Below are 100,570 nucleotides of genomic sequence, written 5' to 3'. Positions count from 1 at the left end.
CCCGGGGGCGGTGCAAGAGTGCACGCGATCCCGCACGAAAAACGCCGGCCTCTGGGGAGACCGGCGTCGAAGATCGCAGCGAGTCCTGCGGGTCAGAACGGGTTGTAGGATTTGTCCTGCGTGAATTGCGTGTAACCCACGCCGGCGCCCAGCCGCAGACCGACGCCGACGCGAATCGGTGCGACCACGATCGACTGGCTGCGCAGGTACTGCATGCCCACGCCGCCGACGACGAACGCCGAGCCATTGACGCCCGCGAACCGCTGGAAGATCAGATCGGGACGCGGCAGGTTGTAGACCAGCATGAATACCCGTCCGGCATCGCCGCCGAAGTCCCAGCCAACCGATGGCCCTTGCCAGTAGATGGTCTGCTTCTCGCCGGCCTTCGCCATGAATTCGCCCAAGCCGTAGCGCACGCCCACGATGATCGCGCCACCGCCTTCCTCACCCTTGATGATGGCGTTGGGGCGGCCGTAATCGGCAAAGGCCCGGTCGATCATCCGGGCGATGCCCTCGGCCGAGCCGCCCAGGAAATCGACTGCCTCCTGGGTGGTCTCGTACTGGTCGTAGCCTTCCTCGGACTGGGACTGACTTGCGTCACCTGTTGTCGAGCCCTCGCTCGGTGGGTTGCTGGCGCAACCACCCAGGAGCAGGGCGGCCACCAACGCCGTGAGCAGGGCGGCGAGGCGTGAGTTCATGGCCGAGAGGGTGAAGCGTGGGACGTTGAGGAAAGTGCCGTGCATGTCTCGAAAAATCCCTTGTTCAGAGTGAAATGGCAATTCGTGCAGACCTTCCCTAGACAGACCGGCGCGCGTCGAAAAAGTTGCTTGCCGGCCAACGAGGTGGGGTCGGTTGACAACCCGCTGATTTGTGGCAAGCATACGCGCTTTGCCGCAGGATCGCCCGGCGGCGCCGCCTTTGCAACGGGAAGACCGAATGAGTATCAAGTCCGATCGCTGGATCCGCCAAATGGCCGAGGAGCACGGCATGATCGAGCCGTTTGAGCCGGGACAGGTTCGCAGCAGCAAGGACAGCGAGGGCAACGATGTGCCCATGGTGTCCTACGGCACCTCGAGCTACGGCTACGATGTGCGCTGTTCGACCCATTTCAAGGTGTTCACCAACATCAATACCACTATCGTCGACCCGAAGGCCTTCGACGAGCGCAGCTTCGTCGACGTGCATGCGGATGTCTGCATTATCCCGCCGAACTCGTTTGCCCTGGCGACCACGGTCGAGTACTTCCGCATCCCGCGCAATGTGCTGACCATCTGCCTGGGCAAGTCGACCTATGCCCGCTGCGGCATCATCGTCAACGTCACCCCGCTCGAGCCGGAGTGGGAGGGACATGTGACGCTCGAGTTCTCCAACACCACGCCCATCCCGGCGAAGATCTACGCCAACGAGGGCGTGGCACAGATGCTGTTCCTCGAGTCCGACGAAGTCTGCGAGACCTCGTACCGGGATCGCGGCGGCAAGTACCAGGGACAGCGCGGCGTCACCCTGCCATCGGCTTAACGCCGTTGCGGGATGCGCCGCTGGCGTGTTCCGTGACCTTATTCTATCCCGCCGTTTCCTCGACGGTGTTCAGTGCCAGGATCTTCCAGCCACGCGCCACGGCCTCGCGGCGCAGCACCGGGTCCGGGTCGACCGCGATCGGGTGATCGACCTGCTCGAGCAGTGGCAGGTCGTTGCGCGAGTCGGAATAGAACCAGGTCTCCTCCGGACGCACCTGCTGCGCCTCGAGCCATTCCTCCAACGCCAGGATCTTGCCGTGCTGGAAGGTCGGCGTGCCGGTGTATCGGCCGGTGTAACGACCGGCGCGCCGCTCGGGCTCAGTCGCCAGCAGGTGCGGGATTTCCAGCAGGGCGGCGATCGGTCCGGTGACGAAGGCGTTCGTCGCCGTGATCAGCATCAGGGTGTGGCCCTGGCGGCGGTGGGATTCGACCAGCTCGCGCGCCGCCTGAGTGATCAGCGGCCGGATGTCGTTCTCGATGAACTCGGCACGCCACGCCTCCAGGTCCTCGGCCGGGTGCTCGGCCAGGGGCGCGAGCGCGAAGCGCAGGTAGGCGTGGATATCGAGCGTGCCCTGCTGGTAATGGCGCAGGAACTCGTCGTTGTGCCGGGCGTAATCGTCGGCGTCGACAATGCCGTGGTCGGTCATGAAGGCGCCCCAAGCGTGATCGGAGTCACCGGCGAGCAAGGTGTTGTCGAGGTCGAAGATGGCGAGTTTCACGAAGGGCCTCCTGCCGGCAGGGCGCGGTTTGCCTGCCATCATGGTCGCGTGGGGTCCCGGCCGGTGCCGGGTCGACGGGCGCGCATGATACCCCAAACATCGCCGGATCGCGGCCCGGGGAAATGCCGGCCTGGCTGCGCGATTCTTCTCTGTGCCCGGCGGCCTGCCCGAGAGGGCTTCGCGGCTTGTCCGGTCCCCCGTATTGCCGGTTGTCGACGAGCAATCATCCCCGTCTTCGGACGGGCGTATCGATGGCGGAGCACGCCGGAAAGCCAAGGAGGTGGGTCATTCCCGCCGTGGTTCGCCAGCCGGTTGGCGGCGTCGGTTTATCGCCCCCGGGTTTTGTGAAAGAATCAATGACACTTGGGTGACCACCCACGGCCGGGTGCCGTCGTGGTGGTTTACCCCTGCGGGGCGCGACGTCCCGCCATTTCAGGCGACTGACCTTTTGCAAGAGTGGAATCGTGATTGACCGTAGCGGCTTTCGACCCAATGTCGGCATCATCGTGTGCAACCAGCGAGGCGAGGTCTTCTGGGGCAAACGGGTCGGGCATCGTTCCTGGCAGTTTCCCCAAGGTGGCATCAATGTCGAGGAGCGGCCGCTGGAGGCCATGTATCGCGAGCTCCACGAAGAGGTGGGGCTGCTGCCCGAGCATGTCTCGGTGATGGGCTGGACCCGCGGCTGGCTGCGTTACCGGTTGCCGCGCAACATGGTCCGGCGTCACGTCCAACCCGTCTGCATCGGTCAGAAGCAGAAATGGTTTCTCCTGCGCCTGCGCACCGACGAGAGCGCCTTCGATCTCAATGCCACCCACAAGCCGGAATTCGACGGCTGGGAATGGCGTCCCTTCTGGTCGATCTTGCCCGAAGTGATCTACTTCAAGCGCACCGTCTATTTCCAAGCGTTGCACCAGCTTGCGCCCTTCATCGAGGGCGTGCCCCCCGAATGCCCGGACGACTGCCTGCCCGAGCAACTCGAGCGGCGCGGCGGACGCGACTCCTCGGCCGATTTGGCCACGACGGGGAATCGCGATGCTCGATGAACTCCGCCAGATCGTCACCGAGGTCTCCAAGTCCGCCGACCTGCGGGCCGCGCTCGACCTGATCGCCCGGCGGGTGCAGTCGGCGCTCCATGTCTCGGTCTGCTCGGTCTACGTCCTGGGCGGCGATGAGGCAGAGGCGGTCGAACCCAGCCTGGTGCTGCAGGCCACCGAGGGGTTGAACAAGGCGATGGTGGGGCAGGTGTCGCTCGCCCTCGACGAGGGGATGGTCGGGTTAGTCGCGCGCCGCGCCGAAGTGATCAACCTCGAGGATGCCGCGCTGCATCCGGCCTTCAAGTTCGTAACCGATATCGGCGAGGAGCCCTATCACGGGTTCCTCGGCGTGCCGATCATCCATCGCGGGGACGTGCTGGGCGTGCTCGTCGTGCAGGCCCGCGAGCGGCGCCGGTTTTCCGACGATCAGGAATCCTTCGTCGTCACCCTGGCGACCCAGCTGGCCTCGGCCATTCGCCATGCCCGCGCGAGCGGCGAGCTGATGCGCACCGGCAACGAACCCGGCGGCTTTGACTCGGCCTTCTCGGCGCGCGGTCTGCCGGGGTCGCCCGGCGTGGTGTTCGGTACCGCGGTGGTGGTGGCCGACGGCCAGTCGCTGGAGATGGTCGAGGATCGTGATGTCGAGGACATCGACCACGAGCTGGCCGTGCTCGACAGCGCCATCGAGGCCGTCCGCCAGGAATTCGAGCAGCTCAAGATCGATTTCGCGCGGGCATCTGGCAGTGAAGAGGAGAACCTGCTGTTCGATGCCTACATCCGCATGCTGTCGGGTGGCTCGCTGGTCGAGGCGATCGAGCAGCATATCCGTGCCGGCCAGTGGGCGGGGGCGGCGTTGCGCGATGCGATCGCCGAGCACGCCGCCGTGTTCGAGCAGATGAGCGATTCGTATCTGCGTGAGCGCGCCCAGGACATCCGCGACCTGGGCAGCCGGGTGTTGCAGAAGCTGCATGCCGAGAGCGCCGGGCCGACCGAGTGGCCCGATCAGATCGTGCTGGTCGGCAACGACCTGTCCGCCTCGCATCTGGCCGAGGTGCCCACCGAGCGCCTGGTGGGTATCGTCTCGTCGACCGGCTCGGGCTCCTCCCATCTCGCGATTCTGGCGCGTGCGCTGGGCGTGCCGGCGGCGATGGGCGTCTCCGACCTGCCGATCTCGCGGCTGCGCAACAAGGAAGTGGTGGTCGACGGGTACCGCGGCCTAGTCGTGGTGCGCCCGCGCGGCTCGCTGCGCGAGGAGATGCGGCGGCTGGCCCGCGAGGAGGCCGAGCTGACCGAAGAGCTTGCCGCCCTGCGTGACGAGCCGGCGCTGACCTCCGATGGCGTGCGTGTCGCCATGCACGTCAATATCGGCCTGCTCTCGGACATGGCGCCCTCGCTGACCGTCGGCGCCGAGGGCATCGGCCTGTACCGCACCGAGGTGCCGTTCCAGATTCGCAAGCAGTTCCCCGGCGAGGAGGAGCAGGCCCATATCTACCGCGAGGCGCTCGAGACCTTTGCCGGCAAGCCCGTGGTGCTGCGTACGCTCGACGTGGGTGGCGACAAGCCGCTGTCGTATTTCCCCATCCGCGAGGACAACCCGTTTCTCGGCTGGCGGGGCATCCGGCTGGTGCTCGACCACCCCGAGATCTTCCTCACCCAGATCCGCGCGATGCTCAAGGCCTCGGCGGGGCTGAACAACCTGCATATCCTCCTGCCGATGATCTCGGCGGTCGAGGAGCTCGACCAGTCGCTGGCCTACATCGCGCAGGCATTCGATGAGGTGTCCGAGGAGATCGGCGAGATCCAGCGGCCGAAGATCGGGGTAATGATCGAGGTGCCCTCGGCGGTCTACCAAGCCGATGCGTTGGCCAGTCGCTGTGACTTTCTCTCCATCGGCACCAACGATCTTACCCAGTACCTGCTGGCGATCGATCGCAACAACGAGCGCGTCGCCTCGCGTTACGATGCCCTGCACCCGGCGGTGCTCGCCGCGATTCGCGATGTCTGTGCCGCCGGCGTACGCCAGAAATGCGAGGTCGCCGTCTGCGGCGAGTTGTCCGGCGATCCGCTCGGCGCCATTTTGCTCCTGGGTTTTGGGATCCACTCACTGTCGATGAGCGCCGGCTCGTTGCCGCGCATCAAGTGGGTGATTCGCAGTTTCTCGCATACGGACGCGCAAGCGTTGCTGGAACGGGCGATGCATTGCGAACGGCCGGCGGAGATCCGCACCCTGCTCAATCAGGCGCTGGACGATCGCGGGCTGGGCGGCCTGATTCGCGCGGGCCGCCATTGACCGTCGAGTGTGCCGCGCGGGGCGATTGACTTGGCCCCGGTCGATGCCTATCATGGCGCACCTTCGTCACCGGCACGGGTCGAACCGCTACCGGCGGGCGAGGCGCGTTTGCGCGATGACGGCGAACGGAGTGTAGCGCAGCCTGGTAGCGCACCTGGTTTGGGACCAGGTGGTCGGGGGTTCGAATCCCTCCACTCCGACCAGTAAATTAGCCGAAACTTGCGCCTGTAGCTCAACCGGATAGAGCATCGGCCTTCTAAGCCGAGGGTTGCGGGTTCGAGTCCTGCCTGGCGCGCCATAAGCGCACCTGCACGAACGGTGAAAGCCCTTCGATGGTGACTGTAGCTCAGTTGGTAGAGCCCCGGATTGTGATTCCGGTGGTCGTGGGTTCGAATCCCATCAGTCACCCCACCATAGCGTCGAAAAAACCCGCCTGAGATGGCGGGTTTTTTCGTGTCTGACAACTTGTCAGAGTCAGCGGCGGTCCATCCGTGATCCCGGCGTTCCGAACGCCGATCAGCGGTCGTTCTCGTCGCCCTGTTCACGGGCGCGGCGTAGCACGTCCTCGTGCCGGTCGTTGACGTAGAGCGCATAACTCAAGACCTCGGCCACGGCGCGGAACAGCGCTTCGGGGATGTGGTCGCCCAGGTCGATCTCGGCCAGCGCACGGGCGAGCATCGGGTCTTCGACGGCCGGCACCCCGGATTCCCGTGCCACCTCGATGATGCGGCGGGCCAGTTCGTCCTGGCCGGTGGCCACCACCTGGGGCACGTCCGTGCCGTCGTAGGACAGGGCAATCGCTCGGCGTGGACCGTTGGTTGGGCGACGCTGCTTGCCTGTGCCACTTTTGCCTGGGTCGCTCATGCCTGCTCGCTCAAAAAGCCCTGCGGGGCGGAATCGCCGGCGGCCGAGGCGGTGTCGGGTTCGAGCCGGGCCTGCGCGCTGACCGGTGGTGGGCCGGGATGTGCGGCCAGGCGCCCGGGGGTGAATCCGGCATCGGCCAATCCACGGGCCAATGTGGGCCGCGTGGTCTCCAGTACGCTCACCGTCTCCGGTTGGTCGGCGAAGAGATCGACATCAATTCGTTCTCCCCGCATGACCAGGGCGGCATGCAGGGGTCCGAGCCGCGGCCACTCCATCGCCAGATCGATGCGCCAGCGACCGCCACCGCTTTGTGCCTCGCCCGAGTCATCTTCCTCCCGAATCGACAGCCGCAGTGTATGTGCCTCGTTGGCCAGTTGCATCGGGATTTCCAGCAGCCAGGTGGGCTGGTTGGGCCCGGTCTGCGCGCCCGCCGCCGCGCCCGCCGCCCCCTGGGAGAGGGCGGTGGCAAGCTGGCTGCGCTCGACCTGCTCGCCGAGCCGCTGCATGAATTCGAGCGTGGCCTGTCGAGTGGCCGGGTCGCGCGGGGCCAGATCTGGCTGGCTGCGCAGGCTGCGGGCGGCTTGTTGGAGCATGGTGCCCAGCGGGGTTTCCATGAATCCTTGTCCCTGGCCGCCGGGCGCCGGCATGGGCCCGCCCACGCCGGCAAGCGGGTTGGGTTGTTTGGCGGGATTGGCCGGCGTGGCCAGCCAGCCGGCGACCAGCCCCTGGATGAGCCGCGGCTCGCGCAGTGCCGAGAGCAGTGGCAACAGCCCGTTGAGTCCCGGGGGAATGGTCTGCGCTGGTGCCGTTGGCGCGGCCTGCCCTGAGGTCGGGGTGTTCGCCTGGGTCATCGGCTGGCTTGCCGATGTGCTCGCCCGGGCGAGCGCGGCGCGCATCACCGATTCCGTGGACCCTGCCGTGCCACTCGACTGGGCCGCCTGTAACACCGAGGCCGGGATTGATGGCTGAGACGCGCCCGTCTGGCGATGCGTGCCCGGCGGGTTTGCCGGCTGGGTTGATTGAGCGGGCGGCATCGCGTTCTGGCCATTGGTCGCCAACGAGCCGCCGGGGGCCCGAGTAGGAGCGCCCGCGTTGCCCGTCGCATTACCCGTACCGGTGCCCGCGCCGGGCGGGACGGCGGGTGGCGGCGTCCCCATGCCGGTGACGGCCGGTGGGGCTCCGGCCTGCGGGGCGGCCGTGCCAGTCGCGCCACTGGGAGGCAGGCGAGCGAGGGCCTGGAGCAGGTTGCGGGTCAATTGTGCCTGGTCGAGTTGGCGAGGGTCGGGCGGGGGGGCAAGCGGGCGCAAATGGACCTGCTCGCCGAGCCGAGTGACCACCAGGTCGATGGCCTGGCCTGCTTTCAACGGGTGCTGCGTGGTGACCTGAAGCTGCCCGCCGGCCACCGACAGCATGGCGCGCTCCCCGGGGCGTGCGTCCGACAGCGAAATGGCCGCTAGACGCTGACCCGTCTCCAGGCGGAGGACCGGCCCGGTGGTGGTCGTCTGGCCGGGTTGTTCGACCTTGAGAATCTTCATGCGGTCTCCGGTCGCGGACAGTGGCCGGGTGGGTAAGCGGGGGTGCTTGCCGATGGTAGGACGGCCCAGTGTCGCTCACAAGCCACAGGGGATCTCACGGGATTTCCCTGCGAGTGACAATGTTTTGACATGTCGCGAGGCTCACGCTAATTTCGTGTGAACTTTTGATTCCTTGTGAACTTTCCTGCTCCTCTGCTGTCCAGCGCGCCCTGGTTCCTGCCGGGCGGTGAGCGCAGGAGCGCAACAGTTTGCTCGGAAAGATAAATAAAAAACAACAAGAATCGGCGGCGATCGACCGCCGAGCACCCAGGAGAAGAGCATGCCGCTGCCTCAACCCCTTTGCTGGATCGACAGCAAGGCGCCCGAGGCGTCGTTACTCAACGAGCAATTGACGCTGCTCGGTTTCCATACCTGCACTGGTTCGCCGCAGTCCGTGCCCGATGAGCCGTTGTGCCGCCTGACATTCGCCGCCGATGGCGCGGTCGAGGCGGCCAATTCCAGCAGCCAGTCCCCGTGGGTGGTGCTGGGCCAGCTTGACGGCACCCCGCCCGTTCCGCCGTTGGCCCAGTTGCCCTGGCCGGTGCCACTGGACACGCTGCAGGCCGTGCTCGCGCCGATGAAGAGCCGCTGGCGCGGTGAGCGACTGCGTCATGAAAATCGTGGCCTCATCGGCAACAGCCCGGCACTCGAGGACGTGCGTCACGAGGTTGCCCAGGTCGCCCCGACGGATGCCACCGTGCTGATCCTGGGCGAAACCGGCACCGGCAAGGAAGTGGTCGCACGGATGATCCACATGCTCTCCGAGCGGGCCGACAAGCCCTTCGTGCCGGTCAACTGCGGGGCCATTCCCGGCGAGTTGCTCGAATCGGAGCTGTTCGGTCACGAGAAGGGGGCCTTCACCGGTGCGATCACCCAGCGCAAGGGACGTTTCGAACTGGCGCAGGGCGGCACCATCTTTCTCGACGAGATCGGTGACATGCCGTTCTCCATGCAGGTCAAGATCCTGCGGGTGCTGCAGGAGCGCAAGTTCGAGCGCGTCGGCGGCAGTGCCTCGTTCGATGCCGACGTGCGCATCGTGGCGGAGACGCACCGTGATTTGCTCTCGATGGTCGACGAGGGCAAGTTCCGCCAGGATCTCTATTACCGTCTCAACGTCTTCCCCATCCAGACGCAGCCGTTGCGCGCCCTGCGCGACGATCTGCCGGAGATCGCCTCGGCACTGATCGAGCGTCTGCACCGCGACGGGCGCCCGGCGCCAACCCTGACCGAGGCCGTGATCTCGGTGCTCAAGCAACACGACTGGCCCGGCAATGTGCGTGAGCTGGCCAACGTGCTCGAACGGATGGGCATCCTCGCGGCGGACCGTCCGGCGCGGGTCGCCGATCTCCCCGCGCACCTGCAGCATCTCAGCCCGTCGGTGCCCGAGTCCGAGTCCGACCGCAGGGCGTCGCCGGTCACGGATCACCCGACAGCCGAACGACTTGATCCTGACCCGCGCAGCATCTGGTCGCTGACCGAGAACCTTGGTCCGCGATTGCCGCTGACCCCGGAGGAGGTCGAAGACTGCGATCTGACGCTACCGGAGGAAGGCATCTCGCTGAAGGCACAGCTCGAGGCGATCGAGCAGGCCTGGATCCAGGCGGCGTTGACACAGGCCGAGGCGGTGGTTGCCCGGGCCGCCCGGTTGCTGGGTATCCGTCGAACCACCCTGGTCGAGAAGATGCGGAAGTACCAGATCGGTTGATTACCCGCCTTTGCCTGAACTGGCACGTGTCCTGCTAGAGACTGACGCAAGTCAATCCGCGACAGTCAACGAGGTGGGTCCATGAGCGGCAACGACATGTCAGTCGATCAGATCCTTTCCCAGATGCAGCAACTGCGCACCGCGGCCACCCAGCGCCCGGAGGCCATCAATCCGGCTGCGCAGGGCGTCAATGAAGTCGAGCGCAGCAATTTCGCCGACGCGCTGACCCAGGCGGTCGGGCAGGTCAACGAGGCGCAGCAGACCACCGGTGATCTCAAGAACCGCCTGCAGGCGGGTGACGATCAGGTGACGCTCACCGAGGTCATGCTCGCTTCGCAACGATCCTCCGTGGCCTTCGAGGCAACCCTCCAGGTGCGCAATCGACTGGTTCAGGCCTATGAAAAGGTCATGAACATGCCGTTGTAATGCCTCGTTTTATTCCGTCACCCGCTTTCTCCTGATTCGGACACCACGTCATGGCCCAAGGTTCTGCTATCACCACCACCCCGACCGGCAGCGGCGAAAGCCCGCGCTGGATCCGGCAAATGGATGCGTTCACGCAGTCGTCAAGTTTCCGTCAGCTGTTGCTGCTGATCGCGTTGGCGGCGGTGATCTCGTTCATGGTCGGCTTCTTCTTCTGGGGGAGCGGCAAGTCGATGGTGCCCCTGTACCAGTCGCTGGATGCCCAGTCCTCCGCCGAAGTGGTCGACGCGCTCAAGGCCGCGGGCGAGCCCTACGAGTTGGCGAACGATGGCACGGTGATGGTGGGCACCGATCGCCTGCCCGAGGTTCGCATGCTGATGGCCCAGCAGGGCCTGCCGGGCGGCGATGGCGTCGGGCTGGAGATGCTCAACCAGGACCAGTCGCTCGGCACCAGTCAATTTATTGAGCAGGCGCGTTACCGGCGTGCAATCGAAACCGAGCTGGCCCGCTCGATCCAGACGATCGGCGCGATCCGCGCCGCCCGCGTGCACCTGGCCCAGCCCGAGAAATCGGTATTCGTGCGCGATCGAAAGACGCCGACCGCGTCGGTCGTGGTCGATATCAAGGGCGGCAGCAGCCTGGGTCGGGGGCAGGTCAACGGTATCGTTCACCTGGTCGCCTCCAGCGTCAACGATCTTTCCCCCGAGAACGTCAGCGTGGTCGATCAAGGCGGCAACCTGCTGACCAACGAGGGCGACGATGCCGCCGGCATGGGACTGACCAGCCGCCAGTTCCAATACCGTCAGAATCTTGAACAGGCCTACGCGCGACGGATCGAGTCACTGCTCGCACCGATCGTCGGGTCGGATCGCGTCCGGGCCCAGGTGTCCGCGGATATCGATTTCTCCCGTCGCGAAGGCACCAGCCAGACGTATGGCCCCGGTGAAGGCGTCCTGCTCAGTGAGCAGCTCAACGAGACCGTTCGCTCGCTGGGCCGTGGCGAAGGCGTCGTCGGGGTTCCGGGCGCGATAGCCAACCAGCCGCCGGGCGGTGGTGAGGTCAATCCGGGGGGCGGCGACGGTGGCTTGGCCGCGCCGCAGGACCTGACCGTCGAGGAATTCCAGACCCTGGTGCAGACCCCGATCGATAGCGATCGCAACGAGACGCGCAACTACAACGTCGATCGCAATATCGAGCACATCCAGTTCGCCAGTGGGCAGATCGAAAAGCTCAGCGTCGCCGTCTTGCTCGACGAGAACGCCACTGCCGGCGGGGCGGCGGCCGATGCCGAGGACCAGGCGGCCGCCGAGGCCGCGGCCCAGGCCCGCACCGAGCGTCTGGAACAGATGCGTGCGCTGGTGGCCCAGTCCGTCGGCATCGACGAGGCTCGTGGCGATCAGGTCACATTGAGTACCTTCGCGTTCGTCGACCAGGACATCGAGCCGGTTACCACGCCGATGTGGGAGCAGGGCTGGTTCTGGTCCACCTTGAAGAATGCCGGCATTGGCCTGGCCATGCTGCTGGTGTTCCTGTTGGTCGCCCGGCCGTTGCTGAAGATGCTCGCCGAGAGTCGTCGTGAGCGCGTGGCCACGTCGAGCGAGCTGACCGATCAGTCCGGACAACAGGGGCCGCAGTACACTATGCCGACCCAGTACCCGGACGAGCGTCGGGCGCAGACCGAGGAAGAGGGATACGACGAGGACGATCTCTCCAACGTGCCCGAGCTGATCGGCAACGCGAGCTACACCGACAAGCTGCGCCAGCTGCGCAAGAGCGTCAACCACGATCCCAAGGCGGTCGCTGCTGTCATCAAGCAGTGGACCCACGAGGAGCACTGATTTCCCATGGCCCAGGCACCCGAAGCGAATTTCCCGAAGGAAACCCCCCTCATCGGCCTCAAAGGGCCGGAAAAGGCGGCCATTCTGATGATGGCGCTGGGTGAGGAGTCTGCCGCGCAAATCTTCGGGCAGCTCGACCCGCGCGAGGTGCAGAAGATCGGCCAGGCCATGGCGGTCCTGAAGAACGTCACCCGCCCGCAGATCCAGGCGGCACTCGACGAGTTCTCCGACGATTTGGAAAACCAGACCGGTCTTGCCTTGGGGTCGGACGACTACATCCGCAACGTGTTGACTCGAGCGTTGGGCGAGGACAAGGCCGCTGGCCTGCTCGAACGGATCTCGTCGCAGGGCAACCGGCGTAATCTGGAATTTCTCAAGTGGATGGACGCGCGGTCGATCGCCGAGATCATCCGCTACGAGCATCCCCAGATCATCGCGATCGTGCTCTCACACCTGGAAAGCGACCAGGCCGCCGAGATCCTGCAGATGTTGCCGGAGAACACCCGTACCGACATCGTCCTGCGCATCGCTCACCTCGAGGGGGTTTCACCGCAGGCCCTCGAGGAACTCGACGACATCATGGAGCGTCAGGCTTCTGGCACCCAGGGCGGCAAGTCCTCCAAGGTCGGCGGCGTGAAGATCGCCGCCGGCATCATGAACTTCCTCGAATCCAACGTGGAAGAGGAGTTGATGGGGCGCGTCAAGGAGACCGACGAGGAACTGGGCGTCCAGATCGAGGACCTGATGTTCGTCTTCGCCAACCTGGTCGAAGTCGAGGACCGCAGCCTGCAGGTGCTGCTGCGCGAGGTCCCGGCCGACAAGCTTCTGCTGGCGATGAAGGGCGCCGATTCCGAGCTCAAGGAAAAGATCTTCGGCAACATGTCGCGTCGCGCCGCCGAGATGATGCGCGACGATCTCGAAACCCTCGGCCCGACTCGCCTGGCCGACGTGGAGGCCGCGCAGAAGGAAGTCCTGCAGGTTGCCCGTCAACTCTCCGATGAAGGCAAGATAGCCCTGGGTGGCGGTGGTGGCGATGAGTTCATCTGACGTCGCGCCGGCCCTCACCCGGCCCCTGGAAGCCTCCGACTGGCAGGATCTGGTCGGGGCCTGGGAGCTGCCGGATTTCAGCAACCCGCCGGCCGAGGAAACCCCCGACGAGCCCGACCCGGCCACGGCCGAGGAGCATGCCGAGGCGCGTGCCGAGGCCGAAAAGCGCGGTTACGAGGCGGGCCTGCAGAAAGGTCGCGATGCCGGCTATCAGGAAGGAATGGCCGCCGCCCGGGAGCAGATCGAAAGCGTCGAGAATCGCCTGCGTGGCTGGCTGTCGCATCTGGAGCGGCCGCTGGCCCTGCTCGACGACGAGGTCACCGAGCAGCTCACGGCGCTGGCAACCCAGATCGCGCGCGTCATGGTGGCCCGCGAGGTCCAGGCCGACAACAGCGGACTGCCGTCGATCGCCCGCGAGGCGCTCGCGGCCCTGCCGGTGTCCGTGCGAACGGTGACCCTGCGTTGCTCGCCTGATGACCAGGCGGCGCTGCGCGAGCTGATTGAGGATCCGCGCTTTGAGACACTCGATCTGCGGCCCGATCCGACGGTCAGTGCCGGTGGCGTGATTGTGGAATCGGGCGATGCCCGCGTGGATGCCAGTCTGGCCAATCGCTGGGCGGCCACGCTCGATCACCTGATCGGTCGGGTCTATCCCGGCCCGGACCAGCCGGTTCCCGAGGCCGCCGCGACGACGTCGGGAACGGATCGGTCTGATGAGGCCGCCGAGCCGGCGGAGCAATCCATCGAAACGGAGGCGGCCGGGACGGATGGCCCGGCCGCCGATCCAGTCCCTGACGCCGAGGAGGCGTCGCAGGCCGATGAGCCCCAGTCGGAGGAGCGCCGCGATGACCGATCCCGGACTGCGTGATCCCAGCGCCGATATCTCGCTGAACTGGGCCAGACGCCTGATGGGCACGACCGCGCGGGTGGACGCCCCGGCGGCGGCCTCCGAGGGGCGGATCGTCCGGGTGGTCGGGCTGGCGCTGGAGGCGCGCGGGCTGTCGGCGCTGATCGGGGATCAATGCGAGGTGACCGACCCGCAAGGGAGGCGCTTCGAGGCGGAGGTGGTCGGTTTCGCCGAGGAGGCGACCTACCTGATGCCATTGGAGACCACCCAGGGCGTGGGCCCGGGCTGCCGGGTGAAGAACCTCGGAACGGCCAGCCGCGTACCGATGGGCGAACAACTGCTCGGCCGGGTGCTCGATGCCCGTGGTCGTCCGATCGACGACGGCGAGCGGCTGACCGGCGATTCGTCGGTCAATCTGCATGGTCGATCGATCAACCCCCTGAAACGTCGCGAGATCACCGAACCGCTGGATGTGGGCGTACGGGCGATCAACGCCCTGATGACGGTCGGCCGCGGTCAGCGCATGGGCATCTTTGCCGGCTCGGGCGTGGGCAAGAGCGTGTTGCTCGGCATGATGACCCGTTACACCCGTGCACAGATCATCGTGGTCGGCCTGGTCGGCGAACGGGGCCGCGAGGTCGCGGAGTTCGTCCATGAAATTCTTGATGACGAGGCACGCCAACGCGCGGTCGTTGTGGCAGCCCCGGCAGACAGTTCCGCGTTGATGCGCCTGCACGGGGCGAATCTGGCCAGCTCGATCGCCGAGCATTTTCGCGATCAGGGCTTCGACGTACTGCTGCTGATGGACTCGCTCACCCGCTACGCCCAGGCGCAGCGGGAGATCGGTCTGGCGATTGGCGAGCCGCCGGCGACCAAGGGGTATCCGCCCTCGGTGTTCGCCCACCTGCCCAGGCTGGTCGAGCGGGCCGGCAACAGTGAAAGCCGCCAGGGAAGCCTGACGGCCTTCTATACCGTGTTGGTCGAGGGGGACGATCTCAACGATCCGGTCGCCGATGCCGCCCGCGCGATATTGGACGGTCACATCGTGTTGTCACGCGAGGTGGCCGAGCGTGGGCGCTTCCCGGCGATCGATGTCGAGGCCTCCATTTCCCGACTGATGCCCAAGCTGGTTGACCCGGATCATCTATCCTTGATGAGGCGATTCAAGGAGTTGGCGGCCACTTACCGTGAAAACCGTGACCTGATCGCCGTGGGTGCCTATCGCCGTGGTCAGGACGCGCGGCTCGACCGGGTGATCGACATCCAGCCCGACCTCGAAGCGTTCCTGTCGCAGCCCATGGACGAGCCGGCGGACATGGCCTCGAGCATCGAGGCGTTGGTCGACCTGTTGCATTCCGATTGACGTGGGGTAGCCGAGAATGAGTGACACACAGCGACTCAAGTCTCTGGGCAATGCCGGTCGGGTGATGGGTCACCAGGCCGACCTGGCCAGTCGTCGCCGCCGCGAGGCACAGCGTGAGCTCGACGCGCAACGCCAGCGCCTGGCCGACCTGGAAGGTTATTTCACCGAATACACCAACAATCTGGGATTCGCCGCCGAGGGACGTAACCGGGCCTTCGCGCTGCAGAATTACCGTCAGTTCATGGCCCGGATCGAGGACACCATCGAGCATCAACGCAAGGTGGTCCTCGACCTGGAAGAGCAACTGAGTAAGCGGGCGAATGATGCCCGTGACGCGCATGTGCGCAACGAATCCGTCGATCGGCTCAGCCAGCGATATCGTGACTCGATCCGCCGGCGCGACGCCCGGGCCGAGCAACAGGTGATGGATCAGCACGGGGCGGCCAAGGCCGCGCACGGTGGCGGAACAGGGGGAATGCAATGAGTCAGATTGGTGAAGGCAAGACAACGATCGAGGCGCTCGGTCGCCTGCTGGGCAGTGCCGACGGCAAGGCCGGTCGCTTGGCGGCCGGGTTGAGCAGTGGCGGGCGCGAGGAGTTCGCGCGTCTGATGGCCTCGGCGCAGGGGCGCCTCAAGTTGGATGGCGAGGGCGGCTCGCCACGCAGTGCCTCCCTGTCGTCGGAGAGCGGGCCCGCGGCCGGTCAAGGTATTGGCGGTAGCAATGATTTCGATCAGGCGCTCGCGGGCTTGGCCGATCAATTGGCGCAGTTGCGCGAGGCGCTTGCCGGTCGGTCGGCGGGTGCGACCCAGCCAGGCGAGAACGCCGCAATGCGTAGCGGGCCCGAAATCCAGTCGGCACTGGACGAGTTGGCCGCCTTGCTCGATGGCCGGGGCGCCCGCCTGAACAGCGCGTCGGGAGAGAGTGGGTCGCTGGGCCAGCCTGATGGTTCAGGTAATGGTCTGGGTAATGGCCCGGGCGCCGATTGGTTTGGGGGCGACGGCTCCGCCGGTGGTTTGGCTCGGAACCCGTCGGCCGCTGCCGGTGGCATGCCGGATGGCCTCATGGGCGGGCTGGGTGACCAGGTGAAGGAACTGGCGGATGCCCTCGCCCGGTTTAGGCAGTCGATCGACAGCGCCGACTCGCAACCGGCAGCGGCGCTGGAGGGATTGATGGAGCGCCTGGCCAGCCTGCGTGAGGGATTGGCCGACGCCCGGTCCGAGGGCGAATCAATGGCGCCGGGCCTGCTGGGACAGTTGCAGGCGCTGGGAAACGCCTTGCGTCGTGCCGAGTCGGCCGCGGCTAGCGAGGCCCGAGTCGCCCAGGGCATGACGAGCCCTCGCGGTGAGGGCCAGTCAGCATGGGACGGGGGCTGGCGCTTTGCCGAGAATGGACGCCGGGCGGCCGGTGGGAGCGAGTCGACCCGGCTGGGCGGTGGGGCCGGCGGTGAAGCGGCCCGTGATGGCGACTGGTCCGGTGGGCCGGTAAGTGCCGCGCTGGGGCTGAGCGGTCGCGAGTCGGTCCCGATGGAGCGTGAGCGAGCGTCTTTGACCCGCTGGTCGGCGCTCAATGGTCTGGAAGGTCATCAGGGACGCGCCGAGGCGGAGCTTGCCTCGGGCAGCAGCCAGGCCAACTCGACCGGCCTGGGGGGGAACCCCGCGTCGATGTTGTCCGGTGGCAGCCCCGCCGGCGGGGTCTTCACCGGACAGGCCGCAGCCGGGACGCCCAATCCACAGATGCCGGCGCAACTGGGCCAGCAGATCCAATGGATGGTCGGCAAGGGAGTCTCCAAGGCCAGTATCGAGTTGCGCCCCGCGGATCTGGGGCCACTGAAGATCGCCATCGAGACCCAGGGAGACGAGACCCGCATCGCCCTGACAGCGACCAACGCCACCGCCCAGGGCCTGCTCGAGCAGCAGCTGCCGCGGCTGAAGGAGTGGTTGCAGGAGGCCGGGCTGGCCAATAGCGAGGTCGAGGTCGGCCTGGGTCAGGAAAGCGATTTCGGTCAGCAGTTGGCCGATGCCGATGATCAGGGTGGTGCCGGTAGCCAGTCCGGTGACGGCTCCCAGGGCGGCCAAATGGAGTTGGGCGCCGGCGACGGAGCGGACGGACCTGGCGAAGAGGAATGGGCCCAGGGGCGCTTGGTTCTCGATCTCTTTGCCTGAGCGCACGTTAATCGTCAGGGGAGGGGCGTGCGGTGGTTGATCCCATTCGCGACCTGCCGTCGTCGCGCGGCTGGCATCGCAGTCCGACATGGCCGGCCGGGTGACACTGGGATAAGACAGACAGTCTCTTTTGAAAAGGGGTCGCTTCGCGACCCCTTTTTGCTATCGGGTGGGAGCGCCCCTTCATTCATTTTGTCGTGCAGTCGTTGTCAGGACAGAAAACGAGTGGCAGGCCGTTTTCCGTGTTTTCGATGCAGAAACGATTTCGAGGCGATCTTTCGGGTAGTCGTCAGCTTTTGCGGGAATGTGTTGATGACTTGGTCGGTGTTATGACTCGGTAGGCGTTGACCTGTTTGTTTTAATGGGCTAGATTCCCGAGGTATTGGGCCGGGCCATGGAAAGCGCGGTTTTCTCCGGAAAGAATGCCGATTCGAGTGAATCCCATTCCGCCCGTTAATTTTTCAGGGGTACCTATCCAGATGAGTCAATTTGACGTAAAAAACCTTTCCGCCGACGAACTGAAGAAACTGGTCAATGATGCCGAGCAGGCCCTGCGCGAGCGCAGCAAGCAGCGCGTCATGGAGTTGCGCCGCGAGGCCGAGGCACTGGCCAGCGAGCTCAATACCAGCGTGGCCGACATCTTCGGCCTCGAAAAGGGCAGCAAGCAGGCAGGCAAGAAGTTGCCGGCCAAGTACATGAACCCGGCCAACCCGTCGCAGACCTGGTCGGGGCGCGGCAAGCGCCCCAACTGGCTGGTCGATGAGCTCAATAAGGGCAAGAAGCTCGAGGACTTCCGCATCTGAATCACCGGCCCCGGTGTTTGATCGGAGTGTTGCGAATTGATCGATGAGTCGGTCGAAAAGAACAGGCCCTGCCAAACGGCAGGGCCTTTTTATATGCGCTCCGATTAGCCTGCTTGCTTGATATGGCTAATGAGCCATTCGGGCGGTCGGTCGATATTGTCGAGGCAGTGCTGGGTGGCGCGTTCGATCACGCCGTGTTCGTGATAAAGCCCTTCCTTCTCGGCCCATTCGCGTACTTCCTCTTCGAGGATGCCGTGGTGTTTTGCCACGCTGATTAGCTGGACCACGCCGTCACGGTGCCATTTCGCCTGGGCCTGGCTTTTGTCGTCGTGGCTTTCGGCGACGGCTACCGAGGCGGCGGCAATGAGTGGTGCGCTTTCGCCTTGACGGGCCGAATCGCTCGCCAGCAGTCGCGCGGCCAGCGGGCAGGTGACTTCGGCGGGGGCGTGCAGCGACAGGGCGGCCGTGAACGCCAACAGCAGTTGTTGGGGGTCGTTGCCGGCCTGGTCGACGAGCCGGTTGAGTGCCGTGCGGTAGTCGCCGGCGCGGACCATCAGAGCCATGCCGCGCTCGCGCAGGTCCGGGTCGAGTTGGTTGCCGAGTCGGTTGAGGACCCGCTGCCAAAGGCCCAGGCGGTGGTCGTCGAGCCCGGGCGAGAGGTAGGGGGAGAGAATCTCCACGGCCTCCTCGGCGCCGCCCTGTTCCACCAGTTGTTCGATCAGCATGTCGGCGGCCTGCTCCAGCCAGGCTAGATCGTCGCAGCGTGCGGCGGTTTCCACCGCCTGGGTCAGGGGACGGATCGCCTTGAACAGGCTGCCTTGACGGCGGAGCAGGGTGGCCAGGTCGAGGTGAGCCTGGGTCGCGATTTCCGGCGGCAGGGCCGCGAATTGAGGGTGATCGACCAGATCGCGAAGCCGGGTGATCGCCCCGGCCACGTCGCCCCGCGCGGCGAGGGCGAGGGCCAGGGTATGCGTCAATCCCGCATCCCAGGCCTCGCTTAGCAACCCCTCGGCCAGGTCGCTGGCTTCCTGGAGTCGGCCCTCGCCGATCAGGGTCACGGCCAGGCCGTCCCCGATCTCGAATCGACGTGGGTCGTGGCAGTGGCGCATCCAGTCGAGCAGCCACGGCAGTTCGTCGCGATCGATGCGATCGGTCTGCCAGGCCTGTTCGTAGTACCAGTCGATCACGCTCGCGGCCTGATCGCAGTCCACGGCACGGGCGGCAGGTTCGGTCATTTGGGCGCGCAGGGTATCGAGACGCGCGGGGAACGATTCGGGCATGGTTCAGGCTCGAGGCAAGGGTGTGATCGGATCGATGGCGGGGTTCGAATTCTACCCGACTCCCCGTGGATGACGGCGTTGGGATGACACTCGCCTCGACACCGCCTGCGGTTTCTTTATACTCCGCCGCCGGAGTTGGCTAGATTGTCGCGGCGTCCCTCGGGGCGTCGAGGAAAGTCCGGGCTCCATAGGGCACGGTGCCAGGTAACGCCTGGGCGGCGCGAGCCGACGGAAAGTGCAGCAGAGAGTAGACCGCCGATGGCCGCCGCAAGGTGGCACAGGTAAGGGTGAAAGGGTGCGGTAAGAGCGCACCGCACGCGTGGTAACACGTCGTGGCAAGGTAAACCCCACCGGGAGCAAGGCCAAATAGGGGAACAATGGCGTGGCCCGCGCTGTTCCCGGGTAGGCTGCTCGAGCGCGACGGTGACGTCGCGCCCAGATGAATGGCAATCCACGACAGAACCCGGCTTACCGGCTGACTCCACCCCATTTTGTGTGTACCGGCGGAACGGCCCCGTTCCCGCCGGCGGATGCGGCTTCGCCGCATCGCCACTCGTCCTGATCGCTTTTCCCCGAGCGCCCCAGGCAGATCGTTTTCTTCCCGCTTTCCCCCACCGGCACTTCGGTGCGCCGGGATGCGGCCCCATGCATCCTCGTGCGCTTTATTACCTATGCGTGGTAACCCCCTGTTTTTATCTGGAAACAGGGGGTGGCCTTGCTCCCCTTTGTTGGCTAACTCCTTGTGGTCAAAAGAAAAACACCGCCATTTGCTTGATAGCCCTGTTGGCTGGGGCTATAGTGCGCACAGGTGTAGAAAAGTGGGAAAAAGTGGGAAAAAGTGTTCCGAGGCATCACCAACCTGAATCTCGACTCCAAAGGTCGCCTGGCCATGCCCACGCGTCACCGGGAGGCGTTTGCGCAGGATGAGAACCAGCTGATCCTCACTATCGATACCCAGGAACACTGCCTCCTTATCTACCCGCTGGCGACCTGGCTGGAAATCGAGAAACAGATCGACGCCCTGCCGTCCTTCAACAAGACCGCCAACCGCATCAAGCGGATGCTGATCGGTCACGCCACCCAGGTGGAGTTCGACTCGGCCGGTCGCATCGTCATCCCCCCCGCGCTGCGCGCCCACGCGAAGCTGGAAAAGCCGGCCGTGCTCGTCGGGCAGGGCAAGAAGCTCGAGCTCTGGTCGCAGACACTCTGGAATCAGATGACCGAGGAGTTCCTCGACCAGTCGGACGAGGACGACCAATTGCCCACGGCCTTGGAGACCCTGTCGCTATGACCGTCGATACCAGCCACGACACCGTGCTGCGCGACGAGGCGATCGAGTCCCTGGTCACCGATCCGGCCGGCACGTACGTGGATGGCACCTTCGGTCGCGGCGGTCACAGCCGCGCCATCCTGACGAAACTGTCCGCGAACGGCCAGCTGATCGGTTTCGATCGCGATGCCGAGGCGGCGGAGAGCGCGGCCCGACTGGCCGACGAGGATGCGCGCTTTTCGTTTATCCGGGCCTCCTTTTCCGGTTGGGGCGAGGCCCTGGCCGAGCATGGCATCGACCAGCCGGTGGATGGCGTGATGTTCGATCTGGGCGTGTCCTCCCCGCAGCTCGATCAGGCCGAACGCGGTTTTTCGTTCCGCTTCGACGGCCCGCTGGACATGCGCATGGACCAGAGCCACGGGCCGTCCGCCGCCGACTGGCTGGCGGTCGCCGAGGAAGAGGAAATCCGCGACGTGCTGTTTCGCCTCGGCGAGGAACGTTTCGCTCGTCGGATTGCGGCCGGCATCGTCGCCCGGCGCGAACAGGCGCCGCTGACCCGCACGACCGATCTGGTCGATTGCGTCGTCGACGCCATTCCGAGGCGCGATCCCAACAAGCATCCGGCCACCCGCACGTTTCAGGCCATCCGGCTTTATATCAACAAGGAACTCGACGAGATCACCCAGGCCCTCGAGCAGGCGCTCGAACACCTCGCGCCGGGTGGTCGGTTGGTCGTGATCAGCTTCCATTCGCTCGAGGATCGCATCGTCAAGCGTTTCATCCGCGATCACAGCACCGCCGGCAAGGATTTCTTCGGCAATCCGGTCGGCGAGGTGGCGCTCAAGAAGCTCGGCAAGGCCGTTCGGGCCGGCCGCGAGGAAACCGCCAGGAATCCGCGTGCACGCAGCGCAATCATGCGGGTTGCGGAGCGGGCGTCATGAGAGCCATTAACCTCTTTTTGCTGGTGCTGGTCGTCGCGAGCGCGCTCGCGGTGGTGGTGCTGGTGGCCGAGGATCGGCGCCTGACCCAGCAGATTGCTGTCGCGCGGGACGGTATCGAGCGTCTCGAAGGCACCTACGCCGAGCTGCAGCTTGAAGAGGGCACGTTGACCGCCCAGGGGCGGATCGAACGTATCGCGACCGAGGAACTCGGCATGCGTCCGCCGGCGGAAGATCAGATCACGGTGGTGTTCCGATGAACGCGGCCTGGGCATTCATTACCCATTGGGCCGCCTGGCTGGGCGTGCGCTGGCGTGCGGGCATCGTGCTGATGGTGTTCGCATTCGCGGCCGTGATGCTGCTCGGCCGGGCGGTACAGTTGCAGGTGACCGAACGGGATTTCTATGCCGAGCAGGGTGGGGATCGCCAGCAGCGCGTCCAGACCATCGCGGCCCATCGCGGCATGATCACCGATCGCCACGGCGAGCCGCTGGCGATCAGCGTGGCCATGCACGCGGTCTGGATTGACCCCAAGGTGATCGGCGCCCACCCCGAGGCGGTCAATCGGCTGGCGGCAATGCTCGACCAGCCTGCCGCCGAGTTGCAGCATCGGGTGCGCGAATACGGCTCGCGTCGCTTCCTCTACGTCGCTCGCCAGGTGCGCCCGAGTCTGGCCGAGACGGTGCGCGCGGCCAAGTTGCCGGGCGTGGGCCTCAAGCGCGAGTACAAGCGTTTCTACCCGACCGCGGATGTCACCGCACCGCTGCTCGGCTTTGCCAACATCGACGACGAGGGCCTGGCCGGCATCGAACTGAGTTTTGATCAGCTGCTTGCCGGCACGCCGGGCAAGCGGCGCATCCTCAAGGATGGCGATGGTCGCGAGATTGTCGACCTGGGCGTGGTCCAGGCCGCGCGGCCGGGTCAGGATCTCGCGCTGTCCATCGATCGGCGGCTGCAATACCTCGCCTATCGTGAGCTGTCGCGTGCGGTCGAGGAGCACGAGGCGCTGGCCGGTTCGGCCACCCTGATGAACGTGGCCACCGGCGAGGTGCTGGCCATGGCCAGTGCGCCGTCGTTCAATCCGAACAACCGCGCCACGATCGATCCGTCGCTTACCCGTAACCACGCGATCGTCGACCAGTTCGAACCGGGATCGGCGGTCAAGCCCTTTACCATGGCCGCCGCGCTGGCCAGCGGCCGTTGGCAGCCGTCCGATACCGTCGATACCGCCCCCGGCTACCGTCGGGTGGGTGGCTTTACCATCCACGATCACCGTAATTACGGCACGCTGGACATGACCGGCCTGCTGGAGAAGTCCAGCAACGTCGGTGCGAGCATGCTGGCCGAGGATATCGGGGCCCAGGCCATCTGGGACAGCTATCGTGGACTGGGCTTCGGACAGGTCACCGGGGTGGGCTTCCCGGGCGAGGCCTCCGGCTCACTCAGCCTGTGGCGCGACTGGCGGGTGGCGGACACGGCCGCCCACAGCTACGGCTATGGCCTGGCGGTCACGCCGTTGCAACTCACCTCGGCCTATGTCGCCCTGGCCAATGGCGGTCAGTTCGTGGCGCCCAGCCTGTTACGTCTTGACGACCCACCTCAGAGCCGGCCGGTGTACAAGCCCGAGGTGGCCGACCGCGTGGTCGGCATGTTGCGTTCTGTGGTCTCGCCGACCGGGACGGCACCCAAGGCCGCCGTGACCGGCTTCCAGGTCGCCGGCAAGACCGGCACCGTGCGCCGACTCGACGAGGGCGGCTACTCCCGTACCGACTACAACACCGTCTTTGCCGGTGTTGCCCCGGCGAGTGATCCGCGGCTGGCCCTGGTCGTGGTGTTGCACCGCCCCAGTGCCGGCCAGGTCTATGCCGGTGATGTCGCCGCCCCCGCGTTTCAGCGGGTGATGAGCGGTGCGCTTCGCATGCTCAACATCCGCCCGGACAACCTGCCAGAGCTGCCCGCCGGGCAGATCGCCGGGGACCTGCCGTCCGTGGTGGCCGACTCCACTCGATCCGGGGAGGCTGGCTGACATGGCGCGCGTGGCATTCCCCGAAATCGGCCTGCGAGAAATCACGATGCTGCGGCGCGCCGGTGCCCCGGATCGTCGCGTGCGCGCGATCAGCGACGACAGCCGTGATCTTGATGCCGGCACGCTGTTCTACGCCCGCGAAACCCAGTCGCACGATGCCGATCGGTTTGTCGCGGATGCCTTGGCACGCGGGGCGGCCGGGGTCATTGGTGCCGGCCTGACGCCGGCGGAGGGCGTGGTGCTCGTCGACCGCCCGGCGGAGGCGATCGCCGAACTGGTCATTCAGGCCAATGGCTGGAACCACGAGGCGGTGGCGATTACCGCGGTCACCGGGACCAATGGCAAGACTACCGTCTGCCATCTAATTGCCGGGTTGATCGGCCTCGACGGCGAGCCGGTCGGCGTGATCGGCACGTTGGGTTGGGGGCTGTGGTCGCCGCGAGCCGAATACCAGGCCACGACCAACACCACGCCGGGTCTGATCGAGAACTGGCGCCTGATCGGCGAGCTGGTCCGTGAGGGCGCGCGCGCGATCGTCATGGAGGTGTCGTCCCATGCCCTGACCCAGGGTCGGGTGGACGGCCTTCCCATCCGCACCGGCGTGTTCACCAACCTCGGTCGGGATCATTTCGACTATCACGGCGACATCGAGGCCTACCTCGGTGCCAAGGCCCAGCTGTTCGCCTTGCCGAGCCTGCGCCAGGCGGTACTCAATGCCGACCAATCGGCGACGCAACGCATGCTCGAGACGCTCGCGGCTCGAGAGGACGTCCCACGCCAGTTGTGCTTTTCGCTTGCTCCGGCTACCGGACTGACCGGTTGCCACCCGTGCCTGACCGGTGTGCTTGAGGCGCCGGAATCGGGGCGGATGCGATTGGCGGTCAGCGGCTTCGGCGAGCGGGCCGAACTCGAGGCCGCACTGGCCGGACGGTTCAATGCGGAAAACCTGCTCGCCGCGCTGGCCGCGCGCCTGGTGGTGGGCGAGACGCTCGACACCCTCTCGCACTACGTGGGACGCCTCAAGACCCCGCCGGGCCGAATGGAGACCTTTGCGGTCGGTAGCGGCATGACCGCGGTGGTCGACTACGCCCATACCAGCGATGCCCTGGAAAACGTGCTCACCAGCCTGCGTGACGGGCTGCCTGATGGCGCGCGCCTGGGCGTGATCTTCGGTTGCGGTGGCGATCGCGATACGGGCAAGCGCCCGCTGATGGGCGCGGTGGCCGAGCGACTGGCCGATTGGGTGATCGTCACCAGCGACAACCCGCGCAGCGAGCCGCCCGAGGCGATCATCGACGCCATCGTGGCCGGCATGAACAAACCCGAGGGGGTCGAGCGTCTCGTCGATCGGCACGAAGCGATCGCGATCGGCATCCGGCGGCTGGCCGAGGGGCGGCCGGGCGATTGTCTGCTGGTGGCCGGCAAGGGCCACGAAACCGGCCAGGAGATCGGTGACGAAATGCGGCCGTTCGATGACCGCCTGGTGGTGCGTGAACAGGCGCGGGAGGTGGCGGCATGATCCGGACCACACTCGAGCAGATCGCCCGCTGGGCCGATGGACGGTTGGCGACGAACGCCGACGGGGCACTGCCGATTGCCGGCGTGGGGACCGATACCCGCACCAACCTGGGCGGTCGCCTGTTCGTTGCCCTGAAAGGCCCGAACTTCGACGCGCACGGCTTTATCGACCAGGCGGCCCAACAGGGGGCGGTTGCCGTGCTGGTTGAACAGGAACAACCGGATTGCGCCCTGCCACAGGTGATCGTCGACGACACGCTCGCCGCCCTGGGTCGATTGGCGCGGGGCTGGCGCGAGGCGGTCGATCCGACCGTGATCGGGATCACCGGTAGCAGCGGCAAGACCACCGTCAAGGAATTGCTCGCCGCCATGCTGGGTCAGATCGGCGCCACGGCGGCCACCCGCGGCAATCTCAACAACGATATCGGTGTGCCGCTGACCCTGCTCGACTGGGCGCCCGAAACGCAGTACGCGGTGGTCGAGATGGGTGCCAACCACGTCGGCGAGATTGCCCGGCTGACCGAGTTGGCTGCCCCGAACATCGTCGTCGTGACCATGGCCGGGCGGGCCCACGTAGGCGAATTCGGCTCGGTCGAACGGATCATCCAGGCGAAGGGCGAGATTTATCGTCACCGGCCCAGCGCGGCGCGTGCCCTGATCAACCTCGACTCGGCAGGCGTGGATCGATGGCTGATCGACGCGCCGACCGCCGAGACGTTCACGCTCGATCCCAGCCACCACAAATGGGCGACCTGGACCGGTGAATACGACGCGACCGCCCATCAGCTGTCGGTCACCGAGCGCGGCCAATGGCTGTTCGAACGCCTTGCCGTGCCCATGCCCGGTGCGCACAACGCGGCCAACCTGCTCGCCGCGATCGCCCTGGCACGTCTGGCGGGCGCCTCGGTCGAGGCGATCAGGACGGGGTTGGCTGCCTTCTGCCCACCGGCGGGCCGGATGGACGTGATCACGCTGGCCAATGGCTGGCAATTGATCGACGACAGTTACAACGCCAACCCCGAATCGATGCGAGCGGCGCTCGGCTACCTGGCCGGCCAGCCGGGGTCGCGGTTTGCCGTGCTCGGCAGCATGGGGGAACTCGGTTCGGAGGCCGAGGCGTTGCATCGCCAATTGGGCGCATTCGCCGCGGGCCAAGAACTCCAGGGCGTGATCGCGGCCGGCCCGGGCGCCACGGCGCTCGCCGCGGGTTTCGAGGCCGCCGGTGGCGCCGCCGGCACGCTCGACGTGGTCGATGACAGCGAGGCGGCGACCCAGGTATTGCGACAACGTCTGGCCGACGAGGACCAGACGGCGGTAACCGTGCTGCTCAAGGGCTCACGTTTCATGCACATCGAACGGGTCCGCGAGGCCTTCGAGCGGGAGATCGGCATGGCGCCGGGGACCGGCAAGGAATCCACAGGGAGGGGGCGAGATGCTGCTCTGGTTGACTGAATGGCTGACCCAGTACGCCAGCTTCTTTGGCGTATTCGAATACCTGACGTTCCGGGCCATGCTGGGCGTGGCCACGGCGCTGCTGATCTCGCTGGCTATCGGCCCGTTCGTCATCCGCTGGCTGCAGAGCGTCAAGGCCGGCCAGCCGATTCGCGAACTCGGCCCGCAGACCCATCTGGCCAAGGCGGGCACGCCCACCATGGGCGGGGCACTGATCCTGATCGCGATCGCGGTCTCGATGCTGCTCTGGGGAAATCTCGGCAATGTCTATGTCTGGGTGGCGCTGCTGACGACCATAGGCTTCGGCCTGATCGGCGGCTGGGACGACTACCTCAAGCTCTCGCGCCGCCACAGCGACGGGCTGGCCGCGCGCTGGAAGTACTTGGGCCAGTCGGTGATCGCGCTGATCGCCGCCGTCTTCCTGTTCATCATCGCCGAGACGCCCGCCGAGACCAGCCTGCTGATCCCGCTGGTCCGGGATGCCCTAATCCCGCTGGGTTTCGGTTTCGTGATCCTCACCTATTTCGTGGTGGTCGGCAGCTCGAATGCCGTCAATCTCACCGACGGGCTCGATGGCCTGGCGATCATGCCGACCGTGCTGGTCGCGGGCGGGCTGGGCGCATTCGCTTATGTCACCGGCCATTACGAGTTCGCCAATTACCTGGGACTGCCGTTCATCGCCGGGGTGGGCGAACTGGTGGTCTTTTGCGCCGCGATCGTCGGGGCAGGGCTCGGCTTTCTCTGGTTCAACAGCTATCCCGCCCAGGTATTCATGGGCGACGTCGGCGCCCTGGCCCTCGGGGCGGCGTTGGGCATCGTCGCAGTGATGGTCCGCCAGGAGATCGTGCTGTTCATCATGGGCGGGATCTTCGTGCTCGAGACCGTCTCGGTGATGCTTCAGGTCGCCTCGTTCCGCCTGACTGGCAAGCGGATCTTTCGCATGGCGCCGATCCATCACCACTTCGAGCTCAAGGGCTGGCCGGAGCCGAAGGTGATCGTGCGCTTCTGGATCATCACCGTGATCCTGGTGTTGGTCGGCCTGGCAACGATGAAGGTGCGCTGATGAAACTGATTGTCGGCATGGGACAGACCGGATTCTCCGCGGGGCGCTTCTTCGCCCGTCGCGGCGAGCCCTTCGTCGCCGCCGACACCCGTGGTGCCAGCGCCCCCCACGCTGCCTGGCAGGCGGCGTTCGGCGCCGGGACGGTCTTCGACGGGGACTTCGGCGCGGGCATGCTCGACGCCGCCGAACTCCGGGCGCTTGAAGGCATCGTGGTGAGCCCGGGGCTCGACCCCGCGGTTGAACCGCTGGCGGGCCTGCTGGTCGAGGCTCGTCGCCGTGGCATCCCGGTGGAGAGCGACATTGCCGTCGCCCTGCGCCACGCCCCGGTGCCCTATGTCCTGGTCACCGGCTCGAACGGCAAGAGCACGGTCACGGCCCTGACCGCCGAACTGCTCACCGCCGCGGGTTACCGGGTGGGCATCGGGGGCAACTACGGCACCCCAGCCCTCGATCTGCTGGCCGAATCGTTGGATGTCCTCGTCCTCGAGGTGTCGAGCTTTCAACTGGAGGCCTGCGATGCGGCGGCCATCCGCGCACGTGCCGCGACCGTGCTCAATATCAGCGCCGATCACCTCGACCGGCACGGCTCGATCGCGGCCTACGCCGCACTCAAACAAAAGATCCTTGTGCAGGCCGACACGGCGGTGATCAATGCCGACGATGCCCGGGTGTGCGCGATGGCGGCCGACTGCGAGGGTCAGCTCGTGACGTTTTCCGCGGCCACGAACGACGATTCGCTTGCCGCCAGACATCGCTATTACCTCGATGCCGACGGCGAGTCCCTCTGCCGTGACGACCAGCGGCTGTTTGCCGGAGACGATCTTGCGTTGCCGGGGGCCCACAACCGCATGAACGCGTTGGCGGCCTTGGCGCTGGTCGAGGCGGTCGCCGGGCGGGCGGCGTTTGATGGCAAGGCCCTGCGCGCGGCGCTGGCGGCGTTTACCGGACTGCCGCATCGCATGCAGGTGGTCTGCCGCTGGCCGATCAATGGCGGCGAGGTGCGATTTATCAACGACTCCAAGGCCACCAACGTCGGTGCTGCCGTGGCCGCGATCGACGGGTTGGCCGTCGGTGGGGCCGCCGGCCAGGTGGTGATCGTTGGTGGGCAGGCCAAGGGGCAGTCCTTCGATGAGTTGGCCGCGGCCCTCAAGGCCCATGCCCTGGGCGTGGCGCTGATTGGCGTCGATGCCGCCCGGATCGAGTCGGTACTCGCCTCGGTGGCCGGGGACACATTACCCATCGCACGCTGCGAGTCGCTCGAGGCGGCCGTGGCGTGGTCAGCCGATCAGGCGTCTGCCCGGGTATCGGCTGGCCGGCAAGTGGTTGTCCTGCTGTCGCCGGCCTGCGCGAGCTTCGATCAGTTCAGCGGCTATGCCGATCGCGGTGAGCACTTCGCACGTGCGGCCGAAGCGGTCTGTGACACACGTGACGTGTCGCCGCCGGTTTCCGCGGAGGTGGCCTCATGAGCCTGTGGCAACTCAACGCCCGCGGTTGGCAATCCCTGGGGCGCTTCGGCAGTCGGGGTCTGCAATGGCTCGCCGATCGCAATGTGGTCGACGGGGCGAAAGATGCCACCAGCGGCATCTCCCTGGACCGGTCGTTCCTCATTGCCCTGCTGGCGCTGTTGTCGATTGGTCTGGTGATGGTCGCTTCGGCCACGCTCGGCATGGGGGATTCCGCGTCGGTCGGCCGTGGCCTGCTGATTCGCCAGTCCGGCGCGGTGGTTGTCGGTTTGATCGCGATGGCGGTGCTGCTGATGGTGCCGTTGCGCCACTTCGTGGCCCTGCGAAACGTGATCCTGATCGGCTCGATCCTGTCGTTGGCCGTGCTGTTCATTCCGGGTGTGGCGCATACCGTCAACGGGGCGACGCGCTGGATCGATCTGGGCTTCGTCCGGGTGCAGGTGAGCGAGTTTGCCCGGCTGGGCATGATCGTCTGGATGGCCGCCTACCTCGGTGTGCATCTGGAAAAGGTGCAAACGCGTATCCGCGGCATGGCCGCCCCGGTGGGCGTGATCATGCTCGCCTCGACACTCCTGCTGCTGCAGCCGGACTACGGCAACACCCTGGTGCTCGGCGCGACGCTCTTTGCCATGGCCTGGCTGATGCGCGCCCAGCTGCAGACGATGCTGATGCTGATGGTCGCCGGCGGGGCATTGGCCGTCGTCGGCGTGTTCTCGGCCCAGTATCGGGTCGATCGTCTGCTGTCGTTTTCCAATCCGTTCGCCGATCCGTTCGGCGATGGCTACCAGCTGGTCAATGCGCTGATCGCCATCGGCACCGGCGGGCTGTTCGGCCGCGGCCTGGGCGAGGGCGTGCAGAAACTGGCCTACCTGCCCGAGGCCCACACCGACTTCATCTTCGCGGTCTACGCCGAGGAGTTCGGCCTGTTTGGCGTCATCGCGTTGCTGGGGCTCTACAGCGTGTTGGTCTGGCGTGGCTTCGTGATTGCGCGGATGGCCTGGGTGGTGAAGCACTACACCGGCGCGGCACTGGCCTGGGGCATCAGCACCTGGATCGGCATGCAGACGCTGATCAACATGGGCGTGAACATGGGGCTCCTGCCCACCAAGGGCCTGACCCTGCCGCTGATCAGTTACGGCGGTTCGGCGATGGTCGCGACCTTGCTCGCCATGGGGTTGATCCTGCGTGTGCATCACGAGGCGAGCCGATCCCTCGCCGATGCCGGCATCGAGGATGTGCGCGAGGTGAACCGATGAGCCGCGCGGTGATCTACGTCATGGCTGGCGGGACCGGCGGGCACGTGGTGCCGGCCCTGGCCGTGGCCGATGCGCTGGCCGAGCGCGGCTACGCCATCTGCTGGATGGGCACCGAGCGGGGCATCGAGTCCCGCCTGGTGCCCCAGGCCGGCTACCCGATCGACTACCTCGCCATTGGCGGCCTGCGCGGCAAGGGGCTGGGCACTCGCCTGGCCGCCCCCTTCCGTCTGCTGCATGCCGTCTGGCAGGCCGGGCGACTACTGCGACGCCATCGACCCGCGCTGGTCATCGGCATGGGCGGTTTTGCCGCCGGCCCGGGAGGGCTGGCTGCGTGGCTGGCGCGCCGCCCGCTGGTGATCCACGAACAGAACGCCATTGCCGGGCTGACCAACCGCGTCCTCGCCCGCCTGACCCGCGTGACGCTGGCCGCCTACCCGAAGGCCTTCGGCCGCTCCCTGCCGTCAAGCTGCGTGGTGGGTAACCCGGTGCGATCGGCCATCGCGGCCCTACCGGACCCGGCGACCCGTTTCGCGGGCCGCGAGGCGCCGGTGCGCGTGCTGGTCCTCGGCGGCAGTCTGGGCGCCCAGGCGCTGAATGAGGCCGTGCCCCAGGCCCTGGCGCGCATCAGCCAGCGCACCGACCTGGCCGTTCGTCACCAGGCGGGCCCACGCCACCTGGAGCAGGCGAGAGTCCATTACGAGGCGGCCGACTGGGGCGCCGACAGCCGTCACGAGGTATCGGGCTATATCGATGACATGGCCGAGGCCTTCGGCTGGGCGGATTTCGTCATCGCCCGGGCGGGTGCCATGACCGTCGCCGAGATCGCCGCTGCCGGCGTCGGCGCGCTGTTCGTGCCGTTCCCGCATGCCGTCGACGATCACCAGCGATTCAACGCCGCCTGGCTGGTGGATCAGGGCGCGGCGCGGTTGCTCAACCAGCGCGAGGCGGACGTTGACACCCTGGCACGTCTGCTCGGTCCCTTGCTGGCCGACCGAGCGGCGCTGCTCGACATGGCGAGCCGTGCCCGCGCGGCGGCCGTGCCGGATAGCACCGCTCGGATCGCCGCGATTTGCGAGGACGTGATCGCCGAGCGGACCAAGAACAAACAACCTGGGGAGGGCCGGTAATGGAAGCAATCACAGCCGATTTTGCCCCGGTCGCGCAGGTGCGCATGCGCAAGGTGCGCCACCTGCACTTCGTCGGCATCGGCGGGGCGGGCATGAGCGGTATCGCCGAGGTACTGCACACCCTGGGCTTCGTGGTGTCCGGCTCGGACATGAACGAATCGCCGGTCGTCCAGCATCTGCGCGAGCTGGGCATCGAGGTGTTCATCGGGCACGCCGCGGCGAACCTCGCCGGGTCCGACGTGCTGGTGGTCTCGACCGCTATTGCTGCGGACAATCCGGAACTGGTCGCCGCGCACGAACGCCGGCTGCCGGTGGTGCGTCGCGCCGAGATGCTGGCCGAGATCATGCGTTTCCGGATCGGTCTGGCCGTCGCCGGCACCCACGGCAAGACCACTACCACCTCGCTGCTCGCCGCGATCATGGCCGAGGCCGGTCTCGATCCGACCTACGTGATCGGCGGCAAGTTGCTTTCCAGCGCCTCGAACGCGCGTCTCGGACGGGGTGAATACCTGCTGGCCGAGGCCGACGAGTCGGATGCCTCGTTCCTGCACCTGCAGCCGCACGTCGCGGTGGTCACCAACATCGATGCCGATCATCTCGAGACCTACGACAACGATTTCTCGCGACTGCTGGATCATTTCGTCGAATTCCTGCACAACCTGCCGTTCTACGGCCTGGCGGTGCTCTGCGCCGATGATCACCACACGATGGGCATCGTCGAACGGGTGGGGCGTCAGGTGCTGACCTACGGCATCGATGAGCCGGCCGACGTGCGCGCCACGGCCATCCAGAGTGATGGCTTCGAGTCAAGATTCGACGTCAGTCTGCCGGGCGACGAGTCGTGGCATTGCCGATTGGCGATGCCGGGCCGGCACAACATCCTCAACGCGCTGGCGGCGATCACGGTGGCCCATGACCTTGGGATCGACGGCAAGGCGATCGTGCGGGCACTGGCCGGGTTCAAGGGCGTCGGTCGTCGCCTCGAACGCCGTGGCTCGCTCGCCTTCACCCAAGGCCGGCGGATGCTGCTTGATGACTATGGCCATCACCCGCGCGAGGTCGCTGCGACCCTGGCCGCGGTGCGCGATGCCTGGCCGGATGAGCCGCTGCTCTTGATCTTCCAGCCGCATCGATACACCCGGACGCGTGACCTGTTCGAGGACTTCGTCGAGGTGCTCTCGCAGGTCGACCAGCTGATCCTGATGGAGGTCTACGCCGCCGGCCAGCAGCCGATCGCGGGTGCCGACGGTCGCAGCCTGGCACGAGCGATTCGCGCCCGCGGCCAGGTCGACCCGGTCTTCGTTTCCGAGCCCGCCCAGGTGGTCGAGGTGATCGACGACATGGTGGGGGACAACGGCATCGTGTTGACGCTGGGTGCCGGCAATGTCGGCAGCCTGCCGGGTCTGTTGCTGGAGCACTGGGGGGACCGGTCATGAGCGAGCGGACACAGGCCCTTGGTCGCGTGATGGTGCTGATGGGCGGTTGGTCGGCCGAGCGTGACGTTTCGCTGGCCAGCGGTCGGGCCGTCCACGAGGCATTGCTCTCCGCTGGGGTGGATGCGATCGGCGTCGATCTCGATCGCGCCGCTGCCCAGGAACTGGGCCATCGCCTGGTGGCCGAGCGGATCGACCGGGTCTTTATCGCCTTGCACGGTCGTGGTGGCGAGGACGGTCAGGTCCAGGCATTGCTGGAACTGGCCGAGGTGCCCTACACCGGCAGCGGCATGGCCGCCTCGGCGGTCGGCATGGACAAGGTGATGTGCAAGCGCATCTGGCAGGGCGCGGGTCTGGACACGCCCGCCTTCTCCGTGGTCGACAGCCCGGCCGCGGCCCGCGAAGCCGCCGAGTCGATGGGCTGGCCGGTGATCATCAAGCCGACGGCAGACGGCTCGAGCGTGGGCGTGAGCAAGGTCGATGAACCGGCGGGCGTCGAACAGGCGTTCCGCGAGGCCGCCCTCCACGGCGAGGTGATGGTCGAGCAGTTCATCGCGGGGGGCGAGTACACCGTCGCGATCCTCGGTGAGCAGAGCCTCCCGGCGATCCGTATCGAGGCGAGCGCCGAGCATGCCTTCTACGACTACCAGGCCAAGTACGAGGCCGAGGACACCGGCTACCGGATCCCCTGTGGCCTCTCGGACGAGGAAGAGGCCCGGCTGGCCGAGGTCGCCCGGACGGCCTTTGGCCTGATCGGCGCCCGTGGTTGGGGCCGAGTGGATTTCATGCGCGACGCCGAGGGGCGTCACTGGTTGATCGAGGTGAACACGGTCCCCGGGATGACCAGTCATTCGCTCGTGCCCATGGCCGCCCGTGCGGTAGGCGTGGACTTTCCGGGGCTGTGTGTCGCGATTCTCGAACAGACCCTGGTCAACCCCGCCAACCTAGTCAACCCGGATGAGGCGTCCACGGGAGGTGAGTCGGCTGATGGAGCGATTTGATGACAACGCGACGAGCCTCCCGAGTACGGCCCCGCGGACCGAGCTGGCACGACCGCTGGACTGTATTCGTCACTGGCCTGCGGGTGGCGTTGCGCTGGGCCTGGCGGATCGGCCTGTGGCTGGCCTTTGTCGCCGCAGTGGCGCTGGTCTCGCAACGGGTCTGGCTCAAGCTCCAGTCGCCGGTGGCGGCACTGGAGATCGACGGAACCAACCGTTTTGTCACCGAAGAGCAGGTGCGACAGGAACTCTGGCCGGCTCTCGGGCAGGGCATCTGGGCGGTGGATATCACGGCGTTGCGCGAGCGACTGCTGAACGACGGCTGGCTTACCGAGGTGCGTATCACCCGGCAATGGCCGGACCGACTGTTGGTGAGCCTGCAGACCCATCAGCCGATCGCCGCCTGGAACGAGGATCGGCTGCTGAGTGCGTCGGGTGTGGTGTTCGCGCCGCAGCGGCGTCCGGTCGATCTACGCTTGCCGAGGCTGGCCGGTCCCACCGGCAGCCAGTGGACCGTCTGGGAGCGCTACACGAGCCTCAAGCCGGTGCTTGCCGGCGTAGGGATGGAGCTGACCGGCGTGGCCATGAGCCCGCGCGGCTCGTTGAGTCTGTCGCTCGCCTCCGGGGCGGTGATCCAGACCGGGCAGGAATCGCTGGAGGCGCGCCTGCAGCGACTTCTCGACGTCTATCCGGACACGCTCGCGGGGAAGATGGATCAGGTCGAGCGGATCGACCTGCGCTACAGCAACGGTTTTGCCGTGGCGTGGCGCAACACGGACGACGAAACAAACAACAAGACAACACAAAACTGACAACAGGGATGGTAGGGGAACTCTGCACGATTCGATGGCGCCTCTGGCTCGCGGATTTGTTCGCAATCAAGACGCCGTGTCGAAGGCGGGCTCATTGCCCGGCGAGGGGCGGCAACGTCGAGTGCGGGCAAATCCGCGAGCCCCATCGGGGCGGGCCGCCAAGGACCCATTTGCGGCGTTGCAGTCCTTGTAAAGGACCACCGTCATTCACGGCGGACTGCGCCTTGCAACTGGGCCCTTGGCGGTCCCGCAGAGGCACTATCGAATCGTGCAGAGTTCCCCTCGGGAGCCAGGAACGATCGGAAACCATGGCAATCAAGGGCAGAAACAGAGCATGAGCGCGTTGAGAAAAGGAGAGCGGGAGTTCGTTGTCGGACTCGACATCGGCACCAGCAAGGTGGCGGCCCTCGTTGGCGAATGCGACGGCGACGGGCGGTTGAGCCTGATCGGCTATGGCTCGCATCCGACCAACAAGGGGCTGCGGCGGGGCTCGGTGGTCGATATCGAATCCACGTCGATGGCGATCCGCCGCGCGATCGACGGGGCGAGCGCCTTGTCGGACTGTGAGATCGGCTCGGCCTGGGTGGGTGTAGCCGGCGATCACGTGCGCAGCATGGATTCGCAGGGGATGACTGGCACCGGTGGGCGAGAGATCACCGACGCCGACGTCAAGCAGGTGATCCAGTCGGCCCGGGCGGTCAAGATCCCCGACGGCCAGCAGATCCTGCACTGCGAGCCGCAGGAATTCCGTATCGACGGTCAGGACGGTATCCGCAAACCGCAGGGCATGAGCGGCCATCGGCTCGAGGCGAACGTGCACATTGTCACCTCGGCGGCAAACAACGTGCAGAACGTGATCAAGTGCGTCGAGCGCTGTGACGTGCATGTCGAGGGCACCATCCTCGAGCCGATAGCCGCCGCCCGAGCCGTGCTCAACGATGATGAGCGCGAACTCGGGGTGGTGCTGATCGACATCGGCGGTGGCACTACGGATATCGCCATCTACACGGGTGGGGCGCTGCGCTACGCCGCCGTGCTGCCGATTGCCGGCGAGCAGATCACCAACGATCTGTCCTACGGCCTGACCACGCCGCCGACCGAGGCGGAAAAGATCAAGATCAACCACGCCAACCTGGGCGCACTGGACGAGCGTGAGGCCTCGCGCGCCATCGAGGTGCCGGGGGTTTCCGGCCGGCCGCCGCGGCGTATCCCGCAGGAGACGATGATGCGCATCGTCCGCCCGCGGGTGGAGGAGCTCCTCTCCTATGTGCAGGAGGAGATCCGCCAGTCGGGCTGCCAGAACCTGGTGAATGCCGGCGTGGTGCTGACCGGCGGCACGGCGCAGATGCCGGGCTTTGTCGAATTGGCCGAAGACTTTCTGCAGATGCCGGCCCGACTGGGCACGCCCCAGGGCGTGGTCGGCAATCTGGATGCCTTGGGAGACCCGGCGAACGCCGCCGGGATCGGCTTGATGCTGCACGGGCTGGAACAGGCCCGCGAACAAACGGCCCATGGACCGTCAATGGCCCATGGAAATGTTCTGGAACGGCTCAAGGGCTGGTTCCGTGATCACCTTTGATTTACACCACTTATCTGAACGCCACGCGAGAGAAGGAGACGACATCATGAGCAACTGGACAATGGCCGAAATGCAGACCGAAAGCGCTAAGATCAAGGTCATCGGCGTTGGTGGGGGCGGCGGTAACGCCGTGGCCCACATGGTCATGCAACACATCGAGGGTATCGAGTACATCAGTGCCAACACCGATGCCCAGGCGCTTGTGAAGAGCAACGCGCCGTCGCAACTGCAGATCGGGGCGAACATCACCAAGGGTCTGGGTGCGGGTGCCGACCCGGAACTGGGCCGCCAGGCCGCCCTCGAGGACCGCGAGCAGATCCAGGAGGCGATCAGTGATGCCAACATGCTGTTCATCACCACCGGCATGGGTGGTGGCACCGGCACCGGTGCAGCGCCGGTGATCGCGCAGATCGCTCGTGACATGAACATCCTCACCGTGGCGGTGGTCACCCGGCCGTTCTCCTTCGAGGGCAAGAAGCGCACGAGCGTGGCCATGGAGGGCATTCAGGAGCTCGAGGACAACGTCGACTCGCTGATCGTGATCCCCAACGACCAGCTCACCGCGGTGATGGGCAAGCAGGCCGCTCTGCGTGATGCCTTTGCCGCCGCTAACGAGGTGCTGTTCACCGCCGTGGCCGGCATCTCCGAGCTGATCACCCGTCCGGGCGAGATCAACCTCGATTTTGCCGACGTGCGCGCGATCATGACCGAGAAGGGCACCGCGATGATGGGCACCGGTGTCGGTACCGGCGACAACCGTGCCGCCGAGGCCGCCGAGGCGGCCATCCACAGCCCGCTGCTGGACGACATCAACCTCACCGGCGCCGAGGGCATCCTGGTGAACGTGACGTCCAACGGCGATCTGTCGATCGGCGAGTTCATGGAGATCGGCGAGATGGTCCAGTCGCTGGCCGGCGACGAGGCCGTGGTCAAGGTGGGCACGGCGGTCGACGACGAGCTCGACGGGCAGCTGCGGGTCACGCTGGTGGCTACCGGGCTGTCACGCAACAAGAACGTGACCGCCGAGTCGCGCAAGCCGCGTGTGGTGATCGACAACGCTCGCCGCGAGGAACCGAACGAGCCCAGCGAGCCGCCGCGTGCCGAGGCCCAACAGGCCTACGCCGGCACGGCGCATCGCGGCAACACCGCGATCAACCTCGATACCATCGACATCCCGTCGTTCCTGCGCCACCAGGCGGACTGAATGACGGCCCGGTCGAGAGACCGGGGTGGCAACTCGCGAGGTGCCCTAAAGGCCCCAGGACTTACGTCCGGGGCCTTTTGCTTTGGTCGGGTTCTGATTGCCTCAGCCGTTGGGCAGTAACTGGACGACCCGCATCGACAGGTGCTGGTCGATCCAACTGCGTCGCTGCGGATCGAATTGCGCGGTGAAGAACAGCAGGCCGAGTGTCGCCAGACTGAGCACGCCGAAGCCAAAGCGCGCCAGCATCGGCGCAACACAGTTGCCATCGTGCTCGCGTATCAGCAGCAGGCGCCAGACCTTCATGCCGGGGGTCTGTCCGAGCCGACACCAGAAAAACAGGAAGTAGGCCGCGATCCACGCCAGCAGGTAGAGCCGAAACAGCCACTGGATCGGTCCTTCCGGCGGGACGGGCTCCCCGCCGGTGAACACCAGTGCGATGAACGTGGCCAGGATCACCACGGCGATGACGAACAGCGTGTCGTAGAACAGCGCCGCGGCCCGTCGCCACAGCGGGGCGGTTCGGGCGGGGCGCCCGGGTGGCTTGGGCGTGTCGTGTGCGCTGGAGTCGGTCATTTGTTCGCCTTGGCGGCCTCGGGCAGGGCGATGTCCTGCAGGATGGCGTCGATCGTGTGCAGCCGGTCCGACAGGCTCGGCATGTCCCGGTTAAAGCGCAGGGTATCGGCCGACAGTCGATAGGTGTCCGGGGCGGCCTGCACGGCGGCGACCAGCTTGGCCGGATCGACGCGGGCATTCTCGCCGAAGATCAGGCGGCCGCCGCGCGCCGTGAGCTCCGCCTTGATGATGCCGAGTCGTCGGGCGCGGATGCGCAGCCGGTGGGTTTCGACCAGGGCGACCACCGGCTCGGGCAGCAGCCCGAAGCGGTCGATGAGCTCCACCTTGAGCTCGTCGAGCGCCTCGTTGTCCGTCGCTGTCGACAGGCGCTTGTAGAGCGTTAGGCGGGTGTGGACGTCGTTGACGAAGTCCTCGGGGATCAGCGCGGGCTCGCCAAGGTCGACCTCGGTGTTCACGTTTTGCATCGGGGCGTCGAGTGCCGGTTCGCGGCCCTGGCGTATGGCGGCGACTGCCCGGTCGAGCAGCTGCATGTAGTAGCGGTAGCCGACCTCGTGCATCTGCCCGGACTGCCCCGAGCCCAGCAGCTCGCCGGCGCCGCGGATCTCGAGATCGTGGGTGGAGAGCGTGAAGCCCACGCCCAGGTCCTCGAGCGCGGCGATGGCCTCGAGCCGCTTCTGTGCATCCGGGGTGAGCTGCCCTGGCTCCGGGGTGATCAGGTAGGCATAGGCGCGATGATGCGAACGGCCCACGCGGCCGCGCAGCTGGTGGAGCTGCGCCAGGCCGAACTTGTCGGCGCGGTGGATCAGGATGGTGTTGGCGGTGGGGATGTCGATCCCCGACTCGATGATGGTGGTCGAGACCAGCACGTTGAAGCGCTGGTGGTAGAAGTCCGACATCACCTGTTCAAGCCCGCGCTCGCCCATCTGGCCGTGCGCCACGCCGATGCGCGCCTCGGGGACTATTTCCTCGACCAGGCGGGCCATGCGATCGATGCTCTTGACCTCGTTGTGCAGGAAGTACACCTGACCGCCCCGCTTCAATTCCCGCTGGATCGCCTCGCGGATCTGCACCTCGTCCCAGCGCAGGATCACGGTCTTGACCGCCAGGCGCTCGCGCGGTGGGGTGGCGATGATCGACAGGTCCCGGATGCCCGAGAGCGCCATGTTGAGCGTGCGCGGGATGGGCGTGGCGGTCAGCGTCAACAGGTCCACCTCGGCGCGCAGGGCCTTGAGGCGCTCCTTGTCGCGCACGCCGAAACGCTGCTCCTCGTCGATGATCACCAGCCCCAGATTGGCGAACTCCGGTGAATCGCGCAGTAGCTTGTGGGTGCCGATGACGATATCGACCTTGCCGGCCTTGATTCGCTCGCGCAGCTCGGCGGTCTTCTTGCTGCCGGAAAGGCGTGACATGCTTTCGATGGTCACTGGCCAGTTGGCGAAGCGGTCACGAAAGTTGCGCAGGTGCTGCTCGGCCAGGAGCGTGGTGGGTACCAGCACGGCCACCTGGGTATGGTTCTCGACGGCGACGAAGGCCGCGCGCATTGCCACTTCGGTCTTGCCGAAGCCCACATCACCGCAGACGACGCGGTCCATCGGCTGGCTGGCCGCCATGTCGACCAGCACCTGCTCGATGGCCAGACGCTGATCGTCGGTCGGTTCGAAGGCGAATTCCCCGGCGAACTGGTGAGAGTCGGCCTCGTCGACCTTGAGCGAGGTGCCTTTGCGTGCGGCCCGGCGCGCGTGGACGTCCAAGAGTTCGGCGGCGACGTCGTGCACCTGCTGGGCGGCGCGCTTTTTTGCCTTCTCCCATTGCCCGGAGCCCAGTCGGTGCAGTGGGGCGGTATCCTCGGCCCCACCGGTGTAACGCGAGATCCGCTCGAGACTCGAGACCGGCACGTAGAGCTTGTCGTCGTCGGCGTAGGTCAGCAACAGGTACTCCTGCGGCTGGTCGTTCATCTCCAGCGTGACCAGTCCCTGGAAGCGGCCGACGCCGTGATCCTCGTGAACCACCGGTGCGCCGATGGCGAGATCGTCGAGGTTCTGGATGATCGCATCGGCGTCTCGACCCCGGCGCGACTTGGCCCGTCGTTGTGCGACCCGTTCGGCGAACAGATTGGTTTCACTGATCACCGCCACGGGGCGGCCCGCCGTCGGCAGGATGGCGCCATGCTCGAGCTCGGCCACCGCGATGGTCACCGACGCCTTGTCCGCCTCGTCCCAGCCCTTGATGCCGAGCGGTTTCAGGCCGGCGGCGTTGGTCTGCTCGACCAGGGCCTGCCGGCGGCCACTGCTCTCGGCGACCAGCAAGGTGTGGCCGTCGAACGCGCGCACGAATTCAGCGAGCCGCTCGATCACGGCCTGCTGGGCAGCGCTACCGGCCGTCAGGTCGGGCAGCGGTCGGTCGCCGATGTCAGCGGCTTGAGGGAAACGGTCGTCCGAGCCGGCCACGAGCTGCCAGCGGGGTAGGCGTTTGATGTGTTCACCAAACTCGTCCGGTGTCTGGTAGAGCGCCTCGGGGGCAAGGATGGGGTGATCGATATCGCCGGCACGCTGGGCGAAGCGCTCGCTGGTCTCGTGAACGAAGCCCTCGATCGCCCGCTCGACCCCGTCGAACAGCAACAGTCGCGCCGACTTTGGCAGGTAGTCGAATAGCGACGCGGTCGATTCGAAGAACAGCGGCAGGTAGCTCTCGATGCCGGCCGGTACCAGCCCTTCGGACACCTGCCGGTAGATCGGGGCGCTGGTCGGATCGCCGGGGAAGGTGTTGCGCCAGTTCTGGCGAAAGGTGGCGATGCCCTTGTCGGTCAGGGGGTATTCGCGGGCCGGCAGCAGGGTGATGGCCTCGACCGTCTCGGTGGAACGCTGCGATTCCGGGTCGAAATGGCGCAGGGTCTCGATCTCGTCGTCGAACAGGTCGATGCGCACCGGCTCGTTGGCGCCCATTGGAAAGACGTCGATCAGGCCGCCGCGCAGGGCGTATTCGCCGTGCTGTTCGACGGTGGAGACCAGGCTGTAGCCGGCCGCCGCGAGCTGCTGGCGGTAGGCCTCACGGTCCAGACGCTGCCCGACCTCCAGCACCATGCCCTGGCCGGTGACGAAGGCCGGCGGCGGCAGGCGCTGGAGCAGGGTGGGCGCAGCGATCAGGGTCAGGCCCCGTGATTCGCCGGGGAGTCGCCACAGCCGCGAGAGCCGGTCGGAGATCAGGTCCTGGTGCGGCGAGAAGCGGTCGTAAGGCAGGACTTCCCAGTCGGGGAAGATGCTGGCCTCGACGCCCAGGAATGCCAGCGCGGCGCGTATGTCGTTGACCGTCCGGCTGTCGGGCAGCACGGCTAGTACCGGCCGGTCCGCGGCGACGGCGGCTAAGCGCGTGGCCAGCGCTCGGCCGAGCTCTGTGTGCACGCGCAGGTAGATCGGGTCGCGGTGATCGGCAGGCTGGGCGATGGACTGCTGGGCGTCGCTCATGGGGTCGGTTGCGGGTCGTGGTCGAGGCGGGCCCCGCGGGGGCCGGCGTGTATTCAAGGCGGTCGGATTCGGAGGCGCGATTGTCGCCTATTTGCCGCGCGGCTGCACGAGAGACGGGCTGGATGGCGGCGGTGGCCGTTGCCGGTATCGCGGCAACAAAAAAATGCGGGCCGGAGCCCGCATTCCCAGGCAGCCGTCGTCGCTGCCCCGTGCCGATCCCGATCGGATCAGGCGCGCACGTCGATCATGCTGCCAGGACCGCCGTCCTGTTGCTCGTCTCCGGCACGGTTTTGTGCCGTGGCGGTCGGCTCGCCGCCGTTGACCCGATTCTCCACCGGGTTCTGGACCGGCGTGTTGCGGGTCTGAGCGCTCGGGTTGGCCGTCTGTTGATTGGACGGTGTCGAGAGCATGCCATCGGCCGCCGCCACGTTGCTGTAGCCGCTGTCCACATTGGCGATCATGTCGCTTGCCTCCCCTGATGTCGGGATCAGGTGTCTGTCATCGATAACTCACATCCTAGTGAAATGCCCGCATATTTCCAATTTTCTTGCCCCGACCGTCAGTCGGGACGGCCGGTCAGCAGCAATTGTTCGGCGGTGTCGAGGGTCTCCGGCGAGCCGTACAGGGTCAGCACGTCGCCTTCCTCAAGCTCGACCTCGTCGCTGGGGCTCTCGCCGCGGATGCCGTGGCGATTGATGGCGTCGACCACGACATCGTCGTGGTCGGTCAAGAGCGCGCCGAGTCGCTTGCCGATCGCCGCGGCCCCCGGCACCAGCGCGACGTTCTTCATGGTGCGCGGCGCGAGCAGGGTGAAATCATTCTCGTCCCGGGCACGGTCACCGTGGAAGGTGTGACGCAACGGGGCGTAATCGGCCTGACGGATTTCCTGGATCTGGCGGAGGATCTTCGCTAACGGCACATTGAGCGTGCGCAGGACGTGACCGCCGAGCGCGAGGCTCATCTCGTAGACGGAGGCGACTACCTCGGTGGCCCCGGCCTCGTGGATGCGGTCGAGGTGCTCGTCGGTGCGGGTGCGCACGATCACCGGGATGTCGCGATTGTGGCCGCGGATCACCTCGATGGTCTTGATGGTCGAGGCATCGTCGAGGTGGCTGATCACCACGGCGCGCGCCCGATTCAGGCCCGCCGATTGCAGGATGTCGAGGTGGGTCGAGTTGCCGAAGTACACCCGCAGTCCCGCCTCGTTGGCCTGCTGGACGATATCCGGATCGACCTCGATCGCGGTGTAGTCGATGCCTTCGCTCTTGAGCAGGCGGGCGACGTTCTGGCCGACCCGGCCGAACCCGCAGATGAGCACGTGCCGGGATAGGTCGCTGGCATCGGCGCGCACCTCGATGTTGTGCTCGATCCGGCTTTTCTCATAACCGGGCACCAGTCGCTTGGCGATCGCGCCGTTGTACTTGACCAGGATCGGCGTGAGCACCATCGAGAAGATCACCGTGCCCAGCACGATCTGGTGCTCCATGTCGGTCATCAGGCCGGGGCTGGCGATCGAGAGCATGGCAAAGCCGAACTCACCCCCCTGGGCCAGGACCAGCCCCGAGCGCAGGGCCACACCGGGTGCCTCCCCCATCGCCCGGCCGATCAGGAAGATGATCGCCAACTTGGCGAAGATCAGCAGGGCCAGGAACATCAGTACCCAGTGGCCGATCTCGCCCAGGCCGCCGACGTCGAGCATCATGCCGATGGTGATGAAGAACAGCCCCAGCAGCACGTCGCGGAACGGACGGATGTCGGCCTCGATCTGGTGCTTGTACTGGGTCTCGGACAGGGCGATGCCGGCCAGGAATGCGCCCAGTTCCCAGGACAGGCCCGCGGTGTTGGTCAGCCAGCCGGCGCCCAGCACGGTCAGTAGCACCGCCAGGGTGAACAGTTCGGCCGAGCGGGACTTGGCGATCTCGCGAAATAGCGGCCGCAGTACCCAGCGGCCGCCGAAGAACAGGATGATGGCGGCGAGTACGCCCGCGGCCAGTGTCAGCGTGATCTCGAGGGTCAGGTTGCCCGCGTCGCCCGCCGGTCCGGACACGCCCAGTACCGGGATGACGATCAGGAAGGGGATGACCGCGATGTCCTGGAACAGCAAGATGCCGACGGCATTGTTGCCGTGTCGGGAATTGACCTCCAGTTGCTCGCCCAGCTGGCGGATGACGATCGCCGTCGAGGAGACGGTCATCACCCCGGCCAGCGTGAAGGCCGCGGCCGGGGAAAAGCCCATCAGCAACGCCGTCCCGCCGGTGATCACGGCGGTGAGCAGCACCTGTGCCCCGCCCATGCCGACGACCGCCCGGCGCATCGCGATCAGTCGCGACAGCGAGAATTCCAGCCCGAGCATGAACAGCAGGAACACCACGCCGAACTCGGCGATCAGGTGGATGTCGTGAATGTCCTTGACTAGCCCGAGTGCGTGCGGTCCCGCGACCATGCCAACGGCGAGAAAGCCGAGGATCGCCGGCAGGTTCAGACGGCGCAGGGCGACCACGGCGACGACCGAGATCAGCAACAGTGTCAGCAGGATGCCCATGGTGTCGACTGGCATGGGGTGTCTCGTTCCTTGAAATGGGCGGGGTGGCGCGGCGGCGCTCGCGGCGTGAACGATCAGCGAGCTAACAGGCGCCCATGTTTTATCACAACTTGTTCGGCAACTCGCTTGGCGTCTCGCTCGGGCGGTTCGCACCGGCCGCTTCGTCGAGCCAGCGTGTGAATACCGAGCGCGGATATTCCTCGGCTCCCAGTCCGAGCAGGTGCTCGGTGGTGAACTGGGCGTCGAGAAACTCGATCGGTCCCCAGGCGCCGTCGACCAGGATGGCGGCCAGCGCGAACTTCGAGGCGTTGGGCGCGCGGCTGAACATGGACTCGCCGAAGGCTGCCCGGCCGATGCGACTGCCGAACAGACCGCCTACCAGGGTGTCTCCCTGCCAGACCTCCACCGAGTGGGCGATGCCGGCGGCATGCAGGTCGATGAAGGCCTGACGCATCGCCGACACGATCCAGGTGCCGGGGTCGCCGCGTCGTGGTCCGGCGCAGCCGTCGACCACCTCGGTGAACGCCGTGTCGACCGTGACCTGGTAGCGCTGCTGACGGCGCCACTTGGCCAGGCTGCGCGAGACGTGAAAGTGCTCGGGGGTGAGCAGCGTGCGCGGATCGGGGCTCCACCAGAGGATCGGGTCACCTTCGGAATACCACGGGAAGATGCCGCGGCGGTAGGCCGCCGCCAGTCGCTCGACCGACAGATCGCCCCCGGCGGCCAGCAAGCCGTTGGGTTCTGTCAGGGCACTGGTGACCGGCGGGAACGCCCACGGATCCGGCCCGAGCAGTGGGATCATCGCTGGGGAGCTTTCCCCGGTTTGGGCAGGTTGAAGTCAGAGTAGCTGGCCCGCGGACGGAACAGCACGGCGATGTGACCGACTGTCTGCACCAGGGTCGCCTTGGTCGCCTCGGTGATCGCGTCGATGATCTCGCGCTTCTCGTCGCGCTCGACCCCCGGGACCCGAACCTTGATCAGCTCGTGGATCTCGAGTGCCTGCTCGATTTCCAGGAGTACTGCCTCGGTCAGGCCGTTCTGGCCGAGGAGTACTACGGGTTTCAGGTGGTGTGCTTCGGCACGAAGATACTGTCGCTGGCGGGCGGTAAGGTCCATGTCGTCGGGGTTCTCCGGGAATCAGGGAGGCGGCTGTGTGAAATCACACATTGCAACGCCGTGGATGACCCGGCAGTTTACCGCTCTGGACACTCACGGACCAATGACCGACACCATGTTGCTGCGCGTACTGCCTCTGCCCTTCGTCCTCGTTTGGTTGCTCGTCGGTTGTCAGCCGGCTGTCGAGAACGCCGAAACCAATCCGCTTGCCGGCTACGAGAGCCCCGCGCCACTGGTGCTGCGTGCGCCCGAGGCGCCCATGCCCGTGCCCGGGGTGGTGCTCGAAGGTGTGGACGGCCCCGTGGATACCTCGGCGCTGTTTGCCGGGCGCTGGACCCTGCTCTACGTGGGCTACAGTTTTTGCCCCGACATCTGCCCGACCGAACTGGGTCAGCTATCCCGAATCCTGCCGGCGTTGCAGGAGCGTTTGCCTGAATTTGACTGGCAGGTGGTGTTTCTCTCGGTCGACCCGGAGCGCGACACGCCCGCCCACCTAGCGAAGTACACCGCGTTCTTCTCCGAGGAGTTCGTGCCGGTGACCGGATCGCGCGAGGGGATCGACGCGGTCACCGCCGCGGTGAAGGCGGGTTATCGCATCGGTGAGCATGCACCGGGCGAACGACGCTACAGTGTCGATCACGACACCGGTTTTCGCCTGATCGACCCGCAGGGACGCATGCTTGCCCTGTTGCCCGGCCCGCATCACTCCGACCGGGTCGTCACGATGATCCAATCATTCCTAGCTGAGGTACGCCCCGAATGAAACGTCTTTCCTTCCTGATCGCCGCCGCGTTCGCCGCCGTGGTGACGCTCCCGGCCTCGGCTGCCGAACTGGAGGTGCGTGAGCCAACGGTGGTGCTGGCCCCGCCGGGTGCCTACGCCACGGCCGCGTTCATGGAGCTGCGTAACGCCAGCGAGGCGCCCGTGAACGTGGTCGGGGCCGACGCGCCCGGCTTCGAGACGGTGGAGCTGCATCGATCGTTCAATGAGGACGGCATGCATCGGATGGTGCGCCAGGAGCGCATCCAGGTGCCAGCCGGCGAGTCGGTTTCGCTTGCGCCCGGTGGGCTCCACATCATGCTGATCGGTCCCGAGCAGGCACCAACCGAAGGTCAGCGCATCCCCATCGAATTGCGCTTCGATGATGGCAGCAGGCAGACGGTCGATGCCGTGGTGCGCCCGCGAGAGGCGCGGCCCGCCGGGCATGACCACGGCGACGGCGGTCATCACTCTCATTGAGGCCGGGCTGAGGCCAAGCTCACCCCGTCGGCTATCCGATCGACGTTCGTTGCGGCGTGGCGGCTTCGTGAACCTGGCCGACCGTTCGATAGCCGTGATTTGGGTCGCCGGGGGCGATAGGGGATAATCCCGCTCCCTTGTAACGTCCTACCCGGAGGCCTCATGGCGCGGTCGGTCAGCAGCAAACGATGGCTCACCGAGCATTTTCGCGACGAGTTCGTGCAGAAGGCCCAGCGCGAGGGCTGGCGTTCGCGCGCCGTCTACAAGCTGATCGAGCTTAACGAGCGCGACCGCTTCCTGCGTCCGGGCATGACGGTGGTCGACCTGGGCGCCGCGCCGGGCGGCTGGACCCAGTACGCCGCCCAGATAGTCGGGAGTAAGGGACACGTCTTTGCCCTCGACCTGTTGCCGATGGATCAATTTGCCGATGCCACGGTGTTACAGGGCGATTTCTCCGAGGACGCCGTCTTGCACGAATTGGAGGCGGCCTTGGGCGAGAGCGACGTTGATCTTGTGCTTTCCGACATGGCCCCCAACATGAGTGGTGTGGACTCGGTCGACATTCCCCGCTCGATGTATCTCGCGGAACTTGCACTGGATTTCTGTGATCGAATGCTCAGGCCGAAAGGCGCGTTCGTCACCAAGCTGTTCCAGGGCGAGGGGTTCGACGAGTACGTCAAGGAGGCGCGTCAGCACTTCGATCGCGTGGTGGTGCGCAAGCCAAAGGCCTCTCGGCCACGCTCGCGAGAGGTCTATCTGGTGGCAACCGGCAAGCGCGTGAGATAAGGTTGTCGGAACAATATTCGATTCATTGATTTGCCAGGGCAGGCGGGCATCGAGGGTGTCCGCCTGTTTGCGGCTGTACGCAGAGGTGTTGCGTTGAACGATTTGACCAAGAACATCCTGATCTGGGTGGTAATCGCGATCGTGCTGATGACAGTGTTCAACAGCTTCGATCAACGCGCGACCACCACGAGTGCGGTGCCGTACTCACAGTTCATTCAGGACGTGAAGAGCGGGCGCGTCGACTCGGTCACCATCGAAGGTCAGACCATCAAGGGCACCTCCGGCACGGGCACTCGCTTCGAGACCTACAGCCCGGAAACGGACAACCGTGCCCTGGTCGGTGACCTGCTCAACAACAACGTGGCGATCAACGCCAAGCCGCCGGAGAAGCCGTCGCTGCTGATGACGATCTTCATCCAGTGGTTCCCGTTCATTCTGCTGATCGCGATCTGGATCTTCTTCATGCGCCAGATGCAGGGCGGCGGTGGCCGCGGGGCGATGAGCTTCGGCAAGTCCAAGGCCAAGCTGATGAGCGAGGACCAGGTCAAGGTCACCTTCGGTGATGTGGCCGGTGCCGACGAGGCCAAGGAAGAGGTGGTCGAGCTGGTCGACTTCCTCAAGGATCCGGGCAAGTTCCAGCGCCTGGGTGGCAGCATCCCGCGCGGCGTGCTGATGGTCGGCCCGCCGGGCACCGGCAAGACCCTGCTGGCCAAGGCCGTTGCCGGCGAGGCCAAGGTGCCGTTCTTCTCGATCTCCGGTTCGGATTTCGTCGAGATGTTCGTCGGCGTGGGTGCCTCGCGCGTTCGCGACATGTTCGAGCAGGCGAAGAAGCAAGCGCCCTGCATCATCTTTATCGACGAGATCGACGCGGTCGGTCGTCATCGCGGCTCCGGGATGGGCGGTGGTCACGACGAGCGCGAGCAGACCCTCAACCAGTTGTTGGTCGAGATGGACGGCTTCGACGGCAACGAGGGCGTGATCGTGGTCGCGGCGACCAACCGCGCCGACGTGCTCGACAAGGCGTTGCTGCGTCCCGGTCGTTTCGACCGCCAGGTGGTGGTCGGCCTGCCGGATGTGCGCGGCCGTGAACAGATCCTCAACGTCCACCTGCGCAAGGTGCCGGCGGCCAAGGACGTCGAACCGTCACTGATCGCCCGCGGCACGCCGGGCTTCTCGGGCGCGGATCTCGCCAACCTGGTCAACGAGGCCGCGTTGTTCGCGGCACGGTCGAACAAGTCGGACGTGACCATGGCCGACCTCGAACGCGCCAAGGACAAGATCATCATGGGCGCCGAAAGGAAGTCCATGGTGATGAGCGAGGACGAGAAGAAACTGACTGCCTACCACGAGGCGGGTCACGCGATCGTCGGTCGCCTGGTGCCGGAACACGATCCGGTCTATAAGGTCTCGATCATCCCGCGCGGTCGGGCCTTGGGCATCACCATGTTCCTGCCCGATCAGGACCGCTACAGCTATTCCAAGCGCAAGCTCGAGTCGAATATCTCCAGCCTGTTTGGCGGGCGTATTGCCGAGGAGTTGATCTTCGGTGACGAGGCGGTGACCACCGGGGCCTCCAACGACATCGAGCGCGCCACGGAACTCGCGCGCAACATGGTCACCAAGTGGGGCATGTCCGACAAGCTCGGCACGCTCTACTACTCCGAGGACGATGGCGACCCGTTCATGGGGCGTCAGGCCTCGGGCGGCCATTTCTCCGACGAGACCAAGGAAGTAATCGACGTCGAGATCAAGGACGTGATCGACCGCAACTTCCAGCGTTGCCGCCAGATTCTGGTCGAGAACATGGACATACTGCACGCCATGTCCGAGGCGTTGATGACGTACGAGACGATCGATGCCGGCCAGATCGACGACCTGATGGAGCGTCGTCCGGTGCGTGAACCCGAGGACTGGGGCGAGCGTGGCTCCGGTACGGGTAACCAGCCGCCGAGCTCGGGCACCCACATCGACACCACCGATGACGAGATCGAGGACGACGAGCCCGCTCGCGACGAGGGCGGGTCGGATGACGACGAGCGTCCCGAGTCCGATGATGACGGCAAGCGCACGCCCAGTGGCGATCCGCTGGGAGGCCCGCGCGGCGGATGACGGGGGCCCCGCGCGCCTGTCCGGACTGGCGGCAGACGGGACGCCCGCTGATCATGGGCATCCTCAATGCCACGCCGGACTCGTTTTCCGATGGGGGTCGTTTCGATACCGTCGAACGGGCGGTCGAGGCGGCACAGGCAATGATCGAGGCGGGTGCCGACCTGATCGACGTGGGCGGTGAGTCGACGCGCCCCGGCGCCTCGCCGGTTGCCGAAGAGGAGGAGCTGGCCCGCGTCATTCCCGTGATCGAAGCCCTGGCGTCGCGTTTCGATTGCCCCTTGTCGGTGGACACCAGTTCCCCGGTGGTGATGAGTCGCGCGGTCGAGGTGGGCGCCTGCCTGATCAACGATGTGCGGGCGCTGACCCGGCCGGGTGCCGTCGAGGCCGCCGCCGCGAGTGGTGCCACCGTGTGCGTAATGCACATGCGCGGCGAGCCCGGCGACATGGCGGCACACACGGACTACGGCGACGTGGTGACCGAGGTGATCGACTACCTCTCCGAGCGAATGGGTTGCCTGCGTGCAGCGGGGATCCCGGCCGACCGTATCGTGGTGGATCCGGGGTTCGGGTTTGCCAAGACCCACGAGCAGAATTTTGCCTTGCTGCGTCGCCTTGAAGAACTTGCGCGACTGGACGCGCCGATCCTGGTGGGCATGTCGCGCAAGCGCATGATTGGCGAGGCCACCGGGCAGTCGGTCGAACGGCGTGCCGTTGGCAGTGCGGCGGCGGCCCTGCTGGCCGCGGAACGCGGGGCCGCGGTGCTCCGCGTTCACGATGTCGAGGCCACGCGTGACGCGTTGTCGGTTTGGCGGGCCATGCGCGTGGCATGACTCGGGCCGTCGCAAATGCACAAAGCCTGGCTTTTAAGCCATAAAAGCGTTTGCCTTGGAACGAATTAGGATTTTCTGATATTTTGCCCGGCGGGGTTAATTTGGTTGACTTGAAATCACCGCCAATCCGCCGGACCGCCGTTTTCCGATGTCGCTGACATCGTGGTGTTTTCTGCCCGGCGGATGCCGCGGGGTGCAACAGTTGAGAGAAGAATCATGAAACAGATGCGTCGTTCACTTATTGCTCTTGCCGCCAGTAGTGCCCTTGCGGCCCCGATGCTGGCTCACGCCGCCGGCGATGTCGCCGCGGGCAAGGAAAAGTACGCCTCCTGCGCGGCCTGTCACGGTGCCGACGGCGGCGGTCAGGGCGGGGCATTCCCGAAACTGACCGGCCTGGGTCAGGACGAGACGGCCAAGAAGCTGGCCGCCTACCGCGACGGTGATCAGGACTACCTCAAGAGCGTTGACCTGGGTGACCGTTTCGGCACCATGGCGCCTAACGCCTCCGGCTTGTCCGATGACGATATCGCCGACCTGGCCGCCTTCATCGCCGACGAGTTCGGTGGTGGCGACGGTGGCGAGGGCGACCAAGCCGCGCAAGCAGAGAGTGGCGACAAGGGCGAGGACAAGGCTGAGGGTGGTCTTGCCAAGGCCGACGTCGAGCGTGGTGGGGCCCTGTATTCCTCTTGCGCCATCTGCCACGGCGAGCAGGGTGAAGGTGGTCACCTGATGAACGCGCCCAAGCTCAAGGGGATGCCGGCTTCCCAGGTTGCCTCCTTGCTGAAGGTGTATCGCAAGGGCACCGAAATGGGGCAGTACTCCTACGCGATGATCCCGCAGGCAACCCACCTGTCCGACGCGGATATCAACAACATCTCTGCCTACGTCGCCACCATCGGCGAAGATCAGGTCATCGAGCAGGAGTGAATCGTCGCCTGAGTCTGGTCGGGTGATCCGGTCGGGCAGAGGGAGCGAATCTTGGACGCCGGCCATGATGCCGGCGTTTTTGTGTTTGCACGCGGGTTGTTGATGTGACCCGGTTGATGATGGCGAGGAGAAAAGAGTGACCAGGGTATTCGGAACCGATGGAGTGCGCGGGGCGGTCGGACAGTGGCCCATGACCCCGGAGTTCGTGCTCAAGCTGGGCTGGGCCGCCGGCAAGGTGCTGGGTGGTCATGGTCGGCGCCGGGTGTTGATCGGCAAGGACACCCGCGTGTCGGGCTACATGTTCGAGTCGGCCCTGGAGTCAGGCTTTTCCGCCGCCGGCGTTGACGTGCGCCTGCTTGGGCCCATGCCGACGCCGGCGATCGCCTATCTGACCCGCACCTTGCGGGCGTCCGCCGGGGTCGTGATCAGCGCGTCCCACAATCCGTTCGACGACAACGGCGTGAAGTTCTTTTCCGCCCATGGGGAGAAGCTGGCGGACGCGGTCGAAGACGAGATTCAGGCGATGCTCGACCGGGACCTGGAGGTGATCGACAGCCGCCAGTTGGGCAAGGCCGATCGCATCAGCGATGCCGCCGGTCGTTATATCGAGTTCTGCAAGAGCACGGTGCCGATCGGCATGAGCCTCGCGGGTCTGCGCATCGTCGTTGATTGCGCGCACGGGGCGACCTACCAAGTCGCCCCGCGGGTGTTCTCCGAACTGGGCGCGGAGGTCGAGGTCATCGGCGCGACGCCTGACGGGTTCAACATCAACGAAGGGTTCGGCTCGACCCACCCCGAGGCGCTGCAGACTGCCGTACGCGAGACGGGTGCGGACCTCGGCATCGCCTTCGATGGCGATGGCGATCGGGTGGTGATGGTGGATGCCGATGGCATGATTCGGGATGGTGACGAACTGTTGTATGTCATCGCCGCGGGTCGAATCGAGCAGGGCTATGCCGGCGGGGTGGTCGGCACCCTGATGAGCAACCTGGGGCTCGAGCAGGCGATCGAGGAGCTGAACCGGCCGTTCCTGCGTGCCAAGGTGGGCGATCGCCATGTCCATGAGACGCTCCGGCGCGAGCAGTGGTTGTTGGGTGGTGAGTCCTCCGGTCATTTGCTGTGCCTGGATCGCCACACGACGGGCGATGGTATCGTCGCCGCGTTGCAAGTGTTGGCCGAGATGGCGCGTCGCGAGCGATCACTGACCGAGCTGCTCGAACCGATGACCGTGTTGCCGCAGACGCTGGTCAACGTGCGCATCGAGCGCCCGCTGTCGCTGGAAGACCCGGTGGTTGTCGAGGCCGTGGCCGCAGCCGAGCGCGAACTTGCCGGGCGTGGTCGCGTGTTGCTGCGCCCGTCGGGGACCGAGCCCTTGATTCGTGTGATGGTCGAGGGGGACTCCCGAGAGCAGGTGCGTGAGGTCGCCGAGGGCCTGGCCGACGTCGTGCGGCGTTACGCGGCGGTCTGACGGGCTGCCCACAACGAGTCGTCCTGTTTTTGGCCCGGTCGAATGCGGCGGTTCCGTCTCGGGGCGTTCTCCCGTATAATCCGCGCGCCGGGGCCGTGACTTGATCACGCTGTCCCGGAAATTCCACACGCCCATCAAGATGGCAGCGCGGGGTGCCCAACGGTTCGGCCGGGGTTGCGCTGTCAGATGTGGCGGAGGCCTAACCCAATATAATCAGGTAGTTACCAATGGCTAAAATTACGATGCGTCAGATGATCGAGGCCGGTGTCCACTTCGGTCACCAGACTCGATACTGGAACCCGGGCATGGCGCCCTACATCTTCGGTCAGCGCAACCGGATCCACATCGTCAACCTGGAAAAGACGCTGCCGATGTTCGAGGACGCCTTGAACTACGTCGGCAAGCTGGCGGGTAACGGTGGCAAGATCATGTTCGTCGGCACCAAGCGTTCGGCCCGTGACCTGATCGAGCAGGAAGCCAAGCGCTGCGGCATGCCGTACGTCAATCACCGCTGGCTCGGCGGCATGATGACCAACTTCCGCACCGTTCGTGCCTCCATCCGTCGCCTCAAGACGCTGCAGCAGATGGAAGAGGACGGCAGTCTGGCCAAGCTGGTCAAGAAAGAAGCCCTCGAGACGACCCGTGAGCGCGCCAAGCTGGAGCGCTCGATCGGTGGTATCCAGGACATGGAGCGCCTCCCGGACGCCCTGTTCGTCATCGACGTCGGTCACGAAGACATCGCCATCAAGGAAGCCAAGAAGCTGGGCATCCCGGTCGTGGCCGTGGTCGATACCAACAACAGCGCTCAGGGCGTCGACTACGTCATCCCGGGTAACGATGACGCCATCCGCGCCATCCAGTTGTACACCGGCGCCGTTGCCGACGCGGTGCTGGACGCCAAGGGTGCGACCAGCGTCAGCGAATCGGATTTCGTCGAAGTCGCTGACGAGGAAGAAGCGGCCAAGTAATCGCCGCTTGGAGCGGGGTGGCCGATTTGGTCGCTCCGCTGCAGATTTCTGAACAACGGGTCGCCTGACCCGTTGTTTTTGTACTAGACAGTTTCGGGAGAAGACAGCTCATGGCAATTACTGCCTCTCTGGTCAAAGAACTCCGCGAGCGCACCGGCTCGGGGATGATGGAGTGCAAGAAGGCACTGGTCGAGACCGACGGCGACATCGAGGCCGCGATCGAGCAGATGCGCAAGAGCGGTCTGGCCAAGGCCGACAAGAAGGCCGGCCGCGTTGCCGCCGAAGGCCAGGTCGCCATCGCGCTGAGCGACGACCGCAAGTCGGCCGCGATGGTCGAAATCAATTCCGAGACCGATTTCGTCTCCAAGGGCGATGATTTCACCGGCTTTGCCAGTGCGGTTGCCGAGCGTGTCCTGGCCGACGACCCGGCCGACATGGACGCCGTCAATGCCCTCGAGGTCGATGGCGAGAAGGCCGACGATCGCCGCAAGGCCCTGGTTGCCAAGCTGGGCGAGAACATCCAGATGCGCCGTTTCGTGCGCTTGGCGACCAGCGGCGTCATCGGCGCCTACCGTCACGGCGAGCGCATCGGCGTATTGGTCGAACTCGAGGGTGGCAGCGAGGAGCTGGCGCGCGATCTCGCCATGCACGTGGCGGCGACCAAGCCGAGCTGTGTCGATGAGTCGCAGGTCGACGAGGACACCGTCGAGAAGGAGCGCGAGATCTTCCGCGCCCAGGCAGCCGAATCCGGCAAGCCGCCGGAGATTGTCGAGAAGATGATCGACGGTCGGATCCGCAAGTTCCTCGCGGAGATCACCCTCGTCGGTCAGCCGTTCGTCAAGGACCCCGACCAGACCGTCGGTCAACTCCTCAAGAAGGAGGGCGCCAAGGTGGTTCGCTTCGAGCGCATGGAGGTCGGCGAAGGCATCGAGAAAGCGGAAGGCGACTTCGCCGCCGAAGTGATGGCGCAGGTCAAGGGGGGCTGATCCCCTCGCCGAAAAGCCGGGCATGCCCCGGCTTTTTTTTGAATCGCGGAATTTCCGCCTAAGCCCCGTCGTCCGGTTCCACGCGAGTGGGCGTCACTCGACGGGGTTTACGCAGGAATATCCGAGAAGCCGCCGCGCCCCGGCGCGAGCGGCCTGTCCCACGCAAGCTCACAGCCCACAGGTGAACGAAATGCAAGCTGCCGGCTCTCCCCGTTATCGACGTGTTCTGCTCAAACTCAGCGGCGAGGCGCTGATGGGTGACCAGTCATTCGGGATCGACCCGGCGGTGATCAGTCGCCTCGGTGCAGATATCCAGTCACTCAAGGATCAGGGGGTCGAGGTGGCCGTGGTCGTCGGCGGTGGCAACATCTTCCGTGGCGAAGGCCTGGCCGGCGGCGGCATGGATCGCGTGACCGGCGACCAGATGGGCATGCTGGCGACCGTGATGAACGGCCTGGCGATGCAGGACGTGCTCGAGCAGCTTGGGCTCAAGGTGCGTGTCATGTCGGCCGTGTCGATTCACGCGGTGTGCGAGGACTACATTCGTCGTCGTGCGATTCGTCATCTGGAAAAAGGACGGGTGGTCGTTCTGGTCGGCGGGACGGGCAATCCGTTCTTCACTACCGACTCCGGCGCCAGTCTGCGGGCAGCGGAAATCAATGCCGATCTGATGATCAAGGCGACCAAGGTGGACGGAGTCTACAGTGCCGACCCGACCCTGGATGCCAATGCGGAACGCTACGATCATTTGACGTACAATGCCGTGCTCGACCAGCGGCTGGGCGTCATGGACGCTACCGCGATCGTGATGTGCCGCGATCAGCAGATGCCGCTGATGGTCGTTGACATCAATGAGCCGGGGAACCTGGTGCGCGCCGTCGCCGGCGAAGCCGTGGGGACCCTGGTGACAGCGGAGAACGAAAAGAATGATTGACGACATCGTCAAAGACGCCCGCTCGCGCATGAACAAGAGCATCGAGGCGCTCAAGGGCGAGCTTTCCAAGATCCGCACCGGGCGGGCGCATATCAGCGTGCTCGATCATATCCACGTGGAGTACTACGGCAGCGACGTGCCGCTTTCCCAGGTCGCCAGGCTGTCGGCCGAGGATTCGCGCACCTTGGCGGTCACCCCGTGGGAGAAGGACATGGTGGGCAAGATCGAGAAGGCGATCATGACCTCCGATCTGGGCTTCAACCCGTCGACCGCGGGTACCGTGATCCGTATTCCGATGCCGCCGCTTACCGAAGAGCGTCGTCGCGACCTGGGCAAGGTGGTCCGCAACGAGGGCGAGAACGCCAAGATCGCCATTCGCAATGTCCGTCGCGATGCCAACAACGATCTCAAGGGCTTTCTCAAGGAGAAGGACATCTCCGAGGATGACGAGCGCCGCGGTCAGGACATCATCCAGAAGGTGACCGACGAACGGGTCGCCGAAGTGGACCAGCTCGTGGCGGATAAAGAAAAAGAGCTGATGGAAGTCTGAGGCGACGTGCGGGCGGATAGCCACGACCACGACACGGCGCCGGAGATCGATCCGGCGCGCCTGCCGCGCCACGTCGCAATCGTCATGGACGGGAATGGACGCTGGGCCCGGGCGCGTCACCTGCCGCGCACCGTCGGTCATCAACGGGGGCGGCGCGCGGTGCGCGCCACCATCCGCGCGGCCATGCGCCGCGGGGTGCCGCTCCTCACCCTGTTTGCCTTCTCCTCCGAGAACTGGAAACGTCCGGTTGATGAGGTCGATGCGTTGATGAAGCTGTTCATCAACGCGCTCGAGAAGGAGCTCGACGAACTTGACGAGAATGGCGTACGCCTGACCTTCATCGGTGAGCGTTCGCGCCTGGATGCCTCGGTGCGAAGGCTCATGGAGGCCGCCGAGGCGCGCACGGCTGGCAACGATCGTCTCCAGCTGCAGATTGCCGTGAGCTACGGCGGCCAGTGGGACATCCTGCAGGCCGCTCGGCAGCTGGCCGAACGTCACGCCCGGTCCCCGCTGGCGCTCGACGACCCCGAGACGCTGCACTCGGCCTTCGAGACCGGGCTGGCCACGGCCGGCCAACCGCCGGTCGACCTGTTCATCCGCACCGGCGGGGAACGCCGGCTGAGCAATTTCCTCCTCTGGCAGGCCGCCTACGCCGAGCTCTATTTCATCGACGTGCTCTGGCCGCTATTCGACGAGAGCGAATTCGATCGCGCCTTGACCTGGTTCGCCGGGCGGGAGCGTCGCTTTGGTCGCGTCGACTCCAACGAGGCAAACCAATGACCGGCACACCGTTGCGTCTGCTTACCGGGACGATCGCCGGCCTGGTCTCGCTGGCCGTCATCCTTCTCGCCCCCGAACGCGTGTTTGCCGGCCTGACCCTGGTCTTACTGGGCTGGGCGGCCGTCGAATGGTTTCGGCTCTGCGGTCTTGCTCCCTGTCAGATCTGGCCCTGGGTGCTGGTGACCGTTGCCCTGGCGGTGGGGTGGCAGTGGGGCTGGCCTGCCGATCAACGGGTGTGGCTGATGCTCGCCGCCGCGCTCGTCTGGACAGTCCTGTTCGCGGCACAACTGCGTTATCGCCGCCGGCAGCCCCCGACGCGGCCGTTCTGGCAACGCCGTTTGACGGGGTTGCTGATCCTGCCCCTGTTCTGGGTGGCGCTGGTGGACGTGCATGCCGCTCCGCATGGCGAGTGGTTGCTGGTGTTCGGGATCCTCGTGGTCGTCGTGGCCGATTCGCTGGCGTATTTCGCCGGGCGGGCCTTCGGCCGGCACAAGCTCGCGCCGATGATCAGTCCGGGCAAATCCATCGAGGGTGCGGTCGGCGGGGTGGCCGGCGTGGCCGTGCTTGCCGCGATCGGGGCGTTATTGCCGCTGTTTGCGGCCACGCCGAGCTGGCTTCTGGCCGTCTGGTGCGTGCTGGTCGCGCTGGCATCGGTGGGCGGGGATCTGGAGGAATCGCGTCTCAAGCGCGAGGCGGGGGTCAAGGACAGCGGTCACGTACTGCCGGGTCACGGCGGGGCGCTCGACCGGCTCGACGGCCAGTTTGCTGCCATGCCCCTGTGGTGGCTGGGGCTGTGGCAGATGCAGTTGCTGGGAGGCTGACATGGTGCAGACCCGCATCGGTATCTTCGGCTCGACCGGCAGCATCGGTACGAGCACCCTGGACGTGCTCGCCCGTCACCCGGAACGATTCTCCGTCGACGTGCTCGTGGCCCACTCGCGAGTCGACACCCTGTTCGAACAGATCAAGCGATTTCGTCCGGCGACGGTCGGGTTGGTCGATGCCGACCGGCGCGCGGCGCTCGAAGAGCGGCTCGCCGGTCTGCCCGTCGCGCAGCGACCGATTGTGGTGGTTGGGCAGGCGGCCGTGGACGAGTTGGCCGGCGACGCGTCGCTCGATACGGTCGTGGCGGCCGTCGTCGGGACCGCGGGTCTGGGTTCGACCTGGAATGCACTGGCCGCCGGCAAGCGGGTGCTGCTGGCGAACAAGGAATCCCTGGTCGCCGCCGGCGAGCTGATGCTCGACGTGGCGCGCCGTGCCGGGGCGACGCTGCTGCCGATCGACAGCGAGCACAACGCCATCTTCCAGTGCCTGCCGGCCGACCAGGCCGCCGTGGTGGGGCGTGCCGGGCTGGTGGGTGACGGCGATGAAATCGAGCGGCTGGTGTTGACCGCCTCCGGCGGGCCATTCCGCGAGCGGCCGCTGGCCGACTTCGCAGCGATCACCCCCGAGCAGGCCTGCGCGCACCCGAACTGGTCGATGGGCCGCAAGATCTCGGTCGACTCGGCCACCATGATGAACAAGGGGCTCGAGGTGATCGAGGCGGCGCGGCTGTTCGGGGTCTCCGCCGATCGCATCGAGGTGCTGGTGCATCCCGAATCGGTGATCCACTCGATGGTACGCTTCGTCGACGGCTCGGTGATCGCCGAGCTGGGCGAGCCGGACATGCGCACCCCCATTGCCCACGCGCTGGCCTGGCCGGAGCGTATCGAATCGGGGGTCGCGCCGCTGGATTTCGGTGCGCTGGCCGGGCTGCATTTCGAAGCGCCGGATCCCGAACGCTTTCCCGCCCTGCGCCTGGCCTTCGAGGCCCTGGCCGCCGGTGGGGCCATGCCCCTGGTCATGAATGCCGCCAACGAGGTCGCCGTCGCCGCCTTCCTCGAGCGTCGAATCGGCTTTATGGACATCCCGGCCGCGCTCCAGGCTGCCATGACGCACTTTGCCGGCGATGCCACCTCCGGTCCGCCCGAAAGCATCGAAGCGGTGTTGGCCGCGGATCGGGAGGTGCGGACATGGGCCGCGTCATGGTGCCGGACGCGCGCTAGCGGCGCGGCGGGTGGGGACTGAACGATGGAAATTCTTCTCAGCGTGGTCGGTTTTCTGCTGACCATCGGCATCCTGGTCGCCTTCCACGAGTACGGCCATTTCTGGGTGGCACGCCGCCTGGGTGTGCGGGTGCTCACCTATTCGCTGGGCTTCGGGCGGGCGATTTTCTCCACCCGTCGTGGCCCGGAATCGATCGAGTACCGCGTCGGTCTGTTCCCGCTGGGTGGCTACGTGCGCATGCTCGACGAGCGGGAAGGGCCGGTCGATCCAGCCGAGCGCCACCGCGCCTTCAATCGCCAGTCGTTGAAGGTGCGGGCCGCTGTCGTGGCCGCCGGCCCGGCGGCCAACGTGGTGCTTGCGCTGGTGTTCTGGTGGCTGATGTTCATGGTGGGCACCCAGGGCGTGTTGCCCAAGGTCGGCGATCTGGGTGACGAGTCGCGCCTTGCCGCGGCGGGGCTGCAGGAGGGCGACATCATCCGTGCCGTGGACGACGACCCGGTGATCACCCTCTCGGATCTGCGTTTGTCGCTGCTCAACGGCGCGATCGAGCAGCAACAGTTGCCGATCACCATCGAACGCGATGGTGGCCGCCAGGAGGTGACGCTCGATCTGCGCGAACTCGACCCGTTGGGCGGGGAGATCGGCCGACAGCCCACCGATATCCTCGAGCGGGTGGGTTTCGCGCTCTGGCGAGCGCCGGCTCATGCCGAGATTGCCGAGGTTCAGCCCGATTCGCCTGCCATGGCCGCTGGGCTTGAGGTCGGTTCACGGATTGTTGCGATCGACGGGCGCGAATACCGTGACCCCTGGGCGTTGATCGAGGTGATTAGTGCCCGAGCGGGCGAATCGACCCGATTGACCATCGAGACGGATGCCGGCCGTGACGACGTGGTTGTCACGCCGCGGCCCACGGAGGTGAAAGGCGAAACCGTCGGGCGGATCGGCGTCGCATTGGCCGCGCGCCCGCTCGACCCCAAGGCGTCCGAGTCGATGTTCCTGCTGGAACGCGCCGGGCCGGTCGAGGCCATGGGGCTTGCCGTCGAGCGCAGCTGGGAGATGACCACGTTGACGCTGTCGGTATTCCACCGGTTGCTGACGGGCGAGGCGAGCATCGCCAACCTGTCCGGGCCGGTCGCCATCGCCGAGTATGCCGGCAAGAGCCTGTTGCTGGGGTTGTCGACCTTCCTCGGTTTTCTCGCCCTGGTCAGTCTTTCGCTGGCCATTCTCAACCTGCTGCCGATTCCGATGCTCGATGGCGGGCACCTGCTTCTCTATGCCATCGAGGCGATCAAGGGCGGGCCGGTTGGCGCCGCTTTCGAGGAAGCCTTCGCCCGCCTGGGCATTCTGTTGCTCGGGCTACTGATGGTGGTGGTCTTCTACAACGACATTGCGCGGTTGATGCACTAGCCCCGCTTGGGCCACAATACCCCGGCTTTACCCTTGTGCCGGGTCGGCGAGTCGGCCGCGCCGCGGCCGGACTCCCGAGTTCCAATCCATCCGCCTGACCAGGAAAGCCTTTCGGCATGACCATCACCCAACGCTGCACCTCCCTGGCGCTTGCCGCGCTGCTTCTCTTGCCAACGCTGGCACAGGCATTCGAAATCACCGACATCCGCGTCGAGGGTCTGCGGACCATCTCCCCGGGCACGGTGTTCACCTACATCCCGTACGAGGTCGGCGACGACTTCCAGGCCGGCGACAGTACGCGCGTGGTCGAGGCGTTGTACGACACCGGCTTTTTCAAGGACGTCCAAGTGGGACGGGCCCCGGACGACGCGCTGTTGATCCGGTTGCAAGAACGCCCGACTATCACGGCGCTGGAAGTCAACGGCAATGACAAGGTCGAGACCGAAAAGCTGCAGGAAGCCTTGAAGTCGATCGGGCTGGTCCAAGGGCGGGTGCTTGACCAGCGGGCGCTGGACAAGATGCAGACCGAACTGCAGCGCGTCTATTACAGCCTGGGTCAGTACGGTGTGCAGATCGAGACCGAGGTTGAGGAGCTCGAGGACAATCGCGTCTTCGTCAATATCGAGATCTACGAGGGCAAGCCGGCCTCCATCCGGCGCGTGCGGATCATCGGCAATGAGGACTTCGACGAGGATGAACTGCTCGGGGAGTTCGAGATCGGCCCGGTGTCCTGGTGGCGTTTCTGGTCGAATGCCGACCAGTATTCCAAGCAGAAGCTGTCGGCGGACCTCGAGCGTCTGCGTTCGTTCTACCTTGACCGTGGCTACCTCAAGTTCGCGGTGGACTCCACCCAGGTGACCATCACGCCGGACAAGAAGGACATCGAGGTGGTGGTCAACATCACCGAAGGTGAGCGCTACACCGTCACGGACGTGACCTACAGCGGCAATATGCTACTCAACGAGGAGACCCTCGAGGAGTTGACGCAAGTCGAGGTGGGCGAGTACTTCAATCGCCGCCAGGTGGTCGACACCAGCGATGCGATCGGCAGCCGCATGGGTGACTACGGCTACGCCTTCGCGCGGGTCGAGCCGCGCCCGGATATCGACGAGGACGAGAAGACCGTGGTGGTCGACTTCAACCTCGAGCCGGGCCGTCGCGTAAACGTGCGCAATATCGAATTCAAGGGCAACTACAACACCAACGAGGTCGTCTATCGCCGCGAGATGCGGCAGATGGAGGGCAGTTGGTATGCGGGTGACAAGCTCGATCGTTCCAAGCAGCGTCTCGAACGCTTGCCGTCGGTACAGACGGTCGAGCAAGAGATTAAGCCGGTGCCCGAGGCGCCGGACCAGGTCGATATCGAGTACGACATCACCGAGCAGTTGTCCGGCTCGCTGACCGCCGGCGTGGGCTTCTCCCAGTCCGAGGGTGTGCTGTTCAACGTCGGCCTGAACCAGCCGAACTTCCTCGGCACGGGCAAGGAAGTGGGCATTAACGTCGAGCGCAGCTCGTACCGCGAGTTTTACCAGTTCAACTACCGCGACCCGTATTTCACCGTCAACGGCGTCAGTCAGGGGTTCGGACTGTTCTACCAGAAGCAGGATGGCACCGAGCTGTCGTTGTCCCGGTATCTGGTGGACTCGTTCGGCGGCAATATCAACTTCGGCGTGCCGCTCTCGGAGCTGACCTACGGTTCGATCGCCTTTGGCGTCGAGAGCCAGGAGATCAAGGCGACAACCCGTTCGCCCAGCTGGGTGACCGGTGAAGCCGATGGCGACAACCCCGGCCCGGGCTTTGATGGTGAGCAGTTCTACACCTTCACGATCCGGCCGTCCTGGCGCTACGATTCGCGCAATCGCCACATGTTCCCCACCGCGGGCCAGTACCATAGCCTGTCGGCGACGGTGGCCGTGCCGGGCGGTGACCTGACCTACGTCAAGGGCGAGTACGACGGTGAGTTCTACCTGCCGTTGACCGACCTGTTCACCCTGCAGGCGCACGGCAATGTCGGTCAGATCAAGTCCTACGGCGATACCCAGAACGACTACGCCGGGGTGAGCCAGTATTACGACGGCGTGCCGCCGTTCCTGAACTACTTCACCGGCGGCATCCGGTCGGTACGTGGTTACGAGGATTACTCGCTCGGTCCGCGCGACAACAACAACGACCCGATGGGCGGCACCTTCAAGCTCAATGGCGGGTTGGCCATCTATTCGCCGCTGCCGTTCCTGACCGAGCAGCGCGACTCGGTGCGCATGTCGCTGTTCTGGGACGTCGGTAATGCCTATGCCGACATCGAGAACTTCGAGGCCGATTCGATGCGCCAGTCGGTGGGCATTGGCTTGAGCTGGATCTCGCCGGTCGGCCCGCTGATGTTCAGCTTCGCCCAGCCGCTCAACGACGAGCCTGAAGACCGGACTCAGAGCTTCCAGTTCTCGATCGGCGCGTCGTTCTGACGGGCTGTGGCATAATGTGCCGCCATGCAGGAGTGGGGGCCGCCGGTCGGCGGTGCCCGTTCGGCCCGACCCGGGCCCTGACGTTTCAGGAGATGACCGCGTGATTCGCTTGCTTCAACGATTCGCCTTACTCACAATCGCGCTGATTGCGCCGCTGACCGTGCATGCGGCCGACATCAAGATCGGCTTCGTCAATTCCTCGGTGCTGCTTGAGCAGGCGCCCCAGGCCGAGCAGGCCAAGCAGAAGCTCGAGCAGGAGTTTTCCGCCCGCGAGGAGGAACTGCGTTTGCTGCGCCAGGAAGTCCAGGAGATGGAAAGCCGTCTCAATCGTGACGGCGTGACCATGAACGAGGGCGATCGGGGCAATCTCGAACGCGAGCTCAACCGTAAGCTTCGTGATCTGCAGCGTCAGCAAAGCAACTTCCGTGACGATCTCAATCTGCGCAAGAACGAGGAACTCGGCAAGTTGCAGCGCATGGTCCTCGACGCCATCCGTGAGGTGGCTCGAGAGCAGGGCTATGACCTGGTGCTTTCCGAGGGCGTGGTCTACTCGGCCGATCGGGTTGAGCTGACGAAGGATGTCCTCGACCGTCTCGAGCAGTTGGGCCGCTGATCCGGCCGGGGCCTGACGCACGGTGAGTATTTCGGCCCGCACGAGCGCGACCGTCGGCGAAATCGCCGAGTGGCTTGGTGCCCAGCCCATGGATGGGGCCGCCGATGTGACCCCCGACGAGGCCGCCTCCCGCATCACGGGGGCGGCTTCGTTGGCCTGTGCGACCGCCACGGATATCAGCTACTACGACGGCGACAAGCGCAGCGCGGAACAGGCCGGCGCGACTCGGGCCGGCCTGGTGTTGACCAACGAGGCGGGGCGTCAGCGCTTGCCCGACTCCGCCTGTTTCCTGGTCGTCGACCAGCCGCGGCTGGCCTTCGCCCGAGTCCTCGAGCATCTCTACGCGTTGCCGGCCAGGCCCGCGGGGGTGCATGCCTCGGCGGTAGTCGACGAACGCGCGACCATCGATCCGAGTGCCTGCATCGAGGCCCAGGCCACCATCGGCGCCGGCGCACGGATCGGGCCCAAGGCCGTGATCGGGCCAGGCTGCGTGATCGGTCCGAACGTCGAGATTGGTGAGGCAACGCGGCTGCTGGCACGAGTGACCGTGCTCGACGATAGCCTGATCGGCGCGCGTTGCGTGATCCAGCCCGGGGTGGTGATCGGATCGGATGGCTTTGGCTTGGCGCAGGATAACGGCGTCTGGCGCCGGGTGCCCCAGGTGGGGCGTGTCGTGATCGGGAATGACGTCGATATTGGCGCGAACACCACCATCGATCGCGGGGCGCTGGATGACACGGTGATCGCCGATGGCGTCAAGCTCGACAACCTGATTCAGATCGCGCACAACGTGCGCATCGGCGAGCATTCGGCGATCGCTGGCTGTGCCGGCCTGGCGGGATCGAGCGAGGTCGGCCGTTACTGCACCCTGGGTGGAGGCGTCGGGCTCGCTGGCCATCTTAGCCTGACCGACAACGTGCACATTACTGGCATGTCGATGGTCACCCGTTCGATCCACCGGCCGGGGGTCTACTCGGCTGGCACGCCGCTGGACACGAACGAGCGCTGGCATCGAAACGCCGCGCGCTTCAAACAACTCGACCGGCTCGCACGCCGGGTCAAACAACTGGAAAAGCGGCTCGGTGACACGCCGACGCCCGAGGATGATTCGTGAGCGAAGACAACACCATGATGGTGCCGGAGATCATGAATCTCCTGCCGCACCGATACCCGTTTCTGCTGATCGACCGGGTGGTCGACTGGAAGGCCGATGAGTACCTGGTCGCCATCAAGAACGTGACCTTCAACGAGCCGTTTTTCCAGGGGCATTTCCCGGTCCGGCCGATCATGCCGGGCGTGCTGATCACCGAGGCAATGGCGCAGGCGACTGGGGTGCTTGCCTTCAGTTCCAACGGTGGCAAGCCGAAGGATAATGCGCTCTACATGCTGGTTGGGCTGGATGACGTGACGTTCCGTCGCATGGTCGAGCCGGGCGATCAGCTCACCATCCGGGTGGAGATCAAGCGCATGGCCCGCGGCATGGGGATCTTCAATTGCACGGCACACGTCGGCGACGAGCTGGCGTCGCGTGCCACGGTCAAGTGTGTGGCCAAGGAAGTGATCGAATGATTCATCCGAGCGCGATCATCAGTGACGAGGCCCGTTTGGACGAGAGTGTGCAGGTCGGCCCCTTTACGATCATCGAAGGCGAGGTCGAGATTGGTGCCAACACGGTCATCGAGTCGCACACGGTGATCAAGGGGCCGTGCCGAATCGGTACGGACAATCATATCTTCAGCCATGCCGTCGTGGGCGAGGTGCCCCAGGACCTCAAGTTCGCCGGCGAGCGCACCTTTCTCGAGATCGGTGATCGCAACCGCATTCGCGAGTTTTCCACCATCCACCGGGGTACCGCCGGTGGCGGCGGACTGACCCGACTGGGCTCGGACATCCTGGTGATGGCCTACGCGCATGTGGCCCACGATTGCCTGGTGGGTGACCACGTCATTCTCGCGAACGCCGCCTCGCTCGCCGGCCACGTCGAGGTGGGCGAGCATGCCATCTTCGGCGGGTTCGCCGTTGCTCACCAGTTCTGTCACATTGGCGCGCACGCCTTCATCGGTGGCTTTTCCAAGGTGTCCAAGGACGTGGTGCCGTTCGTGATGGCCGACGGCGCGCGGGCGCGTGCGATCGGCCTGAACAAGGAAGGGCTCAAGCGCCGTGGGTTCTCGGCCGAAACCATCACGCTGCTCAACCGCTGCTTCCGCCAGCTGGTCAAGCGCCAGGGCGATGACCTGGTGTGGACCGAGTTCGAGCAGGCCGCCGAGACCGAGCCGGCGCTGACCGAGATGCTTGCCTTCATTCGCGAAAGCGAGCGTGGCATTACCCGCTGACCCCCGAACCCGGTAGCGTGGGCGTCTCAGGCGATCCGCGCCACCTTGCTCTACCCCTTTGTCCACCCCTTGATCCCGCCCCATCGACGCCATGACTGCCACTAACTCTGCCGAACGCATCGAGCACGACAGCCTGGGCGAGGTGCGCCTGCCGGCCGATGCCCTCTACGGTCCGCAGACCCAGCGGGCGGTAGACAATTTCCCCGTCAGCGGCCGGCCCATGCCGGTGGCCTTCATCGATGCCCTCTGCCGGTTGAAGGCGGCCTGTGCGCGGGGCAATCGAGCCCTCGGCACGCTGGACACGGTTCGCGCCGAGGCCATCGTGGGCGTGGCGGACCGGTTGACCGCCGGCCTGGCCGAGGGCGAGTTCCGTGATGCCTTTCCGGTCGACGTCTATCAGACGGGCTCGGGCACCTCGAGCAACATGAACGTCAATGAGGTGATCGCCCACCTCGCCGGTGCTGAGGCGTGCGTGCACCCCAACGACCACGTCAACATGAGCCAGAGCTCCAACGACGTGGTGCCCAGCGCGATCCGCGTGATGTCGGTGCGGCGGGTCGAGCGCGACCTGCTGCCGGCGCTGGCGCACCTGGAGACCGTGTTGCTCGGCCGGGCGCGCGAACTGGCGGGCGTGGTCAAGACCGGGCGGACGCACCTGATGGATGCGACCCCGATTCGCTTCGACCAGGTGCTCGAGGGTTTCGTCGAGCAACTGCGCGGCTGGCGAGTCGCCCTCGAACAGGCGCGTGATCGCAATCTCGCCCTGCCGTTGGGCGGCACGGCCGTGGGGACCGGCCTGAATGCGCCGAAAGGCTTTGCCGACGCCGCCATCGATGCGCTCAACCGTGATCTCGATCGGGATCGACCCTTCGCACGCCTGGCCCACCCGGCCGTCGGTATGAGCGTGCAGGACGACTCGCTGGCGTTGAGTTCGGCCCTGCGCGGGCTGGCGGCCTTCCTGCACAAGCTCGCCAACGACCTGCGCTGGATGAACAGCGGTCCGCTGGCCGGCCTGGGCGAGATCAGCCTGCCGGCGCTGCAGCCGGGCAGCTCGATCATGCCCGGCAAGGTCAACCCGGTGGTGCCCGAATCGGTCGCGATGGTCGCCGTGCAGATCCAGGGGCTCGATCACGCGGTGGCCATGGCCGCGCAGTCGGGCAACTTCGAGCTCAACGTGATGTTCCCGGTGGTGGCGGCCAACCTCGACGAGATGATCACGCTGGGCAGCAACGCCTCGCGTCTGCTGGCCGACAAGGCGATTGCCGGTTTCACCGTCAACCATGAACGCATTGAGCGTGATCTCGCGGCCAACCCGATCCTGGTGACGGCCTTGAATCCGGTGATCGGCTACGAGGCCGGTGCGGCGATCGCCAAGCGGGCCTATGCCGAGGGGCGGGCGGTGATTGATGTGGCGCGTGAGATGACCGACCTCGACGAGGCTACGCTCGCCGAGCTGCTCGATCCGAAAAGACTGACCGGCGAGTCCTGAGTCAGGCGTTGTCGGTAATCATGCCGGTGGCGAGGTCGGCCAGACGGTCGAATGCCCCCCGCTGACCCAGTCGACCGCGAATTTCCCTCAGGGCCGTGCGCTGAGACGCTGACCCGTCGGGCGAGAGCAATTGCTCGATGTCCTCGGCCAGCTGCTCGGGCGTCGCCGCATCCTGCAGTCGCTCGGGGACGGCCTCGCGACCGAGGATGATATTGGGCAGGCCGATGTGCTCGATGCGCACCAGGTGGCGTGCCAAGGCATAGGTCAGGCGATTGCTGCGATAGGCGATCACCATGGGCGTGCCGATCAGCGCCGCCTCCAACGAGGCGGTGCCGCTGGCGATCAGCAGGGCGTCGCTGGCGGCCATCACGCGACGTGCGCCGCTTGTCGTGATGGTCAAGCGTTCGTGGAGTCGCGCCGAGGGCGCGCATTCCGCGATGCGCTCGCCCAGCCAGTCGGCATCGATAGAGTCGGCCCGCGGTAGGATGAACCGGCGGGTGGGATCCGCCTCGAGCAGGCGCTCGGCCGTGGCGATAAAGCCCGGCAACAGGCGTTCGATCTCGCCGCGACGGCTGCCCGGGAGCAGGCCGATGACGGTGTCCTCGGCGGACAAGGACAGGGTTTGGCGGGCCTCGGCCCGGTCGGGTGCCTCGCGGTCGATCAGCTCGATCAGCGGGTGGCCGATGTGGGTGGTGGGCAGGCCGTGTGCGGCGAACAACGGCACCTCGAAATCGAACAGCACCGCCAGGTGATCGGCGTAGCGATCAAAGTGCCTGGCTCGTCCCGCTCGCCAGGCCCAGACCTGCGGCGCGACGACAAACAGCACCGGGATGCCGCGCGCCTTGGCGGCCTTCGCCAGGCGCTGGTTGAACTCCTGGAAATCGATCACGATGACGAGATCCGGCCGATCGCGATCGAGCGCCTCGACCAGGGTGTTCATTGCTGCACGTAGCTGACCGTAGTGACGTAATACCTCGACCAGGCCCATCACGGACACCTGGTCCATGTCGACGATCGTCTCGATGCCCGCGGCCCGCGACTGCGCCCCGCCCAGCCCGAAGGCGCTCAGGCCGGGCAGGCGCTCGGCCAGGCGCGGCATCAGCTCGGCGGCGTACATGTCGCCGGAGGCCTCGCCGGCGGCGATCAGGAGGCGCGGGTGAGAATGGCGATGGGTCTGGGAATCCAAGCAGCCCCCGGAAACAAAGGTGGTAACAACGAATGGGCGCGAGTATGCCGCAAGCCGACTTGTTTGACGATCTGGACCATGCGGGCTGCTATTGCGGCGTGGACGAGGCGGGGCGCGGGCCGCTGGCCGGCCCGGTGGTCGCTGCCGCCGTAATCCTCGACCCCGCCCGCCCGATTCGCCTGCTGGATGACTCCAAGAAGCTGACCGAGCGCAGGCGTGAGGCGCTTTTCGACGAGATCCGTGAACGGGCAGCCGGCTGGGCGATCGCCGAGGCGAGCGTGGCCGAGATCGACGAGCTCAATATCCTGCACGCCTCCATGCTTGCCATGCGCCGGGCCGTGCTGGCCCTGCTCAATGACGGTCATGTCTTCGACCGGGCGCACATCGATGGCAACCGCTGCCCGGAGCTGCCGGTGCTGGGCCGGGCGTTGATTGGTGGGGATGCCTCCGACCCGGCCATCGCCGCGGCCTCGATCTTGGCCAAGGTGTCCCGCGATCGGCAAATCGTCGCCCTCGATGCCGAGCATCCCGGTTACGGCCTGGCCCGTCACAAGGGCTATCCCACGGCCGTGCACCTGGCCGCCCTGGCCGAACTCGGCCCCAGCCCGATCCATCGACGCTCCTTTGCCCCAGTGCGCCGCCTGTTGCCCTGACAGATTGACCGGCCGCGACGTCAGCCGGAGCGGTCACGCAGGGTAACGAAATCCGCGTAATGATCGAGAAACAGGTCGGTCAGGTCGGGATCGAACTGCCGGCCACGCTCGGTGGCGAACAGGTGCCGGATGCGCTCATCTTCCCAGGCCGGCTTGTAGACCCGCTTGAACGACAGGGCATCGAAGACGTCGGCAATCGCCACCAGGCGGCCCTCGATCGAGATACCGGTGCCCGACAGCCCGCGTGGATAGCCTTTGCCATCCCAGCGCTCGTGATGCTCGTGGGCGATGGTGGCCGCCGCCTGCAGCAGTGAGCGGCCAGAGGCCTTGAGGATGTCGTGACCGCGGTGGGTGTGCGCCTGCATCTCGCGGAATTCCTCGTCCGTCAGGCGGCCGGGCTTGTTGAGAATCCGGTCCGGGACGGCGATCTTGCCCACGTCGTGCAGTGGGGCGGCTTGGTGGATCAGGATGACGTGATGTTCGGGCAGGTTCGCGAGTGTCGCCAGGTGCCGGGCATAGGCAGCGACACGGGCGACGTGGTTGCCGGTTTCCTCGGAACGGGCCTCGCAGAGCTCGCCCAGCAGACGCACCAGATCGGTCTGGGTCGATTCCAGTTCCCGGTTGAGGCCGCGGATCTGTTGGAGGCCGTCCTCGACCTGACGCTCCAGTTGCTGACGGAAGGCGCGCTGCATGTCGGCCAATTGCGCCTTGTAGCCCTGTATGAACCAGCTGATCACCGCGAGGAAGAACAGGGCGGTCAGCTGCGCGCCCAGCGCGATGTCCGTGTATAGCAGCGGATAGAGGCGCGTCCAGTGGAGGGTGTAGACGCCCGCCACCAGGGCGAGGAAGGTCGCGTCCCACAGGATCAGGCTACGCGGGCGCTCGACCAGGAAGGCCGCGATGGGCGGGAAGAGCAGCATCCAGAGGATGTCGAAGCTCTCGATCTGCCCGATGAAGGCAAAACTGATCAGGTAGGGCATCAACGCCGCCAGATACCAGCGCTTGGCCACCCGCCAGCCCCAGCGCGCCGCCACGCCCCAACTGACTCCCACCGCCGCGAGCATCAGGGCATGCACCAGCGAGAACACGGGCCGTTCCAGGATCAGGTTGGCGAGCAACGAGATCAGCAACAGCGCGGCATTGACCAGCAGAAACCGGCGAAAGTGCTGACCGGCGTCGGGCCGAGTCGATAACGTGTCCGTCACCGGAGTGGAAGGCGTATGCGGCATGGGCTTGGGAATCGGCAGGGTGTTGATTGGGGAGCCTCGGCGCGATGGCTGATATGGCGCGGGAGGCGGGTGCGGCATGGTGACCCGCGTCGAGGTTCCATGCGGGGGAGTGTTGGTCACCCCGGTGGTCAGATCAAGTATTCGGTCGCCGGCTCGCGGGAGAGAAAACCGCTCGGCGAGGCAGACGCGCCGTAGGCGCCCGACTGCAGCACGCCCAGCCAGTCGCCGGGGGCCAGTGGCGGCAGGGGTTGGTTCTTGCCCAGTACGTCCAGCGGCGTGCACAGCGGCCCGGCGATGTCGACCGTTTCGCTCATCGGGTCGTCGAGACGGTCGACCGCGACCAACGGCCAGTTCCGTCGCAACACGGCACCGAGGTTGCCGGAGAGGGCCAGGTGGTGGTGCATGCCCCCGTCGCAGACGAGATACGTGGTGCCGCGGGAGATCTTGCGATCGACCACCCGTGTCAGGTAGATGCCGGCACCGGCGACCAAAAAACGCCCCAGTTCCAGGCGCGTGTCGATGCGCCGGCCGCCGCTCTCGCCCAGCGCGGCCAGTTCCTCGTCCAGGCGGGCAAACGCCGGTGCGAGGATCGCGAGATCCAGCGGTCGATCGCCGGGGTGATAGGCCACGCCCAGCCCCGGCCCGATGATCAGCTCCGCCGGGGTGAATCCGGTGGTCTGCTGCCACTCGCGCAGCAGGTCGGTCCAGGCACCCAGTGTGGCGGCGATGGCCTCGGCATCCAGGCTCTGCGAACCGGCGAACAGGTGCAGCCCGACCAGGTCGATGCCGCCCTCGGCGAGCGTCTCGCGCTGTTCGAGCAAGGAGGGGATCACTTCGCTGTCGATGCCGAAGGGCCGCGCGCCACCGCCCATGTGCATACCCGAGCCCTTGAGCGCGAACGGCGGGTTGACCCGCAAGGCGACCCGGGCACGCCGCCCCGTGGATCGGGCCGCAACCATGATCCGCTCCAGCTCGCCGACTGACTCGGCGTTGATGGTGATGCCGGCCTCGATCGCGTAGCGGTGCTCGGCACGCGACTTGGCCGGCCCGGCGATCGAGAGTTTCTGCTCGGGGCCGGCCACCTCGCGGGCCAGCCGCATCTCGTCCAGCGAGGCGCAGTCGAAGCCATCAACCAGCGCGGCGAGGTGCCGCACCAGCGGCGGGAACGGGTTGGCCTTGATGGCGTAGTGGATCCCGATGGAGCCGGGCAGCGCCGAACGCAGTGAGGCGACCGCCGCGTCGAGACAGCGCCGGCTGTAAAGATAGGCCGGGGTCTGGGGGAGTCGGGCCGAAAGCGGTTGGCCGTCGATCGACAGGTGGCCGTTCTCCCGCCCCCAGCAATTGGCCAGGGCGCCGAGGGTGCGCTCGAGGGTTGCCTCGCCGGTGGCCGGATCGAGTTTCGGGTCGTGTCTGGCCATGTTCAGGTCTCCTCCGTCACGGTCAGGGCCCGGCGGTCGAATTTGCCGTTGGCCGAGCGGGGCAGGGCGGCATGGGTCTTGATCGCCGCCGGTTGCTGATAAGGGGCCAGGTGGGCGCGCAGATGGTGGCGAAGTGCCTCGATATCCGCGTGCCGTGGCGCGACGTGCAGGACCAATCGCTGGTTGCCGCTTTCCGCATCGGGCTCACCCACGGCGACCGCCTCCTCGATACCGGGGGCGGCGGTGGCCACCGACTCGATCTCCTCGGGGCTGATGCGAAAGCCGGCCACCTTGATCTGCTGGTCGAGTCGGCCCTCGAAATGCAGGCGTCCCGCTTGGTCCAGGCGCCCCCGGTCGCCGCTGAAGACCACGCGCTCGGCCGTCTCATCCGGCCAACCGGGCGGCGGGGGACGGAAGCGTTGTGTGGTGGCATCCGGGTCGTTGATGTAGCCCTGCGTGACCAGCGGCCCGCCCTGCACCAACTCCCCGCTTTCGCCCGGCCCGAGTAGCCGGCCGTCCGGATCGACCACGCCGATCGTCGTCTCGGGCAGCGGGTAGCCGATGGCGTCCGGGTGGGCCTCGACCTCCTCGGGCGGCAGGTACGTGGCGCGGAAGGCCTCGGTTAGACCGTACATCAGGAATAGTTTTGTGGCCGGGCGCGCCTCGCGCAGTCGGCGAACGGCCGCCACCGGCAGGGCGCCGCCGGAATTGGTCAGTACGCGCAGGCCCGGGGCCTCATGGAGCCAGGATTGTCGGGACAGCGGTACCAGCAGGCCGGGCGTGCCGGCGAAGACCGTCGCTTGCTCGCGCAATAGCGGGCGCTTGAGGTCGGCGGGCAGCAGGTAGTCGTCGAGGTAGACCGCCGCCCCGCGGGCCAGCCCGGTCGTGATTTGCGAGAAGCCGTAGTCGAAGGCCAGCGGCAGCACGGCGGCGACCACGTCGCTTTGCCGCAGGTCGAGGTAGTCGGCCACCAGGCGGGTGCCGGTATCGAGATTGCCCTCGCTGACCATCACGCCCTTGGGCAGGCCGGTGCTGCCGGAGGTGAAGAACAGCATGGCCAGGCGGTCGGGGGTTGTCCCATTCTCGCGGGCCGTCAGGTCGACTGCGTTGTCGGCGTCGGGGGTGGGCAAGTCCTGCGGGGCATCAACCCCGGTTGCCCACCAGCCCCAGTCGGCGTCGAATGCGGATTGGCCGTATTGCCTCAGCCGGGCGCGATCGGCGAGCAGGCCGCGGGCCTCGCAGCGGGCGAGTTGGTGACCCACCTGCTCGGGCTTGAGCCCCGGGTGCGCCGGGGCCGGCACGATGTCCTCGGCGAGCAGGGCCAGCAGCCAGACGACGGTGTCGACCGATTTACCCGCCCAGACCACCACGCGGTCGCCCGTCGCAAGATCGAGCGCGCGCAGCGCGCCTCGTGCGGCGTGGAGCCGACCGGTCAGCTCGGCGTAGCCCAGCCATTGGTGCCGATCGCCCAGCGCGCGGGCATCCGGGCGGGTGCGGGCCTGCCGGTCGATGGAGGAGATGAGCTCGATGGGCATGGACGGCTAGTCTTGGGAAGTGTCCGGATCGGGCAGGTATACTCTGCAGTCTTTGGCTCAGGCGTGTCCGCCGGCTCGAGGTCGCCGTGACGGCGGCTGCCGTCGGCGTTGGGCCGCGCATTTTAGCATGCCCCGCGGGGTCGCCCGCGCGGGAGGCAATTGCTCGTCGTGGCCACGGCGAGCGCCAGTTTTGGAACGGCCAGTTTTTGGGATAACACGTATGGCAGGCAACACCTTCGGCACCCTGTTTCGGGTCACGACCTTCGGCGAATCCCACGGAGCGGCGCTCGGCGCGATCGTCGATGGCTGCCCGCCGGGCCTGAAACTCTCCGAGGAGGACCTGCAGGCCGATCTCGATCGACGCCGGCCGGGCACCTCCCGGCACACCACCCAGCGGCGTGAACCCGACCAGGTGCGCATCCTCTCGGGGGTCTTCGAGGGCGAGACCACCGGCACGCCCATCGGGCTGTTGATCGAGAACATCGACCAGCGCTCCAAGGACTACTCCAAGATCGCCGAGCAGTTCCGCCCGGGACACGCCGATTACAGCTACCGGCAGAAGTACGGTCACCGCGACTACCGGGGCGGCGGGCGCTCGTCGGCCCGCGAGACGGCCATGCGGGTGGCTGCCGGTGCGATCGCCAAGAAGTGGCTGGCACAGATGCACGGCGTGAGCGTACGCGGGCACCTCTCCCAACTCGGTCCCATCGTCCTCAATGACGACTGCTTTAACTGGCAGACGGTTGGCGAGAACCCGTTCTTTTGGCCCTGCGCCGACCAGGTGGCCGAGCTCGAGACCTTCATGGACGACCTGCGTCGATCCGGTGACTCGGTCGGCGCCAAGGTCACCGTGCGGGCCGAAGGCTGCCCGCCGGGCTGGGGCGAGCCGGTGTTCGACCGCCTGGATGCCGACATCGCGCATGCCCTGATGGGCATCAACGCGGTCAAGGGCGTGGAGATCGGTAGCGGTTTCGATTGTATCGCCGCCCGCGGTACCGAGTTCCGCGACGAGATCACGCCGGATGGGTTTCTTTCCAATCACGCCGGCGGCGTGCTCGGGGGCATCTCCAGCGGTCAGGACGTGGTCGCCCACCTGGCGCTCAAGCCCACCTCCAGCATCCGCCTGCCCGGGCGCAGCGTCGACATGCAGGGCGAGACCACCGAGGTGGTCACCACCGGCCGCCACGATCCCTGCGTGGGCATTCGGGCGACGCCGATTGCCGAGGCGATGCTGGCGCTCACCCTGATGGATCACGCCATGCGCCAACGCGGGCAGTGCGGTGATCTCACCACCGACACGCCGGTGGTCCCGGCCGGGGACGGCTCGACACCCGGTCGATGAGCACGACCCCGGCAGGGCAGGGCGAGGCGGTCCGGTTGAACCCGATCCGGCTTGGGTACTTCGCCTTCTTCCTCGGGCTAGGGATCTACCTGCCGTATTTCAGCCCCTACCTGATCGAGCAGGGCTTCGGCCCCGACACGGTCGGGGCGATGCTCGCGATGGTGATGGCCGCCAAGCTTGTCGCGCCGCCCCTGCTCGGCTGGATGGTCGACCACAGCGGCCGAGTGATCGTCTGGCTGGTCGCCACGTCACTGGTGAGTGCCGTGCTGGCCGTCGGCTTGGCCCTGCTTGCCGGCATCGGTGCGGGACTGGTGGGCTGGATGGTGCTGTTGGTGGCCTTCGGCTTTTTCTGGCAGCCGCTACTCTCCCAGCTGGACGTCGCCGCCCTGCGCCTGACCGGCCCGGCGCCCGAGCGCTATCCCGCGTTGCGTGCCTGGGGCTCGATCGGTTTCATCGTCGCCTCGGTGGGACTGGGCGCGTTGATCGACCGTGTCGGTCTGGTCGCCGTGCCCTGGCTGATGGCCGTGGCGCTGGTCGCGCTGGCGGTGGTGCTGTGGCGGGTGCCCGAACCGGGCTTGCCGCGTGAGACCGGCGCGCGCCCCGTCTCGATCCGGGATCGGCTCAAGGAGCCGGCCATGCTGGCCTTTTTTGCCGGCTCGTTCCTGATCAATCTCTCCCACGGCGTCTACTACGCGTTTTTCTCCGTCCACCTGGCCGACCTGGGCTATTCGGCCACGGCCATCGGCCTGCTGTGGGCGTTGGGCGTGGTGGCCGAGATCGTGCTGTTCTTCCTGCTGCCGGGGCTGCGCAACCGCTTCGCGCCATTGGGTCTGTTGCTGATCGCGATCGGCCTGATGGCGCTGCGCTGGTTGTTGATCGGCTACCAGGCCGATGTGCTCGGCTGGCTGCTGTTCGCCCAGCTGCTGCACGCGGCCAGTTTCGGCATGACCCACGCGGTGGGCATCTGGGTGGTCGACCACCAGTTTCCGGGGCGCGCCCACGCGCGCGGCCAGGCGATCCTGTCGGCGGCCAGCTACGGCGGTGGCGCAGCGCTTGGCCTGTACCTTGCCGGGCTGCTCTGGGGTAGAGTGGAGCCCGATATGGCCTTCGCCGCGATGACGCTCGCCAGCCTGCTGGCGTTTGCGCTGATGCTCGCCGCCCGGCGGGTGGTGCGCTGGTCGCCGGGCGAGCGCGAAGTGGCCTGAGGAAGGCCTGCTTGCAGACCTCCCTTACCTGCATGAGGATGCCGTGAGTCAGAACCCAGACAAGGACAGTGCGCTTGACGCCAGCGTGGCCGCGGCCGACTGGTATCGTGGTCCCGTCGGCCGGCTGGTGGCCGCTGATCTGGTTGCCATGCTCGCCCGGCGGGCGGAAACGGCCTTCGGTTACCACGCGCTGGTGCTGGGTGAATCGGGGCTGGAATTCGAGCGGCGGTTCGGCTGGGAGCGGCAGTTGCGCATCGATCACCGCGTGCTCGCCGGCCCCCCGGGCGGTCGGATGGGTAGTCAGGCCGGGTCGCTGCCGGTCGAGCTCGATGCCTTGCCGATCGAGAGCGAGGCCGCCGATCTGGTGATCGCGTTGCACGTGCTCGAGGATCGGCGCAACCCGCACGAGATCCTGCGCGAGATCGACCGAACGTTGCGCCCCGAGGGGCGGCTGCTGATCGTCGGGCTGAACCCGGCGAGCCTGCTACACCTGCGCTCGCGCTTCTGGCCGGGCTGTCATGCGCCCTTGGGGATTGGTCATCACCACCCGACCTGGCGAGTGGTCGATTGGCTGCGCGTATTGGGCTATCGCATTGACGCGATCGAGCCGCTCGGTGGTGTGACGCCGTGGTGCCGCGAGAACGCCTACCGGCGAGGCGAGCGGTTCCGGCGGTTGACTGACGAGTGGGCCTGGTTCCTCAATGGGCTGTATGTCATCGACGCGACCCGACGGGTGGCGCGTCCCAGTCGGCCCAAGTCCGCCTTCCGGTTTGCCTCCCTGGTCGGTCAGCCGGTGCGTGGCGAGGTCGCCGGCATGCGCCGCCAGTCTTCATCCGTTCATCGATAAGCTCTAGATTAAGTCACCCATCATGGATCACGACTCGAACGACACCTCGACAAGCCGCAAGGTGGTACATGTCTGGACCGACGGCGGCTGCCGTGGCAATCCCGGCCCCGGCGGCTGGGGGGCGGTCTTGCGCTTCGGCGAGCACGAACGCGACCTGTGGGGAGCGGACACCGAGACCACCAACAACCGCATGGAGCTGACCGCGGCCATCGAGGCGCTTGAGGCGCTCAGGGAGCCCTGCGAGGTGCACCTGACCACCGATTCGCAATACGTGCGCCAGGGCATCACCGAGTGGATCCACAACTGGCGGCGGCGCAACTGGCGCACGGCTGCCGGCAAGCCGGTCAAGAACGCCGATCTCTGGAAGCGTCTCGAGCAGGCGGCCGATCGGCATCATGTCCATTGGCACTGGACCCGCGGTCATGTCGGGCACCCGGAAAACGAGCGTGCCGACCAGCTCGCCAACCGGGCGATGGACGAGGCGGCCGCCGGCTGAGAACGTGCCTCGCGTTCGTGATCGATCGCGGTAATACTCTCCAGGAGGATTGGGGAGGAGGATGGGGGGTGGCGGTGTGGTTCGCTTAAGGAGGCGGAAATGAGCGAGGAGTTTCCATCGAGCCGGTACTGGCATGCCGAGTCGCCCGACGTGGTGTTGGCGGGCCTTGAGAGTCGCCCCGAGGGACTGACGGCCGCCGAGGTGAGCGAGCGCCTCGAGCGTTTCGGCGCCAATCGCCTGCCCGAGGCACCACGCCCGCCTGCCTGGCGGCGCCTGCTACGCCATTTCCACAATATCCTCATCTACGTGCTGCTGGGCGCGGCGGCCGTGACCGCCCTGCTGGGTCACGGTATCGATACCGCCGTCATCCTGGCGGTCGTGCTGGCCAATGCGCTGATCGGCTTCGTTCAGGAAGGGCGCGCCGAGCAGGCGATGGATGCCATTCGTCACATGCTGGCCCTCAAGGCGGCCGTGGTCCGTGACGGCCAACGCCAGCCGATTCCGGGCGACGATCTGGTGCCGGGCGATGTCGTGCTGCTGGAGGCCGGTGACCGGGTGCCGGCCGACCTGCGCTTGATCGAGGTCCATGACCTGCACGTCGACGAGGCGGTATTGACCGGCGAATCACTGGCCGAGGAAAAGTCGATCGAGGCGGTCGAGACCGAGGCCCCGCTGGGTGACCGGCGATCGATGGCCTACAGCGGCACGCTCGTGACCCGAGGGGCGGCCCGGGGCGTGATCACAGCCACCGGGACGCATACCGAACTGGGCCGGATTTCCGGCCTGATCGCCGGCGTGCAGACCCTGACCACGCCACTGCTAACGCAGATGGACCGTTTCGGCCGGTGGCTGACCGCCGTGATCCTCGTAGCCGCCGGCCTGATTCTCGCGGGTGGCGTCTGGTGGTGGGGGATGGCCTTCGAGGAGGCCTTCATCGCCGTGGTTGGGCTCTCTGTCGCGGCGATTCCCGAAGGCCTGCCGGCCGTGCTGACCATCACCCTGGCCGTGGGCGTGCAGGCAATGGCCCGTCGGCAGGCGATCGTCCGGCGTCTGCCGGCCATCGAGACGATCGGCTCGGTGTCGGTGATCTGCACCGACAAGACCGGTACGTTGACCCGTAATGAGATGGCGGTCACCGAGGTGGCGCTGGTCGAGGCGACCCTGACGATCACGGGCGAGGGTTATGCGCCCACCGGCGAGCTGTTCGTCGGCGACCAGCCGGCCGGGCAGTCGGCGCCGGCGTCATTCGAACGACTCGCGCGCACGGGGATGCTGTGCAACGACGCCTACCTGCGCAGCGATCAGAATGGTTGGCGGGTCGAGGGCGATCCAATGGAGGGGGCCCTGCTGGCCATGGCCGGACGGGCCGGGCTGGATCTGGCCGACGAAAGGGCGCGCTGGCGGCGCAATGATGCAATCCCCTTCGATGCGGCGCATCGCTTCATGGCGACGCTCGACCACGATCACGAGGGCCATGCGGCCATTTCGGTCAAGGGGGCGCCCGAGGCGGTGCTCGCGATGTGCGATCAACAGGCCACAGGCGGGGAGAAAACCGAGGCACTGGATCAGGCGTTCTGGGCCGAGCGGGCCGAGGCGCTGGCCGGTGAAGGCCAGCGGGTGCTGGCTCTGGCTTATCGTCCGGTCGAGCCGTCCCAAACCGTGCTTGAGCGTGCCGAGGTGGCCGATGGGCTGATCCTGCTGGGACTCGTGGGGCTTTCCGACCCGCCGCGCCACGAGGCGATCGAGGCGGTGGCCGAGTGCCGGCGGGCCGGTATTCGCGTCAAGATGATCACCGGCGATCACGCCGGCACGGCCCGCGCGATCGCCGCCCGGGTCGGACTGGAGCGGCCCGATCGCTCGCTGACCGGCGCAGAGATAGAAAACCTCTCGGATGCCGAACTGACCCAGAGCGTGGCCGAGGTCGACGTGTTCGCCCGCACCAGTCCCGAACACAAGCTGCGGCTGGTCGAGGCGTTGCAGGCACTGGGCCAGAGCGTGGCGATGACCGGTGATGGGGTCAACGATGCCCCGGCCCTCAAGCGCGCCGATGCGGGTATCGCCATGGGGCGCAAGGGCAGCGAGGCGGCTAAGGAGGCCGCGGATCTGGTGCTGGCCGATGACAACTTCGCCTCGATCGTGGCCGCAATCCGCGAGGGGCGGACCGTCTACGACAACATCAAGAAGGTCATCAGCTGGACCCTGCCGACCAACGCCGGTGAGGCGCTGACCATCGTCGTTGCCCTGCTTGCGGGACTCACCTTGCCGATAACGCCGATCCAGATCCTCTGGATCAACCTGGTCACCGCCGTCACGCTGGGACTGGCGCTGGCGTTCGAGCCCAGTGAATCGAGCGTGATGGACCGACCGCCCCGGCCGCGCAACGAGCCGATTCTCACCGGCGGCTGGCTGATCTACATCGCGCTGGTGGCGGTAATTTTTCTCGGCGCGGTCTTCGGCGTCTACCACTACGCGATCGCGCAGGGGTATTCGCTGGAACTGGCTCGCACGATGGCGATGAATACCTTGGTGGTGCTGGAGATATTCCAGCTGTTCTTTATCCGCAACCTCCACGGCTCGTCGCTTAGCCTCGACCTGATCCGCGGCATGCGTCCCGTCTGGCTGGCCGTGATCGCCGTCACGCTCGCCCAGCTGCTGATGACCTACCTGCCGGCGATGCAGGCGGTATTCGCCACCGAGGCCGTGTCGCTGGCCGACGGCCTGTTGATCCTCGCGGTCGGCGTGGGGTCGTTCGCATTGATGGAGCTCTACAAGGCGATATCCCGGGCGATATCCCGGGCCATATCCCGCCGTCCGGCGGGTGGGGTGGGCTAAGAGTTGGCCACTGGTCTCGCTGACATGATCCGGCGATTGGGTGTGTCGTCCCGTGTGGGAGTGGCCCTTGACCTCGTTCACTTGCAGGGCCTTTCAACGCAGCCACAACACATGCCACTGACAGGAATGGTTCACGATGACGTCATGGTTATCCCGTAACGCGGGTCGATTGGTTCTCCTGCTGCTCGCCTTGTTGCTGCTTGGCTGGGTGCTGACGGGCGACAACGATGCTCCGCCGCTCGACACGCGCGAGCGCAGCGCCACGGTGAAGGTGGCTGTGACTACCAGTCACGCGCAGTCGGTCGAGCGGGTGTTGCAACTCCAGGGGCAGGTCGAGCCCGAGCAGGTGGTGCGGGTGCGGGCCAAGACGGGGGGCGAGGTCGCCGAGACCCCGGTCGAGGAGGGCGCGGTGGTGGAAGCCGGCCAGTTGCTCGCGCGGCTTGAACTGGATGATCGACCCGCGCGCTTGAGCGAGGCGAAGGCGGCAGAGCGGCGCGCGCAGGGCGATTTCGACGCGTCGAGCCGACTGGCCGACCAGGGCTTTCAGGGACGCCTGGCGGCCGAGCGCGCCCGTGCCGAGCTCGAGGCCGCGCGGGCCCGGGTGGCCGCCATCGAGCTCGATATCGCGCACACGCAAATCCCCACCCCGATCGCGGGTGTGCTCAATCGGCAGATCGTTCGCGTCGGTGACGTGGTCGCGGTGGGCGAGCCGGTCGCCGAGATCGTCGAGAACAACCCGTTGCGCGCCGTGGTGCGCATCCCGCAGCACCGCATTCACGAGGTCGAGGAAGGGCAGGTTGCCCGGGTGACGTTTCTGGACGATCAGGTTCGCGAGGGCACGGTGCGTTACGTCTCGACCGTCGCGGAAGACGAGACACGGACCTTCCGGGCCCGGGTGCAGGTGGCCAACCCGGAGCGAAATCTGCCGTCGGGTACCAGCGTGACGGTCGAGATACCCGTCGAACAGGTGCGCGCGCATGCCCTTTCCCCCGCGTTGATCTCGCAGAACGAGGCGGGCGAGCTGGGCGTCAAGGTGGCCGTGGAAGCAGACTCGGGCGAGCTGAAAGCCCGTTTCGTGCCGGTCACGCCGATCCGCGCCGATGCCGAGCAGGTCTGGGTAACCGGCCTAGACGGCACGGTGCGTTTGATCTCGCTTGGGCAGGGATTCGTGCGTGACGGCGATGCCATCGAGGTGGTGCCCACGGCGGAGGGTGCGCGGTGAACGGATTGCTCGCCGCGCTGTTCTCCCGCTCGCGCAGCGTGCTGCTGGTGCTGCTGGCACTGCTGGCGGCCGGCGGGATGGCGTACGTCCAGATAGCCAAGGAGGCCGCACCGGACGTCGATGTGCCGATCTTCTTCGTCACGGCCGCCTATCCGGGCATCTCGCCCGAGGACAGCGAGCGGCTGCTGGTCCGCCCGCTGGAACGCGAGTTGGCGGGCATCGAGGGGCTCGATGAAATGCAGGCCAGCGCCGGCGAGGGTTTTGCCCTGATCCGGCTGGATTTCGACCCCGGTTACGACAACCGCCGCGCACTGGCTGACGTGCGCGAGGAGATGGACCTGGTCCGGCCCGACCTGCCGCCAGGCGTCGAGGAACCGATGGTCACTGAGGTCGACCTGTCGATGTTCCCGGTGCTGATCGCCACGCTGTCGGGCTCGGCGCCCGAGCGCACCCTGGTGCAGCGCGCCCGCGACCTGCGTGACCGGATCGAGGCGCTGCCCGGTGTGCTCGAGGTCGAGATCGGCGGCGATCGCGAGGACCTCCTCGAGGTGCTGGTCGATCCGCGCACGCTAGAAACCTACCGCCTGCCGTTCAACGACCTGGTCACCGCGATCGAGCGCAACAACCAGCTGGTGGCCGCCGGGGCGCTGGATTCCGGGGCCGGGCGGCTGAACATCAAGGTGCCGGGGGTGATCGAGTCGGTCAGTGACGTGCTCGAGCTGCCGGTGATCGCCTTTGAGGGCACCGTGGTCACCTTCCAGGAAGTCGGCGAGGCGCGCCGGACCTTCAAGGACCCGGAAGGGTTCGCCCGTATCGACGGCGAGCCGGCCGTGTCGCTGGAGATCCGCAAGCGGGCCGGGGCGAACATCCTCGAGACCGTCGCCGCGGCGCGCGAGGTGATCGAAGCCGAGCAGGCCGACTGGCCGGGTGGTATCCAGGTGCGCTACCTGCAGGACAGTGCCGAGGAGATCGACGACCTGCTCGGCGATCTGGAAAACAACGTTCTCACCGCCATCCTGCTGGTGATGCTCACCATCGTTTTCGCCCTGGGCGGGCGGTCCTCCTGGTTGGTGGGCCTGGCCATTCCCGGCGCCTTCCTCGGCGGGGTGCTGATCCTGTACCTGATGGGCTTCACGCTCAATATCGTGGTGCTGTTCGCCCTGATCCTGGTGGTGGGCATGCTGGTCGACGGGGCGATCGTGGTGATCGAGCAGGCCGATCGGTATCTCGCCGAAGACCGTGGACGGGCCGCCTACCTGGCCGCGGCCCAGCGCATGGCCTGGCCGATCGTCGCCTCGGTGGCCACCACGTTGGCGGTGTTCTTCCCCATGCTCTTCTGGCCGGGGATGGTGGGCGAGTTCATGTTCTACCTGCCGGCGACGGTGATCGTCACGCTGCTGATGTCGCTGGCGATGGCGCTGGTGTTCATCCCGATTCTCGCGGCGATCATCTCGCGCGGTCAGGGCGCCAGTCGCCCCGAGCAGGTGCGCCACATCCAGGCCGCCGAGGCGGGCCGGTTCGATGAACTGGATGGTCCCACCGCCCGCTATGTCGGGCTGCTGCGCTGGGCGATCGCCCGTCCCGGGCAAACATTGGCTGGGGTGGCGCTGTTCACCGCCGCCCTCTACGTCGCCTACGGCGAGCTGGGCCGCGGGGTGGATTTCTTCCCGGAGGTCGAGCCGAGCTTTGCCCAGATCCAGATCCAGGCGCGCGGCGACCTGTCGGTCTGGGAGGTTGACGAGATGGTCCGCGGGGTCGAGGCGCGGCTGTATGACCACCCGGCATTCGAGAGCGTCTATGCGCGCAGCATCGCCTCGCCGCAGGCGCGCCTGACCCAGGACTATGCCGAGGACGTGATCGGCGTGATCCAGCTCGACCTGGTCGACTGGCAGCGCCGGCCGCCGGCCGACGAGATTCTCGCCGCCCTGCGCGAGGACCTGGACGACCTGCCCGGGGTGAAACTGCAGTTTTTGACCGAGTCCGGCGGACCCAGCGCCGGCAAGCCAGTGGCGCTGGAGGTCTCCGCCACGGATGGGGGCGCCGGCGTCGAGCCGCTTGTCGAGGCGATCGAGCATCTGCGTCGTGGCATGGCCGCGGTGGGCGGGTTTGTCGATATCGAGGATAACCGGCCGTTGCCGGGCATCGAGATGCGCCTCGAGGTGGATCATCGCGAGGCGGCGCGCTTCGGTGCGGACGTCAATCTGCTGGGCCGTGCCGTGCAGATGCTCACCGGCGGGCTGGCGTTGGGTGGTTATCGTCCCGAGGATGCCGACGAGGAGGTCGATATCCGGGTGCGTTTTCCCTTCGACGAGCGCAATCTCGCCCAGCTGGTGAACCTGCGGGTCCCCACCCAGGCCGGCCTGGTGCCGGTGCGCAATTTCGTCGAGTTCGTGCCCGCCCCCAAGACCGGGGTGATCCACCGCGTCGACGGGCGTCGCACCCTCTCGGTCGATGCCGACGTGGCCGCCGGGCAACTGGTCGACGAGCGCGTGCGCGCCTTGCAGGACTGGCTGGCCGCCCACCCGATGCCCGAGGAGATCGAGCTCTCGGTGCGGGGGCAACAGGAGGATCAGGCCGAGGCCGGGCGATTCCTGTCCCTGGCGTTCCTCACCGCGATCGTGCTGATGGTGTTGATCCTGGTGACCCAGTTCAACAGCGTCTACCAGGCCCTGCTGGTGCTCACGGCGATCGTGTTCTCCACCAGCGGGGTGTTGCTGGGTCTGTTGCTGCGTGCCGAGCCGTTCTCCGTGGTGATGAGCGGTATCGGCGTGATCGCGCTGGCCGGGGTGGTGGTCAACAACAACATCGTGCTGATCGATACCTACAACCAGTTGCGGCGCGACGGCATCGAGCCGGTGGACGCGGCGTTGCGTACCGGTGCACAGCGCCTACGGCCTGTGCTGCTGACCACCATCACCACGGTATTGGGGCTGATGCCGATGATCTTGGGCCTGACCATCGACTTCTTCGGTCGCGAGTTCTCCATCGGCGCCCCGTCGACCCAGTACTGGGTGCAGCTGTCCACGGCGATCGCCGGCGGCCTGCTGGTCGCTACCCCGCTGACCCTGCTGTTCACGCCGGCGATGCTCGCCTGGTGGGATGGAAGGCGGGTCAGGGCGGGCTGATCAGATCAGCCAGGCGGTGAGCAGCCCGGCGGCCACCGAGAGGATCATCGGCCCGGCGACATGCAGGCCGAGTTGGCGGGTGCCGATGGCGCCGGCCATGCCCGTCTTGACCAGGTTGTTGACCGCCGAGGCGATGATGATGCCCATCACGGCGGTCTCGATCGTGATCGATTCGCGCGCCATGCGGGTCAACGAGAGGTTGATCGCGTCGACGTCAGCCACGCCCGAGGAGGCGGCCAGCAGGTAGAGGCCGGCACTGCCCAGCCACTCGCGCAGCCATTCGGCGGCAAGCATGATGGCCGTGAGCAGCGCGCCGAACAGCAGCGCGGAGGTCAGGTCGAGCGGGTTTTGCGTCAGTTCCGGGCTCTTGATCGACTTGTCGCTGCGCGCCTGGCGCCACATCCAGAGGGCGGGGGCGTAGAGCAGCACCGTCATGACGGCCAGTGGCCAGATCAGTGCACCGAAGATCGGCGGGTGGACGGCGATGGCGACCAGCAGCACCCGCGGGAACATGGTGCCGCAGGCGATCAGGATGCCCACGGCCAGCATCGGCCCCAGGGTGGGCGTGTGCTGTGATTGCCGGGCGAACTGCAGGGTCAGCGCGGTCGAGGAACTCAACCCGGCGAACAGGCTGGTAAACAGGATGCCCTTCTCGGCGCCGCCGACGCGGATGGCGAAGTAGCCGACAAACGAGATCAAGGCGATCAGCACCACCATCCACCAGATCTGGTAGGGGTTGAGCGCGCCACCGGGGCCCAGTGGCTGGTTGGGCAGCAGCGGCAGCATCACGACGCTAATCAGCAGCAGTTTCAAGGCCGCGTCGAGTTCGCGCGCCTCGAGCTTGTGCAGCAGGCCGTGGATCTCTTCCTTGTTGTCGAGGATCATCGCGGTGACCACGGCCGCGGCGGTGGCGATGATCACGTCGACGCCGACGGCGATCGCCCCAAGGCAAAAGGTGATCAACAAACCGATGCTGCCGGTGATGCTGAAGTTGCGCACGCTCTGGGCGCGGGTGCGCCAGGCCACCAGCGCGATCGCGGCCACGGCGATCAGCAGCGTGGGGAAGGCCCAGCCGGTCAGGGTCTCCGAGAGCACGGCGGATAGCCCGCCGAGCAGGCCCACCAAGGCGTGCGTGCGGATACCGGCAATGCGCTCGCCCGGTTCCTTCTGCCGGCTCGACCAGCCGCGTTCGAGCCCGATCAGCGCGCCGAGCAGCAGGGCGACGGCCAGCAGTACCAGCGTCTGGTTGTCCTGCAGGAACTGTGAGGTCAGACCGTCCATGTCGGCTCCGAATCGGGGTGGGGCGGGTCAGACCACCTGGCCGGCGGCGACGCCCGAGGCCCAGGCCCACTGGAAATTGTGTCCGCCGAGGTGGCCGGTCACGTCGACCACCTCGCCGATAAAGAATAGCCCCGGTTGCCGCTGGGCTTCCATGGTCTGTGAGGACAATCCGCGGGTGTCGACCCCGCCCAGGGTGACCTCGGCGGTCCGATAACCCTCCGTGCCGGCCGGGTGGATGGCCCAATGCTGCAGGGCGTCGGCGACCGCCTGCAAGTCGCTTTGAGCGTATTCCTGCAGGGGGCGTGACCAGCCGTGCCAGTCGCAGAGCACGCGGCCCAGCCGGCGCGGCAAGTGCTCGTCGAGGTATTGGAGCACCGTGCCCTGCGGGCGTGCCGCGCGCCGTGCGGCGAGATCCATGGCCGCATCGCGTCCGGGCAGCAGGTCGATCACCAACGGCTCGCCGGGTTGCCAGAAGCTCGAGATCTGCAGCATGGCCGGCCCGGACAGGCCGCGGTGGGTGAACAGCAGCGGCTCCTCGAAGCGCATGCCCGAGGCCGTGGCCGCCACGGCGATGCTCATGCCGGCCAGCGGGGCGAGGCGTTCCTTGAGATCGGGGTGCAGCGTGAAGGGCACCAACCCGGCGCGCGTGGGCAGCACCTCGAGGCCAAACTGGCGGGCCACTTCGTAGCCGAACGGGGTGGCGCCCATGGTCGGGATCGAGAGCCCGCCACTGGCGATCACCAGCGATTCGGCCGTGATCGTGTCGCTATCGGTGGCAATCCGGTAACCGCCCTCGATCGCGTCGATGGTCGTGACGCCGGTTGTCATCCGAACCTCGGCACCCGCCCACTCGCACTCGGTGAGCAGCATGTCGACGATCTCTTTCGCCTTGCCGGCGCAGAACAGCTGGCCGGCGGCCTTTTCCACGTGCTCGATACCGTGGCGCTCGACCAGGTCGAGGAAGGCCTGCGGCGGGTAGCGCTTGAGTGCGGAGATGCAAAAGCGCGGGTTGGCGGAGAGAAACTGGTTCGGGGTACTGTTGAGATTGGTGAAATTGCAGCGCCCGCCACCGGACATCAGGATCTTCTGGCCCGCCTTGCGGGCGTGATCGAGCACCAGCACCCGGCGGCCACGATAACCGGCCGTTGCCGCGCACATCAGGCCGGCCGCGCCGGCGCCAATAATCACCACGTCCACATGCATTGCAGGCATTCCGGGGACCCGTTGTTTGCTCGAATGACGCGGCATCATAGCAATGACCTCGCCGGCCTGGCGTCGGTCACCCTGCTGACCCTGTTCGCCGTTCTGGTCGCGTATGATCGGTTCGCCCGCCGGACCGGGTTGACTGGGGATGTGGAGCAGTGGTTGAAACGGGAGATGGGGGACGAGTCGGCGTCCTGATCCTGTTGGTAGTCCAATCTGGATGTTTTTCGCACGCCTGTTTCATGGAGGTGGTTCTGACCGAGCCGCCTTGCTCGGGCGCGCGAGTTCCTTTTCTTGCTTGTCCAAGAAAAGGAACCAAAAGAAGGACACCCCGGCGTCCTGGCCCTGCGGGCCTTCGAGCCCGGACGATGTCCGGACTCGAAGCCTCGCGACCGGCGGCCGGCTTCGGGGCCGGCTCGACGTGACCTCCTGTCACGGCGAGCCTCGGAGCGACGTCCCTGTCGCCCCGCCCCCGAGCCACCCACCGGCCGCGAGGCAGGACGCAAGGGGGATCTGGCTCCCGGCCATCAGGTGGCGTGGCTCAAACCGCGAGGGAACCGCTGGTCTGAAGGTGTGTTCTTGGTTTGATCGAAGGGGCGAGTCCCCGTGTGCCTTGCCTCGCTCGCGAGGCTGATCGTCGCGGATCGCATCCGCGGCGATCAGGCCCGGAGGGCGAAGGCACGGGGTGTCTTCTTTTCGTCGGTTTTCTTGGACAAGCAAGAAAATCGACTCGCGCCGCGCCCGGCGGCCAATCCGGGCTGCTCCGCGTGACCGGCGTGCGAAACACCTCTACGTCGTTTGGTCGATTGCGGGTTCGGTACCGCGCAACCGGCATGCGAAACTCTCCACCTCGTCACATCACGGAAAACAAGCATGACCATCTGGGTCGACGCCGACGCCTGCCCCGTCCCCATCAAGCAGATGCTCTTTCGCGCCGCCGACCGCGTCGGCGTGGACGTGGTGCTGGTGGCCAATCACGCCATCGCCGTGCCGCGCTCCAAGCGGGTGCGCTTCATGCAGGTGGCACCGGGATTCGATGTCGCGGACAATGCCATTGTCGAGGCGGCCGAGGCCGGGGATCTGGTGATCTCGGCGGATATCGAGCTGGCCGCCGAGGCACTCGCCAAGGGCGCGGCGGTAATCGGGCCGCGTGGCGAGGTGTTTTCCAACGAGTCGATCCGCGGCCGGCAGGTCCAGCGCGAGTTCATGCAGACGCTGCGGGAAAGCGGCATCGCCACCGGCGGGCCGGCACCGTTGCACGCCCGGGACAAACAGGCCTTCGCCGGTGCGCTCGAGCGCTGGCTGAACCAGTACCAACGAGAGCAACGCGAGAACAAGGCATGACCCTGCGACAGATCGTTCTGGATACCGAGACCACCGGCATGCCGGTCGGGGAGGGCCACCGGCTGATCGAGATCGGCGCGGTCGAACTGGTCGAGCGGCGCCTGACGCACCGCAACTACCACCAGTACCTCAACCCCGAACGCGTGGTCGATGCGGGTGCCTTCGCCGTGCACGGACTGTCCAACGATTTTCTTCAAAACAAACCGCGCTTTGCCGAGGTGGTCGACGAGTTTCTCGACTACATCCGCGGGGCGGAACTGGTTATCCATAACGCGGCGTTCGACGTCGGGTTCATCGACGCCGAACTCAAGCGCATCGGCTATCCGCCATTGGCCGAGCACGTCGACCTGGTCACCGACTCGCTGGCCATCGCCCGGCACAAGCATCCCGGGCAACGCAACAGCCTTGATGCCCTGTGCCGTCGCTACCAGGTCGACAATTCCGACCGCACCCTGCACGGCGCCTTGCTCGACTCCGAGATCCTGGCCGACGTCTATCTCGCCCTGACCGGCGGGCAGTGGGACTTGTCCTTCGACAACCCGGCCGAGACGGCGACCGGGGGGCAGGCGGCGTTGGGCACGATCCGCAACGATCGACCGCGATTACGCGTGATCGCCCCCGAGGCCGAGGCGGTCACCGCGCACGCCGAGTGGGTCGAACGGCTCAGGACGGCCGATGCGGCCTTCGAGTGGCCGGGCGTCGGTTCCTGATTGCGGTCACCATCTCGGCGCAGCTTGCGCGTCTGAGGTTGAAAACGGCGAGTGGTATGGGTGAACATACCGGTTCGTCGGTGCCGGCACTTCCTTGCTACCATTCGCGCCCGGGGAAACTCTGCATCAATCGGATGTCATTCTGGCCTGTCGAGCCGGTCGTGCAGAGTTTCCCTGGAGTGCCGGCCCCCGTCGGCGCGGTTTCGCATCACTCCGGTAGGTGGCCTTGACGGAATACATCCTCATCCTGATCAGCACCATCCTGGTCAACAACTTCGTGCTGGTGAAGTTCCTCGGCCTGTGCCCGTTTCTCGGGGTATCGAACAAGGTCGAGACCGCCATCGGCATGTCGTTGGCGACCACCTTCGTGCTGACGCTCTCGGCGATCGCCAGCTACGTCACTCACGCCTGGCTGCTCGAGCCGCTGGGGCTGGGCTACCTGCGTACGATCATGTTCATCGTGGTGATCGCGGTGGTGGTCAACTTCACCGAGATGATGGTGCGCAAGACCAGCCCGTTGTTGCACAACGTGCTGGGCATCTACCTGCCCCTGATCACCACCAACTGCGCCGTGCTGGGCGTGGCGCTTCTCAACGTGCAAGAGGCCAACAGCTTCGTGGAATCGGCGCTGTACGGCTTCGGTGCCTCGGTGGGCTTTTCGATGGTGCTGATCCTGTTTTCCGCCCTGCGTGAACGACTGGCCGCGGCCGACGTGCCGGCAGCCTTCGAGGGCGTGCCGATCGCCCTGGTTACCGCCGGGCTGATGGCACTGGGCTTCATGGGCTTTGCCGGCATGGTGAGCGTCTGATGTGGATGGCAATCCTCTTGGCGGTCGGGCTCGCGATCCTCTTCGGGGTGTTGCTGGGACTGGCCGCGCAGTTCTTCCGGGTCGAGGGCAACCCGCTTGCCGAGCGCATCGACGAGTTGTTGCCGCAGACCCAGTGCGGCCAATGCGGTTACCCCGGTTGCAAGCCGTATGCCGAGGCGATGGCCCAGGGTGAGGCGGACATCAACCGTTGCCCGCCGGGGGGCGAGTCGACCATCCGCAATCTCTCCGACCTGCTCGACGTGGAGTTCAAGCCGCTGGACGACGATCTCGAGGTGCAGGAGGTCAAGAAGCTGGCCGTCATCGACGAGGAGGTCTGCATCGGCTGCACCAAGTGCATCCAGGCCTGTCCGGTCGATGCGATCCTCGGCGCGGCCAAGCAGATGCACACCGTGATCGAAGACGAGTGCACCGGCTGCGATCTGTGCGTCGAGCCTTGCCCGGTGGACTGCATCGACATGGTGCCGATCGAGGAGGGCGTCGAGGCCTATCGCTTCCCGATGCCTGAATCCGCCCATCCGGTGCCCACACGTGGCCCGGCGGCTCGCAGTGAGGGCCTGGCCAATGCCTGAGCACGTCACGATTTCGCCGGGGCTGCACGGGTTCCACGGCGGGCTGGATCTCGATTACCACAAGGCGCCGGCCAGCGAGCGCCCGATCGGCGAGATGCCGCTGGTGGACGAATACGTCCTCCCATTGCACATGCACATCGGCGCGCCGGCGATCCCGGTCGTCTCGGTCGGCGACCACGTCGGCCGTGGCCAGTTGCTGGCCCGCCCGGACGACTTCATCTCCGCGGCCATCCACGCGCCCACCTCGGGCGTGATCCAGGCGATCGAGCTGCGTGGCCTGCCGCATCCCGGTGGCCTGTCGGCGCAAAGTATCGTGCTGGCCGCCGACGGCGAGGACCGCGAGGCCGAGCCGCTCGACCCCTGGCCCGACTACCAGGACAAGAGCCCGGTGGAGATCCGGGCACGGCTGCGCGAGGCCGGCATCGTCGGCCTGGGCGGGGCGGTATTCCCCACGGCGGTCAAACTGGCCACCGCGAACCCCGGCGGGGTCGAGACGTTGGTGCTCAACGGCGCGGAATGCGAGCCCTTCATTTCCTGCGACGACCGGCTGATGCAGGAGTCGCCCGAGCCCATCCTGCGCGGCGCGCAGATGCTGCTGCATGCCGTCGGCGCGGCGCGTTGCCTGATCGGCATCGAGGACAACAAGCCGCGAGCGATCGAGGCACTGCAGGCGGTGATCGATCGGCTGGCGGACGAGGAGGACGAGCGACGCCTTGAGATCAAGGTGGTACCGAGCATCTACCCGGCCGGCGGCGAAAAGCAGCTGATTCGTACGCTCACCGGCATCGAGGTGCCGCGCAATCGCCACGTCACCGACTATCAAATGCTGTGCCTGAACGTCGGCACCGTGGCCAACAGTTGGCGCGCGGTGGTCGAGGGACGCGCACTGACCGAGCGGGTCGTCACCGTCGCTGGCGGCGGGGTGGCCGAACCTCGCAATTTGCGGGTGCGCATCGGCACGCCGATGGCAAAGGTGATCGAGGCGGCCGGCGGCTACACCGACGGTGTCGATCGATTGCTGATGGGCGGGCCGATGATGGGCTTTGCCCTGCACGAGGACGCCGTCCCGGTGGTCAAGGCCACCAACTGCCTGCTCGCCCTGCGGCCGGTCGATCGCGATCCCACGCCACCGCCGCAGCCCTGCATCCGCTGCTCGCGCTGCTCGGAGGCCTGCCCGGCGGATCTGCTGCCCCAGCAGCTCTATTGGTACGCGCGCGCCCGGCAGTTCGAGCGCAGCCACGACTATCACCTGTTCGACTGCATCGAGTGCGGCGTCTGCTCGGCGGTCTGCCCGTCGCACATCCCGCTGGTGCAGTATTTTCGCCACGCCAAAACCGAGATCTGGTCGGCCGAGCGCGAAAAGGCCAAGGCCGAGCACGCCCGCCGGCGTTTCGAGTTCCACAACGAGCGCATCGAGCGCCAGAAGGCCGAACGGGAGGCTGCGCTGGCGAAGAAGCGCGCCGCCATCAAGGCGGCCCAGGAGAAGGGCCAGGAGAAGGGCCAGGAAAAAACGGCGACGAAGCAGGATGACCAGGGCGCCGCTCCGGCAAAGCCCACAGGCGACGGCGGGGCGACCTCAACGAGCTCGGCCGAAGACGAAAAATCCGCCGCCTCGATGAGTATCGAGGGTGCCCGTGCCCGGGCCAAGGAGCGCAAGGCACGTGTGCAGCAGGGCGAGCGTGCCACGGGCGAGCCGGGTGTCGCCGAACGCCCAGCGGATGAATCCACCGACCGGCCGGGAGGGGCGTCATGAAGTTTCCGGTCCAGACCTCGCCGCACGTCGAGGCACGCTCGAACGTGGCCGACATGATGACCGTGGTGCTGTGGGCACTGGTGCCCGGCACCGTGGTGGCGATCTGGTTCCTGGGCTGGGGCGTGCTGTTCAACGTGGCCCTGGCGGTCGGCGCGGCCTGGCTGGCCGAGGCCTTGATGCTGTGGCTGCGCGCGCGCCCGTTCCAGCCGGCGCTCACCGATCGCTCGGTGCTGATCACCGGCTGGATACTCGCGCTTTGCCTGCCCAACCTGGCGCCCTGGTGGTTGCCGGTGGTCGGCGCGGTCTTCGCGGTGATCGTCGCCAAGCAGCTATACGGTGGGATTGGTTACAACCTGTTCAATCCGGCGATGGTCGGCTACGTGGTGCTGCTGGTGTCCTTCCCCGAGGCGATGACCCGCTGGGGCGCGCCGGTCGAGGGCGGCGCGGCGAGCCTGACGCTGGTGGAATCCGTGCAGTGGACCTTCCTCGGCGTGCTGCCCGGCACGACGGGCTTCGATGCCCTGAGTCAGGCGACCCCACTGGATCAGTGGCGCATGGTGGCGACCCAGGGCGGCCAGGTCACCGGGGCCGGCCTGTCGATCTGGCAGGGTGGCGGCTGGTCGATCTGGCTCAACCTGGCCTTTCTTGCCGGCGGGGCCTGGATGTTCTATCGCGGCGCGATTCGATGGCACATCCCGGTGGCGATGGTGGTCGGGGTGGTTTTGACCGCCACGTTGCTGTGGGGAATCGATCCGGAGCAATTCGCCGACCCGGTGTTCCACGTGGTCACCGGCGGGGTCATTTTCGGGGCGCTGTTTGTCGCCACCGATCCGGTCACCGCCTCGACCACGCCGCGCGGCCGACTGGTGTTCGGTTTCGGGATCGGCGTGCTGGCCGTGCTGATTCGCAGTTTCGGCAACTACCCCGATGGGGTGGCCTTCGCCATCCTGCTGATGAACCTGGCCGTGCCCCTGATCGACTACTACACCCAGCCGCCGGTCTTCGGTCGCAAGGGCCGGGTGGATGCCGACACGGAGGGCCGCTGACGTGATCAATCTGGAATTGCGTCGCGTGGTGATCACCGCGGTGGTGCTGGCCGTGTTCTTCGGCCTGGGCGTGGGTTTTGTCGCCTACACCCAGCAGAAGACCGCCGATCAGATCGAACTCAATCGCCAGGCCGTCCTGCTCGGCCAGATCATGGCGGTATTGCAGGGTCAGGTACACGACAACAACCCGGCCGAGGATGCCTTCCTGCTGCCCGATCCCGAGGCCCTTGAGCTGGGCGAGCCGGTGATCCAATCGACGGCGGAGGACGCGTTGCCGACAAAGCTAACAGTCGAACAGCGCGAGCGGGCCATGCGCGCCGGCCAACTGGGGTTTCGCGCCCGCGAACATGGCGAGGTCGTGGCCGTGGCGATCCCCGTGGTCACCCCTCGCGGTTACAGTGGCGACATCCGCCTGCTGGTGGGCGTGACGGTCGATGGCGAAATCACCGGCGTGCGCGTGCTCGAACAGAGAGAGACGCCGGGGTTGGGCGACAAGATCAAGGCGGACAAGACCGATTGGATACAGGGTTTTTCCGGGCGTCGACTGGGTGATCCGCCGGCCGACGACTGGGCGGTGAAGAAGGACGGCGGGACCTTCGACCAGTTCACCGGGGCGACGGTTTCGCCCCGCGCGGTGGTGGGGGCGGTCAAGGACGTGCTGGAGTACGTCGATCGCCATCACCATTTGCTGTTCGACGGCCCCCCGACGACTGTGGCGGAGGAAACGGTGGCGGAGGAAGACGAGCATGAGTGACCCGCGTCTATCCGAGCTCGCCCTAGACGGGCTGTGGAAGAACAACCCCGCGCTGGTGCAGGTGCTTGGCCTGTGCCCGTTGCTCGCGATTTCCAACACCACGGTCAACGCGATTGGGTTGGCGGTCGCCACGCTGGTGACCCTGCTGGTCTCGAATGGCGTCGTGTCGCTGATCCGCGACTGGGTGCGCGCCGAGGTGCGTCTGCCGGTCTACGTGATGGTGATCGCTTCGGTGGTCACCATCATCGAGCTGATCATGAACGCGCACTTCCACGAGCTCTACAACACGCTCGGCATCTTCATCCCACTGATCGTGACCAACTGCATCATCATCGCCCGTGCCGAGGGGTTTGCCTCGCGCCACGGTTTTGGAGTGTCGCTGTTCGACGGCCTGATGATGGGACTGGGATTCGGCCTGGTGCTGGTGCTGTTGGGTGCCATGCGTGAGCTGATCGGTTTTGGCACCCTGCTCGACGGCGCGGATCAGCTGTTCGGGCCGATCGCCATCGACTGGGGTGTGCGGGTTCTCCCCGAGCAGATGACCTTCCTGCTGGCGTTGATGCCGCCGGGGGCATTCATCGGTCTGGCGCTGCTGGTGGCCTTCAAGCAGGCCCTCGACCAACGATCGCTGCGTCGGGCCCGGGCCGCCAAGGATGCCCGGCCGGCCGAGCCGGCCGTTGAGGCGGTCGGCTGATCCTGCATTTGCCGCGGGCGGCTGCTAAAACTCTTCCCTGATTCTTCCAACGTCCGGTTGTCTGTTCCCCGCAGCGGGACGTTGGCCCGATCGCGCTGATGCAAAATGCTTCCCCGAGGAGAGAAACATGCCCGCAGAAATCAAGACCGAGGAGCTCGAGTACCGTTCGGACGACCTGACCATGAGGGGCCTGGTCGCCTACGATGCCAATGCTGCCGGGCCCCGACCGGTGGTGCTGGTGGTGCCGGAGTTCTGGGGACGGACCGCCTATATGGAAAAGCGGGCCTGCGACATGGCCGAGGCCGGCTATGTCGGTTTCGCCATCGACCTCTACGGCGATGGCCGTGTCACCGAGGACGCGGGCGAGGCCACCGAGCTGATGAACCAGGCCCTGTCGGATTTCGATGCGCTGAAGACGCGCTACCGGCTCGCGATCGAGGCGATCAAGCGTCATGACGCCGTTGATGCCGAGCGGCTCGCGGCGATCGGTTACTGCTTCGGCGGGGCGGTGGGCCTGAGCATGGCCCGTCAGGGCGTTCGTCACGACGCACTGGCGACCTTCCACGCGGGCATCAGCGGCCTGGCCCCGATCGCCGGACCGGTCGACACGCCTACCTGGATCTTTACCGGCGAAGACGATCCGATGGCCGATCCGCAGGAGGTCGAGCGCGTCGCCGAGGAGATGCGCGAGGCCGGCGCCGAGGTGCAGGTCACCCGCTATCCCGGGGTCAGTCATGCCTTCACCAACCCGGGTGCCGATGAGAAGGCCGAGAAATTCGGTCTGCCGCTTTCCTACGACCAGACCGCCGATCGTGATTCGCTGGCGAAGACGCTCGAGTTCTTCGCGGCCAAGCTGGGCTGATCTTCGGCCCATGCTGGGGCGTTGATCCCGCGTCTGCACCGCAATGGGGAGACGGTGTTGGCAAAAAGCCGGGTGAGTCGCTCTGCCAAACGTCTTCTCGATGGATTCGAAACGGTGTCACCGTGCGGTTTGCGATCGGCCATCCGCGCGTCACAAATGTCTGGCATGTTTCTCGCTATTAGTGGTTTGCCAACACGACGCGTCGTCCTTCATCGGTTCCGGCGTGCCCCGTTTGGTGCTCTTTGACTCCTCCTTGCTGGGCGCCCCTTGTGGGCGCCTCTTTTTTTCTGGGCATTTGCCCGCCACCCGGTGGGGTGGCCCGGGTTAAACTGCGCATCTGGGCCGGCGCCCAACTCTCACTTTTCGCCAACCAGGGACATCATGCATTCGGCCAACTACATCAGCACCATCGACCGCTACCACGAGCAATCGCGCTCGATTCGCGAACTGATCGAATCGATCATCACCGGTATCGGTGAGCCAAGGCTGCTTACCGACCAGTCGGCCGTGCACGCGGTGACCGAGAAGCTGATCGATCTTTATCCCTTTGTCGACCTGGTCTACCTGCTGGACGACGACGGGGTGCAGATCGCGGAGTACGGCGCCGATGAGACCGGCTATGTCAATCGGGCGATGGGACGAGGCAAGGGGACCGATCGCAGTCAGCGGCCGTATTTCAAGTTTTTCCAGGAAGGCGAGTACATCCACCTGACCGAGCCGTATCTCTCCTCGGCCTCGCGGGATCTGTGCATCTCGGCGACCCTTCGTATCGAACATCAGGGCCGGGTGGGCTATCTGGTCATCGACGTCGACCTCGAGGCGATGATCAGTTTTTTGCTCGGTGACACCCTGCGCCGGCGTATCGAGCCGTTCTTCCGCGCGCTTTATGGCCTGTTCGCCGCCGCAATGATGCTGGTGGCCGGCGTGCTCTTCTACAGCAGCATGAGCGAACTGGTCTACGCGCTGATGGAGCCCGGCTGGGCGTCCGAACTGCAACTCAAGCCATTCGAGGTGATCGTTGTCCTGACGTTGGCCATGGCCATCTTCGATCTGGCCAAGACGGTGTTCGAGGAAGAGGTCCTGATGGAGAAGGACGTCCATCGCCACAGTACCGTGAGACGAACGATGACGCGCTTTGTCGCGGCCATCCTGGTCGCCATCCTGATCGAAGGCCTGCTGACCATGTTCAAGGTGTCGATGGGGTATTCCGACGAAGGGGTGGTCGCCACCCTGATGATTTTCGCCGCCGCCGCCCTGCTGGTCGCGCTGGGTCTGTACGTCTATCTCGGCGCCCTGGCGGAGAGGGCCTTGTTGGGCAACAATGGCCGCGCCCGGCGTCGCAAAGATGTCCGGGAGCACAATTGATGTGCTCGCCCGGGGGACATGATCGAGAGAGACCGGCATGACTGCACTTGGCCCCCTGATGATCGATCTGACCGGCCCGGAGATCACCCCGGCCGACCGGCGGCGACTGCAGCACCCGTCCACCGGCGGGGTGATCCTGTTCGCCCGCCATTTCGAGGGGTGGGCGCAACTGGCCGAGCTGATCGCCGAGATCCGGGCCCTGCGACGGCCTCACCTGCTGATTGCCGTCGACCAGGAAGGCGGACGCGTGCAGCGTTTCAAGGGCGATGGATTCATTCCCTTGCCCACGATGGGGCGTCTGGGCGATCTGTTCGAGGAGGATCATCAGGCCGGGCTTGAGGCGGCTCGCTCACTGGGTTGGTTGATGGCGGTGCAACTGCGCGAGGTCGGGGTGGACCTGAGCTTCGCCCCGGTTCTCGACCTGGATCGCGGCATCAGCGGGGTGATCGGTGATCGGGCCTTCGACGAACGTCCCGAGGCGGTGATCGCGCTGGCGATCGCCTGGACCGGCGGGATGCAGGATGCCGGCATGGCCGCGGTGGGAAAGCACTACCCTGGCCATGGCGCGGTGGCGGCCGATTCGCATATCGCCCACCCGGTCGATCCCCGCTCGTTGGCGAGTATCGAGAAAACCGATCTGCGTCCGTTCCGGGCGATGGTCGATCGGCTGATCCCCGGCCTGATGGTCTCGCACGTGGTCTACCCCGAGGTGGACGCCCGGCCGGCCGGCTTCTCGCCGGTATGGGTGCGCGAGATACTGCGTCAACAGTGGGGCTATGAGGGCGCGGTATTCAGCGACGATCTCACCATGGCAGCCGCCTCGGCGGTCGGCGAGATCGAGGCGCGGGTCGAGCAATGTTTGGCGGCCGGGGTGGATATGGCGCTGATCTGCAATCACCCCGAGCTGGTCGACCGGGTGCAAAAAACGCTGTCTTTCACGGCCAGTCCCCAGCGCGAGGCACGCCTGACCCGGATGTTCGGCCATGGTCCGGTGCCCAACGAGGTTGCGCTCGCCCGCAAACCGCGCTATGCCGAGGCCTTGCGCTGGATCGAACGGCTGGGCGTGGATGCGCCCGACCTGTTTCCCGACCGCGCCTGATCCCGCCCCACCGGAGAGTTCCATGCAAGCGAGCGACGACCCTCGTCGGCAGTCCGATCAACTCGATGCCTTGCTGGCGCGCTGCGACTGCCTGGTGACGCCCGAGGCGATGCAGGCGGCCTACGCGCGGCTGGCCGGGGAGATCAACCAGCGGCTTGCCGGTCGTTTGCCGCTGGTGCTTGCCGTGATGAACGGCGGGCTGGTCAGTACCGGGCAGCTGGTGCCGCGATTGAACTTCCCGCTGGAGTTGTCCTACCTGCACGCCACCCGCTACCGGGGGACGACCACCGGCGGGGCGCTCAAGTGGCTGGCCCAGCCGGATATCGAACTGGCCGGGCGCGAGGTCTTGCTGGTCGATGACATCCTCGACGAGGGATACACGCTGGCGGCAGTGCGAGAATGGTGCCTGGATGCGGGCGCGGCTCGGGTGTGGATCGCAGTGGCGACCGACAAGCAGCATGATCGCAAGGTGCCGGGGCTGAGCGCCGACTTCTGCGGTGTGGCCGTGCCCGATCGTTACATTTTCGGTGAGGGCATGGATTACCATGGCTACTTTCGCAACCTGCCGGGCATTCACGCCCTTCCCGAAGGGGAGTGAGCCGGCGGGCGACCTGAATCGACGGGAGGACTGACGTGCATCTGGCAATCATCGGCGGGACGGGCTTGTCCCAGATCGAGGGCATCGACGACGTGCGTCACCAGGTGGTGCCCACGCCATTCGGTGAGCCATCCGGGCCGGTGACCATCGGCCGGATGCAGGGTTGCGAGGTGGTATTCCTGCCCCGGCACGGCTACAACCACCGGATTCCCCCGCACCAGGTCAATTATCGGGCGAACATCTGGGCGCTACGCGAGCTGAAGGTGAGCCGCATTCTGGCGGTGGCTGCCGTCGGCGGCATTCACCCGGATATGGGGCCGGGGGCGCTGGTGGTCCCCGACCAGTTGATCGATTACACTTGGGGGCGCCCGTCGACCTTTTACGAAGGGGATCTCGATTCGGTCACCCACGTCGACTTCACCTATCCCTACGATTCGTCCCTGCGCGAGACATTTCTCGCCGCGGGCCGGGCGCTGGACCTGTCGATGATCGACGGCGGTACCTACGGCGCTACCCAGGGGCCGCGTCTTGAGACTGCCGCCGAGATTCGACGGCTGGAGCGTGACGGTTGCGACGTGGTCGGCATGACGGGCATGCCTGAGGCCGTGCTGGCGCGCGAGGCTGGTATCGACTACGCGAGCCTGAACGTGGTGGCCAATTGGGCGGCCGGGGTGCAGGAGGGCGAGACCATCTCGATGACGGAGATCGAAAAGACGCTGTCGACCTCGATGCGTCACGTGCGCCGGGTGCTCAAGCAGATTCTCAGCGACGAGGATCAGGTGCTCTGCCGTTCGAGAACGGGTTGAGAGTATCGCCCGCCGACACGCCCCCTGACAGTTGCCTGTCTGCAGGGTAAAATATCCATAAATCATCTACTCGCCGCCAGACGATGGCCCGAATCGGGGCCGGTCGGGCGGCGCGTCATTCCAAGCGAGATTCCCATGACGCATCAAAGCCGCTACACCGGTCTGCTAGATCGGTATCGTGACCGTCTGCCGCTGTCCGACGATACCCGGCTGATCAGCCTCGGCGAGGGCGCGACCCCGCTGATCCGACTGCACAACCTGCCCAAGGTGCTGGGGCGTTCCGTCGACATCTATGTCAAGTACGAGGGGCTCAACCCGACCGGCTCGTTCAAGGATCGTGGCATGACCATGGCGGTCACCAAGGCCGTGGAAGAGGGCTCCAAGGCCATCATCTGCGCCTCGACCGGCAACACCTCGGCGGCGGCCGCTGCCTATGCCGCGCGCGCCGGCATCACCGCCTTCGTCATCATCCCCGACGGCAAGATCGCGATGGGCAAGATGGCCCAGGCGATGATGTACGGTGCGACCATCCTGCAGATCCGGGGCAACTTCGACGACGGCATGCGACTGGTCAAGGAAGTCGCCGAGGAGGCACCGGTGACCATCGTCAATTCGGTCAATCCGTACCGTCTCCAGGGCCAGAAGACCGCCGCCTTCGAGATCATCGAGGAGCTGGGGCGCGCGCCGGACTATCACTGCCTGCCGGTCGGCAACGCGGGCAACATCACCGCGCACTGGATCGGCTACTGCGAGTTTTCGGCCACCTCGGGAGACCACGTGACCGAGTCCTGCGCCTACTGCAACGGCAAGTGCCCGTTCGCTGGCGGCGGCTCGGGCGGTAATCGACCCAAGATGGTCGGCTACCAGGCGACCGGCTCGGCACCGTTCATGCGCGGTGAGATGGTCGATGATCCGGACACGGTCGCCACCGCCATCCGCATCGGCCACCCGCAGAGCTGGGACCGCGCCTGGAAGGTGATGGAGGAATCCGGTGGCTGGTTCGCCGAGGTCTCCGATGCCGAGATCCTGGCCGCCCAGCGCATGCTGACTCAGCATGAGGGTATCTTCTGCGAGCCGGCCTCGGCCGCCTCGCTGGCTGGCCTGATCAATGATCTCGAGGCCGGCAAGATCCAGGACGGTTCGAGCATCGTCCTGACCCTGACCGGCAACGGCCTGAAGGATCCGGACACCGCGATCGCCCAGTGCACCGGTGACATGCCGGGTGTGGAGAAGGCGACGATGGTGACCATCGATGCCGACATCGACTCGGTACGCAACGCGATCCTCGGCTTCATGAAGTAAGCCGACGCTTCCCGGGCTGAAATCCTTGCGAAAACCCCGCCTA

The 100,570-nt window shown here is 66.3% G+C and carries 88 protein-coding genes, 3 tRNA genes and 1 other RNA gene; 75 read left to right on the top strand and 17 right to left on the bottom strand.

What is annotated here, in order from left to right; genetic code table 11:
• Positions 1 to 92: 92 nt before the first annotated feature.
• Positions 93 to 743: a DUF1134 domain-containing protein gene (locus tag ABGV18_RS04785; RefSeq protein WP_396581233.1), complete on the bottom strand. Its 651-nt coding sequence runs from the start codon at positions 741 to 743 to the stop codon at positions 93 to 95.
• A 193-nt stretch (positions 744 to 936) separates the two neighbouring features.
• On the opposite strand from ABGV18_RS04785, the gene dcd reads away from it, so the two are divergent.
• On the top strand, positions 937 to 1,518 hold the full coding sequence (gene dcd, locus ABGV18_RS04780; protein ID WP_396581232.1) for a dCTP deaminase: 582 nt from the start codon (positions 937 to 939) through the stop codon (positions 1,516 to 1,518).
• 43 nt (positions 1,519 to 1,561) lie between these two features.
• Here the strand turns inward: dcd and ABGV18_RS04775 are convergent, their stop codons facing one another.
• Complete coding sequence (locus ABGV18_RS04775; RefSeq protein WP_396585043.1) at positions 1,562 to 2,236, bottom strand: histidinol-phosphatase; 675 nt, start codon at positions 2,234 to 2,236, stop codon at positions 1,562 to 1,564.
• A gap of 464 nt (positions 2,237 to 2,700) precedes the next feature.
• Between ABGV18_RS04775 and ABGV18_RS04770 the strand changes: the two genes are divergently transcribed.
• The 5 genes from ABGV18_RS04770 (at position 2,701) to ABGV18_RS04750 (ending at position 5,971) form a co-directional block, all read left to right on the top strand.
• Complete coding sequence (locus ABGV18_RS04770) at positions 2,701 to 3,279, top strand: RNA pyrophosphohydrolase (RefSeq protein WP_396581230.1); 579 nt, start codon at positions 2,701 to 2,703, stop codon at positions 3,277 to 3,279.
• Positions 3,269 to 5,560, top strand: a complete 2,292-nt coding sequence (gene ptsP / locus ABGV18_RS04765) for a phosphoenolpyruvate--protein phosphotransferase (RefSeq protein ID WP_396585042.1) — start codon at positions 3,269 to 3,271, stop codon at positions 5,558 to 5,560. Before ABGV18_RS04770 ends, ptsP begins: the two co-directional genes overlap by 11 nt.
• Positions 5,561 to 5,686: 126 nt before the next feature.
• A tRNA-Pro gene (locus ABGV18_RS04760) sits at positions 5,687 to 5,763 on the top strand.
• An 18-nt stretch (positions 5,764 to 5,781) separates the two neighbouring features.
• Positions 5,782 to 5,858: transfer RNA gene (locus tag ABGV18_RS04755), tRNA-Arg, on the top strand.
• Positions 5,859 to 5,895: 37 nt separating this feature from the next.
• Positions 5,896 to 5,971, top strand: a tRNA-His gene (locus ABGV18_RS04750).
• A 105-nt stretch (positions 5,972 to 6,076) separates the two neighbouring features.
• Here ABGV18_RS04750 and ABGV18_RS04745 read toward each other — a convergent pair.
• Positions 6,077 to 6,424 (bottom strand): EscU/YscU/HrcU family type III secretion system export apparatus switch protein, encoded by a 348-nt coding sequence (locus ABGV18_RS04745; RefSeq protein ID WP_396585041.1) that lies wholly within the window; start codon positions 6,422 to 6,424, stop codon positions 6,077 to 6,079.
• The gene (fliK, locus tag ABGV18_RS04740) at positions 6,421 to 7,959 is read right to left on the bottom strand and encodes a flagellar hook-length control protein FliK (RefSeq protein ID WP_396585040.1); all 1,539 of its coding nucleotides are present in this window, start codon (positions 7,957 to 7,959) and stop codon (positions 6,421 to 6,423) included. Before fliK ends, ABGV18_RS04745 begins: the two co-directional genes overlap by 4 nt.
• Before the next feature lie 319 nt (positions 7,960 to 8,278).
• Here fliK and ABGV18_RS04735 point away from each other — a divergent pair, with 319 nt between their 5' ends.
• From ABGV18_RS04735 to ABGV18_RS04695, 9 genes are all read left to right on the top strand, one after another.
• Entirely contained in the window at positions 8,279 to 9,703 is a 1,425-nt protein-coding gene (locus ABGV18_RS04735; RefSeq protein WP_396585039.1) for a sigma 54-interacting transcriptional regulator, read from the top strand.
• Between the two features lie 81 nt (positions 9,704 to 9,784).
• Positions 9,785 to 10,129 (top strand): flagellar hook-basal body complex protein FliE, encoded by a 345-nt coding sequence (gene fliE, locus ABGV18_RS04730; RefSeq protein WP_396585038.1) that lies wholly within the window; start codon positions 9,785 to 9,787, stop codon positions 10,127 to 10,129.
• Positions 10,130 to 10,179: 50 nt separating this feature from the next.
• Positions 10,180 to 11,964 carry a flagellar basal-body MS-ring/collar protein FliF gene (gene fliF / locus ABGV18_RS04725; protein WP_396585037.1) on the top strand — a complete coding sequence of 595 codons (1,785 nt, stop codon included), beginning with the start codon at positions 10,180 to 10,182 and terminating at the stop codon, positions 11,962 to 11,964.
• Positions 11,965 to 11,970: 6 nt separating this feature from the next.
• Positions 11,971 to 13,011: a flagellar motor switch protein FliG gene (fliG, locus tag ABGV18_RS04720; RefSeq protein ID WP_396585036.1), complete on the top strand. Its 1,041-nt coding sequence runs from the start codon at positions 11,971 to 11,973 to the stop codon at positions 13,009 to 13,011.
• Positions 12,998 to 13,879, top strand: a complete 882-nt coding sequence (locus ABGV18_RS04715; RefSeq protein ID WP_396585035.1) for a FliH/SctL family protein — start codon at positions 12,998 to 13,000, stop codon at positions 13,877 to 13,879. The genes fliG and ABGV18_RS04715 overlap by 14 nt, the downstream gene beginning before the upstream one ends.
• On the top strand, positions 13,857 to 15,221 hold the full coding sequence (fliI, locus tag ABGV18_RS04710) for a flagellar protein export ATPase FliI (RefSeq protein ID WP_396585034.1): 1,365 nt from the start codon (positions 13,857 to 13,859) through the stop codon (positions 15,219 to 15,221). The genes ABGV18_RS04715 and fliI overlap by 23 nt, the downstream gene beginning before the upstream one ends.
• Before the next feature lie 16 nt (positions 15,222 to 15,237).
• Positions 15,238 to 15,705: a flagellar FliJ family protein gene (locus ABGV18_RS04705; protein WP_396585033.1), complete on the top strand. Its 468-nt coding sequence runs from the start codon at positions 15,238 to 15,240 to the stop codon at positions 15,703 to 15,705.
• Positions 15,702 to 17,384, top strand: a complete 1,683-nt coding sequence (locus tag ABGV18_RS04700) for a flagellar hook-length control protein FliK (RefSeq protein ID WP_396585032.1) — start codon at positions 15,702 to 15,704, stop codon at positions 17,382 to 17,384. The genes ABGV18_RS04705 and ABGV18_RS04700 overlap by 4 nt, the downstream gene beginning before the upstream one ends.
• A 479-nt stretch (positions 17,385 to 17,863) precedes the next feature.
• A complete protein-coding gene (locus ABGV18_RS04695; RefSeq protein WP_396581219.1) occupies positions 17,864 to 18,187 on the top strand; it encodes an H-NS histone family protein in 324 nt (107 codons plus the stop codon).
• 104 nt (positions 18,188 to 18,291) lie between these two features.
• Here the strand turns inward: ABGV18_RS04695 and ABGV18_RS04690 are convergent, their stop codons facing one another.
• A complete protein-coding gene (locus ABGV18_RS04690; protein ID WP_396585031.1) occupies positions 18,292 to 19,467 on the bottom strand; it encodes a hypothetical protein in 1,176 nt (391 codons plus the stop codon).
• Positions 19,468 to 19,598: 131 nt separating this feature from the next.
• Between ABGV18_RS04690 and rnpB the strand changes: the two genes are divergently transcribed.
• The 16 genes from rnpB to ftsZ all read left to right on the top strand — a co-directional run bounded on the left by rnpB (position 19,599) and on the right by ftsZ (position 37,606).
• An RNA gene (gene rnpB, locus ABGV18_RS04685) (RNase P RNA component class A) lies at positions 19,599 to 19,954 on the top strand.
• A gap of 351 nt (positions 19,955 to 20,305) precedes the next feature.
• A complete protein-coding gene (mraZ, locus tag ABGV18_RS04680; protein WP_396585030.1) occupies positions 20,306 to 20,758 on the top strand; it encodes a division/cell wall cluster transcriptional repressor MraZ in 453 nt (150 codons plus the stop codon).
• Positions 20,755 to 21,678, top strand: coding sequence for a 16S rRNA (cytosine(1402)-N(4))-methyltransferase RsmH (gene rsmH / locus ABGV18_RS04675; protein WP_396585029.1), 924 nt, complete (start codon positions 20,755 to 20,757; stop codon positions 21,676 to 21,678). Before mraZ ends, rsmH begins: the two co-directional genes overlap by 4 nt.
• A complete protein-coding gene (gene ftsL, locus ABGV18_RS04670) occupies positions 21,675 to 21,935 on the top strand; it encodes a cell division protein FtsL (RefSeq protein ID WP_396585028.1) in 261 nt (86 codons plus the stop codon). The genes rsmH and ftsL overlap by 4 nt, the downstream gene beginning before the upstream one ends.
• The gene (locus tag ABGV18_RS04665; protein ID WP_396585027.1) at positions 21,932 to 23,701 is read left to right on the top strand and encodes a penicillin-binding transpeptidase domain-containing protein; all 1,770 of its coding nucleotides are present in this window, start codon (positions 21,932 to 21,934) and stop codon (positions 23,699 to 23,701) included. Before ftsL ends, ABGV18_RS04665 begins: the two co-directional genes overlap by 4 nt.
• 1 nt (position 23,702) lies before the next feature.
• On the top strand, positions 23,703 to 25,220 hold the full coding sequence (locus ABGV18_RS04660) for a UDP-N-acetylmuramoyl-L-alanyl-D-glutamate--2,6-diaminopimelate ligase (protein ID WP_396585026.1): 1,518 nt from the start codon (positions 23,703 to 23,705) through the stop codon (positions 25,218 to 25,220).
• Positions 25,217 to 26,671, top strand: a complete 1,455-nt coding sequence (locus tag ABGV18_RS04655) for a UDP-N-acetylmuramoyl-tripeptide--D-alanyl-D-alanine ligase (protein ID WP_396585025.1) — start codon at positions 25,217 to 25,219, stop codon at positions 26,669 to 26,671. The genes ABGV18_RS04660 and ABGV18_RS04655 overlap by 4 nt, the downstream gene beginning before the upstream one ends.
• The gene (gene mraY, locus ABGV18_RS04650) at positions 26,652 to 27,734 is read left to right on the top strand and encodes a phospho-N-acetylmuramoyl-pentapeptide-transferase (RefSeq protein WP_396585024.1); all 1,083 of its coding nucleotides are present in this window, start codon (positions 26,652 to 26,654) and stop codon (positions 27,732 to 27,734) included. Before ABGV18_RS04655 ends, mraY begins: the two co-directional genes overlap by 20 nt.
• Positions 27,734 to 29,200 carry a UDP-N-acetylmuramoyl-L-alanine--D-glutamate ligase gene (murD, locus tag ABGV18_RS04645; protein ID WP_396585023.1) on the top strand — a complete coding sequence of 489 codons (1,467 nt, stop codon included), beginning with the start codon at positions 27,734 to 27,736 and terminating at the stop codon, positions 29,198 to 29,200. The genes mraY and murD overlap by 1 nt, the downstream gene beginning before the upstream one ends.
• On the top strand, positions 29,197 to 30,453 hold the full coding sequence (gene ftsW / locus ABGV18_RS04640) for a putative lipid II flippase FtsW (RefSeq protein ID WP_396585022.1): 1,257 nt from the start codon (positions 29,197 to 29,199) through the stop codon (positions 30,451 to 30,453). Before murD ends, ftsW begins: the two co-directional genes overlap by 4 nt.
• Positions 30,450 to 31,580, top strand: a complete 1,131-nt coding sequence (gene murG / locus ABGV18_RS04635) for an undecaprenyldiphospho-muramoylpentapeptide beta-N-acetylglucosaminyltransferase (protein ID WP_396585021.1) — start codon at positions 30,450 to 30,452, stop codon at positions 31,578 to 31,580. Before ftsW ends, murG begins: the two co-directional genes overlap by 4 nt.
• Positions 31,580 to 33,016, top strand: coding sequence for a UDP-N-acetylmuramate--L-alanine ligase (gene murC, locus ABGV18_RS04630; protein ID WP_396585020.1), 1,437 nt, complete (start codon positions 31,580 to 31,582; stop codon positions 33,014 to 33,016). The genes murG and murC overlap by 1 nt, the downstream gene beginning before the upstream one ends.
• Entirely contained in the window at positions 33,013 to 34,014 is a 1,002-nt protein-coding gene (locus tag ABGV18_RS04625; protein WP_396585019.1) for a D-alanine--D-alanine ligase, read from the top strand. Before murC ends, ABGV18_RS04625 begins: the two co-directional genes overlap by 4 nt.
• Positions 34,014 to 34,823, top strand: coding sequence for a cell division protein FtsQ/DivIB (locus tag ABGV18_RS04620; protein ID WP_396585018.1), 810 nt, complete (start codon positions 34,014 to 34,016; stop codon positions 34,821 to 34,823). Before ABGV18_RS04625 ends, ABGV18_RS04620 begins: the two co-directional genes overlap by 1 nt.
• A 334-nt stretch (positions 34,824 to 35,157) precedes the next feature.
• Positions 35,158 to 36,402: a cell division protein FtsA gene (ftsA, locus tag ABGV18_RS04615; protein ID WP_396585017.1), complete on the top strand. Its 1,245-nt coding sequence runs from the start codon at positions 35,158 to 35,160 to the stop codon at positions 36,400 to 36,402.
• Positions 36,403 to 36,448: 46 nt separating this feature from the next.
• A complete protein-coding gene (ftsZ, locus tag ABGV18_RS04610) occupies positions 36,449 to 37,606 on the top strand; it encodes a cell division protein FtsZ (protein ID WP_396585016.1) in 1,158 nt (385 codons plus the stop codon).
• Between the two features lie 102 nt (positions 37,607 to 37,708).
• On the opposite strand, the gene ABGV18_RS04605 is transcribed toward ftsZ, so the two are convergent.
• From ABGV18_RS04605 to yhbY, 6 genes are all read right to left on the bottom strand, one after another.
• On the bottom strand, positions 37,709 to 38,179 hold the full coding sequence (locus tag ABGV18_RS04605; protein WP_396585015.1) for an RDD family protein: 471 nt from the start codon (positions 38,177 to 38,179) through the stop codon (positions 37,709 to 37,711).
• On the bottom strand, positions 38,176 to 41,640 hold the full coding sequence (gene mfd, locus ABGV18_RS04600; RefSeq protein WP_396585014.1) for a transcription-repair coupling factor: 3,465 nt from the start codon (positions 41,638 to 41,640) through the stop codon (positions 38,176 to 38,178). The genes ABGV18_RS04605 and mfd overlap by 4 nt, the downstream gene beginning before the upstream one ends.
• Before the next feature lie 227 nt (positions 41,641 to 41,867).
• Positions 41,868 to 42,101 carry a hypothetical protein gene (locus ABGV18_RS04595; protein WP_396581200.1) on the bottom strand — a complete coding sequence of 78 codons (234 nt, stop codon included), beginning with the start codon at positions 42,099 to 42,101 and terminating at the stop codon, positions 41,868 to 41,870.
• Between the two features lie 98 nt (positions 42,102 to 42,199).
• Entirely contained in the window at positions 42,200 to 44,197 is a 1,998-nt protein-coding gene (locus tag ABGV18_RS04590; protein WP_396585013.1) for a cation:proton antiporter domain-containing protein, read from the bottom strand.
• Positions 44,198 to 44,285: 88 nt separating this feature from the next.
• Complete coding sequence (aat, locus tag ABGV18_RS04585; RefSeq protein WP_396585012.1) at positions 44,286 to 44,984, bottom strand: leucyl/phenylalanyl-tRNA--protein transferase; 699 nt, start codon at positions 44,982 to 44,984, stop codon at positions 44,286 to 44,288.
• Positions 44,981 to 45,298 carry a ribosome assembly RNA-binding protein YhbY gene (yhbY, locus tag ABGV18_RS04580; protein ID WP_396585011.1) on the bottom strand — a complete coding sequence of 106 codons (318 nt, stop codon included), beginning with the start codon at positions 45,296 to 45,298 and terminating at the stop codon, positions 44,981 to 44,983. The genes aat and yhbY overlap by 4 nt, the downstream gene beginning before the upstream one ends.
• A 103-nt stretch (positions 45,299 to 45,401) precedes the next feature.
• On the opposite strand from yhbY, the gene ABGV18_RS04575 reads away from it, so the two are divergent.
• The 21 genes from ABGV18_RS04575 (at position 45,402) to ABGV18_RS04475 (ending at position 67,222) form a co-directional block, all read left to right on the top strand.
• On the top strand, positions 45,402 to 46,061 hold the full coding sequence (locus ABGV18_RS04575; RefSeq protein WP_396585010.1) for an SCO family protein: 660 nt from the start codon (positions 45,402 to 45,404) through the stop codon (positions 46,059 to 46,061).
• Complete coding sequence (locus tag ABGV18_RS04570) at positions 46,058 to 46,537, top strand: copper chaperone PCu(A)C (RefSeq protein ID WP_396585009.1); 480 nt, start codon at positions 46,058 to 46,060, stop codon at positions 46,535 to 46,537. Before ABGV18_RS04575 ends, ABGV18_RS04570 begins: the two co-directional genes overlap by 4 nt.
• Positions 46,538 to 46,699: 162 nt before the next feature.
• Positions 46,700 to 47,323 carry a 23S rRNA (uridine(2552)-2'-O)-methyltransferase RlmE gene (gene rlmE, locus ABGV18_RS04565; protein ID WP_396585008.1) on the top strand — a complete coding sequence of 208 codons (624 nt, stop codon included), beginning with the start codon at positions 46,700 to 46,702 and terminating at the stop codon, positions 47,321 to 47,323.
• 93 nt (positions 47,324 to 47,416) lie between these two features.
• A complete protein-coding gene (ftsH, locus tag ABGV18_RS04560) occupies positions 47,417 to 49,432 on the top strand; it encodes an ATP-dependent zinc metalloprotease FtsH (protein WP_396585007.1) in 2,016 nt (671 codons plus the stop codon).
• On the top strand, positions 49,429 to 50,262 hold the full coding sequence (folP, locus tag ABGV18_RS04555; RefSeq protein ID WP_396585006.1) for a dihydropteroate synthase: 834 nt from the start codon (positions 49,429 to 49,431) through the stop codon (positions 50,260 to 50,262). Before ftsH ends, folP begins: the two co-directional genes overlap by 4 nt.
• Before the next feature lie 216 nt (positions 50,263 to 50,478).
• Positions 50,479 to 51,189, top strand: a complete 711-nt coding sequence (locus ABGV18_RS04550) for a c-type cytochrome (RefSeq protein WP_396585005.1) — start codon at positions 50,479 to 50,481, stop codon at positions 51,187 to 51,189.
• A 136-nt stretch (positions 51,190 to 51,325) separates the two neighbouring features.
• Positions 51,326 to 52,657 carry a phosphoglucosamine mutase gene (gene glmM, locus ABGV18_RS04545; RefSeq protein WP_396585004.1) on the top strand — a complete coding sequence of 444 codons (1,332 nt, stop codon included), beginning with the start codon at positions 51,326 to 51,328 and terminating at the stop codon, positions 52,655 to 52,657.
• 227 nt (positions 52,658 to 52,884) lie between these two features.
• Positions 52,885 to 53,625 (top strand): 30S ribosomal protein S2, encoded by a 741-nt coding sequence (rpsB, locus tag ABGV18_RS04540; RefSeq protein ID WP_396585003.1) that lies wholly within the window; start codon positions 52,885 to 52,887, stop codon positions 53,623 to 53,625.
• Positions 53,626 to 53,735: 110 nt separating this feature from the next.
• Positions 53,736 to 54,611: a translation elongation factor Ts gene (tsf, locus tag ABGV18_RS04535; protein WP_396585002.1), complete on the top strand. Its 876-nt coding sequence runs from the start codon at positions 53,736 to 53,738 to the stop codon at positions 54,609 to 54,611.
• A gap of 190 nt (positions 54,612 to 54,801) precedes the next feature.
• A complete protein-coding gene (gene pyrH, locus ABGV18_RS04530; protein WP_396585001.1) occupies positions 54,802 to 55,545 on the top strand; it encodes a UMP kinase in 744 nt (247 codons plus the stop codon).
• On the top strand, positions 55,538 to 56,095 hold the full coding sequence (frr, locus tag ABGV18_RS04525) for a ribosome recycling factor (protein ID WP_396585000.1): 558 nt from the start codon (positions 55,538 to 55,540) through the stop codon (positions 56,093 to 56,095). Before pyrH ends, frr begins: the two co-directional genes overlap by 8 nt.
• A 6-nt stretch (positions 56,096 to 56,101) precedes the next feature.
• A complete protein-coding gene (uppS, locus tag ABGV18_RS04520) occupies positions 56,102 to 56,875 on the top strand; it encodes a polyprenyl diphosphate synthase (RefSeq protein WP_396584999.1) in 774 nt (257 codons plus the stop codon).
• Positions 56,872 to 57,696: a phosphatidate cytidylyltransferase gene (locus ABGV18_RS04515; protein ID WP_396584998.1), complete on the top strand. Its 825-nt coding sequence runs from the start codon at positions 56,872 to 56,874 to the stop codon at positions 57,694 to 57,696. Before uppS ends, ABGV18_RS04515 begins: the two co-directional genes overlap by 4 nt.
• Position 57,697: 1 nt before the next feature.
• Entirely contained in the window at positions 57,698 to 58,942 is a 1,245-nt protein-coding gene (gene dxr, locus ABGV18_RS04510; protein ID WP_396584997.1) for a 1-deoxy-D-xylulose-5-phosphate reductoisomerase, read from the top strand.
• Between the two features lie 3 nt (positions 58,943 to 58,945).
• Positions 58,946 to 60,328 carry an RIP metalloprotease RseP gene (gene rseP / locus ABGV18_RS04505; RefSeq protein ID WP_396584996.1) on the top strand — a complete coding sequence of 461 codons (1,383 nt, stop codon included), beginning with the start codon at positions 58,946 to 58,948 and terminating at the stop codon, positions 60,326 to 60,328.
• A 116-nt stretch (positions 60,329 to 60,444) separates the two neighbouring features.
• Positions 60,445 to 62,787, top strand: coding sequence for an outer membrane protein assembly factor BamA (gene bamA, locus ABGV18_RS04500; protein ID WP_396584995.1), 2,343 nt, complete (start codon positions 60,445 to 60,447; stop codon positions 62,785 to 62,787).
• Positions 62,788 to 62,887: 100 nt separating this feature from the next.
• Complete coding sequence (locus tag ABGV18_RS04495; protein ID WP_396584994.1) at positions 62,888 to 63,400, top strand: OmpH family outer membrane protein; 513 nt, start codon at positions 62,888 to 62,890, stop codon at positions 63,398 to 63,400.
• A gap of 22 nt (positions 63,401 to 63,422) precedes the next feature.
• Positions 63,423 to 64,514: a UDP-3-O-(3-hydroxymyristoyl)glucosamine N-acyltransferase gene (gene lpxD / locus ABGV18_RS04490; RefSeq protein WP_396581179.1), complete on the top strand. Its 1,092-nt coding sequence runs from the start codon at positions 63,423 to 63,425 to the stop codon at positions 64,512 to 64,514.
• 14 nt (positions 64,515 to 64,528) lie between these two features.
• A complete protein-coding gene (gene fabZ / locus ABGV18_RS04485) occupies positions 64,529 to 64,969 on the top strand; it encodes a 3-hydroxyacyl-ACP dehydratase FabZ (protein ID WP_396585046.1) in 441 nt (146 codons plus the stop codon).
• On the top strand, positions 64,966 to 65,733 hold the full coding sequence (gene lpxA, locus ABGV18_RS04480; RefSeq protein WP_396584993.1) for an acyl-ACP--UDP-N-acetylglucosamine O-acyltransferase: 768 nt from the start codon (positions 64,966 to 64,968) through the stop codon (positions 65,731 to 65,733). The genes fabZ and lpxA overlap by 4 nt, the downstream gene beginning before the upstream one ends.
• A gap of 91 nt (positions 65,734 to 65,824) precedes the next feature.
• Positions 65,825 to 67,222: a lyase family protein gene (locus tag ABGV18_RS04475; RefSeq protein ID WP_396584992.1), complete on the top strand. Its 1,398-nt coding sequence runs from the start codon at positions 65,825 to 65,827 to the stop codon at positions 67,220 to 67,222.
• Between the two features lies 1 nt (position 67,223).
• On the opposite strand, the gene lpxB is transcribed toward ABGV18_RS04475, so the two are convergent.
• Complete coding sequence (gene lpxB / locus ABGV18_RS04470; RefSeq protein WP_396581176.1) at positions 67,224 to 68,408, bottom strand: lipid-A-disaccharide synthase; 1,185 nt, start codon at positions 68,406 to 68,408, stop codon at positions 67,224 to 67,226.
• Positions 68,409 to 68,452: 44 nt separating this feature from the next.
• Between lpxB and rnhB the strand changes: the two genes are divergently transcribed.
• Positions 68,453 to 69,061, top strand: coding sequence for a ribonuclease HII (gene rnhB, locus ABGV18_RS04465; RefSeq protein ID WP_396581175.1), 609 nt, complete (start codon positions 68,453 to 68,455; stop codon positions 69,059 to 69,061).
• A gap of 20 nt (positions 69,062 to 69,081) precedes the next feature.
• On the opposite strand, the gene ABGV18_RS04460 is transcribed toward rnhB, so the two are convergent.
• The 3 genes from ABGV18_RS04460 to ABGV18_RS04450 form a co-directional block, all read right to left on the bottom strand.
• Positions 69,082 to 70,290: an HD domain-containing phosphohydrolase gene (locus ABGV18_RS04460; RefSeq protein WP_396584991.1), complete on the bottom strand. Its 1,209-nt coding sequence runs from the start codon at positions 70,288 to 70,290 to the stop codon at positions 69,082 to 69,084.
• Between the two features lie 128 nt (positions 70,291 to 70,418).
• The gene (locus ABGV18_RS04455; protein ID WP_396581173.1) at positions 70,419 to 71,708 is read right to left on the bottom strand and encodes a type III PLP-dependent enzyme domain-containing protein; all 1,290 of its coding nucleotides are present in this window, start codon (positions 71,706 to 71,708) and stop codon (positions 70,419 to 70,421) included.
• Positions 71,709 to 71,710: 2 nt separating this feature from the next.
• Positions 71,711 to 73,243 (bottom strand): AMP-binding protein, encoded by a 1,533-nt coding sequence (locus ABGV18_RS04450; RefSeq protein WP_396584990.1) that lies wholly within the window; start codon positions 73,241 to 73,243, stop codon positions 71,711 to 71,713.
• Between the two features lie 220 nt (positions 73,244 to 73,463).
• Here ABGV18_RS04450 and aroC point away from each other — a divergent pair, with 220 nt between their 5' ends.
• The 7 genes from aroC (at position 73,464) to ABGV18_RS04415 (ending at position 84,312) form a co-directional block, all read left to right on the top strand.
• Entirely contained in the window at positions 73,464 to 74,585 is a 1,122-nt protein-coding gene (aroC, locus tag ABGV18_RS04445) for a chorismate synthase (RefSeq protein WP_396584989.1), read from the top strand.
• Positions 74,582 to 75,790: an MFS transporter gene (locus ABGV18_RS04440; RefSeq protein WP_396584988.1), complete on the top strand. Its 1,209-nt coding sequence runs from the start codon at positions 74,582 to 74,584 to the stop codon at positions 75,788 to 75,790. Before aroC ends, ABGV18_RS04440 begins: the two co-directional genes overlap by 4 nt.
• Positions 75,791 to 75,833: 43 nt before the next feature.
• A complete protein-coding gene (locus tag ABGV18_RS04435) occupies positions 75,834 to 76,637 on the top strand; it encodes a methyltransferase domain-containing protein (protein ID WP_396584987.1) in 804 nt (267 codons plus the stop codon).
• Between the two features lie 22 nt (positions 76,638 to 76,659).
• Positions 76,660 to 77,133 carry a ribonuclease HI gene (gene rnhA, locus ABGV18_RS04430; protein ID WP_396584986.1) on the top strand — a complete coding sequence of 158 codons (474 nt, stop codon included), beginning with the start codon at positions 76,660 to 76,662 and terminating at the stop codon, positions 77,131 to 77,133.
• Between the two features lie 99 nt (positions 77,134 to 77,232).
• A complete protein-coding gene (locus ABGV18_RS04425; protein WP_396584985.1) occupies positions 77,233 to 79,965 on the top strand; it encodes a cation-transporting P-type ATPase in 2,733 nt (910 codons plus the stop codon).
• Between the two features lie 136 nt (positions 79,966 to 80,101).
• On the top strand, positions 80,102 to 81,187 hold the full coding sequence (locus ABGV18_RS04420) for an efflux RND transporter periplasmic adaptor subunit (protein ID WP_396584984.1): 1,086 nt from the start codon (positions 80,102 to 80,104) through the stop codon (positions 81,185 to 81,187).
• Positions 81,184 to 84,312, top strand: a complete 3,129-nt coding sequence (locus ABGV18_RS04415) for an efflux RND transporter permease subunit (protein WP_396584983.1) — start codon at positions 81,184 to 81,186, stop codon at positions 84,310 to 84,312. Before ABGV18_RS04420 ends, ABGV18_RS04415 begins: the two co-directional genes overlap by 4 nt.
• Here ABGV18_RS04415 and ABGV18_RS04410 read toward each other — a convergent pair whose 3' ends face one another.
• Together ABGV18_RS04410 and ABGV18_RS04405 are read right to left on the bottom strand one after the other, a co-directional pair.
• A complete protein-coding gene (locus ABGV18_RS04410; protein ID WP_396584982.1) occupies positions 84,313 to 85,593 on the bottom strand; it encodes an MgtC/SapB family protein in 1,281 nt (426 codons plus the stop codon).
• Positions 85,594 to 85,620: 27 nt separating this feature from the next.
• A complete protein-coding gene (locus ABGV18_RS04405) occupies positions 85,621 to 86,796 on the bottom strand; it encodes an aminoacetone oxidase family FAD-binding enzyme (RefSeq protein WP_396585045.1) in 1,176 nt (391 codons plus the stop codon).
• Between the two features lie 33 nt (positions 86,797 to 86,829).
• Between ABGV18_RS04405 and ABGV18_RS04400 the strand changes: the two genes are divergently transcribed.
• From ABGV18_RS04400 to thrC, 15 genes are all read left to right on the top strand, one after another.
• The gene (locus tag ABGV18_RS04400; RefSeq protein ID WP_396584981.1) at positions 86,830 to 86,994 is read left to right on the top strand and encodes a hypothetical protein; all 165 of its coding nucleotides are present in this window, start codon (positions 86,830 to 86,832) and stop codon (positions 86,992 to 86,994) included.
• A gap of 675 nt (positions 86,995 to 87,669) precedes the next feature.
• Complete coding sequence (locus tag ABGV18_RS04395) at positions 87,670 to 88,140, top strand: YaiI/YqxD family protein (protein WP_396584980.1); 471 nt, start codon at positions 87,670 to 87,672, stop codon at positions 88,138 to 88,140.
• Between the two features lie 2 nt (positions 88,141 to 88,142).
• Positions 88,143 to 88,850 (top strand): DNA polymerase III subunit epsilon, encoded by a 708-nt coding sequence (gene dnaQ, locus ABGV18_RS04390; RefSeq protein ID WP_396585044.1) that lies wholly within the window; start codon positions 88,143 to 88,145, stop codon positions 88,848 to 88,850.
• A 226-nt stretch (positions 88,851 to 89,076) separates the two neighbouring features.
• On the top strand, positions 89,077 to 89,658 hold the full coding sequence (rsxA, locus tag ABGV18_RS04385; RefSeq protein WP_396584979.1) for an electron transport complex subunit RsxA: 582 nt from the start codon (positions 89,077 to 89,079) through the stop codon (positions 89,656 to 89,658).
• Complete coding sequence (gene rsxB / locus ABGV18_RS04380; RefSeq protein ID WP_396584978.1) at positions 89,658 to 90,248, top strand: electron transport complex subunit RsxB; 591 nt, start codon at positions 89,658 to 89,660, stop codon at positions 90,246 to 90,248. Before rsxA ends, rsxB begins: the two co-directional genes overlap by 1 nt.
• Complete coding sequence (gene rsxC, locus ABGV18_RS04375; RefSeq protein ID WP_396584977.1) at positions 90,241 to 92,001, top strand: electron transport complex subunit RsxC; 1,761 nt, start codon at positions 90,241 to 90,243, stop codon at positions 91,999 to 92,001. Before rsxB ends, rsxC begins: the two co-directional genes overlap by 8 nt.
• Positions 91,998 to 93,047: an RnfABCDGE type electron transport complex subunit D gene (locus ABGV18_RS04370; protein WP_396584976.1), complete on the top strand. Its 1,050-nt coding sequence runs from the start codon at positions 91,998 to 92,000 to the stop codon at positions 93,045 to 93,047. Before rsxC ends, ABGV18_RS04370 begins: the two co-directional genes overlap by 4 nt.
• A gap of 1 nt (position 93,048) precedes the next feature.
• Positions 93,049 to 93,801: an RnfABCDGE type electron transport complex subunit G gene (locus tag ABGV18_RS04365; RefSeq protein ID WP_396584975.1), complete on the top strand. Its 753-nt coding sequence runs from the start codon at positions 93,049 to 93,051 to the stop codon at positions 93,799 to 93,801.
• Positions 93,794 to 94,495, top strand: coding sequence for an electron transport complex subunit RsxE (locus tag ABGV18_RS04360; RefSeq protein WP_396584974.1), 702 nt, complete (start codon positions 93,794 to 93,796; stop codon positions 94,493 to 94,495). The genes ABGV18_RS04365 and ABGV18_RS04360 overlap by 8 nt, the downstream gene beginning before the upstream one ends.
• A 127-nt stretch (positions 94,496 to 94,622) precedes the next feature.
• Entirely contained in the window at positions 94,623 to 95,357 is a 735-nt protein-coding gene (locus ABGV18_RS04355; protein WP_396584973.1) for a dienelactone hydrolase family protein, read from the top strand.
• A 381-nt stretch (positions 95,358 to 95,738) separates the two neighbouring features.
• A complete protein-coding gene (locus ABGV18_RS04350) occupies positions 95,739 to 96,722 on the top strand; it encodes a PDC sensor domain-containing protein (RefSeq protein ID WP_396584972.1) in 984 nt (327 codons plus the stop codon).
• 37 nt (positions 96,723 to 96,759) lie between these two features.
• The gene (gene nagZ, locus ABGV18_RS04345) at positions 96,760 to 97,821 is read left to right on the top strand and encodes a beta-N-acetylhexosaminidase (protein ID WP_396584971.1); all 1,062 of its coding nucleotides are present in this window, start codon (positions 96,760 to 96,762) and stop codon (positions 97,819 to 97,821) included.
• 22 nt (positions 97,822 to 97,843) lie between these two features.
• Complete coding sequence (locus ABGV18_RS04340) at positions 97,844 to 98,419, top strand: hypoxanthine-guanine phosphoribosyltransferase (RefSeq protein ID WP_396584970.1); 576 nt, start codon at positions 97,844 to 97,846, stop codon at positions 98,417 to 98,419.
• A gap of 35 nt (positions 98,420 to 98,454) precedes the next feature.
• Positions 98,455 to 99,225, top strand: a complete 771-nt coding sequence (locus ABGV18_RS04335; RefSeq protein WP_396584969.1) for an S-methyl-5'-thioinosine phosphorylase — start codon at positions 98,455 to 98,457, stop codon at positions 99,223 to 99,225.
• 135 nt (positions 99,226 to 99,360) lie between these two features.
• Complete coding sequence (thrC, locus tag ABGV18_RS04330; protein ID WP_396582713.1) at positions 99,361 to 100,527, top strand: threonine synthase; 1,167 nt, start codon at positions 99,361 to 99,363, stop codon at positions 100,525 to 100,527.
• Positions 100,528 to 100,570: the final 43 nt, after the last annotated feature.

Source organism: Guyparkeria halopsychrophila (assembly GCF_044582135.1).
Classification (GTDB): domain Bacteria; phylum Pseudomonadota; class Gammaproteobacteria; order Halothiobacillales; family Halothiobacillaceae; genus Guyparkeria.
Note: the sequence above shows the minus strand (reverse complement) of the source record. Positions and strands in the feature narration are given on the sequence as shown.

What these genes read in the sequence shown, in the direction of transcription:
- rlmE (WP_396585008.1), top strand. Translation starts at nt 46,700, where the DNA reads ATGGCGCGGTCGGTCAGCAGCAAACGATGGCTCACCGAGCATTTTCGC.
- rseP (WP_396584996.1), top strand. Translation starts at nt 58,946, where the DNA reads ATGGAAATTCTTCTCAGCGTGGTCGGTTTTCTGCTGACCATCGGCATC.
- ABGV18_RS04460 (WP_396584991.1), bottom strand. Translation starts at nt 70,290, where the DNA reads ATGCCGCATACGCCTTCCACTCCGGTGACGGACACGTTATCGACTCGG.
- aroC (WP_396584989.1), top strand. Translation starts at nt 73,464, where the DNA reads ATGGCAGGCAACACCTTCGGCACCCTGTTTCGGGTCACGACCTTCGGC.
- ABGV18_RS04350 (WP_396584972.1), top strand. Translation starts at nt 95,739, where the DNA reads ATGCATTCGGCCAACTACATCAGCACCATCGACCGCTACCACGAGCAA.
- ABGV18_RS04665 (WP_396585027.1), top strand. Translation starts at nt 21,932, where the DNA reads ATGAACGCGGCCTGGGCATTCATTACCCATTGGGCCGCCTGGCTGGGC.
- ABGV18_RS04745 (WP_396585041.1), bottom strand. Translation starts at nt 6,424, where the DNA reads ATGAGCGACCCAGGCAAAAGTGGCACAGGCAAGCAGCGTCGCCCAACC.
- ftsZ (WP_396585016.1), top strand. Translation starts at nt 36,449, where the DNA reads ATGAGCAACTGGACAATGGCCGAAATGCAGACCGAAAGCGCTAAGATC.
- ABGV18_RS04570 (WP_396585009.1), top strand. Translation starts at nt 46,058, where the DNA reads ATGAAACGTCTTTCCTTCCTGATCGCCGCCGCGTTCGCCGCCGTGGTG.
- rsmH (WP_396585029.1), top strand. Translation starts at nt 20,755, where the DNA reads ATGACCGTCGATACCAGCCACGACACCGTGCTGCGCGACGAGGCGATC.
- ABGV18_RS04605 (WP_396585015.1), bottom strand. Translation starts at nt 38,179, where the DNA reads ATGACCGACTCCAGCGCACACGACACGCCCAAGCCACCCGGGCGCCCC.
- nagZ (WP_396584971.1), top strand. Translation starts at nt 96,760, where the DNA reads ATGACTGCACTTGGCCCCCTGATGATCGATCTGACCGGCCCGGAGATC.
- frr (WP_396585000.1), top strand. Translation starts at nt 55,538, where the DNA reads ATGATTGACGACATCGTCAAAGACGCCCGCTCGCGCATGAACAAGAGC.
- ABGV18_RS04715 (WP_396585035.1), top strand. Translation starts at nt 12,998, where the DNA reads ATGAGTTCATCTGACGTCGCGCCGGCCCTCACCCGGCCCCTGGAAGCC.
- ABGV18_RS04340 (WP_396584970.1), top strand. Translation starts at nt 97,844, where the DNA reads ATGCAAGCGAGCGACGACCCTCGTCGGCAGTCCGATCAACTCGATGCC.
- folP (WP_396585006.1), top strand. Translation starts at nt 49,429, where the DNA reads ATGACGGGGGCCCCGCGCGCCTGTCCGGACTGGCGGCAGACGGGACGC.
- fabZ (WP_396585046.1), top strand. Translation starts at nt 64,529, where the DNA reads ATGATGGTGCCGGAGATCATGAATCTCCTGCCGCACCGATACCCGTTT.
- dcd (WP_396581232.1), top strand. Translation starts at nt 937, where the DNA reads ATGAGTATCAAGTCCGATCGCTGGATCCGCCAAATGGCCGAGGAGCAC.
- rpsB (WP_396585003.1), top strand. Translation starts at nt 52,885, where the DNA reads ATGGCTAAAATTACGATGCGTCAGATGATCGAGGCCGGTGTCCACTTC.
- ABGV18_RS04405 (WP_396585045.1), bottom strand. Translation starts at nt 86,796, where the DNA reads ATGCATGTGGACGTGGTGATTATTGGCGCCGGCGCGGCCGGCCTGATG.
- lpxA (WP_396584993.1), top strand. Translation starts at nt 64,966, where the DNA reads ATGATTCATCCGAGCGCGATCATCAGTGACGAGGCCCGTTTGGACGAG.
- fliK (WP_396585040.1), bottom strand. Translation starts at nt 7,959, where the DNA reads ATGAAGATTCTCAAGGTCGAACAACCCGGCCAGACGACCACCACCGGG.
- ABGV18_RS04620 (WP_396585018.1), top strand. Translation starts at nt 34,014, where the DNA reads ATGACAACGCGACGAGCCTCCCGAGTACGGCCCCGCGGACCGAGCTGG.
- rsxC (WP_396584977.1), top strand. Translation starts at nt 90,241, where the DNA reads ATGCCTGAGCACGTCACGATTTCGCCGGGGCTGCACGGGTTCCACGGC.
- ABGV18_RS04590 (WP_396585013.1), bottom strand. Translation starts at nt 44,197, where the DNA reads ATGCCAGTCGACACCATGGGCATCCTGCTGACACTGTTGCTGATCTCG.
- pyrH (WP_396585001.1), top strand. Translation starts at nt 54,802, where the DNA reads ATGCAAGCTGCCGGCTCTCCCCGTTATCGACGTGTTCTGCTCAAACTC.
- mraY (WP_396585024.1), top strand. Translation starts at nt 26,652, where the DNA reads ATGCTGCTCTGGTTGACTGAATGGCTGACCCAGTACGCCAGCTTCTTT.
- ABGV18_RS04705 (WP_396585033.1), top strand. Translation starts at nt 15,238, where the DNA reads ATGAGTGACACACAGCGACTCAAGTCTCTGGGCAATGCCGGTCGGGTG.
- ABGV18_RS04455 (WP_396581173.1), bottom strand. Translation starts at nt 71,708, where the DNA reads ATGGCCAGACACGACCCGAAACTCGATCCGGCCACCGGCGAGGCAACC.
- ABGV18_RS04690 (WP_396585031.1), bottom strand. Translation starts at nt 19,467, where the DNA reads ATGCCCGAATCGTTCCCCGCGCGTCTCGATACCCTGCGCGCCCAAATG.
- yhbY (WP_396585011.1), bottom strand. Translation starts at nt 45,298, where the DNA reads ATGGACCTTACCGCCCGCCAGCGACAGTATCTTCGTGCCGAAGCACAC.
- bamA (WP_396584995.1), top strand. Translation starts at nt 60,445, where the DNA reads ATGACCATCACCCAACGCTGCACCTCCCTGGCGCTTGCCGCGCTGCTT.
- ABGV18_RS04575 (WP_396585010.1), top strand. Translation starts at nt 45,402, where the DNA reads ATGACCGACACCATGTTGCTGCGCGTACTGCCTCTGCCCTTCGTCCTC.
- ftsL (WP_396585028.1), top strand. Translation starts at nt 21,675, where the DNA reads ATGAGAGCCATTAACCTCTTTTTGCTGGTGCTGGTCGTCGCGAGCGCG.
- fliI (WP_396585034.1), top strand. Translation starts at nt 13,857, where the DNA reads ATGACCGATCCCGGACTGCGTGATCCCAGCGCCGATATCTCGCTGAAC.
- ABGV18_RS04595 (WP_396581200.1), bottom strand. Translation starts at nt 42,101, where the DNA reads ATGATCGCCAATGTGGACAGCGGCTACAGCAACGTGGCGGCGGCCGAT.
- ABGV18_RS04370 (WP_396584976.1), top strand. Translation starts at nt 91,998, where the DNA reads ATGAAGTTTCCGGTCCAGACCTCGCCGCACGTCGAGGCACGCTCGAAC.
- ABGV18_RS04655 (WP_396585025.1), top strand. Translation starts at nt 25,217, where the DNA reads ATGATCCGGACCACACTCGAGCAGATCGCCCGCTGGGCCGATGGACGG.
- fliF (WP_396585037.1), top strand. Translation starts at nt 10,180, where the DNA reads ATGGCCCAAGGTTCTGCTATCACCACCACCCCGACCGGCAGCGGCGAA.
- ABGV18_RS04420 (WP_396584984.1), top strand. Translation starts at nt 80,102, where the DNA reads ATGACGTCATGGTTATCCCGTAACGCGGGTCGATTGGTTCTCCTGCTG.
- ABGV18_RS04700 (WP_396585032.1), top strand. Translation starts at nt 15,702, where the DNA reads ATGAGTCAGATTGGTGAAGGCAAGACAACGATCGAGGCGCTCGGTCGC.
- ABGV18_RS04695 (WP_396581219.1), top strand. Translation starts at nt 17,864, where the DNA reads ATGAGTCAATTTGACGTAAAAAACCTTTCCGCCGACGAACTGAAGAAA.
- ftsW (WP_396585022.1), top strand. Translation starts at nt 29,197, where the DNA reads ATGAGCCTGTGGCAACTCAACGCCCGCGGTTGGCAATCCCTGGGGCGC.
- ABGV18_RS04425 (WP_396584985.1), top strand. Translation starts at nt 77,233, where the DNA reads ATGAGCGAGGAGTTTCCATCGAGCCGGTACTGGCATGCCGAGTCGCCC.
- ABGV18_RS04395 (WP_396584980.1), top strand. Translation starts at nt 87,670, where the DNA reads ATGACCATCTGGGTCGACGCCGACGCCTGCCCCGTCCCCATCAAGCAG.
- ABGV18_RS04410 (WP_396584982.1), bottom strand. Translation starts at nt 85,593, where the DNA reads ATGGACGGTCTGACCTCACAGTTCCTGCAGGACAACCAGACGCTGGTA.
- rnhB (WP_396581175.1), top strand. Translation starts at nt 68,453, where the DNA reads ATGCCGCAAGCCGACTTGTTTGACGATCTGGACCATGCGGGCTGCTAT.
- ftsA (WP_396585017.1), top strand. Translation starts at nt 35,158, where the DNA reads ATGAGCGCGTTGAGAAAAGGAGAGCGGGAGTTCGTTGTCGGACTCGAC.
- fliE (WP_396585038.1), top strand. Translation starts at nt 9,785, where the DNA reads ATGAGCGGCAACGACATGTCAGTCGATCAGATCCTTTCCCAGATGCAG.
- dxr (WP_396584997.1), top strand. Translation starts at nt 57,698, where the DNA reads ATGGTGCAGACCCGCATCGGTATCTTCGGCTCGACCGGCAGCATCGGT.
- ABGV18_RS04355 (WP_396584973.1), top strand. Translation starts at nt 94,623, where the DNA reads ATGCCCGCAGAAATCAAGACCGAGGAGCTCGAGTACCGTTCGGACGAC.
- ptsP (WP_396585042.1), top strand. Translation starts at nt 3,269, where the DNA reads ATGCTCGATGAACTCCGCCAGATCGTCACCGAGGTCTCCAAGTCCGCC.
- ABGV18_RS04735 (WP_396585039.1), top strand. Translation starts at nt 8,279, where the DNA reads ATGCCGCTGCCTCAACCCCTTTGCTGGATCGACAGCAAGGCGCCCGAG.
- murG (WP_396585021.1), top strand. Translation starts at nt 30,450, where the DNA reads ATGAGCCGCGCGGTGATCTACGTCATGGCTGGCGGGACCGGCGGGCAC.
- murD (WP_396585023.1), top strand. Translation starts at nt 27,734, where the DNA reads ATGAAACTGATTGTCGGCATGGGACAGACCGGATTCTCCGCGGGGCGC.
- ABGV18_RS04475 (WP_396584992.1), top strand. Translation starts at nt 65,825, where the DNA reads ATGACTGCCACTAACTCTGCCGAACGCATCGAGCACGACAGCCTGGGC.
- rnhA (WP_396584986.1), top strand. Translation starts at nt 76,660, where the DNA reads ATGGATCACGACTCGAACGACACCTCGACAAGCCGCAAGGTGGTACAT.
- ABGV18_RS04550 (WP_396585005.1), top strand. Translation starts at nt 50,479, where the DNA reads ATGAAACAGATGCGTCGTTCACTTATTGCTCTTGCCGCCAGTAGTGCC.
- thrC (WP_396582713.1), top strand. Translation starts at nt 99,361, where the DNA reads ATGACGCATCAAAGCCGCTACACCGGTCTGCTAGATCGGTATCGTGAC.
- ABGV18_RS04400 (WP_396584981.1), top strand. Translation starts at nt 86,830, where the DNA reads ATGACGCGGCATCATAGCAATGACCTCGCCGGCCTGGCGTCGGTCACC.
- ABGV18_RS04450 (WP_396584990.1), bottom strand. Translation starts at nt 73,243, where the DNA reads ATGCCCATCGAGCTCATCTCCTCCATCGACCGGCAGGCCCGCACCCGC.
- ABGV18_RS04785 (WP_396581233.1), bottom strand. Translation starts at nt 743, where the DNA reads ATGCACGGCACTTTCCTCAACGTCCCACGCTTCACCCTCTCGGCCATG.
- mfd (WP_396585014.1), bottom strand. Translation starts at nt 41,640, where the DNA reads ATGAGCGACGCCCAGCAGTCCATCGCCCAGCCTGCCGATCACCGCGAC.
- murC (WP_396585020.1), top strand. Translation starts at nt 31,580, where the DNA reads ATGGAAGCAATCACAGCCGATTTTGCCCCGGTCGCGCAGGTGCGCATG.
- aat (WP_396585012.1), bottom strand. Translation starts at nt 44,984, where the DNA reads ATGATCCCACTGCTCGGGCCGGATCCGTGGGCGTTCCCGCCGGTCACC.
- fliG (WP_396585036.1), top strand. Translation starts at nt 11,971, where the DNA reads ATGGCCCAGGCACCCGAAGCGAATTTCCCGAAGGAAACCCCCCTCATC.
- tsf (WP_396585002.1), top strand. Translation starts at nt 53,736, where the DNA reads ATGGCAATTACTGCCTCTCTGGTCAAAGAACTCCGCGAGCGCACCGGC.
- ABGV18_RS04360 (WP_396584974.1), top strand. Translation starts at nt 93,794, where the DNA reads ATGAGTGACCCGCGTCTATCCGAGCTCGCCCTAGACGGGCTGTGGAAG.
- ABGV18_RS04515 (WP_396584998.1), top strand. Translation starts at nt 56,872, where the DNA reads ATGACCGGCACACCGTTGCGTCTGCTTACCGGGACGATCGCCGGCCTG.
- ABGV18_RS04625 (WP_396585019.1), top strand. Translation starts at nt 33,013, where the DNA reads ATGAGCGAGCGGACACAGGCCCTTGGTCGCGTGATGGTGCTGATGGGC.
- ABGV18_RS04660 (WP_396585026.1), top strand. Translation starts at nt 23,703, where the DNA reads ATGGCGCGCGTGGCATTCCCCGAAATCGGCCTGCGAGAAATCACGATG.
- ABGV18_RS04440 (WP_396584988.1), top strand. Translation starts at nt 74,582, where the DNA reads ATGAGCACGACCCCGGCAGGGCAGGGCGAGGCGGTCCGGTTGAACCCG.
- rsxB (WP_396584978.1), top strand. Translation starts at nt 89,658, where the DNA reads ATGTGGATGGCAATCCTCTTGGCGGTCGGGCTCGCGATCCTCTTCGGG.